97 protein-coding genes and 2 pseudogenes (2 of these 99 only partly in view) are annotated in these 115,343 nt (G+C 45.6%); 59 read left to right on the top strand and 40 right to left on the bottom strand.

Annotated features, from left to right (window positions below):
- From atpD to KDM90_RS11350, 14 genes are all read right to left on the bottom strand, one after another.
- A protein-coding gene (atpD, locus tag KDM90_RS11285; protein WP_186917569.1) for a F0F1 ATP synthase subunit beta crosses the window boundary here: on the bottom strand, positions 1-1,193 show its 5' portion. It extends 211 nt beyond the left edge of the window; 1,193 of the gene's 1,404 nt are visible here — the first part of the coding sequence; its start codon is at positions 1,191-1,193; its stop codon lies beyond the left edge, outside the window.
- Positions 1,194-1,223: 30 nt separating this feature from the next.
- Positions 1,224-2,093, bottom strand: a complete 870-nt coding sequence (gene atpG, locus KDM90_RS11290) for a F0F1 ATP synthase subunit gamma (RefSeq protein ID WP_212675703.1) — start codon at positions 2,091-2,093, stop codon at positions 1,224-1,226.
- Between the two features lie 29 nt (positions 2,094-2,122).
- Positions 2,123-3,664: a F0F1 ATP synthase subunit alpha gene (gene atpA, locus KDM90_RS11295; protein ID WP_212675704.1), complete on the bottom strand. Its 1,542-nt coding sequence runs from the start codon at positions 3,662-3,664 to the stop codon at positions 2,123-2,125.
- Between the two features lie 36 nt (positions 3,665-3,700).
- Positions 3,701-4,234 (bottom strand): F0F1 ATP synthase subunit delta, encoded by a 534-nt coding sequence (locus tag KDM90_RS11300; RefSeq protein WP_212675705.1) that lies wholly within the window; start codon positions 4,232-4,234, stop codon positions 3,701-3,703.
- A gap of 2 nt (positions 4,235-4,236) precedes the next feature.
- The gene (locus KDM90_RS11305; protein WP_212675706.1) at positions 4,237-4,707 is read right to left on the bottom strand and encodes a F0F1 ATP synthase subunit B; all 471 of its coding nucleotides are present in this window, start codon (positions 4,705-4,707) and stop codon (positions 4,237-4,239) included.
- Between the two features lie 78 nt (positions 4,708-4,785).
- Entirely contained in the window at positions 4,786-5,028 is a 243-nt protein-coding gene (gene atpE / locus KDM90_RS11310) for a F0F1 ATP synthase subunit C (protein ID WP_186917574.1), read from the bottom strand.
- Positions 5,029-5,156: 128 nt separating this feature from the next.
- Entirely contained in the window at positions 5,157-5,981 is an 825-nt protein-coding gene (gene atpB / locus KDM90_RS11315; RefSeq protein WP_212675707.1) for a F0F1 ATP synthase subunit A, read from the bottom strand.
- A gap of 2 nt (positions 5,982-5,983) precedes the next feature.
- Positions 5,984-6,322, bottom strand: a complete 339-nt coding sequence (locus KDM90_RS11320; protein WP_212675708.1) for an ATP synthase subunit I — start codon at positions 6,320-6,322, stop codon at positions 5,984-5,986.
- 432 nt (positions 6,323-6,754) lie between these two features.
- Positions 6,755-7,648, bottom strand: coding sequence for a ParB/RepB/Spo0J family partition protein (locus tag KDM90_RS11325; RefSeq protein WP_212675709.1), 894 nt, complete (start codon positions 7,646-7,648; stop codon positions 6,755-6,757).
- 16 nt (positions 7,649-7,664) lie between these two features.
- Positions 7,665-8,444 carry a ParA family protein gene (locus KDM90_RS11330; protein WP_212675710.1) on the bottom strand — a complete coding sequence of 260 codons (780 nt, stop codon included), beginning with the start codon at positions 8,442-8,444 and terminating at the stop codon, positions 7,665-7,667.
- A gap of 72 nt (positions 8,445-8,516) precedes the next feature.
- Positions 8,517-9,164: a 16S rRNA (guanine(527)-N(7))-methyltransferase RsmG gene (gene rsmG / locus KDM90_RS11335; RefSeq protein WP_212675711.1), complete on the bottom strand. Its 648-nt coding sequence runs from the start codon at positions 9,162-9,164 to the stop codon at positions 8,517-8,519.
- A 3-nt stretch (positions 9,165-9,167) separates the two neighbouring features.
- On the bottom strand, positions 9,168-11,126 hold the full coding sequence (gene mnmG / locus KDM90_RS11340; RefSeq protein ID WP_212675712.1) for a tRNA uridine-5-carboxymethylaminomethyl(34) synthesis enzyme MnmG: 1,959 nt from the start codon (positions 11,124-11,126) through the stop codon (positions 9,168-9,170).
- A 150-nt stretch (positions 11,127-11,276) separates the two neighbouring features.
- Complete coding sequence (locus tag KDM90_RS11345; RefSeq protein WP_212675713.1) at positions 11,277-11,891, bottom strand: hypothetical protein; 615 nt, start codon at positions 11,889-11,891, stop codon at positions 11,277-11,279.
- 73 nt (positions 11,892-11,964) lie between these two features.
- Entirely contained in the window at positions 11,965-12,723 is a 759-nt protein-coding gene (locus KDM90_RS11350) for a TSUP family transporter (protein ID WP_212675714.1), read from the bottom strand.
- Between the two features lie 350 nt (positions 12,724-13,073).
- On the opposite strand from KDM90_RS11350, the gene KDM90_RS11355 reads away from it, so the two are divergent.
- Positions 13,074-15,965 (top strand): TonB-dependent receptor domain-containing protein, encoded by a 2,892-nt coding sequence (locus KDM90_RS11355; RefSeq protein WP_212675715.1) that lies wholly within the window; start codon positions 13,074-13,076, stop codon positions 15,963-15,965.
- 194 nt (positions 15,966-16,159) lie between these two features.
- Positions 16,160-16,894, top strand: a complete 735-nt coding sequence (locus KDM90_RS11360; RefSeq protein WP_212675716.1) for a chitinase — start codon at positions 16,160-16,162, stop codon at positions 16,892-16,894.
- A gap of 86 nt (positions 16,895-16,980) precedes the next feature.
- Here KDM90_RS11360 and KDM90_RS11365 read toward each other — a convergent pair whose 3' ends face one another.
- Positions 16,981-18,474 (bottom strand): CoA-acylating methylmalonate-semialdehyde dehydrogenase, encoded by a 1,494-nt coding sequence (locus tag KDM90_RS11365; RefSeq protein ID WP_212675717.1) that lies wholly within the window; start codon positions 18,472-18,474, stop codon positions 16,981-16,983.
- 117 nt (positions 18,475-18,591) lie between these two features.
- Between KDM90_RS11365 and KDM90_RS11370 the strand changes: the two genes are divergently transcribed.
- The 5 genes from KDM90_RS11370 (at position 18,592) to KDM90_RS11390 (ending at position 22,519) form a co-directional block, all read left to right on the top strand.
- Positions 18,592-18,849 carry a hypothetical protein gene (locus KDM90_RS11370; protein WP_212675718.1) on the top strand — a complete coding sequence of 86 codons (258 nt, stop codon included), beginning with the start codon at positions 18,592-18,594 and terminating at the stop codon, positions 18,847-18,849.
- Positions 18,850-18,904: 55 nt separating this feature from the next.
- On the top strand, positions 18,905-19,810 hold the full coding sequence (locus tag KDM90_RS18335) for an FKBP-type peptidyl-prolyl cis-trans isomerase (RefSeq protein ID WP_212675719.1): 906 nt from the start codon (positions 18,905-18,907) through the stop codon (positions 19,808-19,810).
- Between the two features lies 1 nt (position 19,811).
- Entirely contained in the window at positions 19,812-20,336 is a 525-nt protein-coding gene (locus KDM90_RS11380) for a YgjP-like metallopeptidase domain-containing protein (RefSeq protein ID WP_212675720.1), read from the top strand.
- A gap of 49 nt (positions 20,337-20,385) precedes the next feature.
- A complete protein-coding gene (gene glpK / locus KDM90_RS11385) occupies positions 20,386-21,855 on the top strand; it encodes a glycerol kinase GlpK (RefSeq protein WP_212675721.1) in 1,470 nt (489 codons plus the stop codon).
- A gap of 133 nt (positions 21,856-21,988) precedes the next feature.
- A complete protein-coding gene (locus KDM90_RS11390; protein WP_212675722.1) occupies positions 21,989-22,519 on the top strand; it encodes an SRPBCC family protein in 531 nt (176 codons plus the stop codon).
- 124 nt (positions 22,520-22,643) lie between these two features.
- Here the strand turns inward: KDM90_RS11390 and putP are convergent, their stop codons facing one another.
- Positions 22,644-24,122: a sodium/proline symporter PutP gene (putP, locus tag KDM90_RS11395; RefSeq protein ID WP_212675723.1), complete on the bottom strand. Its 1,479-nt coding sequence runs from the start codon at positions 24,120-24,122 to the stop codon at positions 22,644-22,646.
- Between the two features lie 409 nt (positions 24,123-24,531).
- On the opposite strand from putP, the gene KDM90_RS11400 reads away from it, so the two are divergent.
- The 3 genes from KDM90_RS11400 to KDM90_RS11410 all read left to right on the top strand — a co-directional run bounded on the left by KDM90_RS11400 (position 24,532) and on the right by KDM90_RS11410 (position 27,665).
- Positions 24,532-25,230 (top strand): hypothetical protein, encoded by a 699-nt coding sequence (locus KDM90_RS11400; protein ID WP_212675724.1) that lies wholly within the window; start codon positions 24,532-24,534, stop codon positions 25,228-25,230.
- A 107-nt stretch (positions 25,231-25,337) separates the two neighbouring features.
- Positions 25,338-26,570: a DUF3419 family protein gene (locus tag KDM90_RS11405; protein WP_212675725.1), complete on the top strand. Its 1,233-nt coding sequence runs from the start codon at positions 25,338-25,340 to the stop codon at positions 26,568-26,570.
- A 192-nt stretch (positions 26,571-26,762) separates the two neighbouring features.
- Positions 26,763-27,665: a 5'-methylthioadenosine/adenosylhomocysteine nucleosidase gene (locus tag KDM90_RS11410; protein WP_212675726.1), complete on the top strand. Its 903-nt coding sequence runs from the start codon at positions 26,763-26,765 to the stop codon at positions 27,663-27,665.
- 296 nt (positions 27,666-27,961) lie between these two features.
- Here KDM90_RS11410 and KDM90_RS11415 read toward each other — a convergent pair whose 3' ends face one another.
- From KDM90_RS11415 to KDM90_RS11425, 3 genes are read right to left on the bottom strand one after another with little or no spacing between them, the layout of a single operon-like run.
- Positions 27,962-28,807: a LytR/AlgR family response regulator transcription factor gene (locus KDM90_RS11415; RefSeq protein WP_212675727.1), complete on the bottom strand. Its 846-nt coding sequence runs from the start codon at positions 28,805-28,807 to the stop codon at positions 27,962-27,964.
- A gap of 29 nt (positions 28,808-28,836) precedes the next feature.
- Entirely contained in the window at positions 28,837-29,727 is an 891-nt protein-coding gene (locus tag KDM90_RS11420) for a sensor histidine kinase (protein ID WP_212675728.1), read from the bottom strand.
- A 1-nt stretch (position 29,728) separates the two neighbouring features.
- Entirely contained in the window at positions 29,729-30,091 is a 363-nt protein-coding gene (locus KDM90_RS11425) for a hypothetical protein (RefSeq protein WP_212675729.1), read from the bottom strand.
- A 300-nt stretch (positions 30,092-30,391) separates the two neighbouring features.
- Here KDM90_RS11425 and KDM90_RS11430 point away from each other — a divergent pair, with 300 nt between their 5' ends.
- The 10 genes and pseudogenes from KDM90_RS11430 to KDM90_RS11470 all read left to right on the top strand — a co-directional run bounded on the left by KDM90_RS11430 (position 30,392) and on the right by KDM90_RS11470 (position 39,961).
- Positions 30,392-30,925, top strand: a complete 534-nt coding sequence (locus tag KDM90_RS11430) for a hypothetical protein (RefSeq protein ID WP_212675730.1) — start codon at positions 30,392-30,394, stop codon at positions 30,923-30,925.
- Between the two features lie 11 nt (positions 30,926-30,936).
- Positions 30,937-31,266, top strand: a complete 330-nt coding sequence (locus KDM90_RS11435; RefSeq protein WP_212675731.1) for a DUF1840 domain-containing protein — start codon at positions 30,937-30,939, stop codon at positions 31,264-31,266.
- A gap of 69 nt (positions 31,267-31,335) precedes the next feature.
- Positions 31,336-32,190: an alpha/beta hydrolase gene (locus KDM90_RS11440; RefSeq protein WP_329605322.1), complete on the top strand. Its 855-nt coding sequence runs from the start codon at positions 31,336-31,338 to the stop codon at positions 32,188-32,190.
- 133 nt (positions 32,191-32,323) lie between these two features.
- On the top strand, positions 32,324-33,781 hold the full coding sequence (rsmB, locus tag KDM90_RS11445) for a 16S rRNA (cytosine(967)-C(5))-methyltransferase RsmB (protein WP_230409746.1): 1,458 nt from the start codon (positions 32,324-32,326) through the stop codon (positions 33,779-33,781).
- A gap of 149 nt (positions 33,782-33,930) precedes the next feature.
- Positions 33,931-34,455, top strand: coding sequence for a DUF4390 domain-containing protein (locus KDM90_RS11450; protein ID WP_212675733.1), 525 nt, complete (start codon positions 33,931-33,933; stop codon positions 34,453-34,455).
- A complete protein-coding gene (locus KDM90_RS11455) occupies positions 34,452-36,827 on the top strand; it encodes a sensor histidine kinase (protein WP_212675734.1) in 2,376 nt (791 codons plus the stop codon). The genes KDM90_RS11450 and KDM90_RS11455 overlap by 4 nt, the downstream gene beginning before the upstream one ends.
- A gap of 87 nt (positions 36,828-36,914) precedes the next feature.
- Positions 36,915-37,268: pseudogene (gene esaR, locus KDM90_RS18550) on the top strand (response regulator transcription factor EsaR); the annotation flags it as partial.
- Positions 37,269-37,451: 183 nt separating this feature from the next.
- Positions 37,452-37,646, top strand: a pseudogene (locus KDM90_RS18555) (helix-turn-helix domain-containing protein); the annotation flags it as partial.
- A gap of 517 nt (positions 37,647-38,163) precedes the next feature.
- Positions 38,164-38,421 (top strand): BTH_I0359 family protein, encoded by a 258-nt coding sequence (locus KDM90_RS11465; RefSeq protein ID WP_212675736.1) that lies wholly within the window; start codon positions 38,164-38,166, stop codon positions 38,419-38,421.
- Positions 38,422-38,767: 346 nt separating this feature from the next.
- Positions 38,768-39,961 (top strand): M20 aminoacylase family protein, encoded by a 1,194-nt coding sequence (locus tag KDM90_RS11470; protein WP_212675737.1) that lies wholly within the window; start codon positions 38,768-38,770, stop codon positions 39,959-39,961.
- Between the two features lie 66 nt (positions 39,962-40,027).
- On the opposite strand, the gene KDM90_RS18340 is transcribed toward KDM90_RS11470, so the two are convergent.
- From KDM90_RS18340 to KDM90_RS11485, 3 genes are all read right to left on the bottom strand, one after another.
- On the bottom strand, positions 40,028-41,683 hold the full coding sequence (locus KDM90_RS18340) for a methyl-accepting chemotaxis protein (protein WP_212675738.1): 1,656 nt from the start codon (positions 41,681-41,683) through the stop codon (positions 40,028-40,030).
- A 250-nt stretch (positions 41,684-41,933) separates the two neighbouring features.
- Positions 41,934-43,460, bottom strand: a complete 1,527-nt coding sequence (locus tag KDM90_RS11480) for a YifB family Mg chelatase-like AAA ATPase (protein WP_212675739.1) — start codon at positions 43,458-43,460, stop codon at positions 41,934-41,936.
- 12 nt (positions 43,461-43,472) lie between these two features.
- The gene (locus KDM90_RS11485) at positions 43,473-43,724 is read right to left on the bottom strand and encodes an accessory factor UbiK family protein (RefSeq protein ID WP_212675740.1); all 252 of its coding nucleotides are present in this window, start codon (positions 43,722-43,724) and stop codon (positions 43,473-43,475) included.
- Between the two features lie 368 nt (positions 43,725-44,092).
- Between KDM90_RS11485 and KDM90_RS11490 the strand changes: the two genes are divergently transcribed.
- The 3 genes from KDM90_RS11490 to KDM90_RS11500 are packed head-to-tail and all read left to right on the top strand — an operon-like array spanning position 44,093 to position 46,822.
- Positions 44,093-44,851: a TorF family putative porin gene (locus KDM90_RS11490; protein ID WP_212675741.1), complete on the top strand. Its 759-nt coding sequence runs from the start codon at positions 44,093-44,095 to the stop codon at positions 44,849-44,851.
- Between the two features lie 39 nt (positions 44,852-44,890).
- Complete coding sequence (locus KDM90_RS11495) at positions 44,891-45,229, top strand: P-II family nitrogen regulator (RefSeq protein ID WP_212675742.1); 339 nt, start codon at positions 44,891-44,893, stop codon at positions 45,227-45,229.
- 15 nt (positions 45,230-45,244) lie between these two features.
- Complete coding sequence (locus KDM90_RS11500) at positions 45,245-46,822, top strand: ammonium transporter (protein ID WP_212675743.1); 1,578 nt, start codon at positions 45,245-45,247, stop codon at positions 46,820-46,822.
- Positions 46,823-46,960: 138 nt separating this feature from the next.
- On the opposite strand, the gene KDM90_RS11505 is transcribed toward KDM90_RS11500, so the two are convergent.
- Positions 46,961-49,858 (bottom strand): ATP-binding protein, encoded by a 2,898-nt coding sequence (locus KDM90_RS11505; protein WP_212675744.1) that lies wholly within the window; start codon positions 49,856-49,858, stop codon positions 46,961-46,963.
- A gap of 160 nt (positions 49,859-50,018) precedes the next feature.
- Here KDM90_RS11505 and KDM90_RS11510 point away from each other — a divergent pair, with 160 nt between their 5' ends.
- From KDM90_RS11510 to KDM90_RS11525, 4 genes are all read left to right on the top strand, one after another.
- Positions 50,019-51,515 (top strand): DNA-3-methyladenine glycosylase 2, encoded by a 1,497-nt coding sequence (locus KDM90_RS11510; protein ID WP_230409747.1) that lies wholly within the window; start codon positions 50,019-50,021, stop codon positions 51,513-51,515.
- 13 nt (positions 51,516-51,528) lie between these two features.
- Positions 51,529-52,023, top strand: a complete 495-nt coding sequence (locus KDM90_RS11515) for a methylated-DNA--[protein]-cysteine S-methyltransferase (RefSeq protein ID WP_212675745.1) — start codon at positions 51,529-51,531, stop codon at positions 52,021-52,023.
- 256 nt (positions 52,024-52,279) lie between these two features.
- Positions 52,280-52,846, top strand: coding sequence for a phasin family protein (locus KDM90_RS11520; protein ID WP_212675746.1), 567 nt, complete (start codon positions 52,280-52,282; stop codon positions 52,844-52,846).
- 297 nt (positions 52,847-53,143) lie between these two features.
- Entirely contained in the window at positions 53,144-54,319 is a 1,176-nt protein-coding gene (locus KDM90_RS11525; protein ID WP_212675747.1) for an acetyl-CoA C-acetyltransferase, read from the top strand.
- Positions 54,320-54,397: 78 nt separating this feature from the next.
- Here KDM90_RS11525 and KDM90_RS11530 read toward each other — a convergent pair whose 3' ends face one another.
- The 4 genes from KDM90_RS11530 to KDM90_RS11545 are packed head-to-tail and all read right to left on the bottom strand — an operon-like array spanning position 54,398 to position 59,305.
- Positions 54,398-55,279: a M48 family metalloprotease gene (locus tag KDM90_RS11530; protein ID WP_212675748.1), complete on the bottom strand. Its 882-nt coding sequence runs from the start codon at positions 55,277-55,279 to the stop codon at positions 54,398-54,400.
- Positions 55,276-55,806 carry a hypothetical protein gene (locus tag KDM90_RS11535; protein ID WP_212675749.1) on the bottom strand — a complete coding sequence of 177 codons (531 nt, stop codon included), beginning with the start codon at positions 55,804-55,806 and terminating at the stop codon, positions 55,276-55,278. The genes KDM90_RS11530 and KDM90_RS11535 overlap by 4 nt, the downstream gene beginning before the upstream one ends.
- A gap of 11 nt (positions 55,807-55,817) precedes the next feature.
- Positions 55,818-57,665, bottom strand: a complete 1,848-nt coding sequence (locus KDM90_RS11540) for an adenylate/guanylate cyclase domain-containing protein (protein ID WP_212675750.1) — start codon at positions 57,663-57,665, stop codon at positions 55,818-55,820.
- A 20-nt stretch (positions 57,666-57,685) separates the two neighbouring features.
- A complete protein-coding gene (locus KDM90_RS11545) occupies positions 57,686-59,305 on the bottom strand; it encodes an HD family phosphohydrolase (protein WP_212675751.1) in 1,620 nt (539 codons plus the stop codon).
- 414 nt (positions 59,306-59,719) lie between these two features.
- Between KDM90_RS11545 and KDM90_RS11550 the strand changes: the two genes are divergently transcribed.
- From KDM90_RS11550 to KDM90_RS11595, 10 genes are all read left to right on the top strand, one after another.
- The gene (locus KDM90_RS11550; RefSeq protein WP_212675752.1) at positions 59,720-62,179 is read left to right on the top strand and encodes an alpha/beta hydrolase family protein; all 2,460 of its coding nucleotides are present in this window, start codon (positions 59,720-59,722) and stop codon (positions 62,177-62,179) included.
- A 120-nt stretch (positions 62,180-62,299) separates the two neighbouring features.
- Positions 62,300-62,761, top strand: coding sequence for a response regulator (locus KDM90_RS11555; RefSeq protein ID WP_212675753.1), 462 nt, complete (start codon positions 62,300-62,302; stop codon positions 62,759-62,761).
- 109 nt (positions 62,762-62,870) lie between these two features.
- Positions 62,871-64,223, top strand: coding sequence for a sensor histidine kinase (locus tag KDM90_RS11560; RefSeq protein WP_212675754.1), 1,353 nt, complete (start codon positions 62,871-62,873; stop codon positions 64,221-64,223).
- 65 nt (positions 64,224-64,288) lie between these two features.
- Positions 64,289-65,044: a LytR/AlgR family response regulator transcription factor gene (locus KDM90_RS11565; protein ID WP_212675755.1), complete on the top strand. Its 756-nt coding sequence runs from the start codon at positions 64,289-64,291 to the stop codon at positions 65,042-65,044.
- A gap of 129 nt (positions 65,045-65,173) precedes the next feature.
- Positions 65,174-67,426 carry a penicillin acylase family protein gene (locus tag KDM90_RS11570; protein WP_230409748.1) on the top strand — a complete coding sequence of 751 codons (2,253 nt, stop codon included), beginning with the start codon at positions 65,174-65,176 and terminating at the stop codon, positions 67,424-67,426.
- Positions 67,427-67,621: 195 nt separating this feature from the next.
- Positions 67,622-67,795 carry a hypothetical protein gene (locus tag KDM90_RS11575; protein WP_212675756.1) on the top strand — a complete coding sequence of 58 codons (174 nt, stop codon included), beginning with the start codon at positions 67,622-67,624 and terminating at the stop codon, positions 67,793-67,795.
- A 415-nt stretch (positions 67,796-68,210) separates the two neighbouring features.
- Entirely contained in the window at positions 68,211-70,352 is a 2,142-nt protein-coding gene (locus tag KDM90_RS11580) for a sensor histidine kinase (protein WP_212675757.1), read from the top strand.
- Complete coding sequence (locus tag KDM90_RS11585) at positions 70,297-71,019, top strand: response regulator (protein WP_212675758.1); 723 nt, start codon at positions 70,297-70,299, stop codon at positions 71,017-71,019. The genes KDM90_RS11580 and KDM90_RS11585 overlap by 56 nt, the downstream gene beginning before the upstream one ends.
- A gap of 480 nt (positions 71,020-71,499) precedes the next feature.
- Positions 71,500-71,925, top strand: coding sequence for a hypothetical protein (locus KDM90_RS11590; RefSeq protein ID WP_212675759.1), 426 nt, complete (start codon positions 71,500-71,502; stop codon positions 71,923-71,925).
- A gap of 166 nt (positions 71,926-72,091) precedes the next feature.
- Positions 72,092-73,477, top strand: a complete 1,386-nt coding sequence (locus KDM90_RS11595; RefSeq protein ID WP_212675760.1) for an amino acid permease — start codon at positions 72,092-72,094, stop codon at positions 73,475-73,477.
- A 156-nt stretch (positions 73,478-73,633) separates the two neighbouring features.
- On the opposite strand, the gene KDM90_RS11600 is transcribed toward KDM90_RS11595, so the two are convergent.
- Together KDM90_RS11600 and KDM90_RS11605 are read right to left on the bottom strand one after the other, a co-directional pair.
- Complete coding sequence (locus tag KDM90_RS11600; protein ID WP_212675761.1) at positions 73,634-74,050, bottom strand: VOC family protein; 417 nt, start codon at positions 74,048-74,050, stop codon at positions 73,634-73,636.
- 269 nt (positions 74,051-74,319) lie between these two features.
- Complete coding sequence (locus tag KDM90_RS11605; protein ID WP_212675762.1) at positions 74,320-75,396, bottom strand: AraC family transcriptional regulator; 1,077 nt, start codon at positions 75,394-75,396, stop codon at positions 74,320-74,322.
- 274 nt (positions 75,397-75,670) lie between these two features.
- On the opposite strand from KDM90_RS11605, the gene KDM90_RS11610 reads away from it, so the two are divergent.
- A complete protein-coding gene (locus KDM90_RS11610) occupies positions 75,671-77,197 on the top strand; it encodes an amidohydrolase family protein (protein WP_212675763.1) in 1,527 nt (508 codons plus the stop codon).
- A 21-nt stretch (positions 77,198-77,218) separates the two neighbouring features.
- Here the strand turns inward: KDM90_RS11610 and KDM90_RS11615 are convergent, their stop codons facing one another.
- On the bottom strand, positions 77,219-78,424 hold the full coding sequence (locus KDM90_RS11615) for a GGDEF domain-containing protein (protein WP_212675764.1): 1,206 nt from the start codon (positions 78,422-78,424) through the stop codon (positions 77,219-77,221).
- 347 nt (positions 78,425-78,771) lie between these two features.
- Here KDM90_RS11615 and KDM90_RS11620 point away from each other — a divergent pair, with 347 nt between their 5' ends.
- The 3 genes from KDM90_RS11620 (at position 78,772) to KDM90_RS11630 (ending at position 81,729) form a co-directional block, all read left to right on the top strand.
- The gene (locus KDM90_RS11620) at positions 78,772-79,005 is read left to right on the top strand and encodes a hypothetical protein (RefSeq protein WP_212675765.1); all 234 of its coding nucleotides are present in this window, start codon (positions 78,772-78,774) and stop codon (positions 79,003-79,005) included.
- Between the two features lie 173 nt (positions 79,006-79,178).
- A complete protein-coding gene (gene ggt, locus KDM90_RS11625) occupies positions 79,179-80,987 on the top strand; it encodes a gamma-glutamyltransferase (protein ID WP_212675766.1) in 1,809 nt (602 codons plus the stop codon).
- Between the two features lie 61 nt (positions 80,988-81,048).
- The gene (locus KDM90_RS11630; RefSeq protein WP_212675767.1) at positions 81,049-81,729 is read left to right on the top strand and encodes a DNA alkylation repair protein; all 681 of its coding nucleotides are present in this window, start codon (positions 81,049-81,051) and stop codon (positions 81,727-81,729) included.
- A 25-nt stretch (positions 81,730-81,754) separates the two neighbouring features.
- On the opposite strand, the gene KDM90_RS11635 is transcribed toward KDM90_RS11630, so the two are convergent.
- Complete coding sequence (locus tag KDM90_RS11635; protein WP_212675768.1) at positions 81,755-82,216, bottom strand: winged helix-turn-helix transcriptional regulator; 462 nt, start codon at positions 82,214-82,216, stop codon at positions 81,755-81,757.
- Between the two features lie 193 nt (positions 82,217-82,409).
- Here KDM90_RS11635 and KDM90_RS11640 point away from each other — a divergent pair, with 193 nt between their 5' ends.
- Entirely contained in the window at positions 82,410-82,847 is a 438-nt protein-coding gene (locus KDM90_RS11640; RefSeq protein WP_212675769.1) for a hypothetical protein, read from the top strand.
- 82 nt (positions 82,848-82,929) lie between these two features.
- Positions 82,930-83,802 carry a hypothetical protein gene (locus KDM90_RS11645; protein WP_212675770.1) on the top strand — a complete coding sequence of 291 codons (873 nt, stop codon included), beginning with the start codon at positions 82,930-82,932 and terminating at the stop codon, positions 83,800-83,802.
- Between the two features lie 87 nt (positions 83,803-83,889).
- On the opposite strand, the gene KDM90_RS11650 is transcribed toward KDM90_RS11645, so the two are convergent.
- Together KDM90_RS11650 and KDM90_RS11655 are read right to left on the bottom strand one after the other, a co-directional pair.
- Positions 83,890-86,265 carry a glycoside hydrolase family 127 protein gene (locus KDM90_RS11650; protein WP_329605321.1) on the bottom strand — a complete coding sequence of 792 codons (2,376 nt, stop codon included), beginning with the start codon at positions 86,263-86,265 and terminating at the stop codon, positions 83,890-83,892.
- A gap of 177 nt (positions 86,266-86,442) precedes the next feature.
- Positions 86,443-86,862, bottom strand: a complete 420-nt coding sequence (locus KDM90_RS11655; RefSeq protein ID WP_212675771.1) for a rhodanese-like domain-containing protein — start codon at positions 86,860-86,862, stop codon at positions 86,443-86,445.
- Positions 86,863-87,007: 145 nt separating this feature from the next.
- Between KDM90_RS11655 and ftrA the strand changes: the two genes are divergently transcribed.
- Positions 87,008-87,970, top strand: a complete 963-nt coding sequence (gene ftrA, locus KDM90_RS11660) for a transcriptional regulator FtrA (protein ID WP_212675772.1) — start codon at positions 87,008-87,010, stop codon at positions 87,968-87,970.
- 121 nt (positions 87,971-88,091) lie between these two features.
- The gene (locus tag KDM90_RS11665; protein WP_212675773.1) at positions 88,092-88,778 is read left to right on the top strand and encodes a glutathione S-transferase family protein; all 687 of its coding nucleotides are present in this window, start codon (positions 88,092-88,094) and stop codon (positions 88,776-88,778) included.
- Positions 88,779-88,931: 153 nt separating this feature from the next.
- On the opposite strand, the gene KDM90_RS11670 is transcribed toward KDM90_RS11665, so the two are convergent.
- Together KDM90_RS11670 and KDM90_RS11675 are read right to left on the bottom strand one after the other, a co-directional pair.
- Positions 88,932-89,183: a DUF1161 domain-containing protein gene (locus KDM90_RS11670; RefSeq protein ID WP_212675774.1), complete on the bottom strand. Its 252-nt coding sequence runs from the start codon at positions 89,181-89,183 to the stop codon at positions 88,932-88,934.
- Between the two features lie 190 nt (positions 89,184-89,373).
- Entirely contained in the window at positions 89,374-91,227 is a 1,854-nt protein-coding gene (locus KDM90_RS11675) for a sensor histidine kinase (RefSeq protein ID WP_212675775.1), read from the bottom strand.
- A gap of 134 nt (positions 91,228-91,361) precedes the next feature.
- On the opposite strand from KDM90_RS11675, the gene KDM90_RS11680 reads away from it, so the two are divergent.
- The 4 genes from KDM90_RS11680 to KDM90_RS11695 all read left to right on the top strand — a co-directional run bounded on the left by KDM90_RS11680 (position 91,362) and on the right by KDM90_RS11695 (position 95,959).
- Positions 91,362-91,976 carry a LuxR C-terminal-related transcriptional regulator gene (locus KDM90_RS11680; protein WP_212675776.1) on the top strand — a complete coding sequence of 205 codons (615 nt, stop codon included), beginning with the start codon at positions 91,362-91,364 and terminating at the stop codon, positions 91,974-91,976.
- Positions 91,977-92,177: 201 nt separating this feature from the next.
- Positions 92,178-94,316 (top strand): S46 family peptidase, encoded by a 2,139-nt coding sequence (locus KDM90_RS11685; protein ID WP_212675777.1) that lies wholly within the window; start codon positions 92,178-92,180, stop codon positions 94,314-94,316.
- Between the two features lie 96 nt (positions 94,317-94,412).
- A complete protein-coding gene (locus KDM90_RS11690; protein WP_212675778.1) occupies positions 94,413-95,045 on the top strand; it encodes an alpha/beta hydrolase family protein in 633 nt (210 codons plus the stop codon).
- A 182-nt stretch (positions 95,046-95,227) separates the two neighbouring features.
- On the top strand, positions 95,228-95,959 hold the full coding sequence (locus KDM90_RS11695; protein ID WP_212675779.1) for a carbonic anhydrase: 732 nt from the start codon (positions 95,228-95,230) through the stop codon (positions 95,957-95,959).
- A gap of 145 nt (positions 95,960-96,104) precedes the next feature.
- Here KDM90_RS11695 and nhaR read toward each other — a convergent pair whose 3' ends face one another.
- Positions 96,105-97,046: a transcriptional activator NhaR gene (gene nhaR, locus KDM90_RS11700; protein WP_212675780.1), complete on the bottom strand. Its 942-nt coding sequence runs from the start codon at positions 97,044-97,046 to the stop codon at positions 96,105-96,107.
- A 150-nt stretch (positions 97,047-97,196) separates the two neighbouring features.
- Between nhaR and KDM90_RS11705 the strand changes: the two genes are divergently transcribed.
- The 4 genes from KDM90_RS11705 (at position 97,197) to KDM90_RS11720 (ending at position 103,871) form a co-directional block, all read left to right on the top strand.
- The gene (locus KDM90_RS11705) at positions 97,197-97,883 is read left to right on the top strand and encodes a Bax inhibitor-1/YccA family protein (protein ID WP_212675781.1); all 687 of its coding nucleotides are present in this window, start codon (positions 97,197-97,199) and stop codon (positions 97,881-97,883) included.
- 62 nt (positions 97,884-97,945) lie between these two features.
- Complete coding sequence (locus KDM90_RS11710) at positions 97,946-98,902, top strand: TerC family protein (RefSeq protein ID WP_212675782.1); 957 nt, start codon at positions 97,946-97,948, stop codon at positions 98,900-98,902.
- Positions 98,903-99,447: 545 nt separating this feature from the next.
- Positions 99,448-103,197, top strand: coding sequence for a methionine synthase (metH, locus tag KDM90_RS11715; protein ID WP_212675783.1), 3,750 nt, complete (start codon positions 99,448-99,450; stop codon positions 103,195-103,197).
- Complete coding sequence (locus tag KDM90_RS11720; protein WP_212675784.1) at positions 103,197-103,871, top strand: hypothetical protein; 675 nt, start codon at positions 103,197-103,199, stop codon at positions 103,869-103,871. The genes metH and KDM90_RS11720 overlap by 1 nt, the downstream gene beginning before the upstream one ends.
- A gap of 389 nt (positions 103,872-104,260) precedes the next feature.
- Here KDM90_RS11720 and KDM90_RS11725 read toward each other — a convergent pair whose 3' ends face one another.
- Positions 104,261-104,452 carry a hypothetical protein gene (locus KDM90_RS11725; protein ID WP_212675785.1) on the bottom strand — a complete coding sequence of 64 codons (192 nt, stop codon included), beginning with the start codon at positions 104,450-104,452 and terminating at the stop codon, positions 104,261-104,263.
- Between the two features lie 736 nt (positions 104,453-105,188).
- Positions 105,189-105,464: a hypothetical protein gene (locus KDM90_RS11730; RefSeq protein WP_212675786.1), complete on the bottom strand. Its 276-nt coding sequence runs from the start codon at positions 105,462-105,464 to the stop codon at positions 105,189-105,191.
- A gap of 275 nt (positions 105,465-105,739) precedes the next feature.
- On the opposite strand from KDM90_RS11730, the gene KDM90_RS11735 reads away from it, so the two are divergent.
- The 4 genes from KDM90_RS11735 to KDM90_RS11750 all read left to right on the top strand — a co-directional run bounded on the left by KDM90_RS11735 (position 105,740) and on the right by KDM90_RS11750 (position 110,468).
- Positions 105,740-106,792 carry a sensor histidine kinase gene (locus KDM90_RS11735; protein WP_212675787.1) on the top strand — a complete coding sequence of 351 codons (1,053 nt, stop codon included), beginning with the start codon at positions 105,740-105,742 and terminating at the stop codon, positions 106,790-106,792.
- 35 nt (positions 106,793-106,827) lie between these two features.
- Positions 106,828-107,574, top strand: a complete 747-nt coding sequence (locus KDM90_RS11740) for a LytR/AlgR family response regulator transcription factor (RefSeq protein WP_212675788.1) — start codon at positions 106,828-106,830, stop codon at positions 107,572-107,574.
- Between the two features lie 125 nt (positions 107,575-107,699).
- Positions 107,700-108,461: a class I SAM-dependent methyltransferase gene (locus tag KDM90_RS11745; protein ID WP_212675789.1), complete on the top strand. Its 762-nt coding sequence runs from the start codon at positions 107,700-107,702 to the stop codon at positions 108,459-108,461.
- A 126-nt stretch (positions 108,462-108,587) separates the two neighbouring features.
- On the top strand, positions 108,588-110,468 hold the full coding sequence (locus tag KDM90_RS11750; RefSeq protein ID WP_212675790.1) for an ATP-binding protein: 1,881 nt from the start codon (positions 108,588-108,590) through the stop codon (positions 110,466-110,468).
- 67 nt (positions 110,469-110,535) lie between these two features.
- Here the strand turns inward: KDM90_RS11750 and KDM90_RS11755 are convergent, their stop codons facing one another.
- Together KDM90_RS11755 and KDM90_RS11760 are read right to left on the bottom strand one after the other, a co-directional pair.
- Positions 110,536-111,264 (bottom strand): phytanoyl-CoA dioxygenase family protein, encoded by a 729-nt coding sequence (locus KDM90_RS11755; protein ID WP_212675791.1) that lies wholly within the window; start codon positions 111,262-111,264, stop codon positions 110,536-110,538.
- Between the two features lie 55 nt (positions 111,265-111,319).
- Positions 111,320-111,859 carry a GNAT family N-acetyltransferase gene (locus tag KDM90_RS11760; RefSeq protein ID WP_212675792.1) on the bottom strand — a complete coding sequence of 180 codons (540 nt, stop codon included), beginning with the start codon at positions 111,857-111,859 and terminating at the stop codon, positions 111,320-111,322.
- A gap of 527 nt (positions 111,860-112,386) precedes the next feature.
- On the opposite strand from KDM90_RS11760, the gene KDM90_RS11765 reads away from it, so the two are divergent.
- Together KDM90_RS11765 and KDM90_RS11770 are read left to right on the top strand one after the other, a co-directional pair.
- On the top strand, positions 112,387-113,574 hold the full coding sequence (locus tag KDM90_RS11765; protein ID WP_212675793.1) for an efflux RND transporter periplasmic adaptor subunit: 1,188 nt from the start codon (positions 112,387-112,389) through the stop codon (positions 113,572-113,574).
- Between the two features lie 2 nt (positions 113,575-113,576).
- Positions 113,577-115,343, top strand: the 5' portion of a protein-coding gene (locus tag KDM90_RS11770; RefSeq protein WP_212675794.1) for an efflux RND transporter permease subunit. The gene runs 1,449 nt beyond the window's last position; the window shows 1,767 of its 3,216 coding nt (coding positions 1-1,767); the start codon lies at positions 113,577-113,579; its stop codon lies off the right edge, out of view.

Consider the following 115,343-nt stretch of genomic DNA (forward strand, 5'->3'; position numbering starts at 1 on the left):
CGAGCAACGATCAACTTATCTTCAGGAGCCAATTCGTCCATACCCAAAATCGCGATAATGTCACGCAATTCTTTGTAGCGTTGCAAAGTACCTTGAACAGCGCGTGCTGTTTCATAGTGCTCTTGACCAACAACTTGTGGGTCCAACTGACGAGATGTGGAATCCAATGGATCAACCGCTGGGTAGATACCCAAAGATGCGATGTCACGAGACAAAACAACGGTGGAATCCAAGTGAGCAAAGGTTGTCGCTGGGGATGGATCTGTCAAGTCATCCGCTGGAACGTAAACCGCTTGAATAGAAGTAATAGAACCAGTCTTAGTGGAAGTAATACGCTCTTGCAAACGGCCCATTTCTTCAGCCAATGTTGGTTGGTAACCCACCGCGGAAGGCATACGGCCCAACAACGCGGAAACTTCAGTACCAGCCAATGTGTAACGATAGATGTTATCGACGAAGAACAACACGTCTTTACCTTCGTCACGGAAACCTTCAGCGATCGTCAAACCAGTCAAAGCAACGCGCAAACGGTTACCTGGTGGTTCATTCATCTGACCGTACACCATCGCTACTTTGGAATCTTCAGGCTTTTCCAAGTTAACCACGTTAGCGTCAGCCATCTCGTGGTAGAAGTCATTACCTTCACGAGTACGTTCACCAACACCAGCAAACACGGACAAGCCACTGTGTGCTTTAGCGATGTTGTTGATCAACTCCATCATGTTAACGGTCTTACCAACACCCGCACCACCGAACAAACCAACTTTACCACCCTTCGCAAACGGGCAAACCAAGTCAATAACTTTGATACCGGTTTCCAACAATTCTTGCGATGGAGAGAGTTCGTCGTAAGCAGGAGCTTTACGGTGAATAGATGCTTGTGATTCACGGCTAACCGGACCACATTCATCAATTGGGTTACCCAATACGTCCATAATACGGCCCAATGTTGCTTTGCCGGTTGGAACCATAATTGGTTTACCTGTGTTGCTAATCATCATGCCGCGACGTAAGCCATCAGATGTACCCAAAGCAATCGTACGGACGATACCGTCACCCAATTGCTGTTGGACTTCCAATGTCAGATCGGAGCCTTCCATTTTCAAGGCATCGTAAACCTTAGGCATCGCGTCGCGTGGAAATTCAACGTCCACAACAGCGCCGATACACTGAACGATTTTGCCATTAGCCATGTTCGTTCCTTCAATAATATTAAATTTCGTTTAAACCGCTGCCGCGCCGGCGACGATTTCGGAGAGCTCTTTAGTAATCGCAGCTTGACGGGTTTTGTTATAAACCAGTTTCAACTCACCAATCACATTACCCGCGTTATCACTTGCAGATTTCATCGCCACCATACGTGCCGATTGTTCTGACGCCATGTTTTCTGCCACTGCTTGATAGATCAGCGCTTCTACATAACGCACCAACAATTCATCGATCACCGTCGCTGCGTCTGGTTCGTAAATGTAGTCCCAAGAATGAGATGCTGCATTTGTTTCCAGCTTGTCCGCTGTCAGAGGCAATAATTGCTCTAACACTGGCTCTTGCTTCATGGTGTTAATGAATTTGGTGTAGCTCAAATAAACCGCGTCGAGCTTGCCTTCCTGATACGCATCCAGCAACAACTTTACTGGACCAATCAATTTATCGAGATGCGGCGTATCGCCGAGTTGGATCGCATGCGACACAACTTTTGCACCTACACGATTCAGGAAGCCGAGACCCTTGTTACCAATCGCGACCGCTTCAATTTTTGAACCCTTACCTTCGAGTTCACGCATCTTGTTGGTGACCAAACGTAAAACGTTGGTATTCAAGCCACCGCACAAACCCTTATCAGTCGTTACAACGATCAAGCCAATTTTCTTAGCTTGATCTTGTTGAACCATGAAAGGATGCGTGTACTCTGGGTTGGCCTGTGACAAGTTAGCGGTGATATTACGAATCTTCTCACTGTATGGGCGAGCAGCGCGCATTCTGTCCTGCGCTTTGCGCATTTTAGAAGCGGCAACCATTTCCATCGCCTTAGTGATCTTTTTCGTATTCTCTACGCTTTTGATCTTGCCACGTATCTCTTTACCTGCAGCCATGAGTATTGACTCCTTCTAGCTACGGTAAATTAAAATGCGCCGGATTTTTTGAAATCAGCAATTGCGGCAGCCATGGCAGCTTCGCCATCTTTGTCCAGTTGCTTACTTTCTTCGATCTTTGCCAACAACGCTGCTTGATTTGTCTTCAAGTGGTTATGCATGCCAGATTCGAAAGACAATACTTTCTTCACTGGTACATCATCCAAGAAGCCTTTGTTCACAGCAAACAGACTGGACGCCATCAAAGAGATAGACAATGGTGCGTACTGAGCTTGTTTCAACAATTCAGTAACACGGGCACCACGATCCAACTGCTTACGTGTTGCTTCGTCCAAATCAGATGCGAACTGAGCAAACGCTGCCAATTCACGATATTGCGCCAAGTCAGTACGAATACCACCGGACAAGTTTTTGATAACTTTAGTCTGCGCTGCACCACCCACGCGAGACACGGAAATACCCGCGTTAATCGCTGGACGAATACCAGAGTTGAACAAGGAAGTTTCCAAGAAGATCTGACCGTCAGTAATCGAAATGACGTTCGTTGGAACGAAAGCGGAAACGTCACCAGCTTGCGTTTCAATGATAGGCAATGCTGTCAATGAACCTGTCTTACCTTTAACTTCACCTTTAGTGAATGCTTCAACGTAGTCTGGGTTAACACGTGCTGCACGTTCCAACAAACGGGAGTGCAAGTAGAACACGTCACCTGGGTACGCTTCACGGCCTGGTGGACGGCGCAACAACAAGGAAACTTGACGGTATGCAACCGCTTGTTTCGACAAGTCATCATAAACGATCAATGCGTCTTCGCCGCGATCACGGAAGTATTCACCCATCGCACAACCGGAGTATGCGGATACGTATTGCATCGCTGCAGATTCAGATGCAGTCGCTGCCACAACGATAGTGTATTCCATCGCGCCGTGTGCTTCCAAAGAACGCACAACGTTTTTAACGGAAGAAGCTTTTTGACCAATCGCTACATAGATACATGTAACGCCTTGACCTTTTTGGTTAATGATCGAGTCAATCGCTACCGCTGTTTTACCAGTTTGACGATCGCCAATGATCAATTCACGTTGACCACGACCAACTGGAACCATGGAGTCGATAGACTTCAAACCAGTTTGCAATGGTTGAGAAACGGATTGACGAGCAATAACGCCTGGGGCGATTTTTTCGATTGGCGCAGTCAATTTTGCATTGATAGGACCTTTGCCGTCGATTGGTTGACCCAACGCGTTAACAACACGGCCGCGCAATTCTGGGCCGATAGGTACTTCCAAAATACGACCTGTACATTTAACTGTATCGCCTTCGGAGATGTGTTCGTAGTCACCGAGAATAACGGCACCAACGGAATCACGTTCCAAGTTCAAAGCCAGACCAAATGTATTGCCTGGGAATTCCAACATCTCGCCTTGCATCGCGTCGGACAAACCGTGGATGCGGCAGATGCCGTCGGTAACGGAAATAACCGTACCTTGATTACGAATCTCAGCGCTGTCACCAAGGCCTTGAATACGGCTCTTGATCAACTCGCTGATTTCTGATGGGTTGAGTTGCATACAAACTCCTAAAATTGTTTCAGTACTTGAACAGCATTAAGCTGTCAAAGCGTTGTGCATCTGTTGCAGCTTGGCACGAACCGAAGTATCCAGCACTTGATCACCAACCACGATACGCACACCACCGATCAGTGAAGAATCCACTGTCACGGTTGGGTGCAGTTTGCGACCAAATTTCTTTTCCAGTGTTGCCGCTAATTCTTTAACTTGTGCGTCAGACATTTCAAACGCGCTGACAATTTCCGCATCTGCAGAACCAGTGTCGGCATTTTGCAGAGTATGAAATTGTGCCGCGATTTCTGGCAACAAAGTTAAACGGTCATATTCAGTCAATGTATTGATGAAGTTCTTTGCTTCAGCAGTTACAGTTGACTTCAACACGGACAAGAAAGCCTCAGCAGTTTGACCTGCGGAGACTTTGGGGTTGTGTGCAAGAGCCACTACATCGGGATGTGCCGCAGCTTGCGCCATCTCAGCAACTAATTCCGACCAAGCGGACAAGTTGCCAGACTTTGCAACGCGATACAACGCTTCTGCGTATGGACGAGCGATCGTTGCGAGTTCAGCCATGATTACAGCTCAGTCTTTAATTGGTTGAGCAAATCTGCGTGCGCAGCTGCATTCACCTCACGCTTCAAAATTTGCTCTGCACCTTTAACTGCCAGAGCAGCTACTTGGTCGCGCAATTCTTCGCGTGCTTTTGTGACTTGATTTGCGGCTTCTGCTTGGGCTGCAGCGATGATGCGTGCGGCCTCTGCATTAGCAGCATTCTTAGCTTCTTCAACGATCAATTGACCACGCTTCTCAGCGTTTGCAACTTGTTTCAAGCCTTCTTCGCGAGCACCTGCTAATTCGAGCTGAACTTTTTTCTCAGCTTCTTTCATAGCAGCTTGGCCTTGATCTGCAGCGGACAAACCGTCAGCGATTTTTTTTCTGCGATCATCGATGGCGCCGATCAACGGTGGCCATACGAATTTCATGGTGAACCAAGCGAGTACGAAAAATACAATCGCTTGGTACCACATTGTTTGATTAAGATTCATGTCGTTTCCTTGTCTGAATTATCGTTCCGCGGGTGTTGACCGCTTTGACCAACACCACGGTAGAAAAAGGAAATTCAATTAACCTTTGAATGGGTTCGCTGTTGCGAAGAACATAGCGATACCAACACCGATAATGAACGCAGCGTCGATCAAACCAGCCAACAACAACATTTTGCCTTGCAATTTGTCCATCAATTCTGGTTGACGAGCAGACGCTTCCAAATATTTACCACCCATCATAGCGATACCGATACATGCACCCAAAGCGCCCAAACCGATGATCAAACCACAAGCCAAAGCTACAAATGCGACGTTAGTCATGAGAAAACTCCTAAAAGTTAAAAAATTAAAATACCAAAACCAAAAAACCAAAAACTAAAACCAATACTAAAACTGATTACTTCACTTGAATTGTCGCAGTTCGTTAAGACTCGCCGCGACCATTCGAATTAGTGTGCGTCGTGTGATTGACCCATGTATACCAAGGTCAACATCATGAAAATAAACGCTTGCAAGAACACGATCAAAATGTGGAAGATCGCCCAAACAGAACCAGCAATCACTTGACCGATACCGCCGAAATGGCTGTACGCACCAAGCAAAGCGATCAACAAGAACAACAACTCACCTGCGAACATGTTACCGAACAGTCGCATACCGAGAGAGAAAGTCTTGGCAGCAAATTCAACCAAGTTCAACATAATATTGAATGGCAACATTGCTGGACCAAATGGAGCTGTGCACAATTCTTTGATGAAGCCGCCAACGCCTTTGATTTTGAAAGAGTAGTACATCATCAAAGCGAACACACCGATAGCAATACCCAAAGTGCCGTTCAAATCAGCAGTTGGAACAACGCGATGGTGAATCTCTGGATTAATACCGACTAATGGGAACAGCCACACTGAGAACAAATCAACTGGCAAAAAGTCCATAGAGTTCATCAACGAAACCCATACGAACACCGTCAACGCCATTGGTGCGATGAAAGACACATTCCCGTGCACGATGCTCTTAGCTTGATCGTTCACCATTTCGACAACCATTTCAACCGCACATTGGAAACGGCCTGGAACACCAGAAGTCGCCTTACGAGAAGCTAAGTACATCAAGATGATGGCGAGGAGGCCGCAAAACACGGACCAGATAATCGTATCGTAGTTGATATAGGACATATCAACCAATGCTGTTTGTTGGTCATGTGAATTAGCCAAATGACCCAGGTGATGGGAAATATATTCCGATGGGGTTGGGGCGTGCTCAGTTGCGCTCATAATCAATGCCTAAAGAGTAGTATTAAATAACTTTTCATTACCACGATGAATGCAGCGAGAAACGCCAGCCAATTCAAATCAGGGTAAAACATAACTACAGCTCCCATAAGAGCCAAAGTCAGTGCAATTTTTATAAACTCGCCAATGAAAAAATTCATCGGGTTGGCACCGCCGGGTTTTCGCACGCTACTGAGTAAGCGCAAAGCAAAAAACGCGTTCGGGAGCGCGCAACATAGACCGCCGAGTAGAGCGGATATTCCGGAAGAGAAGCCAGACACTAACAACGCCACCAGCGCCGCGATAAAAGCTGCTGCAAACTGCAACAGGATGATGCGCGCCATGCTACTCCCCAGTTTTTACTACAAGTATTCGTTTTCCCCCAACACACCTTACGCGTTTTTCTTCTTTTATTATTCTCGATCTTGACTAGGTGAATCCTAGTTTGCGTGGTGCTGGTGCTGTATTTGCGCTATTTCAGTGCTGCTCTGGTCCTATTTTGGTGCAGATTTTGTACACAATCAGGCAGATTTTTCAAAGCCACGGAATTATACGTGCATGTATAGGCAGCGTCAAACGTTTGATGCAACGCAACAAATTTCGTTTTATTTTTCATTTGCCCAATAGTCTTCGACTTTTCGGCAAATTCTCCGTGTAAAAATAAAAAAATTGCTATTTTCACTTCACTTTCTATGCAAGTATGACGAATGCATAAAATCAATTTTCAGGCCTTACTTTTGCCTTTTTTTAAATGTTGTTAAATATATAACAGCAGTCTACTGGCCACGGATCTTAAGAATCACGCCATCAAGTGAATCAAGATCAGCGAAATCAATAAGCATTTGCCCTCTTCCTTTGCTACCCATCTTCAAAGTCACTTGTGTTGCTAGTAGGTCAGATAATTCTTCTTCAAGGCGGGTAATGTCCCGAGATTTTTCTGCTTTATCTTTTGATTTGGCAGGCGCGATCAATTCAGCACTGGTTTTCGCGACTAATTTTTCAGTATCTCGAACCGACATCCGTTTCGCGACCACCTGATTGGCAAGCTGGATTTGGGTCGCGGAATCAACCGCCAATAAGGCACGCGCATGCCCCATATCAATATCACCAGCCATTAACATCGTCTGAACTGGTCGAGCTAAATTTAACAAACGCAATAAGTTTGACACCGCGCTACGAGAACGGCCAACCGCGTTTGCTGCTTGTTCGTGGGTAAACGTAAAGTCAGAAATTAAGCGATGAATCCCTTGCGCCTCTTCAAGCGGATTCAAGTCTTCTCGTTGTATATTTTCGATCAAGGCCATCGCTGCCGCTGCTTGATCGTCTACATCTTTGACGAGCACCGGTACTTCACTCAACCCTGCCATCTGAGATGCACGGAAACGGCGTTCACCCGCAATAATTTCGTACTGGACAAGCCCTTTGGCTTGCCCAATTGGACGAACCAATATTGGCTGCATTAGGCCTTGAGCCTTAATTGATGATGCCAGTTCAGCTAGTGCCCCTTCATCCATGCGAGTACGTGGCTGATACTTACCCGCTTGCATTTGGCTGACCTGCAAAGTCGTTGGGGCTCCTACAATATTGGGGACAGCCTCGGCAAAATCATCCGAGCCGCCTAACAATGCATCCAGACCTCGGCCCAATCCTTTTTGTTTTTTCGTTGCCATATTCATACTTTTCAAATTATTTCTTGTCTAATGTCTTGATTCGTTCGACCATTTCGGCACCAAAAGCAATGTAAGCTTGCGCCCCTTTTGAAGATGGATCAAATACCACCCCTGGTATTCCATATGACGGCGCCTCGGCTAATCGGACATTGCGCGGAATCACTGTTTTAAAGACCTTGTCACCAAAATGTTGTTCCAATTGGTCAGATACCTGTTGTGACAATGTCATTCGTGGATCAAACATCACACGCAGTAAACCAACAATCTTTAAATCGGGGTTGAGATTGGCAGAAACCTTCTTGATTGTATTTGCCAGGTCAGACAGCCCTTCTAATGCGTAGTATTCACATTGCATAGGGATAATCACGCCGTTAGCTGCGCATAAACCATTGAGAGTCAACATTGAAAGGGCCGGAGGGCAATCGATCAAAATGAAATCGTAGTTAGCGCCCACTTCCGCCAAGGCGATTCGCAGACGCTTATCTCTGTTTTCAAGTTCCACCATTTCGACTTCGGCACCTGCCAATTCACGATTGGCGGGAAGGATATCAAATTGCCCCGATTCTGATCGCACTACGGCAGATTGGACATCTGCCATACCCAATAAAACTTGATAAACAGAGGATTCAATCTTAGCCTTATTAACACCCGCACCCATCGTGGCATTACCTTGCGGATCAAGATCGACCAGCAAAACACGCTGATCAAGTTTTGCCAAACCGGCGGCCAAATTCACCGTTGTAGTAGTTTTTCCTACACCACCTTTTTGATTGGCAACGCAAAAAATTTTAGCCATAGACACTTTTTAGAATAATTGCGGTTAAAAGAAAATACCTGTACTACTTGTTCCACGTGTAACGAAAATAATTTAGTCCGCTTTCTTCACATGCACCAAATGTCTTTCGACTTGCAATCCCGGCACCTGCAAAGGCTCAATACTTTCGACTTCCCAACCTACTGGTAAGCGTTCAATTTCCTGTGTTGGGGAAATTCCTTTCATCGCCAGAAAGCGCCCGTCTTCGGCCAACAAATGATGGGACCAATTGATAAAGTTATTCAATTCAGAAAATGCTCTAGAAGTAATCACATCGAATGCTTGCTCGACTTTTAACAACTCAACACGGCCAGTATGCACCGTCACATTTCTAAGTTTGAGCTCAGCTTTTACCTGGGTTAAAAAAGCGGTCTTCTTGTTCACGATATCTATCATTGTCACCGAGGCGTTCGGAAACACAATCGCCAATACGATACCGGGCAAGCCACCTCCTGAACCGACATCAAGGATATTCTTCGCTTGTGTGAACGCATGAACAGCGGACAAAGAGTCAAGTAGATGCTGCTTCACCATGTCGTGCGGATCACGAATTGAGGTTAAGTTATAGACAGAATTCCACTTCACTAACAAAGCCAAATAGGCGAGCATCTTCTCCACTTGATCTTCGTTCAAAGGCAAGCCTAAGTGGCCAATACCGTCTCTCAGCTCTTGTCCCAGAGCGTCTTTATCGAATCGACTCATCGACTATTCACCTGCTACTTTTATATTCAAAGACTCATCATTGGCTGACGCTGCATTCGCGAATCCTTGGAAACCGCGCTTTTTTAGATGGACCAACAAAAGCGACAATGCTGCTGGCGTAACTCCAGAAATACGACCACACTGCCCTAAGGTTTCGGGTCGTTGCGCATTCAGTTTTTGTTTCACTTCGATCGATAGACCATTGACGTCCAAATAGTCAAAATCTTTCGGCATCTTTAGATTTTCATAGTGCGCTTGACGTTCCACCTCTTTGGCTTGACGTCCGATATAACCAGAATATTTGACTTGAATCTCTATTTGCTCTTTTACCGCTGGGTCAATCACTGGATTACCAGCCAAGGATTGACCTTCTTTCCCAGTCAAGGTCATCAGTTGATCGTAAGTGACTTGAGGCCGGCGCAATAAGTCAGCTAAAGAATACTCTCGCTCCAATGCCTTACCAACCACCCGCTCCGCTTCGGCATCATCGACGATCCTAGGATTAACCCAAGTTGATTTCAATCTTTCCATTTCACGTGAAACAGCTTCACGCTTTTCTTCAAACAACTGCCATTGCTGATCGCTAACACATCCTAGCTTACGCCCGATTTCGGTTAAGCGCATGTCAGCATTGTCCTCTCGCAAACTTAGACGGAATTCCGCTCGACTGGTGAACATACGATACGGTTCTTGCACACCTTTCGTCACCAGATCATCGACGAGTACGCCAAGATAGGCCTCATCTCGCCGAGGCACCCACGCTTCTTTACCTTGCGTTTGCAAAGCCGCATTCAGGCCTGCGAGCATACCTTGTGCGGCGGCCTCTTCGTAACCGGTCGTTCCATTGATTTGACCGGCAAAAAACAAGCCTTGAATAGCACGCGTCTCTAATGATGATTTCAAACCACGCGGATCAAAAAAGTCATATTCAATTGCATATCCCGGTCTCAAAATATAAGCGTTTTCCATGCCCACCATTGAGCGTACCAAGTCCAATTGAACGTCAAATGGCAAACTGGTAGAGATACCGTTCGGATAAAACTCATTGGTTGTCAGTCCCTCTGGTTCAAGAAAAATTTGATGCGACTCTTTACCAGAAAAACGATGAATCTTATCTTCGATGGAGGGACAATAACGCGGACCAACACCTTCAATGACGCCGGTATACATCGGACTCCTATCCAGCCCCGACCTAATAATATCGTGCGTTCGCGCATTGGTATGGGTAATCCAGCATGGAACTTGCCGTGGGTGCATAGCAACATTACCCATCACAGAAAACACTGGCAAGTGATCCAAGTCGCCTGGCTGCTCTTCCATTCGAGAAAAGTCGATACTACGGCCATCGATACGAGGTGGCGTTCCTGTCTTTAAACGCCCCTGAGGCAAGGCAAGTTCTTTCAACCGACTCGACAATGAAATGGCCGGTGGATCGCCAGCTCGTCCCGCTGAGTAGCTATTTAGACCAACATGAATTTTGCCATCTAGGAAAGTCCCTGCCGTCAGGACAACTGCGCGAGCTCGAAACTTTAGCCCTACTTGTGTGACAGCACCGACAACACGATCTCCCTCGACCATTAAATCATCGACAGCCTGCTGAAATAGCCAAAGATTTTCTTGATTCTCCAAGCGACTACGGATCGCCTGTTTGTACAGAATTCGATCAGCTTGCGCGCGGGTTGCTCGCACCGCCGGACCTTTAGATGAATTCAAAATGCGAAACTGTATCCCGGCCTCATCAGTGGCGATTGCCATGGCACCACCCATCGCATCCACCTCTTTAACTAAATGCCCCTTGCCGATACCACCAATTGATGGATTGCAGGACATTTGCCCCAAGGTTTCAATGTTATGGGTCAACAATAAGGTCTTTTGCCCCATGCGGGCCGAAGCCAATGCAGCTTCAGTACCGGCATGACCGCCGCCGACGATGATGACATCGAATTCAGTTGGATAAAACATGTGGATAGCTCGAGGAGGGATTGCCTAGTGATAAAACGACGAAAATACTACGAGGCACGATTATAGTTGCTTTTCAGTGAAAATATGACTCCAACGCAAATTTCCAGTGAAAATACAGTATTTTTGTTTCACGTGAAACAAAATCAAAGATTACAAAAACAGGGCGATCAAAACCAATACAACACCAACGAAAATGACTGCCACAGAAATACGTAACGGCCATTTACTAACAGGCGCCTGCTTAACTCGTCTCGACCGCTTCCTCCTCTTTTTTTCTGGATTCGGAAATACCTGCACCAATTTTTGAGACCTCTTTTCCTTCTTCTTTCGTAACTCAGTATCCAACTCAAGCGACAAGGGAATATCCACGTCGTCGAAATTGCTTTGCTTTCTTTTCTTTAAATTCACTGAGCGAAGCGAATTGGTTCGAGTGTCGACCACAAGCCCCGAACCCGTGTGCAAAGGATCCATGGACGAGGAAAAAAACTCATCCGAATTGAAGTTCTCTATCTGCGCAGCCATCAACTCTGAATCAATATTCAAAACAACGCGAGGCTCCGAAGTGACCAGGTTCTTTTTCACCAATCCCTTGAACACTGCCAAAAAGTCGAACTGATCACCCGCAAAGTCAGCATGCAACTCCGTCAGCTTTCTTTCACCATCGACAGACAACAAGACAAGCTGCTCGCTTTTACTCAGCGATAAACTTCGCTGCCTAATCTCAGCATCACCCAGCTGCGTGCGTCGAAAAATTTTATCATCCATTTAACTTCAAACTCATTTTATAACTATCGATAATCGAGTCACAGCACCCCAAAAAGTTTCACGTGAAACAAAGCTACTTAATGAACCCGTCGTAACTGGTCTTCAACACCAAGGCTGCAACCACAACCAGGAATAAACTCCTCACAAATCCACTACCATATTGTATTGCTAAACGACTTCCAGTAACGGAGCCCAAAACACCACAAACAGCCATTCCCAGCCCCAAAATCCACATCACATGACCACTGAAGCCAAACCACAACAATGCCGCAGCGTTACACGCCACATTCAATACTTTAGCTGAGGCCGATGCACGCAAAAAATCATACCCGAATAATCTAACAAAGATAAAAATAAAAAAACTGCCTGTGCCTGGCCCAAAGAATCCATCATAAAATCCAATCGCAGCACCTACCAATAAAACCAACCACAGCTCGTCTCGGCGCGACCACCGTGCAACAGATTGCTGTCCGAGATTTTTGTTCCAAAACGTGTAGACAGCTATCGACGCCAAAATGAAAGGCAACGCCTTGCGCAAATAAGTAGGGGGGATATGCGTAACGGTGATTGCACCTAGAAACGAAAAACAAAATGCCAAGATACCCGCAGGAACCACTAACGCCCAATCCAAACGGACTGACCTAACATAGTTCACAGCGGCAACGGAGGTTCCCCAAATTCCCGCAAATTTACTTGTGCCTAACAAGCTCGCCGGCGGCGCAAAGGGAAAAACTGAAAACAATGCTGGTAATTGTATTAACCCACCACCACCCACAACAGCATCAACAAAGCCAGCAGCGAAGGCTGCCAAACCCAACAATAAATAGTCCACCGCAACATTTCCAATTCGTTAATCATTGAGTTAGGATAACAAGTTTCCTACACGAAAGCTTTCAAAAATCAACTGTTTTTGAGCGCAAAACATGAAATACAACGCTCTCGCTCATATCGTGAAAACGCATGTTGTATCCCATAAACAGAAAGCTTTCTTTCATTGACACAATCAGGATGAAAATGGTCTTATAGACCCCGCAACGATTTTTCGAATCCTTGTTGCTGTTCAAGGCACACAAAGTCAGATGTGTCGAAATAAACAAATATAAGAACAGAGGGAAGCTGTAAATCTAACCCCAATTAACAATGGTTATTTTTCGTATGCCATTATCTTCAAAGGAGTAGTCAATGATTGAGAAAGCGCTATCGCGGTCAATGCGATTAATGTTCACGGGCAGTGTCGTGGCAAGTATGGGTGTCATGGCCTTACCTGCTGTCGCTCAAGAAAAAAAATTAGAAACTGTTGTGGTTACTGGTACACGCATTACTTCTCCAGGAACAACATCGAATAGCCCAATTGGCTCCATTACAGCGGAAGAAATTAAATCTTCTCAACCTGTCGCGGTAGAAGAATTTTTCAAAGGCTTACCGGCAGCTGTTCCAGCGATTGGCCCTGGAACAAATAACGGTACGGGCGGTGCAGCAACGATTGATTTGCGCGGCTTGGGCTCTAATCGTACCTTGGTGTTGATCAATGGCCGTCGTCTAGTACCTTATGATCTGAGCGGTACAGTCGATACCAACTCGATTCCTATCGCACTGTTGAGCCGTGTTGACTTGGTCACAGGCGGTGCTTCAGTGGTGTACGGTGCTGACGCCGTCTCAGGTGTTGCCAACTTCAACTTGAAAAAGAATTTCCAAGGTTTTGAAGTTAATACCTCCTACGGTTCAACCAGTAAATCTGATGCAAAACGTAATCGTACCGACGTCACCATGGGTGCTAGCCTCGACGAAGGTCGTGGTAACGTAGTATTAAGCTTAGGCCGCACAAAATCCGATCCTTTGACACAAGGTACCCGTAGCTATGGTTTGAGCGCTTTGAACTCTGTTACTGGCGCAGCTGATGGATCTGGTACAACAGTCCCAGCGGCAATGTCCACAACCAAAGGCACAGGTGGTACCGATGTCTTGGCTGGTACATGGCAGATTGATCCAACCACAGGTAAATTAGTGCAGCCAGTAGGTTTGTACAACTTCAACCCACTGAACTACTACGTCACAGGCTTAGATCGCTCACAAGCGACCTCATTGGCAAACTACAAAATTAACGACAATTTTGAAGTTTACGGCGAGATGTTTTATACAGCGAGTAAAGTCGCTTCCACTTTGGCTGAATCAGGTACATTCAATAACACATTCAACGTACCTATCGGTAACCCATTTATTCCTGCGGCAACACGTGACCAGTTATGCCAACGTCGCGGCATCGCGGCAGCGGATTGCGTCGTAGGTAACACAACGATTGTCCCATTGACGATTGGTCGCCGCATCACTGAAATGGGTCCACGTTTCAACGACTTTGATAACAAAACTTTGCAATATACCTTGGGTACAAAAGGTGAAATCGCTGGTTCTTGGAACTACGATGCTTACTGGAGTCGTGGTACAGCAGACCAAACTCAAATTCGTAAAAACTGGGGTTCATTGTCTAAAGTAAAACAAGCTCTGAACTCTGTTGCAACTGGTAAGTGCGTAGATGCATCGAATGGCTGCGTACCTTTGAACGTTTGGGGCGCTGCAGGTTCAATCACACCTGAGCAAGTTGCCTTCATTAACCAAAGTGCGATCTTGATGCAAGGCGTAGAGCAAGACGTCGGTGCGATTTCCACTTCCGGTGATTTGGGTGATCTCCGTAGTCCTTGGGCGAAACAGCCAATCAGTGTTTCCGTCAGCGCTGAACAACGTAAGTTAACCGCTTACACAAAATCCGATGCGGCTTCCCAATTGCAAGGTGAAGTATTAGGTACTGGCGCTCCAACTCCTGACCGTACAGGTACATTCAAATTAAAAGAATACGCTGTCGAAGCTGCTATTCCTTTGATCAAAGATTTGCCTTTCATTCGTACTTTGAATGCTGAAATCGGTTATCGCCAAACGAATTTTGCGACTGCGAAAAAAACGCAAGACTACGGTAGCTACAAATACGGTGGTGAGTGGGAACCTGTTAAATCCTTACGTTTCCGCGGTATGGTGCAATTGGCGACACGTGCGCCTAACGTGAATGAATTGTTTGCACCACAAACAACTGGTTTGAGTAACTTAGCGACTGATCCATGCCAATTGAATTTGATCAATGCATCAGAAGCAAATACTGCTGGTACTTTGTCTAATCTGTGCCGCTTGACTGGTGTTCCAGCGAGTGTCATTGGTTCATTAGACAAACCATCTGCTGGCCAAATCAATCGTCAAAGCGGTGGCAATCCAAACCTAGGACCTGAAGAAGCGAAAACCAAAACGATCGGTTTTGTGATTGAACCATTGCCAAAATTGGCAATCAGTCTCGATTACTACAAAATCGATATTACCAAGGCGATTTCTTCACCAACCACAACCGACGTATTGGATGGCTGCTATTCAACCAAGTTTAACCCTAGCCTGACAATGAATGCATCTTGTGGATTGATTTTCCGTAGCACTGCAAACGGTAGCTTCAATGGTACAGATTCCAAAGGCGTGGTCACGACTTTATCTAACTTAGGTACACAAAGTACAGCTGGTTACGATTTAAGTGTGAAATACCAATTGCCAATGACAACTTTGGGACTCGATTCCAAGTATGGTCGTTTGGATTTGGGCTTTGATATGAACAAAACAACGTCATATCACGCACAACCAACGCCTGCATCGGTTGATCGTGATTGCTTAGGTTACTACTCAGTTGCTTGTGGTGGCCCAACATACAAAAACAAATTCACTCAACGTACAGCATGGACATTTGGTGAATTCGTATTCGGCTACAACTGGCGTCATGTTAGTGGTGTAATCGAGGAACCAGGTGGAACAAACTTCTTGCCAGCTTACGCAAAAATTGATGCGTTTGATTACTTTGATTTAAGCGCTGTGTGGAATTTCAACAAACACATCCGTTTGAACATCAGTATCAACAATGCTGCTAACAAAATGCCTCCAATTGTTGGTTCTACAATTGGTTCCACTGGTACGAACAGCGGTAACACCTTCCCACAATACTACGATGCAGTTGGTCGTTATTTCAGTGTAGGTGCAACGATCAAGTTCTAATTGAATTAGTTCTTTATCCTAAAAATGGCGAACTTCGGTTCGCCATTTTTTATTCTTTTTCTCTAATTTAATACCACTTCTTTGCATTACACCTCGTGTTTGTTTAAGCTAAAGCGCGGCTAGAAATTCATCAAAATGATGAACTATCCAAAGTCCCCGCAACACATACACATATTGCATTGTGAAAGAAAAACATGAGAAAAATTGCCTATCTTGCTATCCTACTTACATTAACTGGGCTCAATGCTTGCAAGACCCATCCACAAGAAAATCTGGCACCATCTGCACTCAAACCATCCTCTTTAGGCTTCATGATCAGCGAAGCGCAATTTGAACAACTTTTCCCAAATCGTATTCCTTTTTATACCTATGCCGGTCTAATCGAAGCGATTCGTGCCTATCCTGAATTTGGGAATTTCGGAAGCAATACTGAGAACAAGCAGGAAGTCGCTGCCTTCCTTGCGAATATCATGCACGAGTCACACGAACTCAAAGCAATTACCGAAGTCGATACCACGGCACACGATAAGTACTGCAACGAAACAGCAGTCCCCTGCGCGAAAGGCAAACAGTACTATGGACGAGGCCCCATCCAACTGAGCTGGAACTTCAACTACGCATTGGCAGGGAAAGCACTCGGTTTGGACTTGCTGAATGATCCCGACATGGTTGCGCGAGTCCCTGCAGTTGCTTGGAAAACTGCCCTTTGGTATTGGATGGAAATTAAAGGTTCCGGCCCCCTACCTAGTCACGTTGCAATGAAACGCAATCTAGGCTTCGGCGAAACGGTCAGAAGTATCAATGGTGATTTGGAATGCTCCAAGCCTAGTGACAATATCGGCTATAAACAGCAACAAATGCGCATACAAAACTATTTGAAAATCACCCGCATGTTAGACGTCGAACCCGGTAATGTTCGTGCTTGTTAAGCTTCAATTTCTTTTGAGTTATCACCACTATTTGCGAGAGAATTTTTTCACCAATTTCTCTCGCATCAAACGCGAAAAAAGAGACCTTACTTCGCCACCGGCATTGTGAACTCCGCTCCCTTCACAATGCTATCTGGCCAACGCTGCATAATCGATTTATAGCGCGTATAGAAACGAATTCCCTCTTCGCCATAGGCATGCATATCCCCAAACAAAGAACGCTTCCAGCCGCCAAATGAGTGCCATGCCATCGGTACAGGAATCGGTACGTTAATCCCGACCATACCGACCTGCACTTGACGTGAAAATTCTCGCGCTGTGTTGCCATCCGCTGTGAACAAGGACACCCCGTTACCAAACTCATGACGATTAATCAAATCCAGTGCGGCACTGAAATCTGGAACACGAACCACGCATAAAACTGGGCCAAAAATTTCTTCACTATGTATTCGCATACCCTCTTGCACGTGATCGAATAAAGACCCACCAATAAAATAGCCTTGCTCATGACCAGCAACTTGTAGGCCACGACCATCGACAACCAATTGCGCGCCTTGCTCAACACCGCTCGCAATCAAACTCTCGATCTTCGCTTTATGCACAGCGCTAATCACGGGTCCCATTTCAACCTCTTGTGCCATACCATCGCCAACTTTCAAAGCCTGTACACGCGGCGTCAATTTCGCCACCAATGCGTCGGCGATTTCACCGACCGCGACAGCGACCGAGATTGCCATACAACGCTCACCCGCCGAACCATAGGCAGCGCCAATCAACGCATCAACAGCTTGATCCAAATTGGCATCGGGCATCACCACCAAATGATTTTTTGCGCCACCTAAGGCCTGTACACGTTTACCTAAACGACTGCCTTCGCTATGAATGTACTGGGCAATTGGAGTCGATCCCACAAACGATATAGCCGCTACATCGGGGTGCGCAAGCAGGGCGTCAACCGCGACTTTATCTCCTTGCACCACGTTGAAAACACCATCCGGCAATCCCGCTTGTTGCAGCAAATCGGCGATCAATAACGATGCAGACGGATCACGCTCAGACGGCTTCAGTATGAAAGTATTGCCACAAGCCATGGCGAGTGGCGCCATCCACATCGGTACCATAAAAGGAAAATTAAATGGAGTAATGCCAACCGTGACACCTAAGGATTGCCGAATATTCCAGTTATCGATACCGCCGCCGATATTGTCGGAAAATTGGGTTTTTAACAGTTGCGGCAAGCCGCAAGCAAACTCCACGACTTCAATACCGCGGGTCACTTCACCCATTGCATCAGAAAAAATTTTGCCATGCTCCCGCGTAATAATCGCGGCTAACTTTTGCTGATTTTGTTCCAATAACTCTTTGAACTTAAACATCACCCGTGCTCGACGTAAAGGCGCAGTTTCTGACCACCCAGGCCAAGCCGCTTTCGCTGTAGCAACCGCCTGATCCACTAAAGACTGATCGGCCATTTCGACTTGCGCGATTTCTAAACCGCTGGCCGGATTAAACACCGCTTGACGGCGCGCATCTGGCGCAACAAACACAGCGCCATTGATGTAATGTGAAATGCGTGACATGATTACCCTTCTGCTATTCTCTAAAGCAAGCGTCTAGATTATCATGTTGCAGCGTGGCGATACCAGTTTGCGACGCAAATTCTGATCCTTCTCGCTTCTTTTCACTTGAAAGTTTTCATGGCTCGTTCTACCAAAGCTAGTAATGCCGTTCTGCGACTGCAACAGCGCAGCAACAACGCGCCCTACTCGATGGTCACCACGGCTAACGGACATTTTTATCTGGTCCTCGGTCATGATCCAGATACCCAAGAAAAACTCTGTGCACCCTTAGAGATCGACGAATTTGTTCGCTTCGTCAATGACCTTAAAAAGGAAGCACCGCGCAAGGCGAGCAAATTGGATATCGCGTTTGAAGCCAAACTAAAACGCTCTTAATTCGCACCTTCACCAAATCACAATAAATCTACAAGACCCAAAGGACATCAAGCTTATGAAATCTCCACTCTTGATTAGTATCGCCCTCGCTACGCATGTTTGCCTCGTTCCTGCCCATGCACAAGACCAGAAAACAGAACAAAAGACCGAGCAAAAAGTAGAACAAAAATCGCAGCAAGAAAGTAGCGCTAGCGCCGCAGCTACAGGTACAAGCAACACAGCGGTCAGTCAAGAAATTCCAGCGCCTGTCGCAACTCCCGTTTTGGAAAAAATCGACACCGTAGTTGGCACTGGCAATGAAGCTGTGATTGGTAAAACCGTGGTCGTGCATTACACCGGCTGGCTGCGTGATCCACAAGCAGAAAACCAACGTGGCAAGTCATTTGATAGCTCGGTAGGGCGTGCACCTTTTAGCTTTAATCTCGGCGAAGGTCGCGTGATTCGAGGTTGGGAACAAGGCGTGCCAGGCATGAAGGTCGGCGGCAAACGTACTTTGATGATTCCTTCCACACTCGCTTATGGTTCACGCGGTGCTGGTAAAGGCGTGATTCCACCCGATGCTGATTTAATTTTCGATATCGAATTACTCGATGTGATCAAAATGCCAGAGGTCGAAAAAATCGATAGTAAGTTAGGCAAAGGCGATGAAGCCAAGAGCGGTAACACGGTCACCGTACATTACACCGGCTGGTTGCGCGATCCTAAAGCCAAAGGCCAAAAAGGCAAAGAATTTGATAGCTCAGTCAAACGCGAGCCTTTTAGCTTTACCATCAATGGAGGTGAAGTGATTCGTGGTTGGGACCTTGGTGTGCAAGGCATGAAAGTCGGCGGTAAACGTACGCTGATTATACCGGCCGCACTGGCCTATGGTGCGCGCGACGTGGGCAATGGTTTGATTCCGGCAAACTCCGATTTGATCTTTGACGTCCAGCTGTTAAAAGTCAGTGCCACGAAAAAATAACGTGAATTCAGAAACAAATAAATTGACTTACCTAACTGCCTATCCTGAGCACTTGCAAGCGCAGGTTAGGCAGTTAATCGCAAATAATCAACTTGCAGAGCACCTACGCAAGAAATATCCACAAACCCACGCTATACGCACCGACAAAGCACTGTATCAATACGTGCAGGATCTAAAGAGCGCCTCTTTGCGCAATGGCGATCAAATCAGTAAAGTCGTCTACGACAATAAACTTCACGTGATCAAAAACGCGCTTGGTACACACACCTATGTCTCCCGTGTGCAAGGCAGTAAGCTCAAAACAAAAAATGAAATTCGTATCGCCAGTTTATTCAAATCGGTGCCAGAAGAATTTCTCAAAATGATTGCAGTCCATGAACTGGCGCACCTAAAAGAAAAAGCCCATGACAAAGCCTTTTATCAGCTTTGCTCGTATATGGAACCGAATTATCATCAATACGAACTTGATTGCCGTTTATATCTTACGCAAGTCGATGTATTTGGCGATGAAGTCTGGAGCAGCTAGAGCATCTGCATAGCGTGGATTAAAAATATGTCTTACAAGGAGCGCAAACATGGCTTACTTACTCGCACTTGATCAAGGTACGTCCAGTTCACGCTCTATCCTATTCGATCATCTAGGCAATCTCATCGCCTCAGCGCAACAAGAGTTCACGCAACATTTTCCGCTACCCGGTTGGGTCGAACATGATGCGATGGAAATCTGGCAAAGCCAGCTCGCCACCATGCATCAAGTGCTAAATAAATCTGGCATTCAAACACAAGAAATCGCGGCGATTGGCATCACCAATCAACGTGAAACGACAGTAGTTTGGCATCGCAAAACCGGTCAGCCCATTTGCCGCGCGATTGTCTGGCAAGATCGCCGTACAGCGGATTGGTGTGAAGACTTACGGCAACAAGGCTATGGCAAAACCATACAAGAAAAAACCGGCTTACTGCTTGATCCGTATTTCTCCGCTACCAAAATCGCCTGGATATTACGCCATGTACCCGAGGCTCGTTCGCTCGCAGAACGCGGTGAACTCGCCTTTGGTACCGTGGATAGTTGGCTAGCCTATCAACTCAGTGGACAAACGCGTCATGTCACCGATGTCACCAATGCCTCACGCACCATGCTATGGAATATTCACACCCAACAATGGGATGCTGAACTCTTAGATCTGTTCCATATCCCACGCCAGTTGTTACCTGAAGTCTATCCTTCCACCCATGACTTCGGTTCTACTGATTTGTTTGGCGCTAGCATTCCGATTGCCGGTATCGCTGGCGATCAACAATCGGCGCTCTTTGGTCAAGCGTGCTTTCACTCGGGCATGGCAAAAAATACCTACGGCACGGGTTGTTTTACACTCTTACAAACCAGCGGTTTTTGCAGCCAATCACAACATGGCTTGATCAGCACCAGCGCCTGCCAAACCGATCAACACCCGCAATATGCTTTGGAAGGCAGTGTGTTTATCGGTGGGGCGGTGGTGCAATGGTTGCGTGACCAATTGCATCTGGCACCAAGCGCGACGGCAATAGGTGAATTGGCAGCCAGTGTGGAAGATAGTGACGGCGTCGTCTTCGTTCCCGCGTTTGCAGGTTTGGGTGCACCGTATTGGGATGCCAATGCACGCGGTGCGATCTTGGGCTTACATCGCGGCAGCAGCGCAGCCCACATCGCTAGAGCGGCAATTGAAGCCATTGCGTTTCAAACAGCCGAATTACTCTTGGCGATGCAAAAAGACAGCCCCGTACCGATTATCGAATTACGCGTTGACGGTGGCGCAGCATCGAACGACGCACTTTTGCAATTTCAAGCAGATCTACTCGGCATCCCCGTAATTCGCCCCAAGATCATCGAAACCACGGCCTTGGGCGTCGCTTATCTCGCTGGCTTACAGTCAGGAGTTTATAGTGCGCCCGAAGAATGTGCTTCCCTATGGCAAGAGCAACAGCGCTTTTTGCCACAGATTAGTCGGGCAGAAGCCACAAGTCGACTACAAAGCTGGAAAAATGCAGTAACTCGCTTGCTCTAAACTAAGCGACTCAAGCACAATCATTCACTATTAGATCACCACAGGACTTACGCAAGATTGCGCTGGCGAGGCGAACCAACAACGCTAGCGTCCGCTTTGCATAAATCCTAGACAATAAAGATTCGGAGAATCCATGACCATCGTAAAACGAATTCTGATCGGCTTAATTGGCCTCATCGCGCTCATCATTGGTTTGGCCTACCTCATGCCTAACCACTATGGCGTCATACGCAGTATCGAAATTAACGCCACCCCAGACAAAATTTATCCGTTGATAGTCGCACCAAAAGAATGGAAGAAATGGTCCGTTTGGAATCAACGTGATCCGAAAATGGAAATCAAATTCTCAGGGCCCGAAACCGGTGCAGGAGCCAATTGGGATTGGAAAAGTGAAAGCCAAGGTAATGGTGGGATGAAAATACTTCGGGTCGCAAACAATCAAGCGATCAACTACGAACTACATTTTGAAGGGATGGGAAAACCTTCGTCAGGAGCATTGACATTAGAACCGCTAGGCTCAACGACAAAGGTGACTTGGTCAATGATTGGGAGTAGTGAAGGTAATCTCATGATGAAATTATTTGCGCCATTTATGGATAAGATGGTGGGGCCTGATTTTGAAGATGGTTTGAAGAATTTGAAAGCTGTGGTGGAGAAAGCTTAAATACTCTGAATCACTTTCTATTTGGAGTAATTTCAAATAAATAGTAGCATTTAAAGTTCAAAGAAAAAGGGCGGTAAAGCTTGTGCTTTACCGCCCTTTTTCAGTTCAATTCACGCCACTCAAATTAACTAATCTGCTCACGCATGCTTGAGAATGCTGCCATCATTTTTTCCGATGCAGGCGCACCAAACTGACTACCAAACCAAACCGCAACACAACCAAAGAAAAAGCCTGGTACTAATTCATACAAGCCTAGCCATTTGAAATGTCCCCATACCAATACCGTCAAGGCACCAACGAACATGCCCGCCAATGCACCATTACGGTTCATCTTGGGCCAAACCAAGGATAACAAGACCACTGGACCAAATGCTGCACCAAATCCAGCCCAAGCATTGCTGACCAAACTCAAGACACTGCTAGTCGGATTAGCCGCAATCGAAATCGCAATCACCGCCACCACCAAAACCATCATGCGACCAAACCAAACCAATTCAGTTTGTGAAGCATTTGGACGGAAGAAAGGTTTATAGAAATCTTCGGTCAAGGCAGAAGAACAAACCAGCAATTGGCATGACAAGGTACTCATCACTGCAGCTAAAATCGCTGACAACAAAATACCGGCAATCCAAGGATTAAACAAAATTTGCGACAAGGAGATAAACACAGTTTCCTTATTTGCTGTCACCGCACCAGCTTGATCTGGATGCATCGCGAAATAAGCGATACCAAAGAAACCAACGGAAATCGCACCAAGTAAACACAGAATCATCCAAGTCATACCAATGCGACGCGCATTCTTAATCGTGCCAAAATTTTCCGCTGCCATAAAGCGCGCCAAGATATGTGGTTGTCCCATATAACCTAAGCCCCACGCCAACAAAGAAATAATACCGATGAACGAAGTGCCGTTAAATAGATCGGTGTATTTAGGATTGATGTTTTGAATCACCGTAATCGCTTCACTAAAACCACCCACATGCATGATCACCATGATTGGAGCCAATAACAAAGCAAAAATCATCAAAGTCGCTTGCACCGTATCGGTCCAACTCACCGCTAAGAAACCACCGATAAACACATAAATAATTGTTGCTGCCGCACCCGCCCACAAAGACACGTTATAGCTCATGCCAAAGGTTTCTTGGAACAGACGAGCACCCGCCACCATGCCAGACGCACAGTAAATCGTGAAAAACACCAAAATCACAATCGCCGAAATAATGCGTAATAACTTGCTGGTATCTTCAAATCGGTGCGTGAAATAATCGGGTAAGGTCAAGGCATTATTCGTTAATTCGGTGTACACACGCAATCGACCTGCCACCAAATGCCAGTTAAACCAAGCACCTAAAGTCAAACCAATTGCAATCCAACTCTCTGATACCCCCGAAAAATACAAAGCGCCGGGCAAACCCATTAATAACCAACCACTCATGTCCGATGCGCCAGCACTCATCGCAGTGACGAACGCGCCTAGACTGCGACCACCTAATATATAGTCAGATAAATTATTGGTAAAACGCCAGGCGGCGAAACCGATGCCTAGCATCGCGAGGATATAAATAATGAAGGTGATGCTGGTAGGGTTACTAAAATCCATCTCCGTATTGCCTTTCTTTATCAGTATAATTTTTAGAAATTCATGTCGACGCTGTACGAAGCGAGTACAGCAAGCACGCAGTATCGCTCAAGCCTATTATTCTCACAAGGACATAAATTCATGATATTGACTCGTCATTAGGACTGAAAAGCCCGGTAGCAGTTCAACTAATCTTTGGATTAGGATGAGAATAAGAACAAAGTCTTTTCACGCTTGAAAAATTACATATATTCTTCTTAAATTATTCTAAAAAGTAACATTAAATTTGAAATGGCGATCTACGCGAACGAAATCGATCAAGGAATCAAACATCACTTTCATTCAAATCGAACAGATTGCTGTAACACAACGTGGCCACCGTTGTTAATCATTGTTGTCATCACGACAGAAATTTAGGAGCAAATCCGTCTTGTTTAATTTTTTCCATATAAGGCAACAAAACGATACCAAAGTGAAGCAAAACTCTCGTCTAAACCGACATGGTATTGCTGTCTCTGTTTTGCTTACCCATCTGGTGATTATTTTAGCTTGGCAAAGTAAGCACTACGTCGATCATTCGCCTACCAAAAAAGCCAAAGTTTTGTTCTACTTCGACATAACTCAAGCAAAAAAAACCAAGCAAGAAACTCGAATTCAAAAGATTGACCAATCAAATTTAAACAACAATTTACACTCTAGAAAACAAACTCAAAATAGGAGCCTGCCTACTGACAGTGAGCCTAAATCAATCTCAAATCAAAAATATGTGACTACGCAACTCGACCTTGTACCGACAGAAAATAACACTCAGTCACAGTCTCGACCTATCGAGAAAAATATCCAAGATTTAACGCAAATTCTCAAAGAAGATTTTCTAAAACAAGAAAAAAACGACCGTCCAGATCCAAACAATCGTCATGACTCACTAAAAAAATTCTCCAACGCTGTTGCCGCGGCGGCGCAAATTCAAAGAGATGGTGTACAAATAGAAAAAAAATATGCGTACGATGGTCGCCCTGTTAGTAAGATTAAAACGCCTTATGGTACTTATTGCATCAGACATCCCAAAGCGGGTGAAAAACCAGAACTATCGCCGCCAGCACTCCCTGTGAGCTGCGGCCAACTATAAACTTCACCCATTCAAACAAAAATCGAATCTTCTTAAATTTTGTCATGAACCGGTCACCTGACCAGCCTAAAGTCTTTTCGTCTCTGGCTAGTTTTCGGTACCTAATCATGTCTACAAAAGCCTTCTTCACTCTCAAAGAAACCCGCTCCGAATTACCGGCAACAAAACTAAATACATTTTTCAACACAAAAAGTCTTTTCGAACCAAAGTCGAAACAGTGGCTGGTTCAATCGCAAACTTGGGCAGATAGTCGTATTGATCTACTTGCTTTGAATTTACAACCAGCAGCCAATATCGTCACCATCGCCTCTGGTGCATGTCATGCGCTAGCGTATCTCAGTAAAAGACCAGCAGCAATTCACTGTATAGATGAAAATCCAGCGCAATTAGCGCTTTTGGAAATTAAAGCAAAAGCCTTCATTCACTTACCAGACTACGACGCTGTGCTCAATTTCTTGGCTAAACCTCATCAAAAAGACAATCTGAAACGATATCAACGTCATATTCGGGCCAATCTATCTGAGCAGGCTAGTCAATACTGGCAAAAACGGAATCTACTTGGGCGCCCTCGTTACTATGCCTTCAGTGGCAATCTGCAGAACTATGGATACAACAATATAAGCTTACGCACTCTTCGTTTGCTGCTAATTCAAATCGGGGTTCGTTTTGATGAACTACACAAAGCACACAATCTCACCGAACAAAATCAAATATTTGAGCAACATATTCTCCCAACATTACGCAACAAATTCTTTCTGTTCTTAATACAGCAAGATTTCGTTTTAAAACAACTCGGTTTTAGCCGGAATCAAATCGAAAAACTCAGAAATGCCAATCAAGACGCGCTTTCAGAGATTTTGGTAAAGAGATTGAGACGACTGTTTTGTGACTTTAACTTCCATGAAAATTACTTCGCACAACAGGCCATTGGTCAACCTTACCTCGCAAACGAGCAAGAGAGCCTGCCACTCCACTTACAAAAAACGGTATTTCAAGCACTGCGCCAATATGCGCATAGGATTCACCCACATCGAGAAAATTTACTGCAGTTCCTAAAAAAACAAAAAGACAAGTCTGTCGATGCTTTTGTACTTCAAGACCATCTCGACTATTTGAATCCTCATGCCATTCAAGATCTATGGCGAGAAATTGATCGTTGTGCGAGCCATGGGGCGAAGGTTTTGATACGTAGTTTAGGTGCCCAATTCCCGCTTCCACAAATCGTCTTTAAGACAACATTAGCGAAGTGGAAAACCGATTCTATGTACAACCAATACTTACAAAACCAAGACCGAAGTAGCTTATACGGTAGCCTATTTGTACTTGAGAATATAAATTAAGATAAAAATAGAAAGGTAAAAAAACACTTTTTCCTGTGGATAAGTCTTTGCATATCTTGAGGAGTTAATGTGCAAAACCATTACCACTGTCCACACTCGAAATCTTATGCAGAAACTATTCTTTTTCTGTACAAGCATTGTCCTAGTCTTTATCCTTGCTCTAAACCGTTGATTACATGGTAGTAAATCGACTTGTCCACAAAAATAGTCATCGTTAACTACTATTACTATGTATATATATACCTTATGTATACAAAGCAAAGAGCTTGTTTCTCGATCTACATTTCTAAATCTCTTATGACCATTTCCTTAAAACCAAATACAACTGGCCTCATCTTTGCAATGCGTGAAGAACAAGAGGGATTAGAATCGTTTATTCAAAATAAACAGGTTCATCAAATTGCGAAACGTCGCTTCATTCAAGGTCAATTATGGGGTCATCCTGTCGTCATGGTTCTAGCAGGAATTGGTAAGGTCGCTGCCGCCAGTACAACGAGCCTGTTAATTCATCATTTTCAGATCAACCAATTGATTTTAAGCGGTGTTGCAGGCGCTGCTGATCCCGCCCTAAAGGTCGGGGATATTGTGATAGCGAGAGAATTACTACAGCACGATATGAATGCCTCACCTTTATTTCCTCGTTTCGAAATTCCACTCACAGGAAAATCACGATTCTTCGTAAATAAAAATTTGCATCTAGAATTGCAAAAAGCGACAACGCTATTTGTCCAAAATATACAAAAATACATTCCCGAGTCGCTACGAAAAGAATGGGACTTAATGAAAATTGAAATGTATTCAGGACTAGTCGCTAGCGGTGATCAATTTATTCATGAGGCAGCGATAGTAAATCAATTAAAAAAAGAATTGCCTGATCTGTTAGCGCTAGAAATGGAAGGAGCCGCGATAGCGCAAGTCTGTGATGAGCACGATTTGGAATTCGCAATCTTACGAACGATATCTGATAATGCAAACGAAACAGCGTCTATAGATTTTCAAAGTTTTGTTAATCAAATTGCTGCTCCCTATACAGTAGGAATTTTGAAAAACTATTTTGAAAATAAGGAGCAAATATTTGATACAAACAACACTTAAGGTTGAAGTATGAAAATAATTTTATGTGAATAAACTTGTGGATAAGATCGGCAAAATTTGTGCAAAACACGTTGAAAAAGCAGAACAAGAAATTTTATTCAAAATCTATTACAGCGTCATACAAGAATTTTGAACTGACTTATGAATTGTTTAGAGCCTTGATTTTTATTAGTAAATATCGCTTATCCACAAAACTTACCAACGTTAACAACTACTACTATTCATATATATAAACTTATTCAATTAAAAGAAACAGCCCCCCGTTTTAAAGCTCCCAAATAAACAGTTTAAATAATTCACATTTGTTGAAATAAATGCGTATGATTGCGGCTTACCTCAAGTTTTTCAGAATAATTTTTTAATCCTAATAGATGACGGCCACGAATATCTCGAGTAATTTCAGCAATTGCACTAACTCTTACCAAACTTGATCGATGGATACGCCAAAATTCTCTAGGATCTAATTCATCTTCTAATTCTTTTAATGTTTTTCGAATTAAATATTCGGCATGTTCTGTTTGAACTAAAGTATATTTTTCATCCGACTTAAAATATAAAATTTCTTTCGTACTAATCATTCGCAAACTATTACCCACACTTGCTTGTATCCAGCGTAAATAGTCTTTTCGGGAAGTTTGGTGTTGTATCAGGTGTTGCAAAACTTGTTTGATATGTTCAGATTCAAGATCATTTTTTTCACTTTGATTGGGTAGCGAAATCTTGCTCGCAGCATTGGAATGCGTTGGTGATGAACTACTAGGAATGGAATATTTTTTTTCTTGTATTCTCTGTTGTAAACGCAAACACGTTTTTTGTAGTCGGTCAGTATCAATAGGTTTTAACAAATAATCTAATGCACCTTGTTCAAAGGCCTGAATCGCATATTCGTCATAAGCTGTTACAAAAACAATTAACGCTTTTTCTGCTAATTGCATTGCAGCCTCCAGTCCGTTTTTTCCAGGCATACGTATGTCAAGAAAAATAATATTCGGTTCATATCTTTGTGCTTCATCGAATGCGATAAAACTGTTAGCAGCTTCAGACACAATCATTAAATCAGGCCAAATTTTTTGAAGTTGACGTCTCAAATGAGCCCGCATTGGCGCTTCATCATCGACCAGCATAGCCGTAATCTTATTCATAAGTGATGAGTAAAAAATGCTGAGTTAATTTAGCTTACAGAAATTGAATAGTTAGGAATATGAAGACTTAATCTTGCTCCACCTGTTGCTGGGATTTCAATGACTAAGCTGGCCTTTAAGCCATACAGAACCTTTAGTCGTTCCCGGATATTACTAAGTCCTATTCCGTCATCAGCATGCAGATCAAATCCAATCCCATTATCTTCAACTTCAACGATGATTTCATCCTCTCCTTGTCGAGCAAGGATACTGATATGTCCACCATCCGTTTTTGGCTCTAAACCGTGTTTGATGGCATTCTCCACGAGAGTTTGAATCATCATGGAAGGAAAGGCGATTTGCTCTAACGAAGTTGGACAAGTAATTTCATAGGTCAACCGTTCTTGCATACGCGCTTGCATAATATTTAAATAGGCACGTGAGAGCTCTAATTGTTGACCTAATTTACCACCGCCCTGCTCTCGAATTTGTGGAAGAGCTGCACGTAAATACTTGATTAAATGGGTGTGTACAATTGACGCTTGATGTGGGTCAGTTTCAATCAGCTGACTTATAAGTGCTAATGTATTGAACAAGAAATGTGGTTCAATTTGCGCCTGTAAGGTTGCCATCTCCGCTTCAAGAACACGTCTCTCTAAGGCTTCAAGGTTAGCGCGGTTTGTAGCATCATTCGCTGCGATTTCTGCGCGCCGTTTTCCGCCAGCAAGACTTTTAATCATCACAGAGCCAAATACTAGAAGAGGTAAAAGACTCCCTAAGCCTAAAATGCTACCGATAATCATCGCCAAAAATGACACAAAAACTAAGTAGCCCCAAGAAATCACGGCCAACCAGTCGAAAAATTTCCACCAAAAAACGCGGCAGACTTCGACGAAATCTAAAGCGAACAGAAGGAGCTTGTTTTTGTTGTCAGCATTCATGTTAGCTCTCCTCGTCAGGCTTTTTGTCCTCGGTTTGCTGAATTGCTTGATTTACTATTTGTTGATCTTCTTTTCCGATAAAACATTTCAATAGTAAAGAGCCAATGACCAACCAAGTCGCCAAAGACTGTACGCAAAGTAATCCACCCGCAATTAAGGTCAATAAGCTAGCCAAAAATAACTTTCCCCAAGAAACATCAATAATCCATTCAAGATATTGTTCCCATATGTATTTTGCTGTATCGGCAACATTGAGAACAAACTCTAAAACAGGATTTTTTTTTGAGGTATTCATGTTTTGACTCCCAGAAGTGAATGATTCAGTGTGTTCGTTATTGTTTAAATTGGTTTTATCGTTATTCATTTTGTTCTCCTCTAAATTAGTTCTATGTTTGACGACATGATTTCGTGCCGTATGACTACACCTTAGCAAAGCAAAAAAGGACTAGAAAGCACTCTGCGATTAAGCGTAAAAAGCTATAGCTCAAAGGTAATTTCCGCCGATAAATGGTTGGAAAAGCACCATTCGTTTACGCTTTATTTGTTTTTGAAGAAAATCTCGGTGATAAAAAGCAAGCCAAGATAAATTTGGTATCGGTTCCGGATAGGCATGCCCTACAATGGAGGCTATTCACTGACGAAGGTAGATAGAAAGTTTGATCGAATGAAACAATTCATTTCACATTTGTGCTGCTTATTGCTGATTAGCGTAGTTACGGGATGCAGTCCAAAATACGATTGGCGCGAATTTCGTAGCCAAGAGCTGCCGTTGATCGCAGTTTTTCCAACCAAGCCAGCAACCCATACTCGCGATATCAGTCTCAATCAAGAATCTTTGAAATTACACATGATTGCGGCGGATGTTAACCAAATTAGTTTTGCGATCGCTTATACCAAACTAGATGAGTCTAATTCGGATCTAATGGGTTTAAAACAACGTCAACAGCGTGTCTTAGATTCCATGCAAGAAGGAATGCTCAAGAATATTCAAGCGCAAGTGTTGGCGGTGCCGCCAGTAGGCGCACCTAAGAATACAATTACAGCTTTTGGCCAAGGGAAAAATGGACACAAAATACAGCTAGTAGGCCGTTTTACCCAACATGGGCCCTGGCTCATTCAGATTGTGATGATTGGTGATGCCAAGCAATTTACACCTGAAATAATGGATATGTTTTTTGCGTCAATAAAACTCAGCTAAAGGCGTAAAAAATGTTAATTATTTTTAAATCTAAAGTCACAGGCGAGATCGTTATGTATAAAGAACATGTCGCCAACTTATTTCGCTTATTGGAGAAAAATCTAGAGCGAGGTGTAATTACAGCGGCAGAAACAAATCACGTCATTAAAACAATAGAACAGTTAATCGACGAAGATAAGCAACAGCGGAAAACTATTGCGCAGAATGAAGAGGATGATTTAAGCGACTATGAGAAAAAGCAACAAAATAGTGTTGTGACTTTGTCCGCAAGAATGTATCCGTTGTTAGAAATGTTAAGAATGGCGAATAAAAAACAAGCTGATATCCTTTGGGGCGTTTAAACGATGAGTGCGCACGTTGAACACACAGAAGAATTTTTTTTAAAGGCTTTAGACGGTACTTCTTTGTTTGTGCGTGATTGGCCGGCCATTTCAGATTCACAGCAAAACGAAAATCAAGATACGCCTGGAATCATTCTGATACACGGTTTGGGAGAACATTCTGGCCGTTATATTCATGTTGCTAGATTTTTCAATGCAATGGGTTTTCGTGTTAGAAGTTTTGATTTGCGTGGACATGGTCAATCTTCTGGTCGAAGAGGTGATATCCCAGACTCGGAGGCGATTTTGAGAGATATGCGTCAAGTTGTGAATGATTTCTCAAAAAACTTGAACAAAGCTCCGCTTGTATTTGCTCATAGTATGGGTGGATTATTTGCAACCCGATTTACCTTAGAAGGATTAACCCCATTAAGTGGGTTAATTCTTTCTTCTCCAGCCTTTTCTGTTAGAACTAGCAGGCTAGAGAAATTTTTATTCAAAATTAGTCGAATTTTACTACCGCATTTTGCGGTAGGTCATGGAACCAACGGTCGGTTCTTGTCACACGATAGTGAAGTCGTTGTTGCTTATCAAAACGATACACTTGTTCATGCGAAAATCAGTGCAAGTCTATTTGACAGTATGCTTAGTTCAATGCAGTACATTAAAGATCACGCGACAGAGCTAAAAATACCAATGTTGTTATTGGTTGCTGACGGTGATTTGGTGGTGAATCCTCAAGGGGCAAAGAATTTTTCTACAAAATTAGCTGGTAGTACGAATAGTCGATTTTTAAAAATGATTTTGTATCCAGGTTTTTATCATGAGGTTTTTAATGAACTTGACTCGATCCGAGCTTTTGACGATGTTAGGATTTGGTTGGCAGAGAATGATTTTATGCCTGGTGATTGCAGGAATCGATCAGAACTAATGATAAAACAATGAGAATTCTGAGATTGGTTTGAATTGTGAATTACATAGTCTCTCAATTGAATTGAAACACGGACCTTTTATGTCAGAACCAACAAGAAAAATATTGACGCGATCTAAGTCAGTTGGAAGCTCAGCGAAAACCTCAATGAGATCAACTAGTCAAACAACAAAAGCATCTCTGCAAGATGGGACAAAGGCAAGGGATGCAAAATCGCAAAAAAATCCGATGAGTCGGAAAAATCCCAAGGATTCAAAAAATGTCGAAGGCCATCAGTTGATCTCAATCCCAGAGGTCGCGACTTTAGAAATTAAGACAGATTCACTAGCCTTTAGTTTAGCGGGAGCTGCTTTAGCAGTTTCTTACGTTCTAGAGGGAATAGCTTTGCCACAAGCCTTGTCTCGTGTCTTTGTTCAGTCTCAAGTAAGCCCGCAGGCTAAAGGAGCGATTCAAGACATTGCGTATCGCACGATGCGTCAGGTTGGTCGAGTTGATGCATTAATTACTTTGATGACGTCAAAACCACCTGAGCCGCCGGTTCTGTATGGACTCTTGTGTTGTGCTTTAACTCTGTTAATAACGACTGAAAATGAAGCCGCGCCTTACGACGACTTTGTGGTTGTAGATCAAGCTGTGAATGCAGCTGCTTCGTCGAGTCATATGATATTTGCAAAAGGTATGGTTAATGCGGTCCTACGTCGATTTTTGCGCGAGAAACAAGAATTATTACCGATGGTGATGAAACAGGCTGCTGCGCGTTGGAATTATCCGCAATGGTGGGTAGACCAATGTAAAGCAGCATATCCAGAATCTTGGCAGCAAATTTTGAGTGCAGCAGATACACAACCGCCAATGACATTGAGGATCAATATCTCGAAAATTTCAACGGAGTCCTACCTTGAACAATTACAACGCCAAGGAATTTTGGCGACGCAAATTGGACCATGCGCAATTCGATTGCATCAACCAGTACCCGTCCAATTTGTTCCTGGATTTAGTGAAGGATTAGTTTCAGTGCAAGATGCTGCTGCACAATTGGCAGCAGAGCTACTAGATTTAAAGGATGGGCAACAAGTTCTTGATGCATGCGCCGCTCCAGGTGGCAAAACAGGGCATATTTTAGAACTAGCAAAAGTCGATTTACTTGCATTAGAGATTGATCCTAAACGTCTCGATAAAATTCATGAGAATTTGTCTCGTTTAGGTTTATTTGCCTCAATTAAAGAAGGGGATGCAAGTTGGTCGAATTGGTGGGATGGTCGTCAATTTGATAGGATATTGGCTGATGTGCCTTGTACTGCATCTGGGGTTGTACGTCGACATCCAGATATTCGTTGGTTACGACGAAAAACAGATGCCGCCCAATTGGCGGTGACCTCAAGTCGCATTCTTGATAATCTATGGCGAATGTTAAAGCCGGGTGGAAAGTTATTATTAGTGACTTGTTCAATTTGGCCAATAGAATCCGAAAACCAGGCAAAATCGTTTATGGAAAGGCATTCCGCTATACGGTTGGACGCGCCAGGTCAGCTCTTACCAACGTCGGAATTGAACAACGAACATGATGGTTTGTTCTATGCCTTATTTCAAAAACCAGAAATTTGAAACCCGTTTCAAGTTATGATGCTAATAAGATTTAGCGAGCTCAGGTTCTTTTTACCATTCATTACCCGGTTGTTTTTTTAATGATCAAAGCTTTGATCCAACTGTTGAGATCAACTTTTTTTGCATGGGCGCTGATATGTATTGCGCCCATGCTGCTTTCATCCGTCCCTGCTAATGCAACAGGGGTTGAAGTGATGACGGCAAAATTAGAAAGCACTGACGAAGGTTATCGCGTTTTCGTATCTTTTTCCTTTGAACTTGGGCCTGATTTGAAAAACGCGATCAATGAAGGTATTCCTGTCTCCTTCACAGCGGAGGTTGAAATTAACCGACCTCGGTGGTATTGGTTTGATGAAAAAACAATACGTTCAAATCAAACAGTCAAAATTCAATATGATCTGTGGCGTCGACAATATACAGCGGCTGTTAATGGTGGCTTGAAACAAAGTTTTAATAGCTTGGAAGAAGCCATGGCATTAGTTTGGCGCCCGCGGCGCTGGCTAGTCGCAGAAAAAAATGTTTTGCAGCCAGGTGCCGTCTATAACGTCGGAGTCCGTCTTAAACTGGATAGCAATCAATTATCCAAACCCATGTTAATAACTTCGTTTAGCAATAGTGATTGGCGCTTAGCCTCTGAGTGGAAACGATTTACATTCAAGGCTGACGACAAGTGACACGATTTTTGCGGCAAGGCTTAGTTATTGGCGGCGTGATTATGAGCGTCCTGTTGTTCTTTTTGATGACAGCGACTGAAAATTCTAGCCGGTTTCGAGCGATAAACGAAAATTTACATCTCTTGCTGATGGCCAACGCTGTAGTTGCATTCGGCTTGTTAGCAATGGTCAGTGCCTTACTCTGGCAGCTGATTAGACGGTTCCGTCAGCGTGAGTTCGGCTCGCGGATTATGACCCGGTTGGTTATCTTATTTGCTCTAACGGGCATTTTGCCTGGCTCGCTAATTTACCTAGTCTCAGTTCAGTTTGTCACGAGTTCTATTGATTCGTGGTTCTTAGTGAAGCTAGACCCTTTGTTAAATTCTGGGGTTGATCTTGGACATACAGCGCTTGACTATACTCTGCGCGATCTTGAGGGCAAGGCTCGTAGCATGGCAAATCAACTATCCGATGTCGCCGATAGTTCAATGTCGTCTTCACTTCCAATTCGCCTCTCTCGCTTGCGCGAACAGATGCAGGTAAAAGAAGCGACCATCGTAAGTAATCGAGGTCGTGTTATTGCAACCGCAAATGAACATGCTGGTGACTTAGTTCCAGAGTTACCGACCGCTGCAATGATACAAACTGCGCGAGCGGAAGGAAAATATTCACAATTTAGCAGCCATGTTGATCATACCGGTGAAGATGCGACACGCAATCTATTTACAGAAGCCCATCAAAGTAAGCATGGTGAAAGCGGAAACCAAGAATTCCTGCGCGTGATTATTCCTTTACCGTCCACCATGATCGATTCGCGTTTTCAAAAGGAAAGAAATTATCTGCAGGTGATTCAGGCGGTCCCTGAACTATTGGATACTCAAGCGAAGGTTTTTACGAATGCGATTGCGGAACATCGAGAGCGCTCGTCAAGCCGTAATGGTTTGAAAAATATGTATCTAGTGACTTTGACCTTGTTGTTGTTGTTTGCAATTTTTGGCGCAATTACAGCTGCCTTTTTCATTTCTGGAGAGCTGGCACGACCTTTATTGTTGTTAGCTGAAGGGACGAAAGCTGTAGCAGAAGGCAATCTTTCACCCCGCCCTATTACGACAACATCGGATGAATTGGGAAGTTTGACTCAATCGTTTAATACAATGACACATCAATTGTTCGAGGCGCGCATCGCCGTTGAGCAGAATCGCAATGAATTGGAAAATGCGAAAGCCTATCTTGAATCAGTGCTCGGCAATATGTCTGCTGGCGTCATGGTGTTAGATCAAAATGCCTGTTTGGTGAGTTGTAATCACTCGGTTGAAAGGATTTTGCGTCGACAGTTTGACGCAGAAATAGGAAGACCACTTTCAGAAATTCGAGGCCTGAGCGAATTTGCAGCTGCAATTGACAAAGCTTTTTCTGAACAACATGCCCAATCAGCTGGTAGCGTTGAACAAGAGCATTGGCAACAGCAAATTGAACTATCAAGTTCGGTTTTTGAGAGCGCGGATCAAATGGACGATACCGCCAGCAATGTTGTAACGAATAAAGAAGAAGAAAAAGGTGTGACTTTGCTCGCACGTGGTTCCCATTTACCTGTTAAATCAGGAATTGGTTATGTGATCGTTTTTGACGATATTACCAATATTATTTCTGCGCAGCGTTCGATTGCCTGGGGTGAAGTGGCGCGTCGTTTAGCACATGAAATTAAAAATCCTTTGACACCCATTCAATTGTCTGCCGAAAGATTGCAGATGAAATTATTGGATAAATTAAATGAGCCCGATGCGCAGTTTCTGAGTAAGAGCACGACCACAATTGTGAATCAAGTGACTTCGATGAAACGTATGGTTGACGATTTTCGTGACTATGCAAAAATACCGCAGGCGGTTTTGTCCAAAATTAATTTGGCAGCTCTGATTGATGATGTCTTGCATTTGTACTTGTCTGGTGATGGTCGCGATATTATTCATTTACAAATGCAATCAGACCTCCCTTTAATCATGGGGGATGCAACGCAATTGCGCCAAGTCATACACAATCTTTTACAAAACGCGCAAGATGCGGTGACTGAGAATCAAAAAGCGGGTCAAACACCGCATATTGATGTTGTGACTGAAGTTGTACATTACGTTAGTGCTGATAAATCGGAACGCGTGGCAGTACGTTTATCAGTTATTGATAACGGGCCAGGATTCTCGAATAAAATATTGGCTCGAGCGTTTGAACCTTATGCTACTTCCAAGCCTCGTGGAACAGGTCTCGGTTTAGCAATGGTCAAAAAAATTGTCGATGAACATGGCGGTAAGATCGATATTCAGAATCGAAGCGACTCAAACGGTGCTAAAGTTTCGATTTTGCTGTTAAAGTTAGCACCTGATGTAAATACCACAGTATGATTCGAGGCTTTATCTCATCAAGGTCAAAAGCTTCCTTAGAGAAGAATGACGTCAATTAAATATCGGAGTAGGGTTTAGGGTAGATTTATGGCAAACATATTAGTCGTCGATGACGAAATGGGAATTCGGGAGCTACTCTCGGAAATTTTGGGCGATGAGGGACACGTCGTTCAATTGGCAGAAAATGCGCAGCAGGCGCGCGAGGCAAGAACGCAATCGCGACCAGATTTAGTACTACTTGATATTTGGATGCCAGATACCGATGGTGTGACTCTTTTAAAGGAATGGCAGCGCGATGGTTTGTTGACGATGCCAGTCATTATGATGTCAGGTCATGCCACAATCGATACGGCGGTTGAAGCGACGCGTATCGGTGCTTTAAATTTCCTCGAAAAACCGATCGCGCTGCAAAAGTTACTTAAGGCAGTTCAGCAAGGCTTAACTCGAAATGTAGAAGTTGCACGGCCTATTGTTCCAGTTGCACGCATGAATGTGTCCGAGGTGCATAATTCAATTGTTGCAAGCACACAATTTTCGACTACTGCGCCAAGTTCAACTAGCTACGAAACACGTGATTTCTCCATGGGAAATCACATGCATCAAAATAGTCAGCATTCTTTTAATAATTTATCCTTTGATTTGCCTCTGCGCGAGGCGAGAGATGCTTTTGAGCGTATTTATTTTGAATACCATTTGCATCGTGAAGGAGGAAGTATGACGCGAGTTGCCGAAAAAACTGGTCTTGAGCGCACGCATCTGTATCGTAAATTAAAACAGCTGGGTGTTGAATCCGTCAAATATGGAAAACGCGGGGAGTAATCGAAGCGCTGTCATTCTTGTGGGTGGTGGGAGTTATGTGGCACGCGAGGCGTGGATAACAAGCGCCATCCATAGACAACAGGTTTCGCCAGTTCAAATAAAAATTGGGGTGTTATTAGAGGGACTTCCCACTGGTCATTTGTCACTTCAACCCTCTAAATCTCTGCTTATTGAACGCATTGCACCGGGATGTTTTTGTTGCATAGGAAATATTGGTTTGCGAGTTTGCTTAAATCGACTTTTGCGTCAATCCTTAACGACATTATTCATCGCCATGCAAAACGTGGAACATATTCAAAAATTAAAAACGCAATTATCTAGCTCCCCTTATTCAAGTTTAGTGAAATGCGAAAATGAAATAATTTTATAAGCTAAAGTTCACACCTTTCTCTGCCGTAACTATCAATACGAAGAAGCTCTGGTCTGCCTTTTGATTGCTCGTCAACTTCTTTGGAATTGATCAATCGCACCCGGTTTGTTCTTAATAGTGAGCAAGATCAGAGGAAGGAAGAACAAAATGAATATTATTTATAATAGTGACCAATATAGTGTGGTCGAGTTTGGTGCTCAAAAAGATCATGAAGCCTTGCGTTTTGGTGGGTATGAAATCACGGATAAGTCTGTCCGTCGCGAATGCTTTATTGGTGGAATTCAGGCGGAAACTTTTCGTCAAAATGTCCAGGAATTGATTTCAAACGAGCCCAGTATCGAAGAGATTGACGAATTTTTGGGGAAATTTGATTCCTACATGGGTCAGGCGGTCTTGTTACACTAAGTTCCAGTCATTCAGTCAACAGAAAACAGCGTTTGATACGCTGTTTTTTTTTGTGCGGATGTTTCTGGCAAAAAAAAACCCGCTAGCTTAGGCCGCGGGTTAAGTCCAAACCTTTAGGAGGTGTTGGAGGAGACAGGTGTAACTTTATCGCAGTGCAGCAAATAAGTCTTCTTGCATTTTCGTATACCAGATATAAATCCTGCGAATATCTTTTGGCTTTTTCTCACCTATAAATTATCCCTTTAATCCATACTTTCAGAGTGAAAACCAAACTTACACGACGATTTAGATCGGGAAATGATTTACACTCAATACCCTGAATAAAGTCGTGATGTTGGAGTTGTATATGCGGTTATTAGAACCTATCCTCGGATTTTGTGAGGAAATCCGAGCAATTCGGCGTGATCTACATGCGCACCCAGAATTATGTTTTGAAGAACACCGGACGTCTGAAGTGGTTGTGAAGAAACTCGAAGAATGGGGAATTCCTCTTATTCGTGGTTTAGCAGGAACAGGCATCGTTGGGGTGATTAAACGAGGAGAGAGTCCTCGAGCTTTGGGCTTGCGAGCAGATATGGACGCGCTCCCGATGCAAGAACTGAATCAATTTCCCCATACATCCCAGCACGTTGGAAAAATGCATGCTTGTGGTCACGATGGTCACACAGCAATGCTATTAGGCGCTGCGCGATATCTTTCTCAGTCAAATGAGTTTGATGGTACGGTATATTTGATTTTCCAACCCGCCGAAGAAGGCGGAGGGGGAGCCCGTCGTATGATAGAAGAAGGACTGTTCGAGCAATGCCCTATGGATGCAGTTTTTGGAATGCATAATTGGCCTGGAATCCCAGTGGGTAATTTTGGAGTAAGGCTTGGCGGGATGATGGCTTCCTCGAACGAATTTGAAGTAACGGTGCGGGGTAAAGGGGCCCATGCGGCACAACCGCAAAAGGGTATCGATCCAGTCATGGTCGCAGTGCAGATTGCACAGAGTTGGCAAACCATCGTCAGTCGCAATGTGAATCCTTTGGAGCCAGCCGTATTGTCTTTGACACAGATACATTCAGGCAGTGCTACCAATGTGATCCCCGATGAGGCAAGTTTGATTGGAACAGTTCGAACCTTTAGTACTAGCACTTTGAATTTGATCGAATCAAGAATGGAAAAGATCGCGCGCTCGACCGCGGATGCTTTTGATGCGGATCTTGATTTTAAATTTAAACGGAATTATCCACCGCTCATTAATCATGAAAAGGAAACAGGATTCGTCATTGATGTCTTACGAAACCTAGTTGGTGATGAGAATGTCGATGCTCAAGTTGAACCGACGATGGGTGCAGAGGATTTCGCGTATATGCTTCAGGCTAAGCCTGGTTGTTATGTATTTATTGGAAATGGTGAAGGCCAACACCGAAGTGCCGGACATGGCTTAGGTCCGTGCAACTTACATAACCCAAGCTATGATTTTAATGATGACCTTTTGCCTATCGGTGCGACTTACTGGGTGAATTTGAGTTTGGCTTATTTAAAGAAAGCCTAGTGTCAATCCAACAAAAAAACCACATCAAGAGATGTGGTTTTTTTAATATTTTGGTAATACTTGTAATTAAAACTCTTCCCAATCGTCAGACGATTGCTCGCTTTTGTTTGACCGCGATGTGGGCGCTGCTGCTATTCGCGCGGGAGTAGCGCGGACTTGCGCACGATTTGTGGATGTACGCATAGCGGGTTTTGCGCTGTTCTGAGAAATATTTAGTTTGAAGACATCCAATGCTTTCGTAAGCAGATCAGCTTGTTCTTCTAGAGATTCTGCAGCTGCAGCAGCCTCTTCGACCAAGGCGGCATTTTGCTGGGTCATTTCATCCATTTGGTTAATCGCTGAACCAATTTCTTGGATCCCCGAACTTTGCTCTTGGCTAGCAGCAGTAATTTCGGACATGATGTCGCTAACGCGTCTAACTGAAGCGACGATTTCGCCCATTGTTTGACCAGCCTGGTCGACTAATTCTGAGCCAGTCTTTACTTTATCAACGGAATCACCAATGAGGGTTTTGATTTCTTTGGCTGCCGCAGCACTACGTTGCGCTAGACTACGAACTTCCGAAGCAACGACCGCAAAGCCTCGACCCTGCTCTCCAGCGCGAGCAGCCTCGACGGCAGCATTCAAAGCTAAAATATTGGTTTGGAACGCGATTCCATCGATCACGCTAATAATATCGACAATCTTCTTAGAAGACTGGTTAATGTCATCCATCGTTGTGACTACTTGACTCACAACCTCGCCGCCTTTGACCGCGACTTCAGACGCCGTCTCGACCATTTTATTCGCTTGCCGTGCATTGTCTGCATTTTGTTTTACCGTTTCTGTCATTGTCTCCATTGAACTAGAAGTTTCTTCGAGGCTACTCGCTTGAGACTCGGTTCGGGAAGATAAGTCAGTATTGCCCGAGGCGATTTCCGCGCTCGCAACTTTGATCGTTTCAGCTGAAGATTTGATCTCTGATACCATGTTTTGCAGACGCGTTTGCATCTCTGCGAGGGCTGCAAGCAAACTGCTAGTATCTCCACGCTCAACATCGATTTGCATTGTTAAGTCGCCCGAAGCCACTGCTGAAGCGATTTCCTGTGCGTATTCAGGCTCACCGCCGAGTTGTTGCCAAATAGTCCGGATAATAAAGAAAGAGACACCGACCAAAACCAAGGTGACGATGAGACCAGCGGCAATGACAGTCCATAAGACGCGACGAACATTATCTCCGCTATGATCGACCCCTGCTGTAAATTGAGCTTGTGCCGATTCGACGGTTTTCTTTAAGTCGTCTTCCAAGACTTTTAAGGAACTTTGCATTTGGCCGATAGCCGCCTGAGGGTCTCCTTGATCGACGCCTAACATAATTTTCGCCACAGAAATAGCTGGCGCATAGTAGGCATCAAACTCTTTTTGCAACCGATCACCAAGTGCTTGTTGGCCTGGTAGTGCAGCCAGATTCTTAAATTTCTCACGCACTTTTTTGGCGCGTTCCGCTACGGTATCGATCCCTTTTTTATCGTCTTCACCAACTGCTTGTTTTAGTGCATCGACAATGCCTTGCACATCAGCTTGAATATTTTTCGATCTGTCTAAGACTGGATAATCGATTGTTTCAGTCAATTTAATAGATTTAATTGCTGTCGTCGAAAAATACACACTGGCAGCGATACCTACGCCGAAAATAACGGTGGCAATGATGGGGAGTGCCCAAATTCTACGTTTGATACTCATCTAAAAACCTCGACTTTTGTTGTGTAAAACTTGTCGGCTTTTCACATCGTTCCGACAAATGCCAATTCGGCGATTAATCGTGCTTCGTGACAATTTTATGAGACATCATTCTGGTGATGATTAGGTATGCATTGATTGCGGGAATAAAGAGGCTTATTGTAGGTACGATAATGCATGCCCCTGTCTACTTACCGCTAAGTAACAGTGTAAGCTAATCCGATAAAAATTGCGAAACTCTTATTGCTCTAGATTAATGATCGCGCAATGCGCGTCGATACTGTATCGCTTCCGCCACATGGGCAGACGCGATCAGATTTGAATTGCTTAAATCTGCAATGCTACGCGCCAACTTTAATACACGATGATAGGCGCGCGCAGACCAGTCGAATTTTTGCATCGCCTGACGCAACAGCTTTTCGGTTGTCGCGTCAATCAGACAAAAACTTTCGATCTCTTGGGTGCTCAGAAGGGAGTTGGGTTTGCCTTGACGTTCAAGCTGGCGCAAAAAAGCATCTTGGACACGTATTTGGATTTGCGCACTTGGTTCGCCATTGACAGCTGAAAACAAAGCTTGATGGGGTAAGTCCTGCACCAAGATTTGCATATCGATTCTGTCAAGCAATGGCCCAGAAATCTTGCCTTGATAGCGGTTAATTTGGTCGGGTGTACAGCGACATTTGTTATTTGAATGTCCAAAATAACCACAAGGACAAGGGTTCATCGCAGCAATTAACTGGAACCGAGCGGGAAAACTCGCTTGCCTGGCTGCACGTGAAATATGAATTTCGCCAGATTCAAGTGGCTCACGGAGTACTTCAAGAACTTTGCGGTCAAACTCTGGCAGCTCATCCAAAAATAAAACACCGTGGTGCGCTAGTGAAATTTCACCCGGTCGCGGTGAACTTCCGCCGCCTACGAGCGCTACCGCAGACGCCGTATGGTGTGGGTGGCGAAACGGTCGTTGTTTCCATTGGTGTAGTTGAAAGTGATTGGCTAGTGACAGGACCGCCGCAGACTCTAAAGCCTCTTGGTCGGTCATGGCGGGTAAGATACTGGGAAATCGGCTTGCTAACATCGATTTACCGGTACCCGGTGGACCCATTAATAAAACACTATGGCGTCCCGCTGCAGCAATTTCTAGTGCACGTTTGGCGTGCGCTTGAGCTTTGACATCAAGCAGATCAGGATAGCGCACTGTTTCGCCGAACGTCGTGCTTTGCTGTGGCTGGATCTTTGCTAATGGATCATTTGCCGCGAAGTGAGCGCAAACTTGAAGCAGTGACTCCGCTGGAAATATACAGGCATCTGCTACCAACCCCGCTTCTTCTGCGTTCGCTTTGGGCAGCATAAATCCTCGCCGTCCAGACTTCGACGCTTGCTTCGTTTGACAAATAGCGTATGTCATCGCGAGCGCGCCACGTATCGGGCGCAATTCACCCGAAAGTGACAGTTCACCTGCAAACTCATAATCATCAAGTGCTTCGTCTGGAATTTGACCGGACGCTGCAAGAATACCAAGCGCTATAGGCAAATCAAATCGACCTGATTCTTTGGGTAGGTCAGCGGGCGCTAAATTGACTGTGATACGTTGTGCAGGAAAATCAAAGCGGGCGTTTTGAAGCGCTGCCCGTACCCTATCCTTTGATTCTTTTACTTCTGTCTCAGGCAAGCCAACGATCGTGAATGAAGGTAGGCCGTTTGCTAGATGGACTTCGACGGTAACTTCAGGAGCTTGCATGCCGTTTAATGCACGACTTTTCAGTACCGCGAGAGCCATCGTATTGAATGCCTATTCTTGACGTGTTGGGTTGATTTGCGCTTCAAGCTCAGCTACCCGTGCTTCTAGCGCCTCGAGTTTGCTGCGTGTTTTTGCCAATACTTGAGCCTGTATATCGAATTCCTCACGTGTCACGAGATCAAGTTTTGCAAAGCCTTGACTCATCATCGCTTTAATATTTTTTTCGAGGTCTTTGGCTGGAGAGTTTTCCAATGCCTGTTGAAGCTTCGATTGCATCTCAGAAAAAAATTGATTTGTTTCCATAAAAATCCTTGAGGGTTAATGAATTCACTAAAAAGGTGCGCGTGCGCTGCATTATAAATTTCCCCTCAAGAAATTTTGCGCTATTTCGGTGCAATAGTTTTGATATTAATATAAAAACATGCAATTTAGCTAGCTTTAATTGTTGAGAAGGAGACTTTTTTTTGTTCCTATCGATCGGTCGCATATCTAATTATTCATAGCGTAGCAGGGCCATACAACGATACCACTTATTCTTTCCTGCGGCCTACCTTGCCAAAATCTTGCGCACTGCAATAAAACTGGCACGAGTTCTGCTAATACCTCAATAAAGCAAAAAAGTTCGTCGTGCTCAAATTTACTAAATGAAACTCACTTTATAGGGAAACGCCATGAAAAAGATACTTATCTGTGCAGCAATCAGCAGTTGTGTTGTGAGTGGTTTCTTCGCCAACTCTGCTTATGCGCAAGAAGCAAAACCAGAACACGAAGTCAGTTTTAATATCGGTGCTGTGAGTGACTACCGTTATCGCGGTATTTCCCAGTCGCGTTTGAAGCCAGCCTTACAAGGCGGCGCAGATTACGTCAATAACAAAGAAGGGTTTTATGCGGGCACATGGTTATCTACAATCAAATGGACCAAAGATGCTGGCGGTGGTGGTGATGTCGAAGTCGACTTGTATGCAGGCAAACGTGGCGAGATTGTGCCAGATGTTAGCTATGACTTTGGGGTGTTGTCCTATGTCTATCCAAGTAATGGTCTAAGCAGCGTCGCTGGGTTTGCAAATGCAAACACGACCGAGATTTATGGCCAGATCGGCACTGGTCCTGTTTATGCGAAGTATTCACATTCAGTGACCAATCTATTTGGCTTTGTCGATAGTAAGAATAGTGGCTACCTTGATCTTGGAGCGAACCTTGATATGGGAGAAGGGTACACCTTGAACCTGCACTACGGCCGCCAAACAATTAAGAATAATACTTCCTACTCGTATAACGATTGGAAACTCGGCGTCACCAAAGAATTGGTCGGCGTTAATTTCAGTTTAGCAGTCATCGGTACCAGCGCTGACGAGAAACTGTACTACACACCAGCAGGGAAATTTACAGGAAAAACTAGTCTTGTCTTGTCTGCTGTGAAAGCATTTTAAATTCTCTTAGTTCGAATTAAAAACATCTCCGAGACCATCATGAAACTGATTACGGCAATTATTAAACCATTCAAATTAGACGAAGTGCGTGAGGCACTCTCTGAATTAGGCGTACAAGGCATCACGGTAACCGAAGTAAAAGGCTTTGGTCGTCAAAAGGGGCATACCGAGTTGTACCGTGGTGCAGAGTATGTCGTCGACTTTTTACCGAAGACGAAAATTGAAGCCGCTGTGGAGGACAGTATTGTAGAGCGCGCAATTGAAGCAATTGAAACTGCCGCACGAACAGGCAAGATTGGCGATGGCAAAATTTTCGTCTATTCATTGGAACAGGTCGTCCGTATACGTACTGGCGAAACTGGTAACGAAGCACTTTAATTGAGAGAGTAAATCATGAAAAAACTATTGAAATCTCTGGCCGCAGTCGTCTGTCTAGTAGCACTGACACAAACTAGTTGGGCCTCCGCAGAAGACGTCGTAGCAAGTGCGGCAAGTGTCGCTCCAACTGCAAGTTCTGCGGCGTCGGTAGCATCAGATGCAGCAAGCGCAGCTACTCCAGTGGTCGCGAGTCCGGCAGGTACTTCGGAACCTGCGACACCCGTCGCAAGCGCGGAACCTAGCCCTGCGCCGACTCCAGCCCCTACCGCCAATAAAGGCGATACCGCATGGATGTTGGTTGCGACCTTGTTGGTGACGATGATGGCAATTCCTGGTCTTGCGCTGTTCTACGGTGGTTTAGTGCGGGCCAAAAATATGCTCTCCGTTCTATTGCAAGTCTTTATGATTTTCTCAGTGATCATTGTGCTTTGGTGCATTTATGGGTATTCATTGGCATTCACTGAAGGTGGACGTTTCATCGGCAAGTTTGATCGCGTCATGTTGCAAGGGATCTGGGATCCAGTGCAAGCGAGTTTTACGACTGCCGCAACATTTACGAAAGGCGTGGTGTTGCCAGAGTTTGTATTCGCCGCCTTCCAAGCAACTTTTGCTGCGATTACCTGTGGACTGATTATTGGTGCCTTTGCCGAACGTGCAAAATTTAAAGCGGTGCTGGCCTTTGTCGTAATCTGGTTCACCTTCAGTTACCTCCCAATCGCACACATGGTTTGGTTCTGGACTGGTCCTGACGCGATTAAAGATGCAGCAACTCTCGCGACTGAAACAGCAAAAGCGGGTTTCCTATTCCAAATGGGCGCTCTGGATTTTGCCGGCGGTACGGTCGTCCATATCAACGCGGCTGTTGCAGGGTTGGTGGGCGCATTCATGATAGGCAAGCGAATCGGTTATGGCAAAGAAGCGATGGCTCCTCATTCTTTAACAATGACAATGATCGGTGCATCTTTACTCTGGGTTGGTTGGTTTGGCTTCAATGCAGGATCCGCTTATGAGGCAAATGATATTGCGGCCCTCGCCTTCATCAACACATTATTGGCAACTGCTGCAGCCACTGTTTCATGGGTGTTCGGCGAATGGATGAGTAAAGGTAAGCCTTCTATGTTAGGTGCTGCATCCGGTGCGGTTGCTGGTCTAGTGGCGATTACGCCAGCATGTGGTTTCGTTGGGCCAATGGGTGCCTTAGTGATTGGTCTCGCTTCAGGCGTGGTCTGCCTGTGGGGTGTGAACGGCTTGAAGCGTTTGATTGGTGCAGACGATTCATTAGATGTGTTTGGGGTACATGGAGTCGGAGGTATCTTGGGCGCTTTATTGACGGGTGTATTCGCATCCCCAGCCTTAGGTGGTCAAGGTATTTTTGATTATGTCGCAAATAAAATGTCTGCCGATCCGTATAGCATTCTAGGTCAAGTGACAACACAGGCGACCGCGGTTGGTGTGACCATTTTATGGTCTGCCGTAGTTTCGGTTGTTGCTTACAAATTGGTCGACTTGGTAATTGGCTTGCGTGTTCCAGAGGATGAAGAACGTGAAGGCTTGGATATCACCAGTCATGGTGAATCTGCTTATCACTCTTAAGCGAAACATGGTTTTTCTAGAGCAGGTTTGTAAACTTAAATAAAAAATTAATTCGTACGATTTCTTGGTGGGACTTCACGCCTCTCAGTAGCTTGGGAGGCGTCTTTTTTTCTATTTTTATCGAAGGTGCGAATGAGACTACTGCAAGGATTCGGCGTTCACCGCGATTGGAAGTATCAGCGTAATCCTTGTGCCCACATCAATCTCGCTATCGACAGCAATGCTTCCGCCAAGTAGATCCGTCACAATATTGTGTACGATATTCATACCTAAGCCACTTCCGCCATGTCCAAGTTTGGTAGTAAAAAAGGGGTCAAAAACTCGACGTAAGTGTTCTGGCCGAATCCCATTACCATCGTCGCTAAAACAGATCTTTACATGCTGTTTATCAAATATTTCGGCACTCAATTGCATCGTGCCCGAATCGCGATTCTCAAAGCCATGCAACAAAGCATTATTGATGAAATTGGTGATGACCTGACCGTAGGGGCCGGGGTAGCTATCGATATTGATTTTGTCGGATATATCGATGGTAATGTGGTGACCATGCTTACTAATACGGCTTTGCATAGTTCGGACGATTTCTTGACTCGTTTTTAGTAAATTAAATGTGCGACGTTGTTGGCTAGTTTGATCGACAGAAACCTGTTTGAAGCTGCTAATCAACTCGCTTGCGTTGACCAAATTACGCAGAAGCATTTCGTTTGCTTCAGTTAAAACCTCGGTAAAGTGGAGAAAGCCCGACCGTTTTAAGGTGCCAGATTCAAATTGCTCAACGAATTGGCGAGAATTTTCTTTGAGTGTCGTTGCTGTCAGCAAGCAATTTCCCAACGGAGTGTTGATCTCGTGAGCGATACCAGCAACGAGCGCTCCCAAAGCCGCCAGTTTTTCTTTTGACATCAAAAGCTGCTGGGCAGATGAAAGTTGTTGATAGGTATCAGCGTTATCAAAGGCAACCGCAGTATAAGCCGCAAGAGTCGTCAACATATCAACGTGCATGCGTTCAAACGCGTAGCGTTGACTACTTTGCATAGAGAGCAAACCAAGCACCCTGTCTTTTACGATCAAGGGAACGTAAATCATGGACAATGGGGCAAAGTCTAAATGTTGCCCGTCAAATGCTTCCGAAACAACGAGCTTGTCTAAACCTTCAATTCCGACATAGTGCAAGTAATCTTCATGAATATCGTTGATGTAGATTGGTCGCCTATGCTGTACGCACCAAACAGACAATAAGTCAGGGTCTTGTAGGCTTCGATGAAACGGTAGAAGGTTGACTCCACTTAAAACATTACAGGGGAAGTCAATCATGCCCTGCTCGGCTTTGTAGATCCCGACTGAAAGCAATTCGGCAGGAATGAGCTTATGGAGATGTTGATAGAGCGTCTGGATGATGCTCTCGCGATCAAGTTGCGATGTGATTTCTCGCCCTATTTCGCTCAAGATGAAAATATTTTGATGCGCCGTACGCAGCAATTCTGTTCGTTCTTGTAATTCTTGCGTGCGTTCGGCCACGCGGTTTTCTAAACGACTTTGGGCTTGTCGATATTCCTCATGGCTAATCATCTGTTGAATAAGATTTGCGATATGGCTTCCAAATAAAAGATATTCGCGCGTCCAATTTTTTCTTTGATGAGCTTTGCCAAAACTAATGACCCCCACTTGCTGACCATGCAAGCGTACTGAAATCTCAAGCAACGAATGCAAACCCGCATCTTGATAGAGCTCGGTCAATTCCGCGGCAGCGGGGTGAATCCGCAAATCGTGAATAGCGACCGGCGTATGTAAATTTTGAATCACTTGAAAATACTTTAGAAAATCTTTTTGCTCTAGACATTTCCCGACTTGGAAACGAAATGGAAGTTCGCCGGAAATCATTTCACAACGTAGTTGCTGCTTGTCTTTGAGCCACAAACAAATGCTGTCTACTTGGAGAATTTTTAAGGATTCATCACATATATGACGTAAAGCTTCTGACAAGCTTTTCTCTTCAAGTTGGCTATTCGAAGAAAGATCCAATAGAAGTTCGACCGGTGGTTTTCGAGACAGATCGTACTCTCGTAATTCGCGGAATTTATCTATTACGCTAGAGTCGGCGATCTCGCTAACGAGTTGGTGGTGAGTACGGGCAAAATTTAATGCAAGTTGAGCTTGCCCCGTTGTTTCATAGAGGTGTGATAGAGCGTTACAACAAAGCGCACGTTGTTGCCGTGAACCGATCTTTTCGGCGTGCGACAAGGCATTAAGATAAGTTTGAATCGCCGTGTCAGTATTGCCTCGCGCGATTAGAATTTCGCCAAGTGTGTTGGATGCTGCACCAAGTAACCATGCATAGTCGCATCGTTCTGCTAAATGGATGGCTTTTTTAACTTCCATTAACGCTAGGTCAAACTGTGCTTCCTGATAGGCCAATACCCCTAAGTGCCAATGTGCCTCTGCGACATATTCTGCCACTCCGCCACGTTCGGCTTGGACTATCGCCTCTAAGAACAGCTCTTTTGCAAGTTGCCGTTGACCCATGTTCATGCTATTGACGCCCAAATTGATAGCCTGTTTGCTCTTTAAATAGGGGCGATCAAAAGTCGTTAATAATTCGCCAGCATATCGATGAAAACGGGCGCCGGTTTCCCAGTCGCCCAATGCATCGTAAATTTGGCCTAGGCCAATTCGCGCTTCAATTAGCACTTCAGCATCGTGCGTCACACGACAAAGATCAATGCAACGCGTCCAAAACCGGATCGCCTCTTTGTATACCCCTTGCGTATAACGGATCCGTCCAACGCATAGCATGATCTTACCTGCCTGATACGGCAGGCCGAGATGTTCCGCAGTTTGTAATCCAGCGAACAATGCATCATTCAGCGAGGAAGCTAAACCGAGACGTTCGCAAACAAAGAATCGTTTAACCAAGGCGTTGAGAGCCAATGAGTGACGTTCTTCCTTGAGCGCCGCATGCTCGAAACCTTCAAACATACGTATCGCTAGTTTTGGATGGCGCCTTGAACATTGCTCTATGCGTTGGAGGATCTCGTTCATTGAAAGTAATCTTGATAATGAATTCTGGACTCGTTTGTCTTCTTCTTGTATGACACGTTCTGATCAAATGCCAAAGGTAAAATTTGTTTGTCCGAAAATGGCTAGAATATTTCTTGGTATCCCGTTTAAGCTTGTCTAAGTTTATTTTTAATCGAAAGCCATGACGAAGCATTGTTCTGATTTAACTGCTGTTTCAACCATCGCCGAGGCAATGACTAGCCAAGACTATTACCGAGCACTTGCTGCAAAAGACGCTCGGTTTGATGGTGTCTTTTTTGCTGGCATTAAATCCACTGGAATTTATTGTCGCCCAATTTGCCGTGTGAAAACACCACGACAGGCATCATGTGTCTTTTTTAGTTCACAAGCGGCGGCAGAAGCGGCGGGTTTTCGTCCTTGTTTGCGTTGCCGTCCTGAGTTAGCACCTTATGACTTGCAACAAAATCTAGCTCATGCGATATGGCATAAAATCGCCGCTGGAGCCTTGAACGGCCATTCTGTTGAAACGCTGGCAAAACACGTTGGCTTATCCTCACGACAATTGCGCCGAGTGATGTTAAATGAATTTGGTTTAAGTCCAATCGAAATGGCGCAAACTCAACGCTTGTTGTTTGCAAAAAAATTAATCCAAGAGACAGCGCTCAGCATGACGGACATTGCGTTTTCTGCTGGTTTCGGCAGTGTGCGGCGATTCAATGCCCTGTTTGAGGAACGCTATCAATTGAAGCCTGCTTCTATCCGACGTGCCGCAATCAGTAATGAAGCAAATGCAAATATACAGCTGCGTCTCGCTTACCGACCTCCGTATGCTTGGGAAACCTTACTCGCCTATTTGCGAGGACGCGCAATGAAAGGCGTCGAAAGCGTTGATCTGCAACAAGGCTGCTATCGACGCAGCATCCGGGTTGGCGGTAAGCAGGGCTGGATTGCAGTCAGTCACTTAGAGCAGAAGCAGCAACTCTTGTTAGAAATTGCACCTAGCTTAGCCGCAGTACTGTTGCCATTGCTCGCAACAATACGTCAACAATTTGATGTCGAAGCGAATCCGCTGGTAATTGCTGCTCATTTGCAGAGCGATCCGCTTTTAGCAAAACAAATCGAACAAACACCAGGTTTGCGTGTACCAGGCTGTTTTTCTTCCTTCGAGTTAGCAATCCGAGCAATTTTGGGACAACAGGTGAGTGTGGCTGGTGCGACCACCGTGGCAGGTCGCCTCGTTGAACAATTTGGTGAGCCGATTGAAACGCCGTGGGCGACAGTGACGCACCACTTTCCGACCGCAGCCCAAATCGCTAGTTTAGAAATCAATCAAATCGCAGGAATTGGCATTCCAACTAAACGCGCGGAGACAATTTCCGCCTTCGCGAAATTTGCGCTCGATGGTGGCTTGCAATCATCGGTAAACATCTCGTTAGAACAGCAGGTTCAAAAACTAAAAACTTTGCCGGGTATCGGAGAATGGACAGCCCAATACATTGCTATGCGGGGCTTGCGCTATCCGAATGCTTTTCCGGCAGGTGATCTCGGATTGCGAAAGGCTGTAAGCGAATCGGCCGGTATGCTGTGCAGTGAAAAAGCTTTGTTGGAGCGCGCCCAAGCTTGGTCGCCTTGGCGTAGCTATGCTGCGCTCTTACTTTGGCAGTCTTTGTCCTCTTAAAATCTTGATCCCGATGAAAAAATATCTTCGCTACTCTTCGCCATGTGGTGTCTTAACAATCGTCGCTGGTGAACGCGGTTTAGCAGGCGTCTACTTTCCCTCGCACCATCCTCAACCGGAAAATTTTCGTTGCGAGCTTGACGTGGCGGATCCGATTTTATGTCGCGCTGTGACCCAACTTGACGCCTATTTTGCGGGTCAAGGTTTTGTTTTTGATTTGCCGATTGATTGTTTACAAGGAACAGCTTTTCAACGCGAAGTTTGGGAAGCATTGCAATCAATCCCATACGGCGCGACGATGAGTTATGCTGATCTCGCTAAAAAGATCGGTCGTCCAGCGGCGGTCAGAGCGGTTGGTGCGGCAAATGGTCGCAATCCTTTGTCGATTATTATTCCTTGTCATCGGGTCATCGCATCAAGTGGAAAGTTGCAGGGCTATGCTGGTGGTATCGACAATAAGGAGTATTTGTTGACGTTGGAACAAAAACACTCCCAAACCAGAAATTGAAGAAGGTTTCTTATAAAAAATCGAATTAAGCAGTGTTGAAACCCCCGACTAAACCATTGAAAAAAAAGAGAAAAATTGACTTTAAGAAAACAAAACACCAGTGAACACCAACTATTTTGATGCAATGCACAAAAAAAGCTTGACGCTTAAAAAATAGTCAGTAGAATGCGAATTGTTGCGGTGCACCATGTTTAAGATTTTTTGGACTCACTGCCGTTTTGATTCAAACTAAATCCTCAACTTATCGGAGAATTCCATGTACACAACACCAGAACAATTTATCGCTGCTACGAAGACAAACTTAGAAGCGCAATTCGCTGCAATCACCGCATTGAACCAAAAAGCATTTGAAGGTTTGGAACAATTCGTGTCCTTGAACGTGAACGCTGCTAAAGCAACTTTCGAAGAAGGCACAGCAGCAACACAACAGTTGTTGAAAGCAAAAGACGCACAAGAATTGATCGCTTTGGCTTCTGCACAAGCAAAACCAAATGCAGAAAAAGCATTGGCGTACGGCCGTCACTTGGCAAGTATCACTTCAGCAACACAACAAGAATTCACCAAAGCAGTGGAATCTCATATCGCTGACACTAATGCAAAAGTTGTTTCTTTGATCGACGAAGTAACAAAAAATGCACCAGCAGGTTCCGAGCAAGCAGTGACTGCATTGAAAACAGTGGTTGGTAACATCAACGCTGGTTACGAACAATTGTCTAAAACAACCAAACAAGCTGTGGCAACTTTGGAAGACAACTTGGCGAATGCAACTAAGCAATTCACACAAGCTGCTGAAAAAGCAACCACAACTGCAAAAAAGAAGTAATTTAGCCGATCAGGGCGTGCTTAAACCACGCGCTAAACGACTAAGAAGTCGCCACGCTCGACCACAAGTGCAATTGAACTTGTTTGAATCCTAGAAGTGGCAGCGCAAAAAAAGCTTTCTGAAAAGAAGGCTTTTTTTTCGTCTGCAATCTTTAGAGAAACTAGATTAGTTGCATAAAAAATTAGCAATTCTGACGCAATGCAATATTTTCCTAGCCAATTGCGTACGAAGCCCAACAGACTGGTGTACTCTTATGAATTCACCCCAACTTTGACTTAATTCTTTAGGGAGTTACACATGCAAGAAGTCGTAATCGTTGCCGCTGGACGTACCGCGGTTGGTAAATTCGGTGGTTCCTTGGCTAAAGTTGCCGCATCTGATTTAGGCGCGCATGTGATTAAAGCCTTATTAGCAAAAACTGGCTTAAGCGGTGAAGCCATCAGTGAAGTGATTTTGGGGCAAGTATTGACGGCTGGTGTGGGACAAAATGCGGCACGCCAAGCGGTGATTCGTGCCGGTTTGCCGAATATGGTTCCAGCGATGACGATTAATAAAGTGTGTGGTAGCGGTTTGAAAGCAACGCACTTAGCCGCACAGGCAATCATGGCGGGTGATGCAGATATCGTGATCGCAGGTGGCCAAGAAAACATGAGTGCATCCCCACACGTGTTAGCCGGTTCGCGCGATGGTTTCCGTATGGGCGATGCAAAATTGGTCGACACGATGATCGTTGACGGCTTGTGGGATGTGTATAACCAATATCACATGGGTATCACGGCAGAGAACGTCGCAAAAAAACATGGCATTACGCGTGAAGAGCAAGATGCCTTTGCTTTAGCTTCACAAAACAAAGCTGAGGCAGCACAAAAGGCTGGTAAGTTTGTTGATGAAATTATTCCTTATGAAATCGTCAGCAAAAAAGGCACGACCGTGTTTGATACGGACGAATTTATCAAACACGGTTGCACCTTAGAATCCTTATCGGCATTACGCCCAGCTTTTGATAAAGCGGGTACAGTCACCGCAGGAAATGCCTCTGGTTTGAATGATGGTGCAGCAGCGGTAATTATGATGTCCGCAAAAAAAGCAGCCGAGTTGGGTTTGCCAGTGTTAGCAAAAATCAAGGCGTATTCATCCGCCGGTATCGATCCAACGATCATGGGCTTAGGCCCCGTGCCAGCAGCACAATTGTGTTTGAAAAAAGCGGGTTGGACGCACGAAGAAGTCGACTTGATGGAAATTAATGAAGCCTTTGCTGCACAAGCAATCGGTGTCAATCGTGAAATGGGTTGGGATACCAATAAGATCAACGTGAATGGCGGTGCAATTGCGATTGGCCATCCTATTGGTGCATCAGGTTGCCGTATTCTGGTGAGCTTGATTCACGAAATGATACGCCGCGATGCCAAAAAAGGTTTGGCGAGTTTATGTATCGGTGGTGGTATGGGCGTTGCGTTGGCGATTGAGCGTTAAGCGAAACACACAAGCCGGATAAAAAAGCCGCCCGAGGAATGACTTCTTGAGCGGCTTTCCTCTAAAGAATCACGCAATTTATTGCGATTTAATCCTCGCCATTAGTCTCTCAAACCTGCCTTGGACGCTCGGTAAGTTATCATAGCGATCGAAATCCTTTCCCATGATTCCATCAAGTTGGTTTAAGCGATCAGACAATTTTGGGTGGGTTTGGAACATCAGTTGCATCCCTTCGTTATCGTTGCTGACCTTCTGCAAACTATGTAACACGGCGGGAAGTCCAAATGGATCGTATCCAGCGCGAGCCGCTAGTACCACGCCCATTCGATCGGATTCGAATTCATCTTCTTTATCCAGCCCTCGGGCGTAGAGTGCGGTACCCACTGAGAGTACTTTCAAGACATTCGGATTCCCATTCTTTGCCGTGATTGCAATGTCAAGACCGTCTCTAAATGCAGCTGTAACACTCGCTTTTTGCATGGCATTGAGGTGATGCTTGCGTAAGACGTGTGCAATTTCATGACCTAGCACTCCAGCCAGCTCAGCTTCGCTCGACATCTTGAGTAACATACCTTTGGTAAGAACGACATAACCGCCTGGTGCTGCAAACGCATTGACCTCATTACTGTCCAAAACCGCGAAGGTCCAAGGCAAATCAGGGCGCTCACTGTGCATACTGATCCAGCGCCCAACCGAATTGACATACCGTTGTACTTCACGGTCAGAGTGCAGTGGAGCCAATCCGAGCAGATTGCTTGCGATCCCTTCGCCAAGTTCGATCTCTTCCACTTCACTTAGGGGCACGATCGCCTTTTTTGCATTGCTGGCAGCTTGCAGTGACTTACCGATATCAAAATTATTGACCTTGAGGCCACTCACTGTTTCGCAACCGGATAAAACTGGCAGCAATGCCGTACTGATCATTGCCAGCAGATAGCCCAATTTGAATTCGCTCTTCATGATTTATCTCCTGTCGCTTTGAGATAAGCTTGATTCTGTTCGTTGAGTTTCTCTTGCTTTGCAAAATTCCCTGCCTCTTGTTTCGGCGTGTTGAATTGCTTCATCTTCGCAAGTGCCTCGAGGTTTGGCATAGGATTCTCAAACTTGGATTTATCGAAGCCCTTAGCACCTGTGGTCACCGTGCTACTGGTACCCGTGGTTTTGGCTGCCTCAAATAAACCTTTGGTTGCACTCGTTATTCCGCTCGATTTTTCGATTTGACTATCAAAGCGTAGGCTCAACATTTTGACCCAACCTAGGGTGCCACCAGCCTTCACTTCCATCCAACTCGCTTTGCGCGAAAGTACCTCGACAAAGCTGTTTTGTGTGAGTAATTTGATTGTTGCGGCATCACTATACGATTGCGCTTTCAGTTCAGTGGGACGCACGACACTGGCCTGTACTCTCGGGGGGGCAGCATTCTGTGCAAATGCGAATTCCGAAAGTAGGCACAACGGTAATGCTGCAATGATAAGCCTATGCTTCATAATGGATCTCCCTAATGCGATGAAATGGGGGCAAATAATTCGACTTCTTGTTCTCGACCTTTTACCTTATAGGAACCGAGCGGCTGGAAGTGAAGTTGGCCTTCGCACAATAGCATGGTTTCACGCGACACCAAAATACGTGAAACCCCTTTGGTTAAACCTTCGATACGGCTTGCAAGATTGACCGTATCGCCGATGACAGTGAATTCTTTCCGTTCCTCCGATCCAATAAAGCCCACCACGGCAGGTCCCGAATGTATTCCTATCCCAACATCAAAATCACCGGCAAGCGTCCCAGCGACGCCGAGTTCCTGTTTAAATTCTTGCAGAACTTCTGCCATCTCCATGGCAGCTTGAACTGCATTGAGCGCGTGTGCAGGATTGTCTATTGGCGCGCCCCAGAAGGCCATAATGCAATCACCGATGAATTTATCAACAGCACCATTGTGTTTGAAAACAACGGCGACTTGACGGGTGAAATAGCGATTCAGTACATCCACAATTTCTTGAGGCGTGCGGTTCTCACATAAAGTGGTAAACCCACGAATATCTGAGAAGAGAATGGTAATTTCGCGGCTCTGACCTTGCTGTCCCCAATCCTCGTTTTTTCCAAGTTCTTTCACCACATGTGGATTCACAAAGCGGCTGAACATTTCCTCGGTTTTTTGGCGCTTACGCAACTCTAGCCAGTAAGCACGTAATGCTAAAGAAAAATAGTAAGTCCATACCAGTGCGAGTGGTGTGACTATGTGTACTAGCCAAAGCGACGAGAGCGCAATATAACTTCCCACTAAGGCGATCACACTAATGCCGGTGAGAACAAATCCAGGGTATAAGGCATTGATACGTGCGAGAAATGATAGATAAACCGCGATGATACATAACACGCAAGCGAACAAATTGATCCAGATGGGCGGGGTTTGCATACTGCGTTGATTTTTAAGATTATCAATGCTGGTAGCGAGTATATCTAAGCCAGAATATAGACTGTCAATTGGCGTTACCCTGATATCGTGTAAAGCGGAAGCATCGGTTCCTATGATAAGGATCTTGTCCTTCAATTCATTGCTTGGTCGTGTTGAACTTTGTCTTTCAAAATCCTCATAAAGATCAACATAAGAAATCCGTCGGAAAGGATTTCTCTCGCCACGCCAACTAAGTAATATGCTGTCCTGTTTGGGGACTAAGTATCCCAATTTTTCTGCTACTTTCGCTGGTAAAGAGGGCGCCAACCATCCGTAGACATTGGTATAGAGATCATAGCTTCGACCTACTCCATCTCTGTCTTTGCGAAAATTAATTGTACCCACCTGCCAAAGTGATTGATCAATCGCCCGCGGCGGCTCAAAAGCCGCACGCGCATTCGCTAGGCGTTGTGAGCTTGCTGTTAAGCCGAGTAGAGGGGCGATTTCAACTAACAAGTCACCATCTAAATCATTTTCAATGGGACGACGTATCATTGGAAAAAAAATCGGTAAGCCTTGCTGCTGCAAATGATGTAGAGATTCGTTGAAACGCGCATCACTTTCAGGTCTATACAGATCTTTCTGTTCAAAAGTTAAGTCAAACACAATCGCGCGCGGGGCTTGACGTGCTATTCCGTCGAGGAGTTCTGCATGAACTGAACGAGGCCACGGCCAGTTACCGACCTGATTATGCATTCTTGCTAGACTGGCATCATCAATATTGATGATCACAATGTCGGTATCAGCTTGGAGCTTTTTTGCATGCTGCCGCACCAAAAAATCTGATAAGCGCGCATCGTTGGAAGCCAAAAATTGAAAAGTGCTGATCTCGACTGTTGCGATCAGTAGAAACAGTAAACTGAATAAATGAATAAAGCGTCCTGTACTTTTCATAAGATCGGGATCGCGTTGAGTTAAGCTGTGTATCCTGGAATGTTGCACAAATCGACCTCATCAATTTGTGCACTATCCATAAATTTTTGCGCGTATTCGAGGTAAACCTTTTCTTTTACAAATACTTGAAAGAGATCTGGGTCGATGTGTCCATTGAGACTGAATTTGCCCAGTATGTGTAAGGACTCCGTTAGTGTTTTACCCGCTTTGTAGGGGCGATCTTTCGCCGATAAAGCTTCAAATATATCCGCTATCGCCATAATTCGAGCTTGTATTGACATTTGATCTCCACGTAAGCCTCTAGGATAGCCTTTGCCGTCCATTCTTTCATGATGTCCACCAGCATACTCTGGGACATTTTTGAGATGTTTTGGCCACGGTAGCGCTTCCAGCATGCGGATGGTGACACTAATGTGATTATTGATAATTTTGCGTTCTTCGACTGTCAGAGTGCCGGCCTTGATAGTTAAATTTTCAGTCTCTTCCAGGTTGAGTAAATGATGTTGACGACCATGACTATCAATCCATAAGCGCTCGGCAATTTGTTTTACCCGCGCCTGATCTTCGTCACTCATGCGCTCACCACCGATATTTGCATGCTTGAGAAAAGCTCTTTCATTTTCGATTGCGGTTAAGGCATTTTGCAATTCTTGTTCAGCCTGATCTCGTTCAGTTTCATTTTGAAAAGTTGTCTTCAGATAGGCAATCTCGAGATCGCGCCGCAAAATTTCAAATCGTGTATCGATCAAATGAATACGATCGAAGATCGTTTCAAGTTTGGTTGATTTTTCAATGACATGGACAGGGGTCGTAATTTTTCCACAGTCATGTAGCAGTCCAGCCATCCATAATTCTCTGCGGTCTCGATCGTTCATACGAAAATCTTTGAGCGCCGGTAAGTCACTCCGATGTGCAGCTTCTGCTAACATCATGGTCAATTCAGGCACGTGTTGACAATGACGCCCGGTATTCGGTGACTTTTCATCGATGCCGATATTGATCAAATTAACGAGAGATTCAAACAGATTTTCAAGTTGAAAAATCAATTCTTGATTGCTCAATGCGATCGCTGCTTGTGACGCGAGCGCCTCTATGAAGCCTTGATCAGTTTCGGTGAACGCGCCAATCCCACCAGTTAGGGGATCAGTTGCATTGATCAGTTGCAATACACCAATCAGTTCCGATTCATGGTTGAGCATTGGAACAGTAAGTAGCGATTGGCAATGGTATTGATTGATCTCATCGAATCGGCGCATCTCTGAAAAGTTGAATAAGTCCGCCTCATACACATTCGCAATGCGTACGGATTGCTTAAGATTGGCGGCATAAGCGACAACCGCATTAAGATTTTGATTGCCGAGCGAGTCGAAGAGTGGGATCGCAGCCATATTTTCGGCGTCTGGGTGTGACCCGCCAACATGCAATTGCAGTGTATCGTTGATTGCCATGTCAAATTCGAGGCGGCTCTTGTCTTTGTTTGGACGATAGATCGTGCCGCCATCCGCCTTGGTTAAATGCTTTGCGGTTTGTAATATCCGTTCTAAAAGCGCATCGATGTCAGCTAAGCCATTTAATGCGACACTGAGCTCGGTTAAATGTTGTAAGCGTTGCGCAATTTGCTCGTGATTGAGTTCGGACATATTGATGCCATTTCGGGTAATGATGATCGATGAGGCTTATATGACGAATGTGTAGCCTTCCTGGACCGTTGATTGCTGGTAGTTCTTGCTGGAGCTTGCTTGCGAGTGAACTTTTTTGATTATGCTTTCTAGTCTACTTTGATTACATGTCTTCGGCTCAGAAGTTTAGTGATTTTGCGCGACTCCGTGCAGTCAATACAACATAAGTGGTGTGATCTCGTGGCTACCCTAAGTAAACGGAAGAATAATGCCAACTAGATAATTTAAATCGTAATTTATCCTGCGTTAAATCGCTGAGATGCCTCATTTTGGGGCATTTTTGTCTTTATAATGCCAGCTTTCTAGGGACGCTTACTCGGCTTGCGAGCGAGTACTTATCTCAATTAGCGATGAATGCATTCATAAGGACGCGCAATGCCGTCAGTTTTATTTAGTCGTTTTTGGGCGACATGTTTAGTCGGGCTGCTCATTGCGAGCAGCTGCAATCAACAAAGTTTAGCCTTCGATAATCGGTATCAGTTACCCCCAGTCGAGTTGCAGACCTTGGTTGACGCACCACGCGGTCCTGAGTTTCGTTTAGGACCGAAGAATAGAACGGGTTTATTGGTAAGTATTCCAGGCTTACCAAGTATTGCGGAAGTTGCCCAACCAGAGTTGAAGCTAGCGGGGTTGCGAATTCATGCCAAGATGCGCGCTGCAGTCCGTAGCAATTTTAGTGATGACCTGAGTTTATTGGATATCGCCTCGGGCAAGATACGTAAAGTGACTGGTTTGCCCGCCAAAGCGAAGATCGCAGACACAGCTTGGTCCGCAGACGAAAAATGGTTGGCTTTTAGTGTTTGGGGGCGAAATGGTGTGGAACTATGGCTGCTGGATGTTCGGCAAGCCCATGCTCATAAGCTGATTTCAGATCGCTTAAATGCGGTGACAAGCGCGGGCTTTTCTTGGCTGAATGGCAGTGATCAATTACTAGTTCGTTTACTACCTCGATCACAAAAGCCAGCACCGCGTGAATCCTTAACGCCAGCTGGTCCGCATATGCAAGAAACGCGCGGCGGTAAATTAGCGCAGACTCGAACTTATCCTGACTTGCTGAAAAGTCCATACGACGCAGATATGCTGGATTGGCAGCTTCAATCGCAGTTGGCAGTTGTACAGATCGATGGTTCGCTCCGTCGCTTCGGTCCAGTGATGAATCTCACCAAAGCACAAGCGTCACCAGATGGTAAGTGGGTACTTACAACGCAAATCAAACGACCGTACTCCTATCAATTACCAATCGAACGATTTGGACAATTGATTGAGGTTTGGGGAATCGATGGTAAGCGCTTGAAAACGGTCACCGAAGTCGTGATGCGAGAACGTTTGCCGAGTAGCAACGATGCCGTGCAGGCTGGTCCGCGCAACTATGGCTGGCGCAACGACCAAGCGGCTACTTTATATTGGTTAGAAGCCCAAGGCGGTGGTGACCCAGATTCGAATGTTCGTGTACATGACATTTTGTGGCAACAAGCGATTCCATTGAACGCGCCGCCACAGAAATTGATTGAATTGGCTTGGCGATTCAACCAAATATTGTGGTCCAGTGAACATCTTGCATTGCTCACTGAAATTTGGGGTAAAACGCGGGAAACCCGTACGTGGAAGATTCAACCAGGTAATCCAGCCGCCAAGCCAGAGCTTTTGTTTAGTAGACGAACGGAAGACCAGTACAGTAATCCGGGTACGCCCTTGATGGAGTTAAATCAGTTTGGTCGCTCCGTGATTCGTCTCACGTCGGATGAGCAATCGATGTTTTTGATTGGGACTGGTGCAAGCCCAGAGGGAGATCGCCCATTTCTCGACCGTTACTATATTCCTGCCGAAAAGACGATACGCTTGTGGCGCTCAAAAGCGCCATACTATGAAGAAGTATTGGGGGTGATGGATGATCAAGGACATCAAATTATCACGAGTCGCGAGGCCGCTGATGAGCGCCCAAATCTTTTTCTGCGGAACTTGGCTGGCAATGCGCCAGCGCGCGCTTTGACCAATTACCCCCACCCTACTCCCAAATTTAAAGGTATTCAGAAACGCCAAATTCACTACGAACGCGATGATGGCGTGATTTTGTCGGCAACCTTGTATTTGCCGCCAGGGTACGATGAAAAAAGAGATGGCCCTCGGCCGATGCTGATGTGGGCCTACCCACGTGAATTTAAATCGGCGGAAAGTGCTAGTCAGATTAGCGGATCACCTTATCGGTTCAATCGGATAAACGTGCAAGGCCCACAGGTGATGTTAGCTCGAGGTTACACCGTGTTAGATGGATTCGCTATGCCCATCATTGGTGAAGGGCGGCGCGAGCCAAATGATACGTTCATTGAACAAATCAAAATGAATGCACAGGCCGCTGTTGATGAAGTGGTTCGCTTGGGTGTTGCGGATCGCCATCGAATTGCAATTGGTGGACATAGCTATGGTGCCTTCATGGCTGCGAATTTGTTAGCTCACACTAGCCTCTTTAAAGCTGGCATCGCGAGGTCTGGGGCTTACAATCGGAGTTTGACGCCATTCGGATTTCAAGCTGAAGACCGGAATTACTGGAAGGCTTTTGATACTTACCAAGAAATGGCGCCATTTAATTATGCGGATGAAATTGAGGCGCCCTTGTTATTGATTCATGGTGAAGACGATAATAATCCTGGTACTTTCCCCATGCAAAGTGAGCGCATGTATCAGGCCTTACAGGGGCTCGGGACACCCGCCCGATTAGTGATGTTACCTTATGAAAGTCATATTTATCGTGCACGTGAATCCTTGATGCATATGTTATGGGAACAGGATCAATGGTTGAATAGGTTTGTTAAAAATGCTAAACCTAATGCGAAATAAGTCAGATGCGGAAATGGATTCGTCGCAAAGATGCGGCAATTACGCCGATTTACCGACTTTCTTACTCACCGAAGATCATTTTGAATTATGATGAATTAACCCTCATCGAAGATCACGCCCATGCTAAAAGCCTATATTCTTGATAATCAAGCCGTTGCACGCAATTTGTTGGGGACGGTTTTAATGAATGGTGGTCATGAGGTAGTCGGCGACGGTAATCATAGTCCAGCGAATCTCGCGAAGATGGTGAAATTGCAACCACAAATTATTTGTGTCGATATTGGAGAACCTGATCAGGTCGGCTTGGCAACCTTGGATAACTTACGTTCTCAGTTGCCGAAAGCTCTGATTTTCTTGGTTTCTGCAAAAATGGATGCCGCGACGATACAGGCTGCACAATCTCGCGGTGTTGTTGGATTTATCGTGAAACCATTTAATGCCGTTGCGGTGTTGATGTCGATTCGCAATACAATTTTGCGGATCGCCACACAGCGGCGCAAACAACAGCAAGATACGCATAATTTGGAGAGCGCTGTCGACGATCCGAGTAAAGTTAATATTCCCGACCCAAGCCCAGAATAGTTTATCCCAAACAAATCTGTGTTTATCCGCTCATACCGAATTTCATCACATATTCACTACATTACAGTCGACTGGCATACAGTGTGAGGTACCACGCCAGGAGTTCAACATGAATACCCAACAATCGACCCCGAATTCAGCAATTTCCGAACAGGCTCTTCCTGCAGAAGTGTCCATTCAAAGCGACACTTGGTTGAATCGATATCGTAATTTTCCAGTTTTTTCACGAACTTGGTTTCGACATCGTTCGATAGCATTTGGGGGGACCTTATTTGCTGCCCTGACCGTCCTTTCTGTGATCGTTGGCCTGACCTCCGAACGAGCAGTGAATTTCGTTATTTGGACGGTACCATTTTTTGTTGCCGCATTTGGATTGTTCTTGATTGGCCAAGCAATTGCGGTTTGGATTCGTCAGCAAAACTATTCGGAACGCAAAGAGAGTTTCGGTATTTTTTTCGCGTTGGTGTTGGGAATGCTGCTCAGTTTCGCGATTGGATATGTTTCGCATTTAGCATTCAGTTCTTTGCTGAAACCGAGCGATAAAAAAACAGAGATTAGCGTGCAGGCACAAATTCGTTCAGTGCCGAACGAGAAGTCGGGGGCCGCTCCATCGGCGGGAATCGACAATCGTCCTCAAACCGCGACACCCGAGTCGCGAATGGAACAAAGCGATGCAAAGAAAAATCAAGATCGTGGTCCAGTGGTTAATTTGGTGATTACGATCGTGAAGTGGATGCCCATCGCAATTGGGTGTATCTACTGGGGAAGTTTTTTCGATTTTATGGTCTTTCTCAGACAAAGGAAGCGTCTCGCCGAAGCGATTCGCCAACAGGAGCTTAAACGTGCCCAAGATGCAAGACGTGAGGCGGAACTGCGATTGTCTGTCTTAGTCGCGCAGGTGGAGCCGCATTTTCTATTTAATACCTTAGCGGGTGTACGCTCGGCGATTTTAACGGAACCCTTACGGGCGACAGCGATCGTTGATCACTTGGTGGATTATCTACGTTCAACCATTCCGCAGATGCGTGGTGATGGTTCAACGGAACAGGGACGTCTCGCGCGCCAGCTCGAAGCAGCAAGGGCTTATCTTGGGCTAATGCAAGCACGTATTCCTCGCCTCACTTTCAGTGTCGAATCGGAATTGCGAGATGCAGCATTTCCTCCATTGCTCTTGATCTCGTTGGTGGAGAATGCAATCAAGCATGGAATAGAACCGAAAATAGGTCCAGCTCACATCGACGTCATCGCTCGTTATTTTGATGCTGCTGACGAAGAGAAATTGGAAGTGATCGTGAACGATAATGGTGTGGGGTTTGGTGGAACGACATCAGGATCGGGGATCGGCTTGGCGAACATTCGTGAACGTTTAGAGTCGATGTACGGCGATCGCGCTAGTTTGACTTTAAAAGCACGTCCAGAAGGGGGTGTCAGCGCGAGCATTATTGTTCCTCTGCTTGTATAGTTCGCGTTCTGCGTTAACGCATAAATAGAATGAATTTGTTTCTTTGATCGAGATAGGGGGACGACATGCCAACTGCTATTATTGCCTATGATGAAGATTTGCCTCGCAAAGATCTCCGCCGCATGTTGCAAGAATTATGGCCAGAATTGGAGATACTTTCGGAGGCTGAGCATGGTGCAGATGCCTTGGAAGCCATCCTACAGTATCAACCAGATATCGCATTTCTTGATATTCGTATGCCCGGGATGACGGGTTTAGATGTAGCAAATGCGACGAAAGGACGATGTCATGCGGTGTTCACGACCGCATATGATAATCACGCGCTAGAAGCGTTCTCTGCAGGTGCGATTGATTACCTGTTGAAACCCATTGCTCAAGATCGTTTGATCGATGCGATTACTCGTTTAAAAGCGCGGCTAGAAGTCAAAGCCGCACCAACAGATTTGAGTAGTTTGATGCAAGAACTAGACAAGCGATTGCGCCCACAACAAGTGGAACGTATCCGTTGGATTAGTGCAAGCGTTGGCGATACGATTAAGATGTTTCCTATCGATAAAATTTTATTCTTTACTTCGGACGAAAAATATACGCGGGTCGTGTGTGTTGATGATGAGGCCCATGTGCGAAAACCTTTAAAAGAAATTATCGATGGTTTAGACCCAGAGGTATTTTGGCAAATCCATCGTGGCGTGGTGGTGCGCGCTGACGCTATTGCAAAAGCCCATCGCGACGAATTGGGTAAGGTCACTGTTGAATTGCGTGGAAATAAGGAAATACTGAAAGTAAGCCAAGCCTATGCTTGGCGGTTTAAACCGATGTAGCCTAGCTCTTTATCAGCGTTGCGGCCAATTTGATCACTTTGTTGCGAATACACTGGAAAGTCTGAAACAGTTGCTATTCGCTATGGTAATCTCCCAAACGGATTTTTTAACTTCTGTCGATGGGATACCATGAATACGTCTTCTCTCTTTTTGCCTTTTTGTGGTCAGCGATTATCGTCTTCATTCTTGCGGACTGGGATAGCGCTGAGTTTTTTTGCTATGAATGGCTTTTTGACTGAAATCGTGCATGGCACACCGTTAGAAAACACCTCAGAATTAGCTCGTTGGCAAGCCACTGCGCAACGAGTAACGATCGCTCGTGATCATTGGGGTGTGCCCCATGTGAGCGGAAAAACCGATGCAGACGCGGTATTTGGTCTTTTATATGCGCAGGCTGAGGATGACTTTCCTCGAGTTGAAATGAACTATATTAATGCGCTTGGACGCCTAGCTGAAATTGAGGGTGAGTCGGAGATTTGGCGCGACTTGCGAATGAAATTGTTTATTCAACCCGCGCAACTTAAAATTCAGTACGCGAAAAGTCCTGTTTGGCTCAAGCAGTTAATGAATGCATTTGCTGACGGCCTCAATTTCTATTTGCATACTCACCCTGAAGTGAAACCGAAGCTGATTACGCACTTTGAACCTTGGATGGCTTTGGCTTTCAGCGAGGGTAGTATTGGTGGTGATATTGAGTCGATTAATCTTAAGCAATTAGAGGCTTTATACGGCCGTGTACCGCTAACGCTTGGCGCTGCAAAAGCTGATCAAATTGCGGTATTGGATGACGCGCAAGTGATGCCGGAACCACGTGGTTCGAATGGATTTGCACTTGCGCCTAAATTGACCGCTGATGGTCACGCACTTTTGTGGATCAATCCCCATACCTCATTTTATTTCCGACCAGAAGTACATGTCGCAAGTGCGCAGGGCTTGAATGCCTATGGGGCGGTGACTTGGGGGCAGTTCTTCGTATATCAGGGCTTCAATCAATACAATGGATGGATGCATACTTCGAATGCCGCCGACGTGATTGATGAGTTCGCTCTGAAGGTGGAGCAAAAAGGCGACCGGTATTTTTATTGGTATGAAGGTCGATTGCGCCCCCTGCAAGCCATCCAGCACGCCTTGCCCTACAAGTCCACGCAAGGCGAGGCAGTTCGCATGATTACCACTTATGCCAGCCACCATGGTCCAGTGATCCGTGCGGAGAATGGCCAATGGATCGCGATTCAATTAATGAACACACCGATGCAGGCCTTGATGCAATCTTATTTGCGGACAAAGACTCGCGATTTTAAGAGTTTTGCCAGAGTAATGGATTTGCGTGCCAATTCGTCAAACAATACCGTTTATGCGGATAGAGATGGCAATATCGCTTACTTTCACGGTAACTTTGTGCCGCGCCGTAATCCCAAACTTGACTGGACTCGCCCCGTTGACGGTAGTTTGCGTAGTGCTGATTGGCAAGAACTACACCCAGTTAAAGACATCATTCAGCTGCTAAATCCAAGCAATGGTTGGATTCAAAACACGAATAATTGGCCTTTTTCAGCGGCTGGCACGGATAGCCCGCGGATCACAACGTTTCCCAAATACATGTGGACGAATGCGGAGAATGCGCGAGGTTTACACGCAGTTAAAGTATTAAAAAATGCTAAGAATGTGGACTTAGATAGCATGATACGTCTCGCGTATGACAATGAGCTCACGGCATTTGAAAGTTTGTTACCCGCTCTATTTAAGGCCTATGATGCCGCGCCCGAACCCATGTTAGCTGCACAGATTGCCAGTCTACGAAATTGGGATTATCGGGCAAGCTTGAGTTCAACTCCTACGTCGTTGGCCATTTATTGGGCGCAAGATTTGGTGCAAGTGCATGCTGCTGAGGCACGCAAGCAACAGATACCGGTGCTGGATTTGTTGCCCAATTTACCGGGACCCGCATTGCTATCAGCGCTGCAGCGCGCAACACAGCGCTTACAAGATGACTTTGGGAATTGGCAAACTGCCTGGGGTGAAATCAATCGATTCCAACGTCTTTCTGGCGATATTCATGCGGGTTTTGATGATAGCAAGCCAAGTTGGCCTGTTCCATTTGCTTCAGGCAATTGGGGTTCTTTGGCCGCTTTTGGGCAGGTCTCCAAACAAACCACAAAACGTATTTACGGAGATCGAGGGAATAGTTTTGTCGCTGCAGTTTCTTTTGGCACGAGAGTTAAGGCAAAAAGCATCTTAGCAGGTGGTGTCAGTAGTGATCCAACTTCGCCACATTTCAATGATCAAGGCGAAATGTATAGCAAGGCGCAATTCAAAGATGTACTTTTCTACCCCGAGGACATCGCTAAACATACGCAGCGGCATTATCACCCTGGACAATAGACTGACAACTTCAACCAACTCTTGTATGCGGTCTTATGCAAAGTCCCCGATCGAACTTTGGGACCACTTGACGTTGCAAATTGAGGGCATTTCGTTGAGAGTCTTTGCGCCAAAACAAGAAGATGGTCGGTTATGAATGCGCGCGCTGCCAATAGCGCTATGATTTTTCTTCACTCAACAAGGAAAGGAAGCGCAATGCAAACAAAGGATAACGGTGACTGGCTGTCCGCGCAACAAGCGGTACGCCCAGACGGAAGCGAAGTGACCAATCTCTCCCTGATCAACAAAAAATTGCCACCACTCGTTCAGCCCGATGATGTGGCTGTCCAATCAGAACCCGCGGAACCTTTTATGCCATCGAAAAGCTAGTCTTATAGATCCTAGTGTGACCCTATTCTGTTATAGACCAGTCTTGCAATTGATTAATGCCAGTTTGAGATAGGATAGTGTGTTGATCGGGCGTAATGTATCGGTTAGCTACTTCATGATCACACACTTATAAGAACAATTGAGCAGTATCATTCTAGTGCTTTAACCTCATTGGTCTTTCTAAAATGAAAGACCACTTATCCCTATTGGTAAAACCACTTATCGAAATAGGTATTTTTCTTGATTAGCCAAGAGAATGTATCACCGTACAATATTTCCTAGCCAATCGACCGATTTGCTATCCGCAAAACGACTATCCCTTTAACAAATAGTAGGTGATCCTACCTTAGGCTTTGTGTTGCCAATGCTTGATTACCTGAAGAAATTAACCTCACACAGCCTTAGAAAATGTTTGATGGCATTGATTGTTTCAATCGTCACAAGTATCGTTTTTTGCGCTTGTTGGTTGGTTTACCATCAGCCCTCATTCAATGCGTGGGTAAGCTATGAAAAAGGACTGCTCGTAGTCAAAGAGAAGCAAGTGCAATCCTCGTCCAAAGTGCCAAGACTATGGCGTATTCAGCCGTCCAAGCAAGATTTAATTAATCCAATTTTATTCACTCGAGATCCGGATCAATTGACGCGATTCGATGATCAGAATCGATTGTTTTCAGAAAACAGACGACTTGCTGAGCAAATTCAAGCCAATGGTTTTGTTGTCTTCTTTACGGGTGATCAAGATTTTCGGTTAGAGATGCAAAAAAGGACGATCCAAGATATTCCTTGGAATTTCTATTTTCAGGTTGTGTGTGGCGCGCTTGCGCTCTTAATCGGAGGTGCAGTCTGGAGTTTAAACCCACGTTCGATCCAGACAATTACTTTCTTTCTATGTAGTTTGGGCTTCTGTCTTATATCTAATACGTTGGCAGTGTATAGCTCGCGCGAGCTTGTTATGGACACCGACCAGTTTTTTTTCTTAGCTGCGTTGAATCGGTTCGCTACCTATTTATTAGTCTTTTCTGGCACGATTCTGTTTTGGTATTTTCCTCGTCGTCTTCATCAGTTTCCTTTTCCAATATGGATGAGCGTCCTCGGCGGTCTCGCGTATTTCAATGAGCGATGGCAAGTCATCCATATGCCCTTTCACGACTATCAAGCAATCTTTATTTTCGTTGCATTGGTTGTCTTGATGATTGGCATAGCCCAGTGGCGCAAACAACAACTTGATGCTGTAGAGCGAGCCGCGCTTCGGTGGGTCTCTTTTAGTTTTGCTTTCTCGTTTAGTTCGATTGTGCTGTTTTACGTTCTGCCGAATATGCTTGCACCTGAATGGAGTATGAATTTAGATGTCGCATCGCTTTTCGTACTCAGTGTCTTTGTCGGCGTTGCATTGGGAATTTCGCGCTACCGACTGTTTGATTTGGAGCAGTGGTGGTATCAAATTTGGTTGTGGTTCCTTTGTGGCATGCTAATTATTGTTGTTGATTTTGCGATGATGAGCTTGTTGCACTTGGGATCAACAAGTTCTATTACGATGACGATTGTACTAGTCGGATGGTTATATTTCCCGCTACGTCAGCGGCTATTATTGCGTTTCCGCCCGAAGAATGAATCGAAGTTGACGGCTTTATTACCTGTGGGTATTGAGTTCTTGATGAAACCTTATACGCCGCACCAGCTCGAAGTTTTTTGGTTAAGTTTATTGAAAAAAACTTTTAGGCCACTCTCAGTTGAGCTTTCCGACGTTGTTATTCAAAGTGTACAGATTGCGCAGGACGGTGTTGCCCTTTCAGTTCCTCGATTGACGGCAATCGGTCACGTGGAATTGCGAGCGTGTAGTCGAGGGCAACGTTTGTTTAATCGGGACGATTTGAAGTTGACTACGCAATTACTTAGCTTGCTGAAATTTGGACATCAGCAGAATCAAGTTCGACAGCAGTCTGCCTCAAGGGAGCGCGATCGTATCATGCGCGACTTACATGATGAAGTGTGTGCCAACCTATTGACAATGATTCATTGCACAGATGATCTTACTTCTGCGATGGCAAGATCGACACTGCAAAGTTTGCGTGAGACGATCTACAGTTTAAAGGATGATTGTTCCGTCGAGCTGCGAACTTGGTTAAATCAAATGCGTCATGAGTGCATTGATCGATGTGTTGATTTTGATTTGGATTTGGGTTGGCAGGTGGATGGTGCGACAAGTATGTTGTTAAGTGCTCGGCAACAGGTCAATCTTTCACGCATATTGGGCGAAATTTTGACCAATGCATTTAAGCATGCAGATGCAAGTTTTATCCAATTTCACTTTGTTGTTGGGGCGAATCAATTAAGTATCAATGTTGTGGACAACGGTAAGCTAACTCAATTACCCAATTACTTGGGAAACGGTTGGCTTAATCTAAGAAGGCGGTGTGCGGAATTGGATGGTGAGTTGCGTTTTGAAATACAAAGTCCGCACGGTTTAAGAATTAGAATTCAAGTGCCCTTGGAGGAAACAAATGTTAACGGCTCTGATCTTAGAGGATCACAAGGAAACCCGGCAGTTTTTGCTTAAATTAGTACAGGAAGTATTTCCGGACTGTGCCATCCAAACTGCTGAAAATATACATCAAGCAATGCATGCGATTTCGCAACAGTCGTTTTGTTTAGCGATTGTCGACTTAAGTTTGCCAGACGGGAATGGTCTGCAAGTGATACGTCATATACGCTCGACTCAGCAACAGTGCTACGTCGTTGTTGCGACTATTTTTGATGACGAGTCGCATGTATTGGATGCGTTGAAAGCTGGTGCGATGGGGTATCTACTTAAGGATAATCCACGCCCATTTTTGCTCAACGCATTAAGGGGAATAAGCTCGGGACTTCCTCCTGTTTCTGCGTCCATTACCCGTCAAATGATGCGAGCATTGACTGAACAAAGTGGGAAACGGCGACGGAACACCGATATACAAATTGAACCGAAAACTGGCATTCAGGAAATCGAACTGCATCGTCATAGGAAAGAGGATGAAACCCCTTTTCTGAATGGAAGCAATTTATCGTCACGTGAGAAGGAAGTTTTGCGACTGATGGCAAAAGGTTTTAACCGTGCAGAAATTGCTGGTTACCTTGAAATTACGGCTAATACATCGGCCAGTCATATAAAGAGTATTTATCGAAAACTTTGTATTGGTTCACGTGCCGAGGCGGCTTTGTTAGCGAGCAAGATGGGTATCGTTTAAATCAAATGAATGATCCGAATCCCCCGTATGGGGGATTGTTACAAGCTAGTTAAATAAAGGACAATTTCCTTGCGTTAGATGTATAGAAGATTCTAGTTAAATTCATTGGCAAGTTTTGCTGCTTGCCGATGATGATTACTGAAACTGAAAATATCTAATGTTCAATGACTCGTTTGTTGTAATTTCCTCGATATTTCCTCGGCTTTCGGAGAACAGATTTTCTCTCTCCCCTGAACTCTGTTCTCTGCTTTTTTAGGAAAAATTGAGGTGCTAGGTTTGTCTATTTTCCTTTGCGTTATGTAATGTGTAGGCATCTGACACTCCTTTCTAAAGTTGTCAAATTTCGTTCTTGTTGTGTTTATCTTTAAGTATTTTGCCGTTCATTTCGCAGGTTTCCCCCTACCGAAATGAACGGCTTTTTTCGATTAATTGAACGCTGATCAGGTGTTCCTGTAAAGTCAAACTTCCGAGGAATTCGCCGTGAGTTTTGTAAATGAAGTGATTGCTGAAGAGGATCTGGAGAAATACGCTATTCTCGAAATAGATCATCGTCTGCACATGTGCCATTATGAACGTTGGTGGATTCGTGATGCACAGCGCGACATATATTTGCGTTGGATTGATACCGATTGGGAGCATCCAAACAAAAATTACTTTATGTTCTATTGGAAAGGCACGCTATTTCATGTTGCTTTAAGTAGAGATAATCGCGTGACGCTTCTGGGAGAAAGTGAAACGACTTGGAAAGCGTGGTCGTTTTCGAGTAAAGACTATCTGCAAATTCCAATTGAATTGGAGCCTTATCGTGAGGAAGTCACTCGCGATTTAAAAGAGGCTTTAACCACATTTAAAGATTTAGGTCGCTATTCTGTAGTGAGGAAGCATACCGCTGTTATGCGGTTTTAAGCCTAGTTCATCACGACCTAATTGTTTACCCATTACAACGAACTCCTCGAACCTATTTTAATAAGTTCTGTTGTGTTTCCGCGATCCGTGTTTCAAGCGTAATATACTTTTAGGTTTGTCATTGATTGAAATCAATGACTGTTTAAGAGAAAAAACGGGAGAAACAATGGCGCACAACGATGCCAATTTTGCTGCAATTGCGCAAAGAGAGACGGGTTTGCAAAGGCATTTGAGTAAAGCGCAAATGACAATGATCGCTTTGGGTGGTGCGATTGGAACGGGCTTGTTTTTAGGTAGCGGTTTCGCAATAGGATTTGCTGGTCCAAGTGTGTTGCTAAGCTATACGATTGGCGCTCTGATCGCGTTATTGCTCATCGCCTGTTTGGCCGAAATGACCGTCGCGCATCCAGGCGGTGGTTCATTTGGAGCTCTCGCCGAATTTTATATCCATCCTCTGGCAGGCTTCTTGATTCGCTATGCATATTGGGCTGCCAACGTACTTGTGATCGGGACCGAGGTGACAGCGATTGCTTTGTATATGCAATTTTGGTTTCCAAACTCGCCAGGATGGTACTGGATAGTGAGCTTTTCGGTAATCTTAGTGCTCGTGAATGCACTCAGCGTGAAGGTGTTCGGCACGATTGAGTATTGGTTTTCGAGTATTAAAGTGATCGCGATTCTTGCTTTTTTGTTGCTCGGTTCGTATCTCTTATTGATCTCGCCGAAATCGATGGATATTGGCTTTCATCACTACACCGCGCATCAAGGTTTTTTGCCGAAAGGTTGGGCCGGCATGTGGTTAGCCGTGATTGTTGCACTTTTTAGTTTTTTGAGTATAGAAATGATAGCGGTTGCAGCGGGTGAAGCACAGAATCCCGAGCAAGCGATTACAGGAGCCTTTCGCTCCGCTTTGTTTCGACTCGTGACATTTTATTTGTTCAGCTTAGCTTTAATCCTTGCAATCGTGCCGTGGAATCAGGCTGGACGCGAACAAAGTCCATTTGTATTAACTATGCAAGCTCTGCATATCCCAGGAGCCGCGGGGTTCATTAACTTTGTTATTCTGATAGCTGCCTTATCTGCGATGAATAGCCAATTGTATGCCGCTACCAGAATGCTGTTTGGCTTGGCACGGGCTGGTTTTGCTCCGTCAGGTTTAGGTCATTTGAATTCCCAGGGAGCTCCCATTCGCGCACTGGTGTTGTCTTGTCTAGGTATTGCGGTCGCGACGATACTTAGTATTGCCTACCCAGAAAAGGCTTTTTTATTGATGATGGCGATTTCGATGTTTGGAGCCATGTTTACATGGTTAATGATTTTTGTGACGCATTATTTTTTTCGGCGCAAGCAGGCTGCAAATTCACTCGTTGAGTTGAAATTTCGTATGTGGGGGTTTCCTTGGTTGACAGGGATTGGTGCGATTTTGATGTTTGCCCTTATGATCACAACCGCATTCACAGCAGAATTTGCAATGACTTTGGCAACAGGACTTCCGTTTCTATGCGGTTTGGCTGGGGTATATTGGCTTTGGTATCGTAAAGCAAAAATTTAACAATTTCACGTGTCGATTCGCGTCGCTTTTACGACAGAGTAGAATCAAAAAAGTGATAACTATGATCTAGCGAATTCTTAAAATGTAGTGACTCAGTTTAGCAATTTGCAAAGCGGGCAAAATGGCTGAATCAAAGCACTTGTTATTTGGGCTCGCTTAGAACTGCTCATTTTGATTCGACTTGAATCGCCCGATTAAATCCCATTTATTTCCATAAAGATCGAGAAAAACAACCACGGTTCCATATTCTTCTTCGCGCGGTTTTTCAGCAAATCGGACGGAATGAGATGCTAAATGATGATACGTTTCCCAAAAGTCGTCGGTTTCCAGGAAGAGAAAGACTCGCCCTGCACTTTGCCTACCAATTTGTGCGATTTGTTCAGGCGTCGTTGCTTTGGCCAACAAAAGTTTCGCGCCGAATTGGTCCGACGGACCGACTACTAACCAACGTTTATCGGCATGGAGTTGTCGATCTTCGATAACGCTAAAGCCTAGTACTTGAGTAAAGAAAAGGCTGGCCTCATCATAGTCTCGGACGAGAAAACTGACATTGCTGATGATGGAATTGGGCATAAGGGGCTCGAAGTTATTTTAGGCGATTGAGAATGGACTGCATTTTGCATCAGTTTAGACAAAGATAGAAGGTCATCACTTTCAATCAAGTTGGGAATGAGCGAAAAAGGCGGCACACCATCACTTGCAGTAATCGATCTTCTGAACATTCTGAAGTGATCGGACGATAATGAAACGGATATCTAATCTGCTGAAGTCTGTCGAAAAAACTAATCCTGAATCACTCCCTCTGTTCGCTAGCGTTGTGGTGTCGTTGATTTTAGATTTCTTTAACGAGTTGAAAGCTGACTTGAGTTACGATTGGTATCGCGATATGTGGATGGCGACATTCCAGTCACACGTAAAAACTCTTTGTTAAAATTTGATTTACTGCTGAATCCAGATGCTTGCATGATATCAATCATACTCAAATCAGAATTGTTTCTTAATAGCGCTTGTGCTTCCTGTATGCGCAGGTCGTTTAGATATACTGAGAAGCTTTTTCCATAAACTTGGTTGATCGCGTTGGATAGTTGTCGTGCTGGAACTTGTAATTTTTTAGCAGCGTGGGTGAGTGTTATGCCAAATTCTTGTTTGTGAAGTTGTTGGTCTTTGACTAAATTTTCCCACCGGTCAAATATAGAATGCGCAGCATCCGATGCGATTGTGATTGCGCTTAAACCGAGCTTCTGTTCGCCGAATTGATACATCCATTCTAGCCAATCGTGGCGATGTAACGCGGCCAACACAATACTGATGTTAATACAAAAGAAAATCAGACTGGCAACCGATAGGGAATAGGTATTCCTTAATGCAACACCAGATTGCATTTCTAAGTTCACAGCGACTTCCAAGATGATATTGAGCACGGCTAGTAAAAGTAGAATCTTTAGCCAACGATATGCAGGTTTAGCGAACTGATTAAGGTGAGCAAGTGCTTGCTCACCAAGTCTAATTTGGTATCCAATAAGAGCGGTGTAGAGGATGAAACTCGTCAATATCGCGTAGTCAATGAACGCACGTAGCGGTTTGAAAAAAACGATCACGGATAAAATTAAAATGCCAACAAGAAAGTGTAGAAAATCACTTTGACGGAGCGCACCATCCGGTCGAGTCACACATGAAAAATAGACATAAAGGCAAGGACCAATCAACATCGCACAAAATGGGCGGGTCAAAGAAAAAACTGTTGGCATGTCGTTTAACATCGCGACAAGCGCAAAGCTTTGGTGCGCGTAAAGCAAGCAGTTAATCCCAAGCAGACGTTTTGGATTGACCTGCATTGCTTCCATATAAAGTAGCTGAGCTGCCATCAGGACGCATAAAACGGCGTTGGCAATTTGTAAGTGGCTGATGAAAGTGGCCATAGATTTCAACGTGTAGTCGATCGCATCAGCATCATAAACGATGATGCAATCATGATTTCTAAAATATTGAATTGATAAGTCTGAGCGGATCGAGAGGGCACTATCTTCGATTTTTTTGCACTAAATTGGTGCAAAGAGCACGGATTTTGTCATGTTTTTAAGCCGATAGCGTCCCCAAACGTGTTTTTGTCCGTCCTCAATCGTGTTTTCGGTCGCAATTATCAAACATTCTGCGCAGACTAGAGATTCCTCTTTTCGTTATAAGGATTCTACGATGTTGCAAATTCGCCATTTAATGATTCACTCTACTCTGGTACTGACATTGAGTCTATGCGGTGGCTCCGTTAACGCAGAACAGATTTTGATTCAACAGGCTCGCCTAATTCAAGGCGATTCGCCGACTGCCTCAATGCCAATGGATGTCTTGTTAGAAAAGGGAAAAATTGTCGCAATTGCATCGAACTTGAGCCGCAAGACTAGGATGGGAGTACGCTTGATTGACGGAAAGGGGCAATTCCTTATTCCAGGGCTCGTCGATAGTCATGTACATTTGGAGGGCATCCCTGGTTACATGGGGAAACGGGCAGAAGATCAAATGATGCTTGAGCAGGCATTTCAGCAAATGCCACGAAGTTATGCCTATTTCGGATTTACGACCGTTCAAGATTTAACGGGTGATCCTCGATTTATTGCTGAATGGAATAGCGCACCAGCCGGCCCGCAGGCGCATTATTGTTCGCCAGTAACGATCCCAAATGGGTATCCAGCCTCATGGATGGATAAGGAACTACAGTTTCAAGTGCCTGGAACGAAGTACATGCTGTTTGATCCGGCTCAAGCACAGGTCTACCCGACACATTTCCACCCAGAAGCGCATACTCCTGAAGCGGTTGTACGTGCAGCCAAGCAGGACGGGGCCCGTTGTATCAAGGTTTTTTATGAGACCGGCTTTGGTCCGAAGAAAGACTTACCAGTTCCTTCGGTTGAGCTCATTCAAGCTGTCGTCAAACACGCAAAGTTATTAAAATTGCCCGTTTATTTGCATGGTAATTCTCAAGCAGCCTATGAATTTGCACTGAAAACTGGAGTGACAACGCTGGTGCACGGCCTTTGGCATGAAACCAAGCTGGCGAATCAAATTGCCAACCAAACCCGCCTGCAAGAAATAGCAGAAGAAATCGCTCGGGCAGGAATTGCTGTCCAACCAACCATCCAAGTCCTGTATGGCGAGCAAGAAATGACGAATCCGAATTTTTTTCAACATCCAGAACTTGCCAATGTGATGCCAGCTGAACTATTGGATTGGTATCAGACTCCAGCTGGACAAAAGATGGCGCAATTGATTGCCGCCGACTTCGATCCGGCAAACCAAACACCGGCATCGTTGTACAAGACAGTTCAAAGTCGCTACCAACCAGCATTAACCATCGTCAAAAAGATGACCGCTGCACTCAATCGTCAGGGCGCGAAAATTGTTTTTGGGAGTGACACGCCGAGCGGACCTTTTTACACACAATTTCCTGGTGTGAATGGTCGCTGGGAAATGGATCGATGGCTGGAAGCGGGGATGAGCCTATCGCAATTATTCAAAGCACTCACGATAGAAAATGCTAGGGCAATGGATTTGGAAGATACGATTGGGAGTATTGCTGTCGGAAAGCAAGCCGATCTACTATTGCTGCGTGCAAATCCTCTCGAAACACTTGCTGCTTATGATCAGATTTCGTATGTGATACTCCGTGGAAAAGCGCATCAGCGGGAAAGTCTATCCGCAAAATCGATCGGCAAGTCCAATCACTAAGAATTCAACCACAGGCATACTTTAAGGGGTAATTGCCTGTGGTATTGTTGACGAGCCCCGTCGTGTACACGCTTGAATCAGAACGCGATTCCGTCCCGCTCTTTTTGCGGCATACATCGCCTGATCGGCCGTGCTCAGCAAACTCTCAAATTCCTCAATACCTGCGCTCGAATCTGTTACCCCTATACTGACGGTGCAAGTGAGTTTTTTATCGTGCCACGCAATGTCAAGTTGGCTAAATAAAATGCGAATCCGCTCTGCCAAGATATGGGCTTGCTCCGACTGTGTGTTGGGTAAAAGTATACAAAATTCTTCACCGCCATAGCGTGCGATATAGTCATTGGTTCGAACTGCATTCGTCATCAATTGAGCCAATTGACGGAGAACCTCATCACCGGCCAAATGGCCTGACTCGTCGTTAATTCGTTTGAAATGATCGACGTCAATGACCAAGAGAGAAACTGGTAAGTTAGTGCGTTTGCTGTACTGCAGCTCGCGTTGCGCTTGTTTCTCGAAACTACGTCGGTTCAGTAAGCCGGTCAGCGAATCGGTTGTTGCTAATGTGTTCAGTTGATGTGCTAGCCGAAAATTAATCATCAATAAAAATGCGAATGACATCGACATTTGGGCAACGCTCGCAAATAGCAGGACGATAGGTGTCACCCCTGTTGGCGCAAACATACTGACTGAATTGGCGGGGGCTAACATTAAGCCAAGTATGCGCGCGAGTGACAGCAAGGTCATGAGTAACATGGAGCTGCCGGCTAACCAATAAGCGGTTCTTAGAGGCTGTTCAATCCTAATAAATAGTGCTTTTGCACAGAGTAAGTGGACACTTCCAATCAAAACAAAATTGATGATAATGCGGATTTGGGAATCAAAAAATAGAAATCCAAAGATAAATGTATTGAGGAGGACCAACACGCTTAATAACGCGGGAATCCAATAACGACAAGGCTTTCCTTCAAAAGCTTCAATTCCGTTATAAATCAGACCTAGTCCAATTCCAATTAATATCGCGGCTGGTACGGCCAATGCAGGCGGTGGTGGATAACTCATCTGACTGGTAATCGCCAGACCTAGACCTATCATTAAGTCTGCTAAAGCCCATTGACGTACACCTTTGACATTGACCGCTTGCGTTCCAACTAAAGCGAGGATGCCAGCAAACAGCATGCTGAGCACAGACCAAACCAACATGATCGTGCGTGTATCAAGACTTAACATGCGCGTTGGTCCGATCCTTAGGTTGGAAAAATAGCGGGATGCGTGTCAGCAATTTCATGCTGCAAGATAGAAATTAAAAACGAATCTTATCAAGCATTTTATCAAGCCTCGTCACGAAAAATCATGCTCAATTGAAATATTTTGCGCTCGCACAATGCGGGATCGATGCAGAAGTCGTCGATCTGGTGGATTTTAAACTGTCCGCGTCCGCAAGAATCGGACATGTGATCATCAAGATCAGTCAACTTAGGTTGAGAATGTTCTTGTAATTCAATGGCTTATGAAAATGAGAAGCTGGCACAAAATCTGCTCTAGTGGTCTTATGATTGAATATTGGAGTTTTTGCGATGAAAAAGCTATTTCACGGTAAAACGGAGTTACGCCAATTGATTGAGCGTCTATTGACCATCGTTTTTGGAATTATTTGTTTTGTACTAATTGCGCATTATTGGCCCGACGCAACAAATGAACAAACAGCGAACCCAAATCTTCGGCGGGTTCTGATCGTAATGGATGGGGATAAGTTAATCATTCGGCAAACAGTCTATATGTCGACACGATCGACACATCAATTAGTTTAAAACATAGCAGTAACAACAACCTACGAGCGACATCGAAGTTTGTCAGGACAGGCTGCTGCTCAAAAGCGACAGATTCACTCGTAGTGTTTGCCACTAAGTCCACGCTTAGACTAAGGTAGGGAAAGTTTCTGAAAGGCATTCCTATCTCTTACTCCAAGGCGTATCGTTTATCCATGATTGCTCAATTTCCGCATAAAAAAATTCTTTCTCTGACCGTTGTTGTTGGCCTGTGTTTCCATGGCTTGGCAGGTGCGGCTGAGCCCAAAACTCCGCTGGCGCATGGCCGCGGCGGAGCTGTCGCGACTATTAGTGATGCTGCTTCGCATGCGGCTCTAACGATATTGAATCAGGGTGGAAATGCGATTGACGCAGCCGTTGCTGCTGCGGCTACCTTGGGTGTCACGGATCCGTTTAGTTGTGGTATTGGCGGCGGCGGGTTTATGTTGATTTACCTTGCCAAGGAAAAACGCTTTGTCGTGCTAGACCATCGAGAAACGGCACCCGCGAGTGCTAGTGCGGAACTCTTTGTTGAAAACGGCAAAGCTATCGCTTGGGAGGATGCAGTCAGTAGTGGACGTGCTGTCGGTGTACCAGGCACCGTACGTGGGTGGGATGAGGCACTTAAACGTTACGGTAGTATGCAATTTAAACAAGTGCTCGCTCCGGCGATTCAAACCGCTGAACAAGGCTTCAAGATCACCCCGATTTTTCACCACTTGAATGCAGGTGCTGCTCACAAGTTTGCGCTATACAGCTCAAGTAGCGCTTTGTATCTATACCAAGGGAAGCCCCTGCCTGTGGGGCATCACTTCAAAAATCCAGATATTGCTAAAGCTTATCGTGCCATTGCGCAGGGTGGAGCAAATGCGTTTTATCGAGGGCCGATTGCTGATGCTTTGCTCAGTACGGTGAATCACCCACCAGTGCAATCTAATGCAAAAGTTCGTCCGGGTAATATGTCACCAGCAGACTTACTCAATTACGAAGTACGCTTACGTCAACCTGTGCACAGCACCTACCGTGGCTATGATCTATATGGCTTGGGTTTGCCCAGTAGTGGTGGAATGACTGTTGCGCAAGCACTCAACGTGATGGAAAATTTTGATACTAGCCAATTGACAAGGGAGCAGATCGAACATCTCTATCTCGAGGCGGCGCGCCTCGCCTTTGCAGACCGCAATGCTTATATCGGTGATCCCGAGTTTGTTGATGTGCCGGTTCAAGGCTTGCTGAATAAAACCTACGCTCTAGAGCGCGCCCGTTCAATCCGTCTTGATCGGGCTAGTGACAGGAATTTGGTTGCATTGCCCGGTGACCCCTATGTTTTTCAAAGTGATCCTAGCATTCCTTTGCGTCCGCGCGTTTTTGCGAATTCTACTGGATCGCAAATCAAGAAAGAAAGTACGCATACGACGCACCTCACGGTGAGCGACAAAGCAGGGAATATCGTTTCCTATACTTATACGATAGAAGATTGGGGTGGGAACGGGATGGTGGTTCCAGGGTATGGTTTTTTATTGAATAATGAATTAACTGACTTTGATTTCAGTGCTCCGCATCCGAATGTGCCAGAGGCGGGCAAACGTCCTCGTAGTAGTATCGCTCCGGTAATCGCTTTTAAGGATGGAAAGCCCGCATTTACCATTGGGAGTCCAGGCGGTGCAACAATTATTACCACGGTCTTACAGACTATAGTGAATCATATCGATCTAAAGATGGATTTAGCACAAGCACTAGCTCAACCGCGCATGTCTGAGCGGAATGATCGTACCACGCAGGTCGAGCCCGGTTTTATCGGTAGTGGTCAGGCTGCATCTTTAGCCAAATTCGGTCATCAATGGAATGTTGATCTGGCAGATGCTGAAATTGGCGCCGCAAATGCGATCAGTTTCCATTCTGATGGGACAGTGACCGCAATGAGTGAACCAAGACGCCACGGCGTTGGGAGTGCGTTGGTGCAAAGAACATTGAAGAAGAAATAGCCCGCACATCTTTAGTGCGTCAGGTACTTCTGCTTAGCTAACCTGAAGACATTGATACAACATGAATAAGCTCGCGTATTTTGAACAAATTCAAACTCTTTTGCATGCCAACGCCAATCCGCAACGTGCTGTTGAGATGCGAGCTTATATGCGGAATCAGTTCGAGTTCATCGGAATCAATACGCCACTACGTAGACAATTGGTGCGCAGTTTGGGATCCCTGAAGTGGACTCATGATGATGCCCTGCAATTGGCGCAGGCTTTGTGGACCTTGTCCAGTCGTGAGTATCAATATGTCGCGATTGATCTGTTGGCACGTCATAAGAAGGGATTGCAGTTGCTTGATATCCCCATTCTGTTAGAACTGGCGCAAAACAAAGCATGGTGGGATACCGTTGATGGCTTAGCTGCTATTGTTGGTGACGTTGTTCGTCTAGGGCTTGGACAGCAAGTGAGTGCGCAACAGCAGATGGATCAGGCGCTGGAGAGTTCCTCAATGTGGGTGCGTCGTATTGCCATGTTGCATCAACTTGGTTGGCGTACACAAACGGATGCTGATCGGCTTTTTAGTTATGCATTGAGGCTAGCCCCAGAACCTGATTTTTTTATTCGTAAGGCAATTGGTTGGGCATTACGGGACTATGCTAGGTGGAATCCTGCCACCGTACAGAAATTTGTTCATGCGCATAGCTCGAGTTTGTCGCCGCTGAGTGCGCGCGAAGCACTCAAACACCTGCGCTAAATTACGAGTAAATCTAAGCGAATTTCTAGTTTTGCCGATCACTCATAGCAGCTGGATTGTCCTCCATCCGCACATTTTTCACGTGCAAAGCTCCGCCACATGCAGAGCAAACTTGACCTGCTCGGGTGATTTCTCCGCAGTCCAGATGCCTTAACCGGAAAGTTGAGGGACTAGGACATGGTAGCCAATCTTCACCATAACGCATCAATTCTAGTGTGAGAGGTAAGAGTGCTAATCCCGCGTCGCTGAGCTTGTATTGAAAGCGAACGGGGCGGTCTTGGTAGGGAATTTTAAGTACGATTTTCGCCTCTACCATGCGCTTTAGCCGATTTGTTAGGATGTTGCTGGCAGCGCCCGTGGCTTTTTGCAATTCATCAAATTTGTGTGCTCGTTTAAATAATTCACGCAAAATTAGTAAAATCCACTCATCACCAATCAAATGGGCGGCCCTTGCTACGGGGCAAGCCTGTATCGGTTTTTCTAGCATTCTCTTCCCTTTTTTGGATTGATTTGTTTCTTTGCACGCTATATATCTTTCATTTTACAAGCTTGCAAAATGAAAGTCTATGAAGTACTATGCTTTGTAACTTGCAATTTGCAAGTTACAAAGCATAGCGCGCTTGTCTTGCTAAACCGAGCTAAACCCGTAGTGAACATCCCCAGTCCTAAGTGAGAAAATTATGAAATATCCAACAAGCTTCTTTCCTACCATTACGTCCGCCAACGCCTTCGCTTCCTTGGTTTTGAGCAGCATGATGTCGTTTGCCGTCACCTCCGTCCATGCACAACAGAACAAAATAGACAGCGAGCTTGTTTCTCGTCGCACACAACAAGGAAGCAGTCATAGGCAAGAGAAACCAGTGCAAATTGAAATTAATGAGACGAACGAAATAAAACGAGGACCCTTGGCCGATTTTTATGAACTGGTGAGGCAACAACCAAGATCCGAATCCTATGTCGAAAGCAGTCAACTAGTGAAGGCAAATGCCATAAAAATTCAACTCGCTAATCGGATTCTGGAATCTCAGTCCAAAAATGGGGCAACGCAGTCGACAACAGACACCACTCAGCCAGACCAATATTCCAAACCTATTGCAGAACCGCCAAATCCTAAATAGATGGACCCTACGACAGTAAAGTTGTCCATCTTCCCATCAGCACAAGAAAACAAAAAGTGATGCACCGAAACTCGGAGTCAAAATGCAGATCCCAAATGATTTAATCAAGCTAAAAAGCCAAATTGAGCAAGAAGTTCAAACTCACTTTGACAGCTACGCCTACGAGCAAACGAGTCTCATCCTCGACAGCACCGGTCCAAGTTTTACCAAACAGTATTTTATGTTGAACGCGATCGGTATGAATGGTTTGAGTCAACTACACGAGATACATGCTTTCTCAGGCTCGACCTTCGCGCTCTTTGGGTACTTTGCTTTCGCTAGTGGACAACACCGGGTCAGCCTTGATGCACTGTGTCATCCAGACGCTGAAAAAATATTTCGCAAGCAGCATCACCCTCAATCCTTATCGGGGATCCGTGCAATTTGTAATCTACTCGTCGGGCGCTCGGCATTTCCAAGTATCCAACCACTGTTGGCGTCCTTGGAATATATGTTTGGGGATTTCGTCGAGCAACCTTTCGCCAATTTTGGTACCAACATACACATCTACATGACGAAAAATTCCCAGCTTGAATTGCTGGTTTTATCCAACAATGACCAGTGCTCACCCGAGTTGCACGATTTAAGGCTACAACCGATCAAGAACATCGTCGCTATGGCCGCCAATGTTCCTTTCGTCTATGGAGGTATTCAGCCCAACACGCCCTACTCTGATCCTGTGTACAACCCAGACTATTTGCCCGCCCTTAAGCGAATAGCGCAGACAGATAAGCAATGCCTCATCTCTACCCCTTGGCGAGCTGGCAAGAAAGGGAATCGCCATTATGTGAAGTGCTATCCCGCAGGAAACGCACGTTGGCAAATGTTGAAAGACTTTGCACGGCTAGTGAGCGGGCGACGGAATCAAACATGGAGCCGAGACATGTATGCTGCCTTTAAAATGAATAACCATTGAGCCCGCCTCGAATCCAAGAATGTCTATCGCTGCCCGATTCGAAAAAACCAAGGTGTGGCGTCGCCTGACTATCCAAATACTGTGAACCTACTTAACGGTATAAAGTCGGCAACCAAAAACGGGCCCAGCAGTGCGACCATTCAGTGGCGTAAATCGAATTAGGATTTGATTCTTATCCTGAGTTAAAACTTCAGGAATCGGATACTCTTGTTCAATAAATTCACCCGCCCTATTGCCATTTAGGACAACATGGGCAATCTCGGTACCATCTACACTGATACTAAAATCTCGGTTCTTTTCTTCCCCGGAATAAGTCGCATGTAATACCAGTGAGCCACGCTTCACTCGCATCTTAAAACTAAAAAAACCGCCGGTTCGCGCATCGCGACCATTTCGACCTCGATAAACGACGGGATAGGAAATGTCTGCTTCAAGCTGATGATCCCGCTCAGCCTGCATTTCCCCCAAATGCATCACATCGACAGCGCGTGCATTCAATTCTTGCTGACGAGCTTGTTCCTCTTTGAATTGTGTCTCAGCAATCGCCCATTCATCGTCACTAAAGATCGCAAAGTAAGCAGCAGAACGACGCAGATATTGCGCATAAAATGGTTTGAATTGGAAATCTCTGGGACGACCAATTCCTTTTGTTTGATAGTGCGCTGCATTCTGTTGAATCGGTGTGAATGCACGCAACAATTGGTTTCCAACTATGGCAGGTGCGACCCCGTCAAATGGATCCTGACTCGCACCTAAATCTGCGCTGAGCACCAATGGGCCGCGTAAAAATGAAGCAATACGGGGATTTCCTGGACTTGCTTCCATACGCAAATGCAACGGCAAACTCAGCTGTACCAGATCGCCTGAGTGCCATTGACGATCGATAATGGCATAAGATTTCTCAATGGTAAAAGGAAGCTTTTCACCGTTCAACTTGAGCTCAAAATGAGAAGCCCATGCTGGAATACGGAACGCCATCCGTAGCTTTTTTTTTGTGTTTGACTGCGCAATTCGAAAGCGAATGTCGCCGTGATAAGGGTAAGCAGTCTCCAATTCACATTGCATTGATTGCTGCTGCCAATCGATCTTCGACGGAATGTACAAATTAATAAAGAGACAGTCGTCGGCATGCCAATAGATGGAATCGCCATGTTTGGCGTGACTTTCCATTCCGGAGAGGACACAACACCAAAAGTCGTTCTCCTCGCTTGAAAATTCACGGGGGACACCGGCCATCAACGGTGTCATGTAGGTGAACATGCCGGTCGCAGGATTTTGATGCGCTAAGATATGGTTGAGATGGGTACGCTCGTAGTAATCAAAATAGTGTGCCTCAGGTGACCAGCTATACAAATGCCGAGTCAATTTCAGCATGTTGTAGCTGCAGCATGCCTCACAGGTTTGTTCAGTAAGATGCTTGGCGATCGTATCTGGTTCGAAAAAATATTCCCTATCACCTTGACCACCGATTACGTAACTGTGGTGGCGCGTGACCCTGTTCCAAAAGAAACGTGCAGTCTCTGCGTGTCGGCTATCACCGTTCACTTCGAACAAACGAGCAAGCCCAATCAATTTAGGAATTTGCGTATTGGCATGCGTGTTGGCCAATTCGTCACGTTGCGCTTGTAACGGGTCGAGTACCTGCCGATGGTACAGTCGCACAGCTAGTGCCAACCATCTAGCGTCCTTATGACGCGTGTACAACTCGGCGAAACTCTCATTGATACCGCCATGTTCGCAATGCAGTATCTGTTGCAATTGCTGGTCATTTACTGCTGAAAAAAAGCGATCAATATACGTCGCCAAACCAATCAAAACCTGCAAGGCCTGTTCATTCTCAGCTAAGGCGTGGGCATCAAGTAAGCCAGCCATCACTTTATGCCAATTGTAGAAAGGAACCCAGCACCCATTCAAATCAAATCCGGCAGAACGAATTTCTCCCTGTAACATTTCTGCAAATATTTCCTTACCGTCGACGATACTGCCATCGTGACGCTTGCGCATGAAGCCACCAATGTAGCCATCACCGTGTGCAGATTGCACCTGTGCCAGTTCCGTAACGATATAGTCAATTCTGTCGCGGAACTCTGGTTCACCAGTCTGCGCGAACATCAGTGCCAAGGCAGATAAATAATGGCCTAATCCTTCTCCCGCAATAGTGTCGGACTCCCATCCACCGTAGATTTTCCCCTTAGTAGGAAGTCCTGCAAATCGATGGTAATTGTGAAGAAATCGGTTTGCATCCAAGCGTAATAAGTACGCGCGGTTCGCTTTGAGCGCTTGAAGGTAAGGAGATGCGAGCAAACGAACTTGCTTGAGTGGGATCGCCTGTGCACGTGAAGGTAAAACGCGGATTTTCTTCGTTCCTACAGCATGAGTGAAAGAACTGAGCGAGAGCGCACTGATAGATACAGAACCCTGTAAAAACTTACGGCGCGCTTTGAACGAATCAGTATTGGCCACAGCACGTCTCCCATTATGATTGAATCATCAGAATATAAAGTGAAGGAAACGCATGGTCTTGATTCGACCGTCCTTCTAACATGACGAAAGAAGCATAATCAAATTCGCTAAACTTTCCGACATTTGCATTCCAAATGTAAACAAAGCATAGCGAATACGCGAAGCGCGCGAAACAAGTTATCGAATGATAGACGGATCGACAGACTTAGTCAGTGGGTATCCTTGATCGAGCCAACCGGTGATCCCGCCTAACATAACCTTAACTGGACGGCCCAATTTAGCAAGAACCATTGCCGCTTTGGTCGCACCGTTGCAGTGTGGTCCCGCACAATAAACCACGAAAAGGGTATTGGCCGGATAGACCGCCAGCTTGGACGCGATCATTTTACCGCGCATCATATGGATAGCGCCCCCAATGTGGCCACCTTGAAACTCATCTTGATTACGTACATCGAAAAGAACGAATCCGGGATCGCCTAGTGTGAATGCCTCATGCACATCCCAACAATCCGTCTCGTATTGCAGACTCGAGGCAAAACGTTGAAAGGCATCCGCACTAGTGGCGGCGGCAACTTCGAGTACAGCATTCGTGGTCATAAATATTCTCCTTGAGTAAAAAGCAGGGTTGAAAACAAGAAGATTGTGCGCGCTGGCAAAATCACTGTATAGTGACGTAAATGACAGTATTCGGTCATAAAACGTCATCCTGCGTTGGAACAACTTCGATACTTGTATTCAATCCATGTCAGCGCCACTTGTCATCGCCCTCGCCTATGATCGTCTTTGCACGTTTGAATTTGCCTGCGCTGTCGAATTGTTTTCACTGGAACGTCCAGAACTAAACGTTGATTGGTATCGGTTTCAAGTTTGTGCGATCGAAGCGGGAAAATTACGTGCTGCTGGCGGCATCCTAGTCGAAGCACCTTACGCACTACGAAGGTTGGATCAGCTTAAACGTGGCGACATTATCGTCATCCCGGGGTGGCGTGATACCGATGAGATACCGCCACTTGAACTAATAAAAAAAATTCGAGCCGCATACTCGCGAGGCGTTCGTTTTTGCACGATTTGCTCAGGCATTTTTGTCCTCGCCGCAGCAGGTATTTTAGATGAGCGAAGAGTGACAACCCATTGGCGCTACGCGGAAAAGTTGCGTTCAACTTATCCCCGTTTGCAGGTTGAGCCCGATGATTTGTATGTCGATGATGGACAAATTATCAGTTCCGCTGGGTCAGCCGCTGGTTTGGATATGCTGCTCTATTTGGTCAGAAAAGATTATGGCGTCAAAATTGCGAACCAAGTTGCGCAACGTCTTGTCATCCCTCCCCATCGCGAAGGAGGGCAAGCGCAATTTATTCCTCGTCCGATTGCGCAGGATGAACGTGGGCGATTGTCCCAGTTGCTGGATTGGATCCGAGCGCATCCAACTCGTAGCCACAGCTTACCCGAACTTGCGCAACGCGCCGCGATGAGTGAACGAACTTTGCAGAGGCAGTTTCTCGAGTTGACTCACTGTACACCAAAGGAATGGATTGCGCGCGAGCGGGTGGCTATCGCCAAAGAGCTGTTGGAGACTTCGACGACGAGTTTATCGCGGATTGTAGAGCTCACTGGATTTGGTTCAGAAGAAACATTTCGTCGGCAATTCAAGCGGATCACATCGACGAGTCCCATCGCATACAGAAAACAATTTTTTGGGAACTAAGACCATGCAAACTCAGTCATAATAGCCATGATCAGACATGAAAAATGTGTCTTAAAATCGGAAATTTTCTTCTCCATTTATCCCCTGCCTTACCTTTCACATTGTTCATACGAGGTCTCACATGTACACACTTTTTATCGCGAACAAAGTCTATTCATCTTGGTCCCTACGACCTTGGATCATGATGCGCGAGCTTGAACTACTATTTGAAGAAAAGTTGGTCACTTTTGCAACTGGAAGCAATTGGGAAGCATTTAGAAAATTCTCCCCTGCGGGTAAAGTTCCTTGCTTGCATGATGGCGAATCTGTCATCTGGGATTCGTTAGCGATTATTGAGTATTTATCGGATCGTCACGGGGGCGTTTGGCCCACTGACCCGAAGGCGAAAATTTGGGCGCGGTGTGCTACGGCTGAAATGCATTCTGGTTTTAACCATTTACGCGGCACCTGCACAATGCATGTTGGTTTGCGTATCAAATTGAAAGAAATAGCTCCTGAACTACAAGCGGAGATTGATCGCCTGAATGAACTATGGTGTGAAGGTTTGAATCGGTTTGGCGGCCCATTCTTGGCTGGCGAGAAATTTACTGCTGTTGATGCATTCTTCGCACCTGTCGTGTTTCGTATTCAAACCTATGGATTGAGTATGAATCCGCAAGCACTCGCCTATGTAAAGCGAATGTTGGCCTTGCCGAGCATGCAGCAATGGCAGACAGAGGCATTGCGTGAAAAATGGCGTGAACCAGGACATGAAAAAACGGCGTTAGCTGCTGGTGAAGTGCTCGAAGATAAACGGATGCAACCATAAGTCCTTGGCGACTTATCGACTTGTGAGTAAGCAATTCCTCATAAAATGAAGGGCACTGTTTGGTGGTAAACAGTGCCCTTTCTACTATCGAAATTACATTTTAAAAAACGTACGCAATCGCTTAACTTGGCGTTCTTGATTGCGCTTCCGTTTTTATTCGGATTTTTCCGCTGTCTTGGATTTTTTCTTCTCGTGAATAATTTTCATTGATCCTTTTTCACAGGTGCCTAAAACGCGACCAGCCATTTTAGTGTCTTTTGTGACCACGACCATGTTGTATTCCTTGACGCCTTTGCCGGCCACTTTTTTCTCAATTTTTGCTTTCAAATCATCACAAGATAAAACGCCAGCCGATGCTGAAAATGCTATCGACATTAGGCTGGCTGCAAGAATACTTTTTTTCATAGAGCAAACTCCCGTGGTGAAATCGTTCATATCATTCAGATCTTTGTTGATTCTGATGAATAAAACCTTAGCACTCAGAAACAATTCCGAAAAGAAATATTCAACGAGGCAAGAAATTCTGTTGTTATTCTGGTTAACTCCGTGAGGAACAAGCTCAGCAAATCCGCAAAATTGTGCAGACTATGCCGATCTAAGTTTGTCGAAATTGGTGAATGTTTTGCCTTGGAGGCTGGATTGAAGCATTCAAGGTGTAGGGGATGTTCAAGCAAAAACCGCTGCCTCCCTTATTGACTCGATGTACGGAGAGTTGATAGCCGCACTGTTGACACAAAGTATGTACGATAAATAAGCCTAAACCATAGCCTTCACGACCTTGATCTGGCGTTTGTCCTTGTTGAAATGCATGTATGAGGCGGTTGTATTGATGATCAGGAATGCCTAGACCCGTATCCCAAACTTGAATTTCGATTGTTTGTGGACGTCGGCGAACGCCAACTATTACTCGCCCCTTTTGCGTGTAACGAATCGCATTGGAGAGCAAATTGCTCAAAATTCGGTAGAGCAAGTGCGCCGAACCTTGTGAAAAAAGTGTGCTTGAATGTATCGATAAAGTGAGGCCTTTTCGATGTGCTTGTGGTTCAAATTCGCGAGCCAATTGTTGTAGTACGTTGGCTAGTTCGAATTGATCACTGACTTCTGTTGATTGTGCTTCTCTACTTTGCACAATCAATTCATGTAAGAGATTTTGTGCATAGTTCAAAGTTTGTTCGACATGATTTGCGATCGGCTTACTTTCTTTACTTTGTCCGAGCGCAGCGACCGCAAAGCGAAGGGATGCGAGAGGTTGCGCAATATCGTGACTAGCGGAAGCAAGTTGTAGTTGCTGTTGCCGTGCCCGCTCGATAGCAAGTAATTTTTCTTGCTCCGCTTTGAGTAGTTGCTCTGTTTCAGCTAATCTGAGGATACGTTGTTCGGCCTGTCGTTGGTTGAAAAGCCGAATTTGCTCACCTACGGCGATCGTAAAAAAGATCATTTCGGCGAGGTAGCCAAGTTTAGGATAACTGAGCACGGATAGGCTTGGAAATGGATTGAATACCGTGATACTAAACATGAGTAGTCCAGGCACAAACGACACTTGAACAATACTGCCGACGAAATAGAATCGGGCAGCAGGAATTCGAATCTGGATCGCTCGATAGGCGGTATACACGGCGAAGACGGCATATGCGCTCGTCATTCCACCAATAAACAGTTCCAAATCAGTAATGAGATGAAACAATGCCGTGCAGAGTATAGCTATCAACAATCCGACATGCGCGAGATACAGAGACGTCATGCGCTGACGAATTTGTAAAAATTGAATTGCAAAGAGGATGTGGAAAAACGTGATGCAACACGCGATAAAACCAGGCGCTTGCCGATTCCAATGTGGTGACTCTGGCCACAAAAATTGAAAGTTGTAACCTTCAACCTGCGTCAAGAACGCAAGATTGCATAGTACTAAGCCCGCGTAGTAACGATAGTGGCGATTGTGTGCTGATTGAAAGGCGATGATTAGGACTGGCGCTAAAAAAATAAGCAAACCGAATACCGCACCATGGAAGAGAATACTTGTCGTATCGCCTTGTGCAAAGCGTGTTTGTTCAAAAAGGCGAAGGAATAGCGGTGTTTTGCCGTGGGTACGGTAGTGGATCAGAATTGTTTGAGGCGTGCCCTGTGACGAGAGCGGCAACAGGAGGCTTCGATTTAGAACAGGTCGTGCTTGAAAGCGGGCATCCTCATTGAGGATTAAGAGTGTTCGCAATTCTGTCGCATGGATCTCGAAGATTTGGAGTTGGTAAGCATCTGGAATGCCTAGGTCGAGAAAGTAATTTGCTTTTGGGACCTGAAATTGAACCAGCGCCCAGCTTCCAAATTCATTCGAAATTGGCAAGTCAGGAAAGCGCTGCTGGATCTCTGTTGTGTTGAGATAGCGTGTACAGGCTTGTAAAGAGATCGGCGCGTTCTCCTGATGAAATTGACATTCCGAAAGTGGACTTGCCAAAGTCAGCTCGCATATCAGTACAAAGAAAATAAAAAGAAAGCGCATGGGTGTGTTGTTTGCCGCGATATGATCTGCATCAACTCGATGAATTTATTTTATCATCCAGCCTTACTTTCCTTCTGGTCTTTTTTCTGATGTCGAACACGATCAAAATTCTATTGGCAGATGACCATGCGATTTTTCGCCAAGGTTTAAAGTTACTTTTGCAATCTGTGCCGAATTATGAGGTGGTTGCTGAGGTTGGCGACCTGTCAGAAGTGATGGTGACATTGCAGTCACAACCAATTGATTTGATGATACTTGATTATCATATGCCAGGTGGTGAATCGAGTGCCGTTCTCGCCTACTGTAAACAACGCTATACCGACTTGAAAATTATTGCTCTAACAGGCGCTAATTCCGGAATGGTGCTGAAACAATTGCGCGATGCTAAGGCCGATGCTGTGTTGCAAAAAGAAAGCTCTGCCACACAACTGCTTGAAAGTCTTCAGCAAGTTCTAGCGGGTCGTCAGTCAATTCCAGACGCGGTTCAGCAACAGATCGATGCGATTGAAACGGATTTGACGCCAAGAGAATTGCAGATTTTAGCGAGAATCTATCACGGTAAAGCGACACAAGAAGTGGCTGATGAATTGAGTTTGTCGGCCAAGACCGTGGATAAGCACCGAGAAAACATCATGCGTAAGTTACAAGTGAATAACGTGGTGCAATTGATTCATAAAGTGCAGCAATTGCACCTGCTATCGTAAGCATGCCTAGCGTGAACGCAACATCGCATTTTGTCGGATAGACAAAAGCAATCGCAAGCTTTGTTTCGTTTTAATTTATTGTCTTGCAAGCCATGCTAGGTTTGCCGCACATCAAGCGCTCGACGTATCGTTTGGATTCGACTCTGAACAGCGATATACTCGCGCTCTTACGCGCGATTGAGCGCCTTGAAGGAGACCAAATTGTTCAAAAAACTCGTCGTACCTGCAGCTTTATTGGCTTTTAGTGCCCAAGTTCAAGCTGATGAAGGCCAATGGCAACCATATCAGTTGCCCCAACTAAAGGCGGAGCTCAAAAAAGTGGGCATCACTATTCCTGCCGAAAAATTAGCCGATTTATCCAAACATCCTATGAGCGCCATCGTCTCAACTGGCGGCTGCTCGGCCTCGTTTGTGTCGCCAGAAGGCTTGATCGTCACCAATCATCATTGTGCTTACGATGCGATACAACGCAATTCCAGTGCCAAGAAAAACTACATTACGGATGGCTTTTTAGCTAAAACCCGCGCCGAAGAATTGCCAGCAGGTGCCAGCACACGTGTCTACATTACTGACAAAGTGGAAAACGTCACGAAAGAGGTAACAGCAGGCTTGAACGACAAAATGTCAGGACGTGAACGTCGTGATTTGATACAAAGTCGCATCAAAAAAATTATCGCTGATTGTGAACAAGACAAGGCCTATCGTTGTTCCGTGCCTAGCTTTCATCGTGGCCTCGAATACTATCGCATACGCCAAATGATGATACGCGATGTACGTTTGGTCTACGCCCCAGCCGACATGATCGGTAATTACGGTGGCGACATCGATAATTTTGAATGGCCACGTCACACTGGGGACTTCTCTTTCTTGCGTGCTTATGTCGGCAAAGATGGTCGTCCAGCGGATCCATCGCCAGAGAATGTGCCGTACAAATCTAAAGATTTTTTGGTGGTGTCGGCTGAAGGTTTGAAAAATGGTGATCCGATTTTGTTAGCTGGTTATCCAGGTCGCACTAGTCGTTATAAATTGCCGTCTGAAATTCGCTTTGCGCGCGACACCGATTACCCATTGCGTGCAGCAGAAATGTTGGCCGATATCGCCACCATCGAAGCCGCCACTAAAGGTAATGCGGACGATGAAGTGCGTTACGCTAGCGTGGTTAAAGGTATCAATAATCGTCTAAAGAAAACCCAAGGTTTGATCGATGGTTTTGCACGCAAAGACATTGCAGCGATTAAAGATGCACAAGATGCAGAGTTTCGTAATTGGTTAATCGGTTCGAGCAAAAATTCCGCAGAATCTAAAGCCTTATTGGCGAAACTCGATGCTGTGATTGCTGAAGACATGGCCTTGTCACAGGAAGAACTGGCCTATGCCGTCGCCACCAATAGTGACTTATTCTCTAGCGCACGTAGCCTGTATCGTCTCGCGTTGGAAAAAGAGAAACCAAACGCGCAGCGTGAAGGCGGTTACCAAGAACGTGACCTCGCTTTTATCAAAGGTCGCCTGACTCGCTTGGAACAATCCTTTTTGACTAAGGTGGATCGTGCTCGCTTGACGGCTGGTTTAACGCGTTATGCGAAGTTGGCGGTCCATCCCGCCGGCTTGGATGCCTTGTTACCGACAGCAGAAGCCGCCGCAGCCTTGTACGACAAAACACAATTGACGGACACTGCGAAACGCTTGGCGTGGATGGAGAAAGATAAAGCCGCCTTCCTGCAGTCAGATGACGCTTTTATTCAGCTCGCGGTGAAATTGCATGATGTGGGGATGTCTTTAGAAAACCGTCGTAAAGAAGTCGACGGCAATCTCGATTTCATCATCCCGCAATACATGCAAGCCGTGATCAACTGGAAGAAATCTCAAGGCAAGCCCGTTTATCCTGATGCGAACTCGACTTTGCGCGTGACTTTCGGTAACGTCGGTTCTTATTCACCACGTGACGGTGTGACCAAAGGTCCATTTACCACGGTCGAAGGCATCGTTGAAAAACACACGGGCAAAGATCCTTTCATCGCGCCAGCGCCTTTGTTGCAAGCGATTAAGGAAAAGCGTTATGGTGTTTTCAAAGACAATGTCTTGGGTACTGTGCCAGTCGATTTCTTGTCTAGTGCGGATACCACTGGTGGCAATTCAGGTTCTGCGGTGATGAATAAACGCGGTGAATTAGTTGGTTTGAATTTTGACTCGACTTACGAATCGATTACCAAAGATTGGTACTTCGACCCAGCGATTACCAAAGCAATTCACGTCGATATTCGCTACATGCTGTGGATCATGAAAGAAGTCGATCATGCGGATAATGTGTTGAAAGAAATGACGATTAAATATCCAAAATAGTCGTCTTGATAACCGTGTAATGTTTCAAAGCTTACACGGTTTTTTTTCGCCTTCTTTTAATGAACAAAGGCTTGTTATGTCCCTATTGAGAATAAAATGCAAATAGTTTTTGTCGACGGCATTGGCGGTAAACAGTACATGCGAAGCGGCCTGATCCGTTATTTCACCCAGCTTGGTTATACCGTTACCTGTTTTGATTATTCCGCTTCGACACAATCACTATTGGAAATTAAAGGACGTTTGCAGAGATGTCTAAGGGAAGTGGGAACACGAGGCGCCTATTTCGCAATTGGATACTCCTTTGGTGGCGTCTTGATTCGACAGCTTTTACAAGACTGTAATGAAGGCTTACGCAAGCCCGATAAACTTGTTTTGTTGGCTTCCCCTGTTCGTGCTGTGCGTTTGGCACAGCGTACAAATAAGTGGCGTATTTTTACTTGGTTTGCCCGTGAATGTGGAATGCTGACAAGCGATTCGGTAGCGATGCAAGGAATTGCCATTCCGCCCATTCCTATCGCTTGTATTTATGGCGTATGGCCTTGGTTAGGTCCTTTGGGTTTTTTTGATGGATTCAAAATTCAGCATGATGGCATGTTAAGCGTTGAGGAAGTACGTCTGCCCAACGCGGACCTGTGCGTGCCGATACAAGCAAGCCATGCTTTTATACCAAACAATCGAGAAGTGTTAGAGAACATACATCGCTGGTTTCAATCGACGTCAGTGAATTGATACTTTTTGTGTCGCGCTATGGCGAATTCACAAAAACTTGCAGTTCGTACTTTCCATTTGTGGATAAATAGTCGCAAGCTTGAAATGCTACTGGCAAATTGTGTAAATCAACTTATACTCAGTTTGTCTATCATTTTTCTTGTGTCGAGGTTGTCAACAATCAAACTTTGGGGGAGCGGAATATGAAAGCAAGTTTAGTGTTTGCGTCGCTGGCATTGGCATCGAGCATGGGCATGGCAGCTGACGATCATAAATGGTCGTATAGCGGTGTTGGTGGGCCTACAGAATGGGCAAAATTAAGTGAGGCGAATGGCGCCTGTGCTGGTAAGAATCAATCTCCCATTAATTTGACGGGGTTTATTCGAGCGAACTTGAAGCCAATTCAGTTTGCGTACCACACTGGCGGAAATGAGGTGATTAATAATGGTCACACGATACAAATGAACTTTATGAACGGCAGTCATATCCTCGTCGATCATCTTCAGTTTGATTTAAAGCAGGTGCATTTCCACTCCCCCAGTGAAAATCAAATTAACGGAAAGTCATTTCCGCTCGAAGCGCATTTCGTACATGCTGATAAAGACGGTAATCTAAGCGTCGTTGCTGTGATGTTCAAAGAAGGGGCAGAAAATAAGGCGCTTGCAAAAATCTGGGCGCTAATGCCGAAGGAGGCAGAACAAAAAGCAGCTTTGGATATGCCTTTGGCTGGCGATCAATTGTTGCCAAAGAAACGTGCTTACTATCGCTTCAATGGATCTTTGACGACACCGCCTTGCACTGAGGGTGTTCGATGGCTAGTGATGAAGGCCCCGGTCTCCGTCTCGAAAGAGCAAGTCGAAGCGTTTTCGCATATTATTCACCATCCCAATAATCGCCCGATTCAGGCCGTGAATGCACGACCAGTATTGCAGTAACAGATAGTGGGATGAGTCATCATCCCACTATCTGTGTCGAATAGACTGGGCGAGTATCCTTGTGTGAAATTTGCCTGAAATGATTCAGCGCGTGCTTTGCTTGCCTTTGCCCATGCTGTGTCTATGAATGCTGTCGCTGTGCGGATCACCGAGCATCTTTGCTTTTTGCCTCTGATTTTCTCTTCGCGGAACTGATTCTTGTCAAAGGCGCTGCTTGACTGATCGCCAGTACTGCTGGATGGGTAAGCTTACGTTGAACCGAGATCGCAAAAAATTGCTCGGTAATCTCATCAGTCGATCCCACTAGCTCCAGATCGTATTGGCGCATCACCATGTCAGCGATAGCACTAGGCTTGGCGAAAAAGCCGACGCCGGCTTCACCAAATGCGCTCATCAATGCGCTATCGTCAAATTCGCCAGCGATACGTGGACGCACGCCTTGTAATTCAAACCAATGCATTAGTCTGGAGCGAAGTGCAGAATCTTCACCAGGCAATAGAAATGGTGCACCGTTGAGACAGGCAGGAAATGTCTGTGGATGTTTCGTGCGTAGTGTTTGCGTCGCAAAAAAACTTAATCCGCACTCGCCCAGTTTATGGTTAAAGCCTCGCACATTTGTGCTGGGTGGCATTGGTGTATCGGTGATGACAATATCGAGTTTATGACGCGCCAATTCACCAAGTAAATCTTCCAATTTTCCTTCGCGGCAGTTGATTCTTAAGGTTTGCGGCAGGCTTAATGCGGGCTCCAACAGCTTATAAGCAACGGCTTTCGCGACCGCGTCCGATACCCCAACGCGGAGTTGTACTGTGCGCTCGGTTGGATGGTGGCGCAAAACTTGTTCGAGTTCTTGGCCGAGAGAGAATATCTCTTCCGCATACGCAAAGACCAAACGGCCAGCTTCGTTTAACTCCAAGTTGCGTCCGCTCTTGTTAAACAAAGCTTCACCTTGCACATCTTCGAATAGGCTCAATTGTCCACTGATCGTTTGTGGCGTCACGTGCAGTTGTTCACTGGCTCGCGCGATGCTGCCTGTTTTTGCGACGACCCAAAAATAGTGCAGATGCTTGTAGTTCAGACTAGCCATCTTACTTACCTTATTATCTGATTTGGAAATGCATCGATTTTTACGAAGTATTTTACAACTATAATCGACTTTTATTTCATCTTTGTCTCGCCTACACTTGCGCTACCCAAATTGGGAAACGCTTTACATCCGAATTTTTAGGAGAGAACTATGAGTATCTTAGACCGTGGCACCCTGCGCGATGCGCAAACAGTGGACTATGTTGATAGCAGCGTACTAAGCGGACATAAAGTACTGCGCAACACCTATTTGTTGCTGTCTATGACATTGTTGTTTTCTGCATTGACTGCTGGTTTGAGTATGGCGATGGCATTACCAAGCCCTGGCATTATCGTGACCTTGATCGGCTATTTTGGCCTATTGTTTTTAACAACGAAGTTACGTAATAGCGCTTGGGGCATCGCATCTGTGTTTGCCCTGACGGGTTTTATGGGACTCACTCTAGGTCCTATTATTAGCCGCTATCTCGGTATGTCGGGTGGCAGCGGCATTGTGATGAGTGCGATGGGACTGACTGCAGTGATTTTTATGGGTTTGTCCGCTTACGTACTGATCTCAAAGCGTGACTTTAGTTTTATGGGTGGTTTCTTAGCTGTCGGTGTGTTAGTCGCGTTTGTTGCTGGCTTGGGTGCGATTTTCTTTGAAATCCCAGCCTTATCCGTGGCGGTATCTGCGGCGTTCGTATTGCTGATGTCCGGTATGATTTTATTTGAGACAAGTAATATTGTCCGTGGCGGCGAAACCAACTACATCATGGCGACAGTCAGTTTATACATTACGATTTTCAATTTATTTACTAGCTTGCTGCAACTACTTGGCTTTATGGAAAAAGAATAAAGCGTGTTTCATTTCACGGTAGAACAGTAGTTCTACCGTGAGTTAATTCGGGAGATTAAATAATGTTAGAGACTATTGCACAACCGTGGATGTGGGGCGCATTTATCGCTTTTGTCCTAGGTATGCTCGCTCTTGATATCTTTGCCCTAGGCGGATCCAAGTCACACAAGGTGAGTGTCAAAGAGGCGGCGATTTGGTCCTTAATCTGGGTCTCCTTAGCTCTATTATTTAACTTTGGGATGTATGTTTATCTCAAAGACATCGTCGGCGAAGCGGCGGCAATGAGTAAGTCGATGGAGTTTTTGACAGGCTATGTGATTGAAAAGTCGCTGTCGGTCGATAATGTATTCGTATTTTTGATGATCTTCGGTCATTTTGCTGTACCTGAACAATATCAACGCAAAGTCTTGCTATACGGTGTGCTCGGAGCAATTGTGATGCGGGTCATTATGATTTTGGCGGGTAGTTGGGTTGTTTCTCAGTTTGCTTGGGTTTTGTATATTTTCGGCATCTTCTTAGTCATTACGGGTTTGCGAATGATGGTTGCCGCGGAAAAAGAGCCCGATATGGAAGCGAATCCAGTCTTGAAATTTGCGAAGAAGCTATTGCCATTTACCAAGGAATACCACGAGGAAAAATTTAGCATTGTGCAGAATGGCAAACGTGTCTTTACACCGCTTTTGCTGGTTCTGATTCTGATTGAGATCTCGGATGTGGTGTTTGCGGTGGATTCTATCCCAGCGATTTTTGCTGTGACGACCGATCCTTTCATTGTTTTTACATCGAATATTTTCGCGATCATGGGTTTGCGAGCCCTGTATTTCTTGCTTGCCGATATGGCTGACCGTTTCCATTTATTGAAATTCGGTCTGGCTTTTGTATTGATGTTTGTTGGTATCAAGATGTTGATCGTGAAATGGATACACGTACCCACTGCGGTATCGCTCACGGTAATCGGGACGATTCTTGCAAGCTCCATCATTGCTAGCTTGATTGCAACGCGAAAGAAAGCGAGTTAATTGGGAAGACTGTTCGTTAAATCGTCTGGTTTTTTCCGTGAAGGCGAGAATTCAGTGACGGTACAGCTAAGTAGTGTTTTACAAATAGTTTTGATCCTAGAATTCTCTAGAACTAGCCAGCTTGATAAAAGTATTGATAAAGACTAGTTCAAACAAGTTCCCTCCTTAAGGCGTATGGCTAATTTGGCATACGCCTATTTTTTTGGCATTTCGCTAGAATTCTTATATCTTTTTTCTATTTGCTAATAGATGAATGCGTCACAAACCCTCACTACCGTGAACGAGTAAGTAGGCGTCATAGAGAGAAATGGCGTGACGCTGGATAAACATGGTTTTTATGAAACACGATCCTGTTTTAGGAAGTTCATTCGAAATCACGTATAATTTCAGCTTGTTTTCCTGCGCCGATTTGAGACTCAGATTGCGGGCGCGTAATAAGTGCAGCTAAAGGTAGTAATCTTTTACCAAATCGCCCACTTCTTACCCGATCCGCTAGTGTCAGCCCGATCGGGTTTTTTGTTTTTAGCGTTCATCATCCACACATTATGTCCACCGTTCTGAAATCTTCCGCCACCGAAGCGCGTCTGCGCGAACTACTCCAGCAACGTATCCTGATTCTTGATGGTGCGATGGGAACGATGATACAGCGCTACAAATTGACCGAAGCCGATTATCGCGGCGAGCGCTTTAAAGACTTTACTGGCCCAGAAGGGATTCGTGAATTATTCGTCAAAGGCAATAATGAATTGCTGTCATTGACGCAGCCACACGTGATTCAAGAAATTCACGAACAGTATTTGGCAGCGGGTGCGGACTTGATCGAAACCAATACCTTCGGTGCTACCACGGTCGCGCAAGACGATTACCATATGGCGCATCTGGCGTATGAGATGAATGTGGCGTCGGCAAAAATTGCGCGTGCTGCATGTGATAAATATTCGAGTGCGGATAAGCCGCGCTTTGTCGCTGGCGCACTCGGGCCTACGCCAAAAACTGCTTCAATCTCGCCAGACGTGAATGATCCAGCAGCGCGTAACGTCACCTTTGATCAACTGGTCGCTGCTTATCACGAGCAAGTACGCGGTTTGGTCGATGGCGGTGCCGATGTCCTCTTGGTTGAGACGATTTTTGACACGCTCAACTGCAAAGCCGCTTTATTCGCGATTGATCAGTATTTTGAAGAAACCGGCAGTACTTTGCCGATTATGATTTCTGGCACCGTGACTGACGCATCGGGGCGTATTTTGTCCGGTCAAACCGTACCCGCTTTCTGGAATTCTGTGCGTCATGCGAAACCATTGACCATCGGTCTGAACTGCGCGCTTGGCGCCGCATTGATGCGTCCGTACGCCGAAGAGTTGTCCAAGATTGCGGATACTTTCGTTTGTATTTATCCGAACGCGGGTCTGCCCAATCCTATGAGTGATACCGGCTTTGATGAATTGCCAGCCGATACTTCGGCGCTCTTGAAAGAATTCGCTGAAGCGGGTTTCATCAATATCGCTGGTGGTTGCTGCGGTACCACCCCTAGCCACATCAAAGCCATTGCCGATATCCTCGTAACACAAACACCACGCGCTATACCAACGATAGAACCAGCGATGCGCTTGTCTGGCTTAGAGCCATTCACGATTGATGCGCAATCTTTGTTCGTGAACGTCGGCGAACGCACCAACGTCACTGGCTCTAAAGCCTTTGCGCGTTTGATTTTGAATGAGCAATACGACGAAGCCTTAGCGGTGGCACGTCAGCAAGTGGAAAACGGCGCACAGATTATCGACATCAATATGGATGAAGCGATGCTCGATTCGCAAGCGGCGATGACTCGCTTCTTGAATTTGATTGCGTCTGAACCTGATATCGCCCGTGTCCCTTTGATGATCGATTCTTCCAAATGGGAAGTGATCGAAGCGGGTCTGAAATGCGTACAAGGCAAAGCCATCGTCAACTCGATTTCCATGAAGGAAGGTGAAGCGCAATTCTTGCATCACGCCAAACTGTGTAAGCGTTATGGCGCAGCGGTGATCGTCATGGCCTTCGATGAAAAAGGCCAGGCGGATACTTACGAACGCAAGATAGAAATCTGCAAACGCGCTTACGATTTGTTGGTGAATGAATGTGCGTTTGATCCTTACGATATTATTTTCGATCCAAATATTTTCGCAGTCGCAACCGGTATCGAAGAGCACAATAACTACGCAGTCGATTTCATCGAAGCGACACGTTGGATACATCAAAATCTGCCTGGCGCCAAAATCAGTGGCGGCGTGTCGAACGTGAGTTTTTCTTTCCGTGGTAACGACCCTGCGCGTGAAGCTATTCACACCGTGTTCTTGTATCACGCGATTCAGGCCGACATGACCATGGGTATCGTCAACGCCGGCATGATAGGCGTGTATAGCGAACTCGATGCGGAATTGCGCGAACGCGTAGAAGACGTGGTCTTGAACCGCAGAGAAGACGCCACCGAACGCATGATTGAATTCGCGGCGACCTTAAAAGCTGGCGGCAAAAAAGAAGAAGCGACCTTGGAATGGCGTAATGAATCGGTTGAAAAACGTCTGGCACACGCGATGGTGCACGGCATCACCAATTGGATCGTCGAAGACACCGAAGAAGCCCGTGTGAATGTGATGAACGCAGGGGGTCGCCCTATCCAAGTGATCGAAGGCCCGTTGATGGCGGGTATGAATATCGTCGGTGATTTGTTCGGACAAGGCAAAATGTTCTTGCCGCAAGTCGTGAAATCTGCCCGTGTGATGAAACAAGCGGTAGCGCATCTAGTACCTTTTATTGAAGAAGAAAAGAAACGCAGCGGCGATAATAAACCGAAAGGCAAAATTGTCATCGCCACCGTCAAAGGTGACGTGCACGACATCGGCAAGAACATCGTCACGGTGGTGTTGCAATGTAATAATTTTGAAGTCGTCAACATGGGCGTGATGGTGCCTTGCTCAGAAATTTTGGCAAAAGCCAAAGCAGAAAATGCCGACATCATTGGTCTCTCCGGTTTGATCACACCATCCTTAGAAGAGATGGCTTACGTCGCCAAAGAGATGCAACGCGATCCGCATTTCCGCATGATGAAGATTCCTTTATTGATCGGTGGTGCAACGACCAGTCGCGCACATACCGCGGTGAAGATCGCGCCGAATTACGAAGGCCCGGTCGTGTATGTCGCAGATGCTTCACGTTCGGTATCGGTCGCGCAATCGTTGTTAACGCCAGAAACGCGCGAGCAATACATCGCCGAACTCGGCACCGATTACGAACGTGTCCGAACTTTGCATGCGAACAAAAAAGCCACACCGATGGTCAGCTTGGCGCAAGCACGTGCGAATAAAATGAAGCTTGAATTCACTGGTGACAAAGCGCCAGTACGGCCAAAATTTATTGGTCGTCGCGTATTCAAAAACGTGGACTTAGCGACGATTGCGAATTACATCGATTGGGGTCCCTTCTTCCAGACTTGGGATTTAGCAGGTCCTTTCCCAGCGATTCTGAAAGACGAAGTGGTCGGTGAAGCCGCGAGCAAAGTGTATGCCGAAGGCCAAGCGATGCTGAAAAAAATCATCGAAGGCCGCTGGCTCACTGCCAACGGTGTGATCTCATTGTTGCCAGCGAATACCGTGAATGATGACGACATCGAAATCTACACCGATGAAACACGCCAAGAAGTCGCTTTCACCTACTACGGCACGCGCCAGCAAACCGAAAAAGCGATCGTCGATGGCATCCAACGTCCGAACCAATGCTTGAGTGATTTCATCGCGCCAAAAGACAGCGGCATCACCGACTACATAGGCATGTTCGCGGTCACCGCAGGTTTAGGCATAGAAAAGCACGAAAAACGCTTCGAAGACGCGCACGATGATTACAGTAGCATCATGCTCAAATCCTTAGCAGATCGTTTGGCAGAAGCTTTCGCCGAATATCTGCACGAACGTGTGCGTAAAGATTTGTGGGGCTATGCTTCTGACGAAGTATTGAGCAATGAAGAGTTGATCAAAGAAAATTATTCTGGCATACGTCCAGCACCGGGTTATCCTGCTTGTCCTGAACATACGGTGAAGACCGACATGTTCAAGCAAATGCAGTGCGAAGAAATCGAGATGTTCATTACTGAATCATGGGCGATGATACCGGGTGCTGCGGTGTCGGGCTTTTACTTTGCGCATCCTGAATCTAAGTATTTTAGTGTTGGGAAGATTGCTGAGGATCAGGTTGAGGATATGGCTGCGCGGCGTGGGGTGGCTAAGGAGGATGTTGAGCGGTGGTTGGCGCCGAATTTGTGATGGACAGCGCTCATATTAACCGTGAAACAATTCTGCAGGCGCTGTTAGATTGCGATGGCTCCTGTAGAGATTTTAATTTTTCCGAACGAATTTCACGTCAGGCATGTATCAACATCATTGATTGGAAACCTATGTCGCACGGACTAAAACTCACCATCATCCTATTCACGTTTCTTTTGGTGACACAGAGTGCATTTGCGATTGGAGATGACTGCCCACTCGATCAACCAAAAGCAATTCTTGAAAATAAAGCTCCTAACGTAAAGACTTACAGGGTCAAAACTATAGGCGCTCATGAAATCCAAGAGGTTTTCACTTTGACTTCAGGCGAAACATTTCATGTGAAATCTTGGGGATGCGAGTACGTAGTTCTAACGATCCGTTTCGAATCAAGAAATTTACCTTACCAAAAACTGTCGCTCAATACGATGGCGCAAAGTGCCTCAATCGCGCTACGTAAATTAGCCACGCTACACCCCAATACGATATTTAATTTAAATGCTGCCGCCAACGCTTTGGAACGCGCAATTAAACAGAGATTGCTGCGCGAGGTAGATGAACCAATCACTATCGATACAAAATCAGAGCTCTCTCCAACCGTCACTTTAGTGAAAAGTCGCAAGCTCGGTGAAATCACATCTATCGAATTAGAACTGGCTCTAGGACCGATGTAAGATTCAATGTTTTCAAACCAAACGCGATAAGTCGCAATCTTTTTGTAGCGTGGGTTAGAGTCAGCGTAACCCACTGCTCACAGCTTAAATCACCTATATCGCTTGATCCACCTCTCGCGAACGAGTTACTGAATTTGTATTTTCCGTATTTGCCTTTACACAAACTCATCGTTCGCAGGTCGGGTGTGGCCCGACAGCCAGTTACCTTTTTTGCTTCGCCAAAAAAGGTAACCCAAAAAAGGCGACCACGCTGCCACTGGCCTTCGGCTTCCCAATTGAGCAAGACAAAAAATGGGAAAGCTTCGAAACTCGCTTCCCTTGCAGGGCGCATTTTCGCTTGCAAGCGAAAATCGTAACGCCGGCGATGTGCATGCACATCGAAACCCCGGCTAAACCTCAAACAACGAAGCTTTCTTTATCCATTTTCTGTCTTGCACAATTGGCAGTGTCAGAAGTGGAACTGCGTTAAAGTCAAAAACAACAGCAACAGCAACAGCAACAGCAACAGCAACAGCAACAGCAACAGCAACAGCAACAGCAACAGCAACAGCAACAGCAAAACAAACAGTGTCGACCGTCAAGGAGTTCAACTGGGCTAGAAAATCGAGGCGTCATCCCTGCGTAGGCAGGGATCCAGTGACGTTAGGCTTTTAAGCCGCTAGATTCCCGCCTAAGCGGGAATGACGATACATAGAGTAAGGCATCGCAAAAAGAATCATATTATCTACACGCTGTCATTTTTCCATTAGCCGTTAATGATCGTTGTTTTTGAAGTGGCTTTTGACTTTGACTTACCACCGTTTGAGACGATGTAATTTGTGCTTTACAGAAAATGGATAAGAAAGTGTTGTTGTCTGAGGTGTAGCAGGGAATTCGAGGCGCATGCGCCTCGCCTGCGGAACGATGTTCGCCTACAAGCGAACATTCCTGAGAACAGTTTCAACACTTTCCCGTTTTTTGTGATGCACAAATTATGCTAAAGCGTAGCGTAAGCACCCAAAGGGCGAGTCTACGGTCGCCTTTTTTGGATTACCTTTTTTGGCGAAGCAAAAAAGGTAATTGGCTGTCCGGCCACACCCGACCTAGATACGCAAAGAATGCGTGGTCGTCATTTAAGAGCAAGAATACAAAAATGCTAAATGCGATTGAAAGCTAATTATTCTCACAGTAACCCAAGCCACCTCATCCCCAACCCTCTTCCTGTTAGCGAACGAAAAGGAGCTTGGCTCTGGGATTCGCGTCGATCCGCAGATGGTGAGCACCGCGATGGCTCATTTTGCGATCTAGGATTGTGAAGAATTAATAAATAGCCCGATATTAAGCAAACTCATCAAACTGCGTTCCCAAAATCGCACTCATCAATCCCCAACTTCTTTCCATTGCTCGTTGGGCCTGAATTTGTTCTTCGGTGCTCAGTTTAGGGCTTTGTGTCGATTCGGGTGCTGTGACTGCGGGATTGGTTGCGGCATGCTCTTGCTCAGTTTGTGCGAGTAAGTCGGCGCGTGAAGGTGTCGCTTCACCGTGTTGTTTGACTTGTTGATAAGCGCGCATCGCAGCAATGCTTGCTGGGGATGAGCCAATCGGTACCGACATGTGAACTCCGCCAATTAAAAGAAGCCCTTAGCATAAGTCTTTGAGGGCGTTCAACATGGGAGGAGAAAGCAGGGAAATACCGCTCAATTTGGGGTATTGCTTCCATTTTTGGTCTCACGAGCTCTCGCAGTTTATGCCTCTAAAACTCAATTAGAGGGATGAATTGCTCAATTCGTGACTTTCTCTGTCTATTGGTTGGCAAATCGGGCGATACTGATTGTTATCAAAGATTCTTGAATGTTGATTGAGCTTGGTGGAGGCGAAAGATGATAAAAATGTGGAGAATTTACGGAATTGCTTGGCTCAGTTACGCCGTTTTTATTTCGCTTGCCTTGCAGTTTGATCGGATCAGTTTAGGTAGCTTCGATTGGTGGATTGCATTGCGTACGATCGCTGGTACTTTGCCTGCCGCTTTGCTACTGGCCTTGGTATGGCCTTTTAGTCGGTTCCTGTTCCTTAGCCAATATTCGAATCTGCGAGTCGTTTGTGCACATATCGCGGCTGCTTTTTTGTTTGCTTTAGTGATGTTTGCCTTGATGTTTGGAATGGCTGAATTATCCGATGGACCACAAGCAAGCTTGCGTCGATCGCAGCCTATGATTTGGTATATGTGGCCATTTCTTTACAATTTAATGATGTACGGCGTGATTGCAGGCATTTTCCATGCAGTTCATTCAAGTAAGGCGGCAGTTAGCCAGCAATTGGCGATCAATCGCGCCCATAGTCTATTGGTCGAGGCGGAATTAAGCGCGTTGAGAAATAAGCTGAATCCACATTTCCTCTTTAATACCTTGCACTCGATTATTGCCCTCGTGCGCAAAGATACCAAGGCAGCAGAGGCTGCACTGTTTCGATTTTCGGATATGTTGCGCTATATTTTAGAGACTGAAAAAAGTGGTCAGGACCGAGTCAGTCTTGACGATGAAATCCAATTTGTACGGGACTACTTGGAACTTGAGGCGATTCGTTTGGGCAATCGCTTGCAGGTGAGTTGGCGGCTCGATCCAGAAGCATTGTGTTTGCAGTTGCCGGCGCTAACGATACAACCCTTGGTCGAAAATAGCATTAAACATGCCTTTAATCCACGTAGTCAGCCTAGTCACTTGCAGATCATGACGCAGTTATCAAGTGATAAGAAATTTCTGAGTGTTAAGATTACTGATGACGGGCCTGGCGCGGTTGCGGAGCAAGTTGCGCAAGCACCGGGTATGGGAATTCGAACTATTGAGCGTCGCCTTCAACTTGCGTATGGCGATCAGGCGAGTTTGCAAATCGAAACAGCACCGGATGCGGGTTTTGCAGTCAGTCTTAGTTTGCCTATGTTGTGATGGTGTGCTTGCTGACGTGAGAAGAAAGAATCAATATGAAACAATGGACTTGTTTAATCGCCGAGGATGAACCTTTAGCCCGCGAATCGCTGCGCGATAGCATTGCACAGCGACCCGAATTACGTTTACTGGCTGAGGCAGACAATGGAACGGTCGCGCTCGACATGATACAAAATTTGCGCCCGGACGTCGTCTTTATGGACATCCAAATGCCAGAGCTGACAGGAATCGAAGTATTAAAGCGCCTCGACTACCAACCAATCGTGATTTTTACGACCGCCTATGATCAATATGCTGTCACCGCGTTTGAACTCAATGCGATTGACTATCTACTGAAGCCTTTTTCACAAGAGCGATTTGAGGCGGCGGTCGAACGTCTGCCAAGTTATGAAGCCAGCACAAACACCGAGTCTCTGGTCGATGCATTGAGCTTGGCGACGTCGCGACAGATCACGAATTTGCAACGGATCTTAGTTAAAGATCGGGGTCATATTTTTCCCGTGAATGTGAACGACATTGCCTATTTGAAGTCGGATTCAAAATACACGGGGATCTACGTTGCAAATAAAACCTATTTGGTGCGATTGGGCTTGGCTGAATTGGCTGAGCGCCTAGACCCACAACGCTTTGTTCGCATTCATCGGTCGGTGATGGTGAATTTGGATTTTGTCGAATCGATGCGAGTCGTCGATCAGTCTCAATTAGAACTGGCAATGCGCGATGGGAGCATCTTATTGGCAAACCGAGATGCGTCAAAGAGGTTAAGGGACATGTCGATCTGAGTCGATTTTGCTACGCCCACGGGGTATAGGACTGATTTGCATCATACTAGAACAGTCGATTGACTCGTTTTGCTTGATTTATACGGTAACATTCTGAGCTTAGAAGATTTTTTGAGCCAAACACGATGGATACCACACCAAGCCAAGCATTTCTCAATCTGCTTACCCAAATCAGTCAGCAAACACCTTATGAACAAATCAATGCGATTGTCGATTTTTCGAATCAATTGACTGATGAACAGTGCATGCAGCTCTTAGGCAATGACGCAGAGGTAATGCATCATAGTCCGCGTTTGACACAAGTGTATTACGACTACATTATTCAAATGGAGACAGTCGAGATTCAACGTCTATTGGCGGATACGGGCACGCTCTACACGAGTTTCCGTGAGACGGCCTCACCTGCTGCGATGATGGCCTATGATAGGGTTGCCGACATTTTTGATAATCTCGAACTTAATGGAAAAACTGTCGTGATGGTTGGCTGTGGGCAGTTGCCTGTCACAGCGATACATCTGTGTGAAGAAAGCCAAATTAAAAAAGTGTATGCGCTTGATATTTCGGCGCAGGCGATCGACGTTGTGCATCAATTACAAGCAAAGTTCGGTTGGTCGAATCTCGAAGCGCAATTTTGTAATGGGAATAGCTACGACTATAGTGAGGCAGATATTGTCTATATAGCAAATATGGTGCGTCCAAAAGCCGAAGTGATTGCGCAAGTGCTCAAGACTGCCCGCGCCGATGCAGAAATCATCATTCGAGAGCCTTACGCATTAGGTAAATTATGGGCTGATTGTGCGGAAGACACGCTCGATGCCCGATTATCTGTCCGCAGTTATGGCCCGGGTTCTCGGTATTTGTCGCGAGACGCGTTTATCCAGCGCTAAGTTCGACGAAACAATATTTGTCTACTTCTGCTTGCAGCTTCAAACTTCAAGCATCAAGCATGTATCGGTGTAAGGCATCAGACTACTCGCCTAGTTTCTGAGGGTGTATTCGTAAAAGGATTATTCGTGGATTCTCCAGCTCCTATTCAATCTCAATCCATTCACCTACAAGAATTTCGTGTGATCGGGGGAGTGACCAAAGTCTTTCCTCAGCCGACTGCAAGTGCGATTTTGCTCGTTTCTGATGATCAAGCAATAGCCGAGAATGTGCTGCAAGACCTATTCAAGGGCTTGTTGCCGAGTCTTCGCATGATACAAACAGCTAAGTTGGTAGAGCAAATCGGTTCTTTGAATGTGCAACTGTCGGCTCGTGCTGGTGCTCCGCAATTTTGCGATAGCAAGATCGCACCTCTTGCGAATGGCACTTATAAGATGATATTTCCGTGTTTGCCAGGAGCACATCAAGCCAGTGCGCATTTGTTGGTTGCGATTGTACAGCTCTTCAATCTTTTAAAAGTGGATGCCGAATTGGAGCAGCGGCAAGATGCTATGAAGCGAATTCAACAGGCAGTCCAAGCGCTTTTAGCTGAAGCTCCGCGAGGTATCAACACCATGCCTATGCTACAAACCGCGCACAAAATGGGCATTCCTTGGTATCGCTTAATTGGCAATATCTATCAATTTGGGCAGGGACGTCGGTCCTATCGTTTTGACAGTTCTATTAGTGACGTGACGCCGCATCTGTCTGTGCAACTCGCACAAAATAAATTCTTGACGAGTACGCTGTTGAGGCAACAAGGATTGCCGGTTGCGCAGAGCAAGCTAGTTGGTTCGGTCGAGGACGCAATGCAATTTGTGCAGCAACATGGATACCCTGTGGTTGTCAAACCCTGTGACCGCGATCGGGGATTAGGTGTTGCTTGTAAACTGGAGAGTCCTGAAGAAATTGCAGCCGCTTTTGAAGCAGCAAGAAAACACAGCCCGCATATTATGATCGAAACATACGTACGCGGCGAAGATCATCGAATTCACGTATTCAACGGTAAAGCCTATCGGGTTAGACATCGCGTACCCGCTCAAGTTGTCGGCGATGGTAAATCGAAACTTGAACAGCTCATCGCGCAGAATAATGCGAATGCAAACCGGACGGCTGGTACAGGGGTGATCCATGTTGATGACGAAAGTCTGAAATTGATTAGTCAGCAGAAAATGACGTTACAATCGATTCCCTCCAAAGGCCAGATTGTGAAATTGAAAGTGATTGCCAATGTTTCTGCTGGCGGAACAAGTTATGAAGTGCCCCTCGACGAGGTCCATCCCGACAATATTTATCTTGCGGAACGAGCCGTCGCGACGCTAAAACTTGATCTCGCAGCGGTGGATCTTCTCATTCCGGATATCCGTCAGTCATGGCTGGACAGTGGTGCAGCAATCTGTGAAGTCAATTCCAAGCCACAGTTTGGTGCGGATGCCCCGGCCAAAATTTTTGCGCAATTATTTCCACAACGCGGGAAAATACCTGTGATTGTTTTTTTCGCAGGGACCAATAGTCATGAATGGCTTGGTGCTGTTCAACATCAGGCGATACAACGAGGCATCAATCTCGGTATTGCTCATCATGGCGCTGCGTGGATTGGTTCGCGGCGTGTGACACAGGACGGTCAATTGTCGGCATTTCAAATTGCCGAAATTTTAGTGAAAGACACACAAGTTGATGCGTTGCTTATCGCAGCTGATCCAAGTTTGATGCACAACGGTATGTCATTTCAAGAAATTGACTTGTTGCTAGTAGACCGTGATTTGAAAGAGCAAGCGGAGATCGATTTAACGCTCTTTCTGCGCTCTCATTGCAAGCTATTGTTGGACAATTTAGATTATGCGAATTTGCCTAAATTGTCGGCGGGACCACAGTCAGGCACCGCTTTTGAAGTGATTCCATCGATGCTTGCAGAGGAAGTGATGAATATACTTGATGAACAATACCCCGCTGCGAAAGTATCAAAATAAGATCGCAACAAAGGCGCTATGCTGAAAGAAGTGATTTATCTATCGCCAAGTTTATTGAGGAAAAGCACTAGCAATCTAACAACGGCGTATTTAAATTATTCAGTCGGAAACCGCGAGGGATAAACCGGATCACGATGCCCGCTCGTCTTGTCTCTTGCTTATTTGGCGGTGATCCATGCAAGGTTTTTCCATCAAAGGCAAAGCATTGTCCCGCGCGAAGCGGCATTTTTGCGATGGTCTTTTCGATTGCAAATGGGGGACGGGGGAGTTCCTCGCTGTCTTGAAGCGCCTGAACGTACTGGCTCGTTTTAAATTGTTCAAGTGGGATAGCTTCGATTTGCGTACCCGGCACCAGCCAGACGCAATTGTGCTCTTGTGCTTCGTCGAGCGCGATCCAAACGTTGATATTTGGAAACCAACCAAAACCTTCGCTTTTATAGGTATCTTGGTGCCATTCTATGCGGCGTGCGCCTGGTGACTTGATCCAAAACGTACTTCGCCAAATGCAAACTTCGTCTCCCAATAATTGTTTAGCTGTTTGGACGATGAGTGGATGTGTCGCCAGTTTTCGAATGATCGGATGGTCGAGATGGGCATCATAAATCGTTTCTAAAGGCGCGCGTTCTCCAATTGTAGGAGCGACGGCTGAATAAATACTCTCAGTCGCGCTTCTCTCTCGCATGAGTTCTTCGATATGGTTTCTGAGTGTATTCATCTCCTGTTCGGACATGAGCGTAATGGGCCCGATAAAGCCGTCGCGTTGAAACGCTGAGTGTTGTTCAGATGTCAGAACCATAATCGTAGTTGGGGTGTCGGTGATGTTGATCAAATAGTCTGAGTGTGCGGCTGTACTACAAACGTTTTTCCAGCTCTAACATTTTCAATTCTTTGACTAAGCGACATTCGTCAGGAACTTCAGCTGGAAAATCCTTCACTTTGCCTGTTTTTGCATAGCCTCGTCGTTCATAGTAGGCGATCAATTCATGACGGCTTGTGATCACCGTCATCCACATTTTCTGAGATTGCCATGTTCGCTTCACCAGATCTTCGGCGGCCAGCATGAATCTCTTGCCTATTCCTCCGCCTTGCAATTGAGGATTCACTGCAAACATGCCGAGATAGGCTCTATCTTCGGTCTTTTGCAAATGAACCGAGCCAACAATGATCTCATCTTGCAGGCATAACAAAATCAGCGAGCCGTCCGCTTCAATCAGGTTGAGGACGTCGTTCGGTATCACTCTGACACCGGTAAGGAGGTCGGCTTCCGTCGTCCAGCCCGCACGGCTCGAATCGCCGCGATAGGCGCTATTGACAAGCGCGGTGATTGCTTCTGCATCTTTGCTGGTGGCGATACGGAAATCCAAAACAGGAACAGCGGAATTCAAATTCATTTTTGAATACTCATAGGGTGAAATTCATGAAACTAATGCGATGCGTCACGCCTGCATGATAACACGCACGCTGAGCCCAGATAAGCTTAGCCGGGTGGTCAGCATTTGATACAAATTAAGCTTGATGAACTAGGCAAATTTACTGAACAAATAAGGAGGAAAAGTCGCAGTCAGTGAGAATTTCTGGGAAAAATAGCGAGGAGAGATTGTGTAGACGCGTTTTTTACTTCGCGTACGAGGCAATTCTGCGCGTCGTGGAATTGGTTGGTGTTCGTTTGCCTCTCTGTGGCTTGCTCGAGCTTGTTGACACCGTCTAAAAATAATTCAAAAGATTAAAAAAATGCCATTTTCTCAAGACATAGCTGACGCTAATTAGCGTTCTTGATTTCATTTCATTCCGGTTTTTTTGCGTTTCATCCCCACTTTTGCGCAACTCACTGCTTTGCGTATTGAAGACCCATTTGCAAAAAGGAATACTCACCATCGCGAATCCTCCCATTCCACTAATACATAAGCAGGTACCTACAATGTCACGTCAAACTTTAATCGTAATCGCGATCGCTTCCGCTCTTGCTGGCTTAACAGCCTGTGGGAACGCTCCACAAGATACTCAGAAAGCGAGCGCGAGTGCGTCAGCTAGTGTCGCAAAAGGAGAAGCGAAAACCGGCCCAGAAAAATTGATCATTGCGTCTGAAGACGTCCTGAATTTGCAGAATAATGCGCTTGCTTCGGGTCCTGTGGTGACGGGTTCGATTCAACCTGAGCGTAAAGCAGACTTACGAGCAGAAGTATCGACAGTCGTTTTGCAAGTACTGAAGGAAAACGGTGAGGCGGTGAAACGTGGTGACGTGATTGTTCGCCTCGATGAAACTTCAATCCGCGACAATTTGAATTCTGCCAATGATGCGGCGCGCAATGCTGCACTTGCATTAGACCAAGTTGAGAGAAATTTGCAGCGCTTGAAAACTTTGCGCGCATCAGGAATGACCTCGATGCAAGCTTTGGATGATGCAGAAGTTCGTCGGAATGCTGCGCAAAGTGAAGTGTCAGCGGCAAAAGCACGCGCCGTACAGGCGCAGCAGCAACTACAACGCACGATTGTCCGTGCGCCGTTTGATGGTGTGGTAAGCGAACGTAAAGTTTCAGCGGGTGATACTGCATTGGCTGGCAAGGAATTGGTGAAAGTAGTTGACCCAAGCAGTATGCGTTTTGTCGGACGCGTTTCAGCTGACAAGATTGGCCTAGTAAAGATCGGTCAGGCAGTGAGTTTCCGTATCAATGGCTATGCCAATCAAGAATTCAGAGGCAAGGTGACGCGCCTCGACCCCGCTGCAAATGATGTGACACGTCAGGTTGAGGTGTTGGTCGCCTTTGCCGATAGTAAACAACCGCGCGTTTCCGGCCTGTACGCAGAGGGAAATATTGAGTCAGAAACCGTTTCCGCGTTGATGTTGCCAGAAGCCGCGATTGTCAAATCAGGTGATAAATCGTTCGCTTGGCGAGTACAAGGAAAAACTTTGAATAAAGTCGAATTGGCACTCGGTAGTCGTGATGTACGCACGGGGAACTACGAAGTACGTCGCGGTGTTGTGGCTGGTGATGTGATCATGCGCAATCCGAACTCGAGTCTAAAGGATGGTCAACTGGTTGAAATGGCCAATACAGGTGCGACCAAGACTGCTTTAGCGAACACCACACTTGCGATGAAGGACTGATCATGTTTTTATCTGATTTCAGTATTAAACGTCCGATCGCAACGATTGTTTTAATTATCGCGATGATGGCGATGGGTTTGCTCGCGATGAGTAAACTCCGAGTAAACCAAAATCCCGATGTTGAGATCCCAGGCTTATTCGTTAGCATTCCCTATCCAGGTGCCTCTCCCGATACGGTCGAGCGCGAAATTATTAATCGCATCGAAAAGTCATTGCAAAGTGTATCTGGCGTCGACGAGGTTTACTCTTTTGCGAACGAGGGCAGCGCTGGATTTGAAATGCGCTTTTCGTTTAAGAAAAATATGATCGAGGCGGCTGAAGAAGTCCGCAACGTGATTTCGACAGTGCGCTATAAGTTACCAACGGAAATGCGTGAACCTATCGTACAGCGCTTTGATCCGTCGACCCAACCCATCTTGAACTTGGCCTTGTCGTCTAGTAGCCAAAGTCATGCAGAGATCTCACGTCTTGCTGAAGATACTTTAGCGACCCGATTGCGTGGCATTGCAGGCGTCGCTACTGTGAACGTCAATGGTGCGTTACGGCGCGAACTGTCAGTCTTGCTAAGGGCCGAGCGCTTGCGCGAATTTAATGTATCTGCAGGAGAAGTGGTCGCTGCATTACGCAGTCAAAATACCAATGCGCCAGTTGGCAAAGTGCGTGGTGATTTGGAGGAAGAAAGTATTCGTTTAGTTGGACGGATTGAAAGTCCGGCTGAATTTCAAAATATCGTCGTAAAACGGCGTGGCGATCAAATTGTTCGCTTGGGTCAAGTCGCCACGATTGAGGATGGGTTTGCTGACATCAATGGTTTAAGTATACGCAGTGGAAAACCCAATGTCGGGATACAAGTAACCCGTTCGCGCGAGGCGAGTACGGTTAGTGTGGCAAAAAATGTAGTCAAAGCTGTGGAAGACATCAATAAAGAACTCGCTAAGGATCATCCTGGTACGAAATTAGAAGTGACCCGTGACGGTGGTAAAGATGCGCAAAATAGTTTGAATAATGTGATCGAATCCTTGATTTTTGGTGCTGTATTGACGATTTTTGTTGTCTACGCATTTTTGAATTCATGGCGTTCCACGCTCATCACTGCTTTAAGTTTGCCAACTTCTGTTATCGCGGCTTTTATCGCAGTATGGTTGTGCGGTTTTACCTTGAACTTCATGACCTTGCTCGGCTTGTCCTTGGCCATTGGTGTCTTGATTGATGATGCGATCGTCGTGCGTGAGAATATCGTACGTCATATGCAAAACGGCTCTGACCGGCGCACCGCCGCCTTGGAGGGGACCGCAGAGATTGGATTAGCGGTCGCTGCAACCACCTTCTCGATTATCGCGGTATTTATTCCGGTCGCGTTTATGCCTGGTATTTCGGGCGAATGGTTCCGACCTTTTGCATTGACCGTGACTTGTTCTGTATTGGTCAGCTTGGGCATTTCCTTTACCCTCGACCCTATGCTCTCTGCGTATTGGGGAGATCCAGCGGATCATCACACAGCACCCAAAAAAGGCCTGAGCAAGGTGTTAGCGCGTTTTAATGATTGGTTTGATAGCCAAGCAGACCGATATGGGCACGTGATTGCGTGGGCTTTGCATCACCGCCGTTGGATGGGAGCAATCGCGCTCGCGACATTTATTGGTGCGCTGGTATTACAAGCCAAGTTTGGCGGCACTAGCTTCTTGCCAACCGCCGATTCCGGTAATTTGATGATCGAAGTGCGCACACCTGCTTCGTCATCCGTTGAGTACGCTCGTTTGAAAATGGAG

The organism is Affinundibacterium fentianense, assembly GCF_018139545.1.
Classification (GTDB): domain Bacteria; phylum Pseudomonadota; class Gammaproteobacteria; order Burkholderiales; family Burkholderiaceae_D; genus Undibacterium; species Undibacterium fentianense.

Coding starts and splice junctions, on each gene's coding strand:
- KDM90_RS11465 (WP_212675736.1), top strand. CDS start 38,164: ATGAATATTATTTATAATAGTGACCAATATAGTGTGGTCGAGTTTGGT.
- KDM90_RS11430 (WP_212675730.1), top strand. CDS start 30,392: ATGAAACAATTCATTTCACATTTGTGCTGCTTATTGCTGATTAGCGTA.
- KDM90_RS11765 (WP_212675793.1), top strand. CDS start 112,387: ATGTCACGTCAAACTTTAATCGTAATCGCGATCGCTTCCGCTCTTGCT.
- KDM90_RS11740 (WP_212675788.1), top strand. CDS start 106,828: ATGAAACAATGGACTTGTTTAATCGCCGAGGATGAACCTTTAGCCCGC.
- KDM90_RS11500 (WP_212675743.1), top strand. CDS start 45,245: ATGAAAAAACTATTGAAATCTCTGGCCGCAGTCGTCTGTCTAGTAGCA.
- KDM90_RS11640 (WP_212675769.1), top strand. CDS start 82,410: ATGAAATATCCAACAAGCTTCTTTCCTACCATTACGTCCGCCAACGCC.
- KDM90_RS11555 (WP_212675753.1), top strand. CDS start 62,300: ATGCTAAAAGCCTATATTCTTGATAATCAAGCCGTTGCACGCAATTTG.
- KDM90_RS18335 (WP_212675719.1), top strand. CDS start 18,905: ATGAAATCTCCACTCTTGATTAGTATCGCCCTCGCTACGCATGTTTGC.
- KDM90_RS11600 (WP_212675761.1), bottom strand. CDS start 74,050: ATGCCCAATTCCATCATCAGCAATGTCAGTTTTCTCGTCCGAGACTAT.
- KDM90_RS11515 (WP_212675745.1), top strand. CDS start 51,529: ATGAAAAAATATCTTCGCTACTCTTCGCCATGTGGTGTCTTAACAATC.
- ftrA (WP_212675772.1), top strand. CDS start 87,008: ATGTCAGCGCCACTTGTCATCGCCCTCGCCTATGATCGTCTTTGCACG.
- KDM90_RS11595 (WP_212675760.1), top strand. CDS start 72,092: ATGGCGCACAACGATGCCAATTTTGCTGCAATTGCGCAAAGAGAGACG.
- KDM90_RS11435 (WP_212675731.1), top strand. CDS start 30,937: ATGTTAATTATTTTTAAATCTAAAGTCACAGGCGAGATCGTTATGTAT.
- KDM90_RS11520 (WP_212675746.1), top strand. CDS start 52,280: ATGTACACAACACCAGAACAATTTATCGCTGCTACGAAGACAAACTTA.
- KDM90_RS11425 (WP_212675729.1), bottom strand. CDS start 30,091: ATGAATAACGATAAAACCAATTTAAACAATAACGAACACACTGAATCA.
- KDM90_RS11620 (WP_212675765.1), top strand. CDS start 78,772: ATGAAAAAGCTATTTCACGGTAAAACGGAGTTACGCCAATTGATTGAG.
- atpE (WP_186917574.1), bottom strand. CDS start 5,028: ATGACTAACGTCGCATTTGTAGCTTTGGCTTGTGGTTTGATCATCGGT.
- KDM90_RS11655 (WP_212675771.1), bottom strand. CDS start 86,862: ATGACCACGAATGCTGTACTCGAAGTTGCCGCCGCCACTAGTGCGGAT.
- KDM90_RS11360 (WP_212675716.1), top strand. CDS start 16,160: ATGAGAAAAATTGCCTATCTTGCTATCCTACTTACATTAACTGGGCTC.
- KDM90_RS11320 (WP_212675708.1), bottom strand. CDS start 6,322: ATGGCGCGCATCATCCTGTTGCAGTTTGCAGCAGCTTTTATCGCGGCG.
- KDM90_RS11390 (WP_212675722.1), top strand. CDS start 21,989: ATGACCATCGTAAAACGAATTCTGATCGGCTTAATTGGCCTCATCGCG.
- KDM90_RS11495 (WP_212675742.1), top strand. CDS start 44,891: ATGAAACTGATTACGGCAATTATTAAACCATTCAAATTAGACGAAGTG.
- KDM90_RS11690 (WP_212675778.1), top strand. CDS start 94,413: ATGCAAATAGTTTTTGTCGACGGCATTGGCGGTAAACAGTACATGCGA.
- KDM90_RS11510 (WP_230409747.1), top strand. CDS start 50,019: ATGACGAAGCATTGTTCTGATTTAACTGCTGTTTCAACCATCGCCGAG.
- KDM90_RS11450 (WP_212675733.1), top strand. CDS start 33,931: ATGCTGCTTTCATCCGTCCCTGCTAATGCAACAGGGGTTGAAGTGATG.
- KDM90_RS11745 (WP_212675789.1), top strand. CDS start 107,700: ATGGATACCACACCAAGCCAAGCATTTCTCAATCTGCTTACCCAAATC.
- atpB (WP_212675707.1), bottom strand. CDS start 5,981: ATGAGCGCAACTGAGCACGCCCCAACCCCATCGGAATATATTTCCCAT.
- KDM90_RS11370 (WP_212675718.1), top strand. CDS start 18,592: ATGGCTCGTTCTACCAAAGCTAGTAATGCCGTTCTGCGACTGCAACAG.
- KDM90_RS18340 (WP_212675738.1), bottom strand. CDS start 41,683: ATGAGTATCAAACGTAGAATTTGGGCACTCCCCATCATTGCCACCGTT.
- KDM90_RS11550 (WP_212675752.1), top strand. CDS start 59,720: ATGCCGTCAGTTTTATTTAGTCGTTTTTGGGCGACATGTTTAGTCGGG.
- KDM90_RS11485 (WP_212675740.1), bottom strand. CDS start 43,724: ATGGAAACAAATCAATTTTTTTCTGAGATGCAATCGAAGCTTCAACAG.
- KDM90_RS11605 (WP_212675762.1), bottom strand. CDS start 75,396: ATGGCCACTTTCATCAGCCACTTACAAATTGCCAACGCCGTTTTATGC.
- KDM90_RS11645 (WP_212675770.1), top strand. CDS start 82,930: ATGCAGATCCCAAATGATTTAATCAAGCTAAAAAGCCAAATTGAGCAA.
- KDM90_RS11585 (WP_212675758.1), top strand. CDS start 70,297: ATGTTAACGGCTCTGATCTTAGAGGATCACAAGGAAACCCGGCAGTTT.
- KDM90_RS11470 (WP_212675737.1), top strand. CDS start 38,768: ATGCGGTTATTAGAACCTATCCTCGGATTTTGTGAGGAAATCCGAGCA.
- KDM90_RS11560 (WP_212675754.1), top strand. CDS start 62,871: ATGAATACCCAACAATCGACCCCGAATTCAGCAATTTCCGAACAGGCT.
- KDM90_RS11300 (WP_212675705.1), bottom strand. CDS start 4,234: ATGGCTGAACTCGCAACGATCGCTCGTCCATACGCAGAAGCGTTGTAT.
- KDM90_RS11355 (WP_212675715.1), top strand. CDS start 13,074: ATGATTGAGAAAGCGCTATCGCGGTCAATGCGATTAATGTTCACGGGC.
- KDM90_RS11490 (WP_212675741.1), top strand. CDS start 44,093: ATGAAAAAGATACTTATCTGTGCAGCAATCAGCAGTTGTGTTGTGAGT.
- KDM90_RS11575 (WP_212675756.1), top strand. CDS start 67,622: ATGCAAACAAAGGATAACGGTGACTGGCTGTCCGCGCAACAAGCGGTA.
- KDM90_RS11545 (WP_212675751.1), bottom strand. CDS start 59,305: ATGTCCGAACTCAATCACGAGCAAATTGCGCAACGCTTACAACATTTA.
- putP (WP_212675723.1), bottom strand. CDS start 24,122: ATGGATTTTAGTAACCCTACCAGCATCACCTTCATTATTTATATCCTC.
- KDM90_RS11415 (WP_212675727.1), bottom strand. CDS start 28,807: ATGAATAAGATTACGGCTATGCTGGTCGATGATGAAGCGCCAATGCGG.
- KDM90_RS11755 (WP_212675791.1), bottom strand. CDS start 111,264: ATGGTTCTGACATCTGAACAACACTCAGCGTTTCAACGCGACGGCTTT.
- KDM90_RS11570 (WP_230409748.1), top strand. CDS start 65,174: ATGAATACGTCTTCTCTCTTTTTGCCTTTTTGTGGTCAGCGATTATCG.
- nhaR (WP_212675780.1), bottom strand. CDS start 97,046: ATGGCTAGTCTGAACTACAAGCATCTGCACTATTTTTGGGTCGTCGCA.
- KDM90_RS11635 (WP_212675768.1), bottom strand. CDS start 82,216: ATGCTAGAAAAACCGATACAGGCTTGCCCCGTAGCAAGGGCCGCCCAT.
- KDM90_RS11705 (WP_212675781.1), top strand. CDS start 97,197: ATGAGTATCTTAGACCGTGGCACCCTGCGCGATGCGCAAACAGTGGAC.
- KDM90_RS11720 (WP_212675784.1), top strand. CDS start 103,197: ATGGACAGCGCTCATATTAACCGTGAAACAATTCTGCAGGCGCTGTTA.
- rsmB (WP_230409746.1), top strand. CDS start 32,324: ATGAGATCAACTAGTCAAACAACAAAAGCATCTCTGCAAGATGGGACA.
- KDM90_RS11330 (WP_212675710.1), bottom strand. CDS start 8,444: ATGGCTAAAATTTTTTGCGTTGCCAATCAAAAAGGTGGTGTAGGAAAA.
- atpG (WP_212675703.1), bottom strand. CDS start 2,093: ATGGCTGCAGGTAAAGAGATACGTGGCAAGATCAAAAGCGTAGAGAAT.
- mnmG (WP_212675712.1), bottom strand. CDS start 11,126: ATGTTTTATCCAACTGAATTCGATGTCATCATCGTCGGCGGCGGTCAT.
- KDM90_RS11730 (WP_212675786.1), bottom strand. CDS start 105,464: ATGTCGGTACCGATTGGCTCATCCCCAGCAAGCATTGCTGCGATGCGC.
- KDM90_RS11680 (WP_212675776.1), top strand. CDS start 91,362: ATGTCGAACACGATCAAAATTCTATTGGCAGATGACCATGCGATTTTT.
- KDM90_RS11420 (WP_212675728.1), bottom strand. CDS start 29,727: ATGAATGCTGACAACAAAAACAAGCTCCTTCTGTTCGCTTTAGATTTC.
- KDM90_RS11580 (WP_212675757.1), top strand. CDS start 68,211: ATGGCATTGATTGTTTCAATCGTCACAAGTATCGTTTTTTGCGCTTGT.
- KDM90_RS11670 (WP_212675774.1), bottom strand. CDS start 89,183: ATGAAAAAAAGTATTCTTGCAGCCAGCCTAATGTCGATAGCATTTTCA.
- KDM90_RS11405 (WP_212675725.1), top strand. CDS start 25,338: ATGTCTACAAAAGCCTTCTTCACTCTCAAAGAAACCCGCTCCGAATTA.
- ggt (WP_212675766.1), top strand. CDS start 79,179: ATGATTGCTCAATTTCCGCATAAAAAAATTCTTTCTCTGACCGTTGTT.
- KDM90_RS11710 (WP_212675782.1), top strand. CDS start 97,946: ATGTTAGAGACTATTGCACAACCGTGGATGTGGGGCGCATTTATCGCT.
- KDM90_RS11535 (WP_212675749.1), bottom strand. CDS start 55,806: ATGAAGCATAGGCTTATCATTGCAGCATTACCGTTGTGCCTACTTTCG.
- KDM90_RS11525 (WP_212675747.1), top strand. CDS start 53,144: ATGCAAGAAGTCGTAATCGTTGCCGCTGGACGTACCGCGGTTGGTAAA.
- KDM90_RS11325 (WP_212675709.1), bottom strand. CDS start 7,648: ATGGCAACGAAAAAACAAAAAGGATTGGGCCGAGGTCTGGATGCATTG.
- KDM90_RS11505 (WP_212675744.1), bottom strand. CDS start 49,858: ATGAACGAGATCCTCCAACGCATAGAGCAATGTTCAAGGCGCCATCCA.
- KDM90_RS11305 (WP_212675706.1), bottom strand. CDS start 4,707: ATGAATCTTAATCAAACAATGTGGTACCAAGCGATTGTATTTTTCGTA.
- KDM90_RS11565 (WP_212675755.1), top strand. CDS start 64,289: ATGCCAACTGCTATTATTGCCTATGATGAAGATTTGCCTCGCAAAGAT.
- KDM90_RS11760 (WP_212675792.1), bottom strand. CDS start 111,859: ATGAATTTGAATTCCGCTGTTCCTGTTTTGGATTTCCGTATCGCCACC.
- KDM90_RS11695 (WP_212675779.1), top strand. CDS start 95,228: ATGAAAGCAAGTTTAGTGTTTGCGTCGCTGGCATTGGCATCGAGCATG.
- glpK (WP_212675721.1), top strand. CDS start 20,386: ATGGCTTACTTACTCGCACTTGATCAAGGTACGTCCAGTTCACGCTCT.
- KDM90_RS11615 (WP_212675764.1), bottom strand. CDS start 78,424: ATGTTAAGTCTTGATACACGCACGATCATGTTGGTTTGGTCTGTGCTC.
- KDM90_RS11480 (WP_212675739.1), bottom strand. CDS start 43,460: ATGGCTCTCGCGGTACTGAAAAGTCGTGCATTAAACGGCATGCAAGCT.
- rsmG (WP_212675711.1), bottom strand. CDS start 9,164: ATGAGTCGATTCGATAAAGACGCTCTGGGACAAGAGCTGAGAGACGGT.
- KDM90_RS11735 (WP_212675787.1), top strand. CDS start 105,740: ATGTGGAGAATTTACGGAATTGCTTGGCTCAGTTACGCCGTTTTTATT.
- KDM90_RS11530 (WP_212675748.1), bottom strand. CDS start 55,279: ATGAAGAGCGAATTCAAATTGGGCTATCTGCTGGCAATGATCAGTACG.
- KDM90_RS11630 (WP_212675767.1), top strand. CDS start 81,049: ATGAATAAGCTCGCGTATTTTGAACAAATTCAAACTCTTTTGCATGCC.
- KDM90_RS11345 (WP_212675713.1), bottom strand. CDS start 11,891: ATGGATGATAAAATTTTTCGACGCACGCAGCTGGGTGATGCTGAGATT.
- KDM90_RS11540 (WP_212675750.1), bottom strand. CDS start 57,665: ATGAAAAGTACAGGACGCTTTATTCATTTATTCAGTTTACTGTTTCTA.
- KDM90_RS11665 (WP_212675773.1), top strand. CDS start 88,092: ATGTACACACTTTTTATCGCGAACAAAGTCTATTCATCTTGGTCCCTA.
- KDM90_RS11365 (WP_212675717.1), bottom strand. CDS start 18,474: ATGTCACGCATTTCACATTACATCAATGGCGCTGTGTTTGTTGCGCCA.
- KDM90_RS11610 (WP_212675763.1), top strand. CDS start 75,671: ATGTTGCAAATTCGCCATTTAATGATTCACTCTACTCTGGTACTGACA.
- atpA (WP_212675704.1), bottom strand. CDS start 3,664: ATGCAACTCAACCCATCAGAAATCAGCGAGTTGATCAAGAGCCGTATT.
- metH (WP_212675783.1), top strand. CDS start 99,448: ATGTCCACCGTTCTGAAATCTTCCGCCACCGAAGCGCGTCTGCGCGAA.